The sequence below is a fragment of the Rhizobium sp. YAF28 genome (assembly GCF_052113285.1).
Taxonomy (GTDB): domain Bacteria; phylum Pseudomonadota; class Alphaproteobacteria; order Rhizobiales; family Rhizobiaceae; genus Rhizobium.
The window spans coordinates 1-112,919 of the sequence record NZ_JBFRCX010000018.1; the positions used below are offsets into that span (position 1 = coordinate 1).

Consider the following 112,919-nt stretch of genomic DNA (forward strand, 5'->3'; position numbering starts at 1 on the left):
ATCGGCGACCAGATCGGCGAGGCGATCAAGCTGCATGAGAAGATGAGCCGCGGAGAGCGCCGCGCCCGCATCATCGAACTCCTGAAGCTTGTCGGCATCCCCAATCCGGAAGGGCGTCTCGATGCCTATCCGCACCAGTTTTCGGGCGGTATGCGCCAGCGGGTGATGATCGCGATGGCAGTTGCCTGCAATCCGAAACTTTTGATCGCCGATGAGCCGACGACGGCACTTGATGTGACCATCCAGGCGCAGGTGCTCGACCTGATGGCGAAGGTGCGCAAGACGCTGAACACGGCCGTGCTGCTGATCTCGCACGATCTCGGTGTCATCGCCGAGGTCTGCGATCGTGTCATCGTCATGTATGCCGGCCACGTGGTCGAGGATGCGGATGTCCGCTCGATCTTCAGTAACCCGAGCCATCCCTATACGCGCGGCCTGCTGCAATCGATCCCAAGGCTCGATGACGATCAGAAGCGGCTCTACCAGATCCCGGGTTCCGTACCGACCGGGCTCGGTGAAGGAGGGCTGTCCATTCTACGCCCGCTGTCCTTTGCATATCGACAAGTGCCGCAGCGAAATGCCGCCGATGTTTGCCTTCGGTCCGAAGCACAAGGCGGCCTGCTGGGTTACAGCCGAAAACAAGGTATCCCTCCCATCGATCGAGGAGCATATGCGATGAACGCAATCCTGCGGGCCGAAGGGTTGAGCAAGGTGTTTTCCGATGGCGGCATGCTGTCCTTCAAGCAGGAGAGTAGCGGCGTGCGCGCCGTCGATGATCTGAGCTTCGAGATCCTGCGTGGCGAAACGCTGGCGCTTGTGGGAGAATCCGGCTGCGGCAAGTCCACACTCGGACGCCTGCTGTTGCGGCTGATCGAGCCGACTGATGGCCGTGTTTTCTTCGAGGGCACCGAGCTGACGGCGTTGTCGCACGAGAAGATGCGCAGCATGCGGCGCAATGTGCAGATGATCTTTCAGGATCCCTATGGATCGCTGAGCCCGCGGCGCTCCATCGCCGAAATCATCGGCGAGCCGCTGGATGCCTTCGGCCTCATCCGCTCGAAGCGCGAACGGCGCGAGAGGGTCGCCGATCTCCTGACGCAGGTCGGCTTGCCGACGAGCGCCATGGACCGTTATCCCCGGCAGTTTTCCGGGGGCCAGCGGCAGCGCATCGGTATTGCCCGGGCGATCTCCCTCAATCCCGGCTTTATCGTCGCCGATGAGCCGGTCTCCGCACTCGACGTTTCCGTGCAGGCGCAGATCATCAACCTGATGCAGGACCTTCAGGAGAAGAAGGGCTTTTCCTTCCTCTTCATCGCCCATGACCTCGCCGTCGTCCGCCATATCGCTGACCGTGTGGCAGTGATGTATCTCGGCAGAATCGTGGAGATAGGTGACAAGCGGATGGTCTATTCGGCCCCGCAGCATCCCTATACGCAGGCGCTGTTGTCAGCGGCACCCGAGCCCGATCCGGACCGGAAAAGCCGCCGCATCGTGCTTGAAGGCGACGTGCCGAGCCCGTCGCGCATCCCTCACGGCTGTAGCTTTCACACTCGCTGTCCGATCGCGCAAGACATCTGTAAAGTCGAACGGCCCGCTTTGAGAGAGGTAGCGAACGGCCAGATGGCCGCCTGCCATTTCGCCGCTCCCAATCCGATCCCGCCTCGGGTACGCGAAGTTGCCGCTTAACCCTTTCGCTTTGGGCCCTGTAGCCGGCGCCAGGGTGCATGATCCGTCTTGATCGTGATCGAGGCGGAAGACGGCAGCAGCGGTTCGCGCTTGCGTCGTCCGAAGCGGCGTTTGAAGCCAAGGATGTTTTCGATGAAGCTGCGGGCATAGAGGCCGGGCCCGCTGGAATAGATGCGCCAGCCGCCGTCGACGTCGATCTCGCCCTCCTTGACCTGGTCCCAGTCGCTCATCGCCTGATAGCGGTCAGGGAAGGCGGCATCGCTGCTGCTGAAATAGGTGTTGCGCTGGCGCAGTGAGGCGTGTGGCAAGGCGTCGGTCACGGCGATCGGATTGACGAGACCGATCGTCTTCCAGAGCGCCTTTGCATCCTCAGCAATTGCCAGGGTCTCGCAATAGCGCAGATGCGCATGCACATACATGAGGCCAATCTCGCGGCCGAAGAAGGATGAAGATTCCGCACGCCGGAACAACGTCTCCGGACCGCCGGCATAGGTCGCAGGCTTCTCCATCAGGCGCACGCCGTCGGGGAAGAGCAGGTGCTTCTCGATCAGTTTCATGTGCTGTTGCCGCTGTTCTGGCGTGAAAAGTTTGCCGAGCATCGCCTGCGTCATCGAGATCAGCGAATAGTGCAGGCCGGTACGCTGGTCATCGGGATGCAGCAGCAGCTCGACGCCGTCATGGGTGGGATCGAAGATGCCGTAACCGGCGACCACGCCATCGCGGATCAGGTGTTTGTTGAAGTCGCGCCGCATGGCGGTGGCGATCTTGCGCAGTTCCGTGGCGTCAGCAGCCTGGCCGATGCGACGCAGGATAGCGGAATAACGCACGATCTGTTCATAGAGCAGGGAAACGGTCCAGCTGCTCACCATCCAGTCGCGCAGATGCGGATCGGCCGGCTGCAGGGAATCGTTCCAGTCGCCTTCGCCGTAGCGGATCAGATGCGTGCCGGGAATGAAGCGCTCGCGCACGGTAGCGAGAAGCTTGTCGACATGGACGGTGATCGTATCGGCCGGTGCCCTGCCCATGGTCTTGTCGTCGCGCCAGACCACCTTTTCATCGAGGACGGCGAGATCGCCAGTTGCCTCGATATAGTCGCAGAGCGCCTTCAGCGGCCAGACGACGATATCACCGTGGCTGTCGCCGGAGCGGATGTTGGCATAGGGTTCCAGCATGAACCATTGCGGCCAATCGCCCTTTTCCAGGTACTGCTCGCTGAAGACAGTCTTGACCACTTCCTTGGCTTCGCGGTCATGCTCGTAGGCGAGCAGGAATTCCACCGGCCCCTGGCAGGCATCGCGCGTGCCCCAGGCGGCGCCCGTATATTGCTCCAGCCCGTGCGGGACGCTGAGATGCACGATTGCATCATGTGCGAGCCAGGGCAGGATCGCGGCATGCGCCACCGCATCGGCTTTGGGCTTGTCGAGTGTCAGGCCGCGAATGGCGTGCTGCCAGAAACGCGAAGCTGGATCGAGCATCGCCTCCTGCGTGATGCCACCTGCGTAGCGATCGGCCAGACGCTCGGCCTCTGCCATGTCCGTCATCGAGCCGACGACGGCGAAGGCGAGCGATTGTGTCTCGTGGGAGCGCAGGGCAATGTAGGCGCCGTTGCGGGCCACGCCGTCTTCATAAAGAAACTCGTCGCCGCCAACCGCCTCGACGGCGCCAGGCGTGGAGCTCACCAGCCAGTAGCTGGCATCGGGAAAACGCTCGCCCCAGAGCCAATGCGGGTCTGGGCGGAAGCGGATGCGCTTGGCTTCTGCGTCGAATTCGGCATAACCGCTTGTGTCATATTCCCGCTCGCCGAGAACGAGATGGCCGAAGACCAGGAAGCGGCAGGGCTTACCCTCGACAGAGACGGCCCATTGCATGGCGGGATCTTCGCCTGACGCTGTCGCCGTGACGGTGATGGTGCGGTCGCCAAGGCGATAGATCCAGCGGCAATCGCTGAGGCCCATATCGAAGGCTGAAGGCACGCCGAGAAGCTGCCAGCCCTGACCGATATCAGCAAGGATGCGCAGCCCGCTGGCCCGCGTCAGATTGTAGGGATCGCGGGAGACCGAAAACAGTTTGTGGAAGGACGTATTGCCGATCGTCAGCTGCGCGGCAAATATGCCCTGCATCCAGCAGGTCGATGCCAGCGTCACGTCGTCGAGCAACATGTTCTGGCCGCTGCGTACGATCGCGCCGTGACGGCGCGCGACCTGCAGTTCCTTCTCCCGCAGAACCACATGGCGATTGAGGGCGCCCTCAGGCACGAAGAAGGACAGCAGCTTTCCGTCTGCGCGCTCTTCGAGCATACGATCGGGATAGAGGCGGGTAAGCGCCTTGTCGTCCAGCGTCTCCACCGTCAGCAGCCCGGCATCCTGCACGATGCTGCGCGGCGGTACTGGCTCGGCCGGACCAGCCACCGTCTTTTCGACGACTTTCAGATGATCGAGGCGGGAAAGATCGGCATTGTCGGAGGCTGCCTGATGATCGTTGAGGAACAAGCCGAAGAAGCTCGCAGTGACGCCTTCGGCCGAAACGGCAAGCGACTTCGACTGAAGGGCCGGGCAGGCCATTTCATGTTGCCGGCGCTGGCTTGGCAGATCCGTGCCGAAGGGACCGACGAGAAGATCGTCCTTGCCGGCGGTCGATTTGACCAGCTGGATCGCATCAGTAGCGTAAGCTGCAACACCTTCCAGGCAGCCCTGCGCGAGCCAAGGATTGCGCCCGCCGCCCTGCTTGAGGTTCTGCCGGTTCATCACCACTGGCCCGAAGGCCGGATGCTCGGCAATGTGGTGATCGACATATTGCGAGGCATAGGCTTCGCTGTTCATCAGGAAACCGCGATCGCCGAGGCCGATATCCTGAACCAGCACGAGATCGGCCGGCAGCTTTTCCGCGCCGGAATGTGCAAGCGCCACATGCCAGAACCATGTCGTCTCGGAAGGGGCAAGCACGAGGCTTACCTGATAGTTGATGTCGGCGACGTTGCCGCTCCAGGAGAAGCCCGCTTCGCTATGGCCGAACTTGCCTTTCGCCCTAGGCCCGACGATCTCGGCAACGGCAGGCTTCTTGCCGCCGATCCGCAGATAGAGCCGTCCGACACCGCCGGAAAGCGGCGATCCCTGGAGCTGATTGACCTGCACCGATCCGAGGCTGTCGGCGTAATCGATTGAGAACAAAGTGGCATTCGGCAGTGCGGATATGGAAAGGCCGGAGCCGTTGGCGATCGTCAGAAGGCCGAGGTTGTCGCGGCGGGGCATCTGCAATTTGCGATTCAGTCTCGAGGGCATGTGAGATCTCGTGTCGCCTAAAAGGGAATCGGAGAATGATGCAAAATGTTTGAGCGAAATACTACCTAATGTCACTGGTTAGATCGTGGCGCACAGATGACGAATGCACCTGAGCGAAGCGGTGAAGGGCCATCAGGGATGCTGCCGTCGACGCCCAGGAAAATCATCGCGCCTGTCAGCAGGTTGCCGTCCAGCAATGCTGAGGACGACTCCACCGAGAGCCATCGTCGCGAAAACGGGGGAGTTTGGGGGAAATTAGCTACCAGCGACACCCGCGATTCGAACCTCTATTCGCGTTCTGACGGTGACTGCGCTCAATCCGTGCACCGAACCAAGACTGTAAAGATACACGGGAACTGGCCTGGCGACCTTTACTGGCACCGAAGACGCAGCGCGGGGGCTTTCACCCGTCTCGCTTGAGGCAACGCTAAGCTCGAGCGAGGCCCATACCGCGAGGCAACAGGCGAAAGCGATAAAACACACGATGCCTGTCTCCAGAATGAAACATATTGGCGTGCCTGCTCTTTTATCCGGGTCTTGGGGCATGATTGGTGCAGTTCCATTGAATTGCGGTAACGATTTGGTCGTCAGCATCCGGACAGCGGCCAGGTCGGCCGCTTTTCTAAGAAGCCCTGCGGAATTTCCACGGTTTCCGCCTCCAAGGCCGACGCGGCGAAAGAGCCGGGTCTTGACTGGTTGCGTATGAGGCAAACCAATCGCATTGCTGCTTCTGACAGAGGCATTTCCTTAGGCCGTTACGCAGTTGTTAGAATACCCCTGATCAATGACCGCATGCATCTATACCGAGGTGTAGCGATGCCGGGACAAAGAGGTAGGTCGACCGACGCTGTATTCAAAAACGCGCTGGAGCTGTCCTCGCACTATCCGGTGCAGATGTGTGTCGATGGGCAGGCGCCAACGTCGAAAGCTGGTAACCTGCTGGTTGCCAATTTTCCGCTCGGTTTGGCAGATGGGCAGCCGAATGAGTGGACGAAACGACCCGTTATCTCCTCGTTGGGAGGATCCGAAGGAGCTGATAGGGCTAGCTCGCGGTTTTGGCTATACACCAATTGTAGGCGCTGGCTAGACCTCCGTATAGATGCGTAGACGACAGCGAAGTCATAACTTCTTCGTATCGGAATTGATCGGAACAAAGCATCTGGATCGAGGCCGACACGCAACGTTGTCGGAACCGTTGTCACCTCTCCCGACTGCTACTAACGCGGATCAGATAGCTGTCGAATCCGTCGGTAGGAGTCTGCATGTTCAACTCTTAGCCACGGAGCCGGCGGTAACATCCATTCGGCACTGTTCGCGGCCTAACATCTCACCATCAGCGTCCAGGAAGTCGCCAAATTCCGGCTAACCCGCGAAAAATCATGCCTAAAGGTTGACGCTGTCATTCTCGCGGCGTCACCGAAGTTCAGCAGGAGACACTATATGTCGCAACTTCTCGAAGAGAACGATCAGGTTCCATCGATTTGTGTAGCAGGCGCGGGCGCTATCGGCATCACGATTGCCGCAAGATTTTCGATCGTCGGTTTCCGCGTAAGGTTGATCGCTCGAGGCGGAAGCCTAGCCTCGATAAGGGAGAACGGGATACGGCTGCTGGACAAGGAAGGGGATCACCGCTCACAAGTGGAGGTTGGCCGGGCGGCAGACTTTGGCCCGCAACATATCTTATTCCTGTGCGCAAAATCTTACGACCTGCCGGAATTGGCCGCGTCCTTGCAGCCGCTCATTACCAGTGAAACGACGATCATCCCGGTCGTCAATGGTATCCCGTGGTGGTACTTCGACGGCGAAGGTGGGCTGTGGGACGGTCCAGTTGTTCGGTCTGTCGACCCAAAGGGCAACCTGAAGAAATTGATGCCATCGCGGCAAATCATAGGCACGACCACTGTCATAACGGCCGAGCGTTTGGGTTGGGGGACCGCGCAAACCTTCAATCCGTTGCAGATGACGATCGGGGAGCTTGATGACCGACTGTCTGCACGTGTCGGCGAATTGGCAGCGATTCTAAATACCGCAGGAATCGACGTCCGTGTCGCCACGCGCATTCGCGATGCCGTTTGGACGAAGGTCGTACGCAACCTTATCTCCAATCCGGTGACCGCAATAACGGGTGCGACGCTTCGTGAGAATTTCGGCAATCACTATCTCTCTGACGTCAGCCGACAGATGCTTCGGGAGGTCATTCCTGTCATCGAGGCCTATGGTGGCAAACTTGAGGTCGATCCCGATGCGATCATTGAATCCGGTCGAATGCTCGGAGATGTAAAGACTTCGATGCTCCAGGATTTCGAGAAAGGAAATCGGCTTGAGCTTGCCTCGATTTGCGATGCCGTCATCGAAATGGCGGAGCGGCAAGGAATAACAATGCCGGTTACGGAAGCCGTTACAGGGATCGCTCATTTCAGAAGCCAGGGCGAGCCGGCTAATGCAGCCTAGGGGACATTGCACGTAGTCCGCACATAGCTCCCGAATGTTCCGAGCTACCAAAGTGTTGCATAGCGACGCTGCTGCGGTGGCGCTACGGAACCCGCCGCGAGAGTTCACTGGAGACGTTAAGATGAAGAGCGAACAACCCCCGAGCATCACTATGCTCATCATAATACCTTTAGGCCTTTCGGCTGTCTTCTTACTGGACATCTTGGGACCGTACGACCCGGTCGTGGGCGTACTGTATCTTCCGTTGATATTGTTCTCGACCAGGGTGTTGTCCGGATTTGCAGTGGCCTATGTCGGGCTTGCTGCTGGCGTATTGACCTGCGCCAGTTTCGTGCTTGCGAACAACGAGGGCTTTGACAAAATAACCTACGACCAACGGGGAGCGATTTTGGCGGCAATCGCGGTAACGACTACATTTGCGGTTGTCTTATCCCGCCGCCGACAGGGATCACAAGCACGGTGATATGACGTGTTTGAGGTTTTCGGCGTGACCCGGTCACCCTTCATCGCCATTTTCTGTCGCAGCCCTTGTGGCAAAGCTTTGGGCTCCCGTCTCGACCCCTGGAGTCGGGGAGAGTGTGGTCCGCGTGGAAGTTGAAGCCGCAGCAAGCCGAGCTCCAGTTACGTGTATACATCCGACTTGAGACCCGATTTGCAGCGAGTTCTCCGACCCGGCCGGTCGTCAAGCCTGGGCCGCAACGGGGAGACCGGTTTCGGCCGTCAGACCGCAGGCGGCAAAAACCTCCCCGACGCCGATGAGTACGGGCCGGTCGAGGCCGATTCCGGCCATGGCCGAAGAAAGATGATCGAGCCTGCCGGTCCAGCGCCGCTCGTCGGCATTGGCAACCGAACTGACGATCACGACTGGTGTTTTTGCATCGAGGCCAGCCTTGATCAACCTGTTCTGGATCGCTCCGGCGGTGCGTCCGCCCATGTAGAAGATCGTCGTTTTTCTTGAGTCTGCGATCGCCTGCCAGTCGATCGTGTCAGGCAGGATGCCATGGCGCGAATGTCCAGTGACGAATTGAACGCTCTGCGCATGATCACGATGCGTCAGGGACACGCCGAGCCGCGAGGCCATGGCGCTGGCCGCCGTGATGCCGGGGATGACCTCGACCGGAATATTGTTCTGCCTCAGATAGGCAATCTCCTCTCCGGCGCGGCCGAAGATCATCGGGTCGCCGGATTTCAGCCGGGCAACGTTTTTGCCGGCCTTGGCGAAAGTCAGCATCATCTCGTTGATATCTTCCTGGCGGCAGCTCGTGCGCCCGCCACGTTTGCCGACGAGCAGGCGTTTTGCCTCGCGCCGCGCCAGTTCCAGAACCTCGTCCGACACCAGATCATCGAACAGGATGACATCGGCGGCCTGCAATGCCCGCACGGCCTTTAGCGTCAGATATTCCGCATCGCCCGGACCGGCGCCGACAAGCGCCACCCGCCCGACGAGGCGTGTCTGAGCGGGCCTTTCCATATCAGCAAGCATGTCGCGGGCGCTTGCTTCCGTCGGTTCGGCTCCGAAAGCGCGATCGACAAAACGCTCCCAGAAGGCGCGGCGCTCTGCGCCGTGTTTAAGACGAAGAGCAATCTCCTCGCGCAGTGACTGGGCAAGGACCGCCCAGGATTTCAGGGATGTCGGCAACAGCGTTTCGATGCGGCGGCGAATGGCCTGGGCGAGGATCGGTGCCGCTCCATCCGTCGAGATCGACACCACGACAGGCGAGCGGTTGACGATGGAGCCGAACTGGAACTGGCAGAAAGCCGGCTTGTCGATGATGTTGACGGGAACGCCGGCTCGCCGCGCCGCTTCGAAAAACGTTCGAGCCTCGGCCTCATCCTCGCAGTCCGCTATGGCAAGGGCCGCACCTGCAAAAATATCTTCGCGCCACGCCATTGGACGGTGGATGAGCGCGCCTTCAGGATGTGGCGCGCCGCGCTCGATGAGAGTGGCGCAGGCTTCGCCGAGGTGCTCCGCATGGATCTCGACCTTCGCACCGCAGGCAGCCAGCAGTTCCGCCTTCCAGGCACAGGCATCCGAGCCGCCAGCGATGATCACCCGTTGTCCGGCAAGCGACCAGAAGACCGGCAGCTTGGCAAGCGGCGCCATGCGAGCGGGCGCCCGGTCGGCAATATCATTCAGCAGCGTCTGCAACACAGGCATTGATGATCCCCCTGATTTCGGCGCGGCAAGAACCGCAATTGGTGCCGGCCTTGAGTTCGTTGCCGATCGCCTCGACGCTGCGGCAGCCGGAGCGGACGGCGGCGGCGATCTGGTTGACGCCGATGCTGAAGCAGGAACAGACCGTCGCACCCGGATCCGGTCTGTCGGCGCCCGGTCGGCCGGCGATGACGGCAAAGCGGCGACGCAGATTGCTGTGATCGGCAGTCAGCTGCGACACCGCCCAGTTGCGCGCGACGGCAACCGGCTCTCTTGCAAGGAAGAGCGCGGCAAGCAGCCTCTCTCCGTCGAAGAAGGCGATCCGCCGGTCGCCGGATTGCTGGTCGGCATAACCCAAGGGCTCGATATGGTCGGCAATGCCGAAGCTTTTTCGACACCAGGCCATCCAGTCTTCGATGCCGTTATGGAACGCAAGCTCCAGCCGCCATCCGCCATCGGCTTTGGCGAGTGCCCAATAGTCCGCGTCCGCCACATCAGGCTTTGCCACGCTGACAGCGAAGCCATAGATGGCAGCGCGATAGCGGCTGACGGCAACCGCGACATTCTTCGAGGCGGGCTGACCCGAAACAGGGTCCGTTGCGGGTTTGACGACGGCGCCGATCCGCGCCTCAGCCGAATTCTGGTCGCTCCAGTGCATCGGCACGAAGACGCTGCCGCGTGCCTGCCGGTCGGTTACCAGCGCGCGGATGATGGCCTTGCCATAGCTGCTTTCGATCTGCACGAGGGCGGCATCGGCCACGCCAAGTTCCATCGCGTCGCGCGGATGGATTTCCGCGAAAGGCTCGGCGATATGGGATGACAGCCGCGCGCTCTTTCCCGTCCGTGTCATGGTGTGCCACTGGTCGCGAATGCGGCCCGTATTCAGAGTGAACGGATAGGCTGAATCTGTTCTTTCGGTTGCCGGCGCTTCGACGGCAATGAAGCGCGCCTTGCGATCGGTGTGGAAGAAACCACCCTGGGCAAAAAACCGCGTTTCCCTTTCCTCTGCTCCGAAAGGCTGCGGCCACTGAAACGGTTTCAGCACATCATAGGCTGGCGCCTCCGTCTCGGCATAGGCGCCGATGTCGAAGTCGCGGCTGCCATCATTCTCGAAGGCGGAGAGTGCCGCGTGTTCGGCGAAGATGTCGGCCGGAGACGTGTAGTTGAAGGCGTTAAAGCCCATCCGGCGGCCGACTTCTGCCATCTGCCACCAGTCGGCGCGCGCCTCTCCCGGCAGAGCGAGAAAGGGGCGCTGCCTCGATATGCGGCGTTCCGAATTGGTGACCGTTCCGTTCTTCTCACCCCAGCCGAGCGATGGCAGCAGCACATGCGCGTACCGGGTCGTATCGGTCTCGCGCAACATGTCGGACACCACCACGAAGGGGCAGGCAGCAATCGCAGCCTCGACACGACGTGCATCCGGCAGGGAAACGACGGGATTGGTCGCCATGATCCACAATGCCTTGATGCGGCCTTCTTCGACGGCGCGGAACAGATCGACTGCCTTCAGGCCGGGCTTGGCGGCAACCTCAGGCGCATTCCAGAAGCGCTGCACCCGGTCGCGATCGTCAGCGCTTTCGATCGCCATATGGGCTGCCAGCATATTCGCGAGTCCGCCGACCTCGCGCCCGCCCATGGCATTCGGCTGTCCCGTCAGCGAAAACGGCCCCATGCCGGGGCGGCCGATGCGGCCGGTTGCCAGGTGGCAATTGATGATCGCGTTGACCTTGTCAGTGCCCGACGTGGACTGGTTGACGCCCTGGCTGTAGCAGGTGACGACCTTCTCGGTCGTCTCGAACAGGCGAAAGAATTCCCTCACCTGCATGGCCGGCAGGCCGGTGCGCTCAAGCAGGTCGTCTACCGATAGCGCAGCGGCAGCGGCGAAAGTCGCACCAAAACCTTCCGTATGGGCGCCGATATAGTTCTGGTCGATAGCAGGGCTTGCCGCGAGGTGGGCCAGAAGCCCCATGAAGAGCGCCACGTCGCCGTCGGGACGGATGGCAAGATGCAGATCGGCAATATCGCAGGTCATCGTCCGGCGCGGATCGATGACGACGATCTTCAGGCCCGGCCGGGCCGCTTTGGCGGCAGCCAGCCGCTGGTAGATGACAGGATGGCACCAGGCGAGGTTGGACCCGGTCAGTATGACGAGATCGGCAAGTTCCAGATCCTCGTAGAGACCGGGAACCGTATCCGAGCCGAAAGCGCGGCGATGGCCGGCGACCGAGGAAGACATGCAGAGGCGGGAATTGGTGTCGATATTGGCGGAGCCGATGAAGCCCTTCATCAGCTTGTTGGCGACATAATAATCCTCGGTCAGAAGCTGACCCGAGACATAAAAGGCGACGGCATCAGGGCCATGTTGGGCGATGGTCTCGGAAAATCTGTTGGCGACGAGAGCGAGAGCTTCATCCCAGCCTGCCCGTCTGCCATCGATTTCGGGATGGAGCAGCCGACCGTCGAGATCGATGGTTTCGGCAAGCGCCGAACCTTTGGAACAGAGCCGCCCGAAATTGGCCGGGTGCTCCGGGTCCCCCTTCACGGTCACGGTGCCGGCCTCGTCCACCCGAGCGATCACGCCGCAGCCGACACCGCAATAGGGGCAGGTGGTCCTGACCTCCGCTCCCATCATTCGGCCGCCATAACGAGGCTTTCGAGCGCGATATAGAGCCTGCCGCCCTCGTTCCTGAGCGGGATGGTACGCACCGCGCCGTCATCGGCGCCGAGTGCCTTGCCAGTCTCCAGCGAAATCACCCAATTGTGTAGTGGGCAGGTGACGGCATTTCCATGCACGATGCCCTCGGAAAGCGGCCCGCCCTTGTGCGGGCAGCGGTTTTCGATCGCATAGACCTCGTCCTCGCCCGTGCGGAAGACGGCGATATTCATATGCGGGGTCTTCACGCAGCGGGAGCCACGCAAAGGAATATCGGAGATCTCGCCGATCGGGTGCCAGTTCATGGTTGATCTCCTCACTCTGCCGCCTGATTGAAGCCGATGGTCGCCATCGGCCGGAATTCGTGCTTGTCCTTGCCCGAGACGCGCTCCGACCAGGGGTCGACCTGGGCGAACTTCTGGGAAAAGACGAAGCGCTCGTAATAGGCCTTGCGCTTGTCGTGATCCTCCATGATCTGCCGGCGGATCTCATCGAGGCCGATGCGCTTGGCCCATTTGTAGATGCGCTCGAGATAGCGGCCCTGTTCGCGATACATCTGGGTCAGCGCCACGATATGTTCGAGCGCTTCGTCCTCGGTCTTCACCAGGCCGAGCACTTCCGTGCCCTTGATGTCGAGACCTGCAGCCCCGGCGAAATGGATCTCGAAGCCGGAATCCACGCAGATCACGCCGATATCCTTGCAGGTAGCCTCGGCGCAGTTTCGCGGACATCCGGACACTGCCATCTTCAATTTGGCCGGTGTCCAGGAGCCCCACATGAATTTCTCGATGCGGATGCCGAGGCCGGTGGAATCCTGCGTGCCGAAGCGGCACCAGTCGGAACCGACGCAGGTCTTCACCGTGCGCAGGCCCTTGGCATAGGCCTGGCCGGAAATGAAGCCGGCCTTGCCGAGATCGGCCCAGACAGCCGGCAGGTCTTCTTTTTCGACGCCGAGCAGGTCTATGCGCTGGCCGCCGGTCACTTTGACCATCGGGATCGCGAACTTGTCGACCACATCGGCGATAGCACGCAGCTCGCCGGAATTGGTCACTCCGCCCCACATGCGTGGCACGACGGAATAGGTGCCGTCCTTCTGGATATTGGCATGGACGCGTTCGTTGATGAAGCGCGACTGATAGTCGTCGGCATATTCGTCCGGCCAGTCACAGACGAGATAGTAGTTGAGTGCCGGGCGACATTTGGCGCAGCCGCCGGATGTCTTCCATTCCAGCTCCTGCATGATGGCGGGTATGGTCTTCAGCTTTTTCGCCTTGATCAGGCGGCGCACATCATCATGGCCGAGTTCCGTGCAAGTGCACATAGGCTGCACGGCTTTCGGATTATAGGCATCACCCAGCGTCAAGGACATGAGCTGCTCGACAAGGCCGGTGCAGGAGCCACAGGAGGCCGAAGCCTTGGTGTGGGCGCGCACATCATCGAGCGATGTCAGCCCCTTGGCCGTGATCGTTGAAGTGATTTTGCCCTTGCAGACGCCGTTGCAGCCGCAGATTTCCGCATCATCCGGCAAGGCTGCAACGGCCGCCATAGGGTCCAGCGGGGACCCTCCCTGATAGGCCTGGCCGAAGATCAGAGTGTCGCGCATCTCGGAGATGTCGACCGCCTTTTTCTTGAGATCGTTGAACCATGCGCCGTCGGAGGTTTCGCCATAAAGCACCGTGCCGATAATGCGGTTGTCCTTCAGCACCAAGCGCTTGTAGACGCCCGCGGTTGCATCGCGCAGCACGATTTCCTGCCGGTCATCACCGTCGGTGAAATCACCCAGAGAATAGAGCTCGATGCCGGTAACCTTGAGCTTGGTCGGCGTATCGGAATGCACGAAGCCCGGCTTGGTATCGCCCGCAAGATGGGAGGCTGCCACACGGGCCATCTCGTAGAGCGGTGCGACAAGGCCATAGACCATGCCGCCGACTTCGGCGCATTCGCCGAGCGAGAAGATGTCGCCATCGGAGGTCTGCATGCCAGCATCGACGACGATGCCACGATTGACGGCAAGCCCGGCTTCCTTGGCAAGATTGACGTTCGGGCGAATGCCCACCGCCATGACGACGAGCGTAGCCGGAATGATCGTGCCGTTGTCGAGCTCGACGCCTTCCACCTTGCCGTTGCCGATGATCTGCTTGGTATTGGCCTTGCAGATGACTTTGATGCCGCGTTCCTCAACGGCCTTCTGCAAGAGGTAGCCGGCGGCGGGATCAAGCTGGCGCTCCATCAGCGTCGGCATGACGTGCAATACGGTGACATCCATGCCCCGCTGGGCAAGCCCGGCGGCCGCTTCGAGCCCAAGCAAGCCGCCGCCGATGACGATCGCCTTTTGCCGCGACTGGGCGGCGAGCAGCATGGCTTGCACGTCATCGAGGTCGCGGTAGGTGATGACGCCGGGCAGATCCTTGCCGGGAACGGGAATGATGAAGGGCACAGAGCCCGTGGCGATGACGAGCTTGTCATAGCTCTCGGTCACACCATGATCCGAGGTGACTGTCTTCCTGTCGCGGTCGATCGAGACGATCTTGTGGCCCTTGTAAAGGGTGATGCCGTGGTCGATGTACCAGCCATCGCCATGGATGACGATCTGCTCGTAGGTCTTTTCGCCCGAGAGGACCGGCGAGAGCATGATGCGATCGTAATTGACGCGCGGCTCGGCGTTGAAGATCGTAACCTGATAACGGCCCGGCGCCTGTTCGAAGAGGTGTTCCAGCATGCGCCCAGGCGCCATGCCGTTACCGATGATGACGAGTTTTTCGGTCATGGTTTACTCCGCGGCTTCGACGAAGCGGTGACGTTCGTAGAGGAACTTCAGCACGGCTTCGCGGCATTTGAGGTAGGTTCGGTCGGAGGCGAGCTCGATACGGTTGCGCGGTCGGGCGATGGGCACGTCGAGCACTTCACCGATGCGGGCGGCGGGGCCGTTGGTCATCATCACGATGCGGTCGGAAAGCAGTACGGCCTCGTCGACATCATGGGTGATCATGACCATCGTATTGCCGAGGCGGGCGTGGATTTCCATCACGGCGTCCTGCAGATGCGCACGGGTCAATGCGTCGAGAGCGCCGAAGGGCTCGTCGAGCAGAAGGATCTTCGGCTCCATCGAGAGTGCCCGGGCAATGCCGACGCGCTGCTTCATGCCGCCCGATATTTCGGAGGGGCGTCTGTCTTTCGCATGAGCCATCTGCACGAGATCGAGATTGGCCATGACCCAGTCGTGGCGCTCGGCCTTGCTCTTCTTATTGCTGAAGACCTTCGAGACGGCGAGATTGACGTTTTCATAGACAGTCAGCCAGGGCAGCAGCGAATGGTTCTGGAAGACGACGGCGCGTTCGGGGCCGGGTTCATTGACCTCGCGGTTTTCGAGCAGCACGGCTCCGTTTGACACAGGCGTCAGGCCGGCGATCAGGTTGAGCAGCGTGGACTTGCCGCAGCCGGAATGGCCGATGATCGAGACGAATTCGCCCTTGTCGATGACGAGGTTGATGTCCTTCAGCACCTCGGTGCGGGCGCCCGCGCGGTCGAAATGCTTGTCGATGTGGTCGAGTTTCAGATAGGCACTCATGGTCGATCCCCTCAATTGGCCTAGGCGCCGCGCGTGACGAGTTTGCCGATGGCGGACACGAGCTTGTCGAGGGCGAAGCCGACGACGCCGATATAGGCAAGCGCCACGATGATGTCGGGCAGGCGGGACGAGTTCCACGCATCCCAGATGAAAAAGCCGATGCCGACGCCGCCGGTCAGCATTTCGGCTGCGACGATCGCCAGCCATGACAGGCCGATGCCGATGCGCAGACCGGTGAAGATGTAGGGGGCTGCCGAGGGCAGCATGATCTTGAAGAAGAACTCGAACTGGTTGAGCCGCAGCACTTCGGCGACATTGCGGTAATCCTGCGGAATGTTGCGCACGCCGACGGCGGTATTGATGATGACCGGCCAGATCGAGGTGATGAAGATCACGAAGATCGCCGAAGGATTGCTGTCCTGGAAGGCCGCGAGCGACAGCGGCAGCCAGGCAAGCGGCGGCACGGTGCGCAGCACCTGGAAGATCGGATCGAGGCCGCGCATCGCCCAGATCGACTGGCCGATAACCGCACCGATGACGATGCCGGCTACGGCTGCAAGGCCGAAACCATAAGCAACCCGCTGCAGCGAAACCAGTACGCGCCAGCCGAGACCGATATCCTGAGATCCGTAGTTGAAGAAAGGATAGGCGATCAGATCATAGCTTTCCTGCCAGACCTGATGCGGCGATGGCAGCGAGGCGTTCGGCGAGGAACAGAGGATCTGCCAGAGGCCGAGAATGATCGCGAGAACGATCAGCGGCGGCACGATATTGCGGGCGGCAGCGACCGAAAGGAGCTGCAAATCGATCTTGCGCGCCGGCTTCTTTGCGAGATGGACGACATTGGCCGTCTTCGGCGCAACAGCCGCCTTGATGGGTTCATTCTTTGCAAGCGCTGACATGCGTTCGCTCCTTCATGGAATAAAAGGCCGGCGCGCGCCTCACGCGCCGGAGGCGGGGATTACGAAGCGGCCTTGATGGAGAGGCTGTCGAGATAGGCAGAGGGGTTCTCCGGATCGAAGACCTTGCCGTCGAAGAAGGTTTCCTTGCCGCGCGACGTCGTGGCCGGAATGTCGGCCACCGCAACGCCGAGGTCCTTTGCGGCCTCGCGCCAGATGTCCTCGCGGTTCACCTTGTCGACCAGCGCCTTGATATCCGTATTCGCCGCGAGTTTGCCCCAGCGGATATTCTCCGCCATGAACCAGGTATCGTGGCTCTTGAAGGGGTAGGAGACGCCGCCGGCCCAGAACTTCATGTAGAGATCGGTCCCATGGGCGACGCGGCCATTGCCGTAGTTGATGTCGCCTTTCAGGCGGCCGAGCACATCCTTCGGCGGCACATTGAACCATTGCCGCTTGCCGAGGATGGTCGCCATCTCCTCCTTGTTGTCCATGCTGTCGCACCATTGCTGGGCTTCCATGATGGCCATCAGCAGGGCCTTGGCGGCATTCGGGTTCTTTTCCACCCAGTCGGCGCGCATGCCGAGGGCCTTTTCCGGATGGCCTTTCCAGAGCTCGCCGGTCGTTGCCGCGGTGAAGCCGATGCCCTGGTTGACGAGCTGTTCGTTCCAAGGCTCGCCGACACAGAAGACATCCATGTTGCCGACCTTCATGTTCGCCACCATCTGCGGCGGCGGCACCACGATGGTGGAGACGTCCTTGTCCGGATCGATGCCGCCGGCGGCGAGCCAGTAGCGGATCCACAGGTCATGCGTACCGCCGGGGAAGGTCATGGCGGCTTTCACCTCCTTCCCCTCGGCCTTCTTCTTCTCGAAAGCGGCTTTCAGCTTGGAGGAGTCGAGTTCGACACCGGTATCGGCATATTCCTTGGCGACCGAGATGCCCTGGCTGTCGTAGTTCAGACGTGCCAGCAGTGCCATCGGCACCGGCTGGTTGTTCTGGGTCACCTTGCCGGTGTGCATGAGATAGGGCAGCGGCGAGAGGATATGCGCGCCATCGATGCCATTGGCCGCACCGCCGAGAACCAAATTGTCACGCGTTGCCCCCCAGGAGGCCTGCTTCGCCACATCGACTTCAGGAAGGCCGTGCTTTTCGAACAGACCCTTTTCCTTGGCGACGATGAGAGGCGCCGCATCCGTCAGGGCGATGAAGCCAAGCTTGACGCCGGTCACCTCAGGTGTGACCGCAGCAGCGAAAGCGCCTGAAGGAAATGCCGTCCGAACGGCGCTCACGAGGGCGGCGGCGGCGGTGGTCTTCAGCATGCTGCGACGGCTGATCGCGGTCGTGAAAATCTTGGTCATGCGCGGGCTCCTCTGGGTGGCTGCCGGATTTTTCGGAATAAAAAAACGCCGCTCGGAGATTGCGTCCTCGGGAAGGGAGAAGTCCCGGACAGCAAAAACCTTGCGACGTCGATGTCTGTTGTAAGCGCTTATTCCGCGCTCATCCTGCACCTGGTCGCCGTTGACCGGTGCGGTTTTAGCCTTGCAAGCGCCGTGCCAATTTGTTTTCGTTGTTGCAAACTATTGAAATAAAAGGAAAGTTCTTCTGTTTGCGCCAGTTGCTGTTTTTCAAAGCACGAAATCGCTCTGCAAAACTTTTGTGCGATTGCTCAGTCGCGGGTCGAAAATGCTGCAAGTGATTTATGCAATGCAGCAACCTTTTCAGGTTTCATCAGGATGCGGAATGAAGGGCAGGGCGCTCTTCACCGCAAAACCCGCAATATAGTCAGGCAGTTTCGATGGATCGAAAACATGGCCGTCCATAAAGCGGTCGGTTTCGTCGGCGCCTTCGATGCGCACGTCAGCATCGATAGGTGCGCTGCCCTCGCCTAGGGCCGTGCGATAAAGGTCCGGGCGATAGGCGGAAGCGGCTGCGCGTGCGGGGTTGAGTCCGAGTTCGGTCTGGCCCCAGCGGATCATCTGGCTGTAGATCCAGAGCGCCTGGCTCGTGCGCGGATAATTGGCAAAGCCCGAATGGAACATGAAGTAATTGTCGATGATGCGCCGGTTCCCCTTTGCATCGAGGCTGAACTCGCCGGCCAGCACATGGCGGATGATGTGGACAGGTGCTGCGATGTAGCGGGCATCCGCCAGGGCCTCGGCAAGCGCATCGTGGTTTTCCGGCCGGTCGCACCAGCGTGCCGCTGCGTCGAGAGCGACAATCAGCCGGGAGACCGTTTCCGGATGGCTGTCCGCCCATTCCGGGCGCATGCCGACCACCTTTTCCGGTGCGGATGGCCAGATATCCTGTTTGGTAGCGACGATACGCCCGACACCGCGCTCGGACGCCACCATGTTCCAGGGCGCGCCGACGCAAAAGCCGTCGATCGCGCCGGCGGCCAATGCATCCGAGGTCAGCGGCGGCGGCACGACGACGAGTTTGACGTCCTTGTCCGGATCGATGCCGCCGGCGGCGAGCCAGTAGCGGAATTCGTAATTATGCGAGGAAAAAGGATAGGTGACGCCGAAGGTTGGCAGCGACTCGCCATTTGCCTTCATTTCCGCCAGGACCGTTGAGAGCGCCTTGGCGTTTTCGAGTGCGCTGGCAGTTTCGGAAAGCCCAGTCGCATTCCGCATCCTATCGAACAGGCGGATCGAGAGCGTGATCGCATTGCCGCCGCGCCCGAGAGAGAAGGGCGTAATCGTCGGCGACGGATTGGAGCCGAGGCTGAGCATGGAGGCAACGGGCATCGGCGAGAGCATGTGGGCGATATCGAATTGCCGGAAAGCGAGGCGGTCGCGAACGTTCGCCCAGGAGACGTCCTTGACGAGATCGAGCGTCAGGCCCTCCCGCTCAGCAAAGCCGAATTCCGCTGCGGCGATGAGCACGGAAGCATCGACGAGCGGAATGAAGCCGGCCCTCAGCGTTCTGGAGCCTTCGCCGTTGGCGCGGGCGGGCGCGGGCAGGCCGGCATCGGGATCGAGGCTTTTCGTCATCATGTTCACTCCGGCTTCCTCCGGACAGTCGCAACCAGACCGGCCATCACATTAAAAGTCCTGCCGCGGTCACGACGCTCTGGGCGATGTCGGACATTTTCTTCTTCTCGTTCATTGCCGTCTGACGAAGCAATGCAAACGCTTCCTCCTCCGACAGGCCGCGCATCTTCATCAGTATGCCCTTGGCGCGTTCGACGACCTTGCGCTCCTCCAGGGCCGACTTGGCATCGGCAAGTTCGCGCTGCAGCCGGCTAAAGGCATTGAAACGGCTGACCGCCATGTCAAGAATGGGTTTGACGCGCTCCTTCTTCAACCCGTCGACAATGTAAGCTGATACGCCGGCATCCACCGCGGCCTCGATGGAGGCCGTGTCGGAGCGGTCGACGAACATGGCAATCGGCCTGCCGACTGTACGGGTCAACTGGAACAGATGCTCCATCATGTCGCGATTAGGGTTCTCGATATCGATGATGATGACGTCTGGCCGCAGCGTATCGATGATGCGCGCCACGCCTTGGACCTCATGGATGACCGTCACGCGCGCATGCCCCGCCTCTCGCAGCCCCTCTTCGATGATGGAGGCGCGAATGGTGTTTTCATCGATCACAAGGATGGTCAGATCGAGCCGGCTCATGCATCATTTATGACGCAATGCAGCAAAGCGGACAAGCTAAAAAGGCAATTTATTAGGCATTTGGTAAAAATGATGAAATAATGAGCCATTTGCTTGGTATATGTGCAGTGCCTCTACTGCGTTGGGAGTTTCGAAAAAAAATTGCGACATCCATGCCGTTGTCGGCGGCTGCGCTACCTATGCCTCAGTATAATGCACCGCCCGGACACTCGCTGTTATCGTCGGGCCATCTTGAAGACGGAGAGCGAAGATGAGCGACAAGCGTCCGGAAGGCGTTGAGGCATACAGTCACCCCGCAGGCGGATGGGATGCGCTGAAGGCGGTGGCGAAAACGCTTAAGCATCAGCAGATCGTTGCGCAGGGAAGTACGACCCTGCTCAAGGCAAACCAGCCCGAAGGCTTCGACTGTCCCGGCTGTGCCTGGCCCGATCCCAAACACACGTCTTCCTTCGAGTTCTGCGAAAACGGCGCAAAGGCAATCACCTGGGAATCGACCGCCCGCCGTGTCGCGCCGGAATTCTTTGCCGAACACACGGTCTCTGAGCTTTGGGGATGGATCGATCACAAGCTCGAAGACCAGGGCCGGCTGACGCATCCGCTGAAATACAATAGCGCCACGGATAAATATGAAGCGATCGATTGGGATGATGCCTTCAGCCTGATCGGTGCGGAACTCAACAAGCTCGCAAGTCCGGACGAAGCCGAGTTCTACACGTCCGGGCGCGCGTCCAACGAGGCGGCTTTCCTTTATCAGCTTTTCGTGCGGGCCTATGGCACGAACAATTTTCCCGATTGCTCGAACATGTGCCATGAGGCGACGAGTGTCGGCCTGCCGCTGTCGCTCGGTGTCGGCAAGGGTACAGTGACGCTCGAGGATTTCGATCATGCCGATGCAATTTTCAGCTTCGGCCACAATCCCGGAACTAATCATCCCCGCATGATGACGACCTTGCATGAGGCGTCCCGTCGCGGTGTTCCCATCATCGTCTTCAACCCGCTGAAGGAGCGGGCGCTTGAGCGTTTCGCCGCGCCGCAAAACCCGGTGGAAATGGTGACCCTATCCTCGACACGCATTGCATCGGCCTACCATCAGCTTCGCACAGGCGGCGACCTCGCTGCCCTCAAAGGGCTGATGAAGCTGATCTTCGCGCGCGACGAGGCCGATCTCGCAGCCGGCGGCGAAGGCGTCCTCGATCGGGCCTTCATTACCGAACACACTGTCGGCATCGATGCCCTGAAGGAGGATCTCGCCAATGCCGGCTGGGCCGATATCCTCAGCGTGTCCGGCCTTACCATGGAGGCGCTGAACAGCGCTGTCGATGTCTATCTCAATGCCCGCAATGTTATTCTCTGCTACGGCATGGGGATCACGCAACATGCCAATGGAACGGCGAATGTCCAGCAGCTTGCCAATTTCCTGATGCTGCGCGGCAATATCGGCCGCCAGGGCGCGGGGCTCTGCCCGCTGCGTGGCCACTCCAACGTGCAGGGGGACAGGACTGTCGGCATTACCGAAATCCCGAACAAGGCGCTGCTCGACGGTATGGAACGCGCCTTCGGTTTTCGGCCTTCTGCAGAGAAGGGCCATGATGCGGTCGAGTCCATTGAGGCAATTGCGGCCGGCAAGTCCAAGGCGCTGATCTGCCTCGGCGGCAACCTGGCTGTCGCCATGTCCGATCCGGACGTCACCTTTGAGGCGATGCGCAAGCTCGATCTTGCCGTCCATATCGCCACCAAGCTCAACCGCTCGCATCTCCTGACGGCAAAGACCTCGATCATCCTTCCCTGCCTCGGGCGGACCGACCTCGACACGCAGGCATCAGGCCCGCAGTCCGTAACGGTGGAAGATTCCATGTCGATGGTGCATGCCTCGCGCGGCTTCCTCAAGCCGCCGAGCGAGTTTCTGAAATCCGAACCCGCCATAATCGCCGGCATTGCGATGGCCACACTCGGTACAAAATACGGCATCGACTGGAACGGGCTGATCGCCAATTACGATCGAATCCGAGAAAAGATCGAAGTGGTCTTTCCGGATTTTCACGAGTTCAACAGTCGCGTCCGGCTCCGCGGCGGCTTCCGGCTCGATGTTCCGGCTTCCTATCGCGTCTGGAAGACGGCGAGCGGAAAGGCGAATTTCCTTGTCGCCCCCGGTCTCGACGAAGATCCCCGCCTGAAGGACCCAACGATACTGGTGCTGACGACGCTGCGCAGCCACGACCAATACAACACGACCGTCTATGGCCTCGACGATCGCTATCGCGGTATCTTCGGCCGCCGTGACGTCATCTTCATGAGCAGTCGGGATCTTGCTGAACGAGGCCTGCGTGACGGAGACCGGATCGATATCCGTTCAGCCACCGGCAACGGTGGCGGGAAAACCGTTATCGGTTTCACGGCTGTCGAGTATAATATCCCCGTCGGTTCGGTGGCCGGCTATTATCCGGAAATGAATGCGGTGATTGCCCTTGATCACTATGACCGCAAGTCAGGCACGCCGAGCTACAAGGGTGTTCCGGTCACGATCGCCAAGAGCGAGGCCCAGGCTGCTGCCTGATGGTCACGCCCGTGCTTTCGCGGGCGATGACCTCGAAGCCAAGGTCGATCTGGCTCGGCGGCTGGCGGCTCGTCGAATTGAGGGCCGCCAGTACCTTTTCGGCGGCAAGCTTGCCCGTCTCGAAACGCCTCGTCACGATCGATGAGAGGGATGGTGACGCACAGGCAGAAAATTCCAGATCATGAAAACCGATGATGGCGATATCATCAGGCACGCGGATGCCGCGCTTGCGGCACTCCTGCATGGCGCCGAGCGCCACGTTGTCGTCGGTGCAGAAGATCGCTTCCGGGCGGTCGCCACGTTCATGCATGAGGGACAGGAGATCGGAGCCGAGCGCAACCGAGCTGTGCCGCGGCCGCTGGGTGACGATCTCAAGGTTCTCCAGGCCCGCTTCCTGCATCGCCAGGCGATAGCCGTCGAAGCGGGACTGGGAACGATGGTCGAGATTGCCCGCCAGAAAGGCAATACGCTTGAAGCCACGGTCGATGAGATGCTGCGTTGCTGCCTGCCCGGCGCGATCTTGCAGCATGCCAATATTGAGGTCGATCGGATCGGGCGATAACTCGAATGTCTCGACAACGGGCAGATGCGCCCGCATCAGAAGCTGATGGGCAAGCGGCGTATGATGAATGCCGGCGATGATGATCGCTTCGACCCGTTGGCCGAGCAGTACCTTGACGGCATTTTCCTCTTCCTGTTCGGAATACCGGCTATTGACGACGATGACCTGAAAGCCCGCCCCGACTAGCACGTCGTGCAGAGCGAAGAGATATTCCGCAAAGATCACGTTATAGAGGGTTGGCACAATGACGCCGATTGCATGCGTGCGCGACGAGGCAAGCCGGCTGGCCGCAATATTCGGCACATAGCCGAGTTCCTGGACGGCGGCATTGACACGCCGCCGCAGCGCCTCCGACACCGCATCGGGTTTGCGAAGTACGCGTGAAACTGTGATCGGGCTGACGCCGGCCAGAGTTGCCACGTCATCCAAAGTTACTCTTCGCATTGTCGTCTCGCTTTATACTGAAAATTCATGCCGATCTGTAATTTATCTCGCAATTGCGAAATATTTCCTCACGATAGTTACAGTTGACAGCGCTAGCAAATCCGATTTGACAGCGCTGTCAACTATGTTAGGCTCAAATTGCACCGGAAAAGGATGGGATGGAGCCTTCCGGGATCAGCATGCCAATAAGATTTTGTGGAGGGGCGGCCTGGTCCGCCTGAGGAGGAGACATTCAATGCTTAAGGTGAAGAAAGCGAAGATGGCCCGTATCGCCGCGTTTTCCGCGTCGGCGTTTGCTCTGCTCTGCAGCACGGCCATGGCGGCGCCAAAGGTCGTGTCCGGCCCCGCCGCCGATCCGAACTGCATGGTTCCGTGGTCGGCCGAAACCCAATTCCTGCAATATCCGAAGAAGGATGGTCCTTACCGCATCGCGCTTGCAAACGGCTATATCGCCAATACCTGGCGCATCCAGATGGTGCAGACGGCAAAGGCCTATGCCGCCCAGCCGGACGTCGCCGCCAAGCTGAGAGAATTCAAGGTCGTGTCGACAGGCGAGGACGTTCCGGCCCAGATTTCGGCGATCAACAACTTCATTGATGCCGGCTATGATGCCGTCGTTGTCAACGCCCAGAACCCGACAGCCTTCGGTCCGGTCATCAAACGCGCCAAGGAAGCCGGCGTCGTTCTTGTCGCCTTCGACAATATCCTCGACACCAAGGATGCGATCAACGTCAACGTCGACCAGAAGGGCCTTGGCGTCATCTGGGCCGATTGGCTGGTGAAGCACCTGCCGCAGGGCGGCAAGATCCTGGAAGTGCGCGGCGTTGCCGGCACCTCCGTCGATACGGATCGCCATAGCGGCATTCATGAAACACTGGACGCTTCCGGCAAGAAGTTCACCGTCACTGAAGTCGTCGGCAAGTGGGATGATGGCGTAGCGCAGAAGGCAACGGCCGATGCGATCGCCACCAATGGCCCGTTCGATGGCATCACCGCGCAGGGCGGTGACACCGGCGTCGTGCAGGCGATGATCGATGCGAAGCATCCCTTCGTGCCCTTCGGCGGTGAGACGGAAAATGGCTTCCGTAAATTCTGCGCGGCCCATGCGGGGGATGGCCTGAAATGCTCGTCGGCAGGCACCGGCCCAGCACAGGTCGCTGTTGCCATCAAGACGGCCATCGCAGCTCTTGAAGGCGAGGTCGTTCCGCAGGCCGTCAAGCTGCCGACGGCCCTCGTTTCGGATCCCAATTTCAAGGAAGGTGAGGATTATTACCCCACCCAGTCCGACAACTTCTTCGTCGGCAACTCCTTCCCGACCTGCGGCATCAACTTCTCCGCACAGGAAATCATGGGGCAGACCAAGGAAAACCAGTAAGCACCACCATCCGGACCTGGCTACGGGCGCTCGCGCCCGTAGCCTCGATCTCGACAAGACCGAATGGAGGCTGGATGCATGACCCTTTCCGAACCGCTTCTGCGCCTGGAAGGCATATCGAAGCGCTATGGCGGCGCGATTGCGCTGAAGGAAGCTAATATCGCTGTTCGACCGGGCGCGATCCACGCCGTGCTCGGCGAAAACGGGGCCGGAAAATCGACCCTCATCAAGATCATGGCCGGTGTGGTGGCGCCGGATGAAGGGCGCATGCTGCTGGACGGAAATGAAGTCTCGTTCGCCTCGCCGGCCGCCGCCAATGCTGCCGGTATCGTCTGTGTGTTCCAGGAACTGTCGCTCATTCCCGATCTTTCGGTGGCCGACAACATCGTCATCAGCAATCCGCCGCTGCGTTTCGGCATGATCGACCGCAAGAGGCAGCGCCAGATTGCCGAGGAAGCACTTGCCCGCGCCGGCGCTGCCGATATCCATCCATCATCCCTGGTGAAGGATTTGCCGCTTTCTCGCCGGCAGATGGTAGAGATCGCCAAGGCGCTTGCCCGCAAACCGCGTCTGATGATCCTCGACGAGGCGACCTCGGCGCTGACCCAATCGGATGTCGAGAAGGTCTTTGATGTGCTGAAGCAACTCAGGGCCGAGGGCATGGCGCTGATCTATATTTCGCACCGCATGCATGAGATCACAGAGCTCGCCGATGACTGCACGGTCTTCAGAAACGGCCGCAGTATCGAATCCTATCCCGCCGGCACCAAGACCGACCAGCAGGTAGTGGAGCTGATGATCGGACGCGAATATACCAACGTCTTTCCGCCCAAGCCGCTGCAATCGAGGGCGGACGCGCCGGTTCTGTCCTGCCGCGACCTCTCCTGGGGAGATCGGCTCTCCGGGATCAATTTTGATGTGCGCCCTGGCGAGATTATCGGTTTCGGCGGCTTGGACGGGCAGGGGCAGCGCGAATTGCTGCTGGCGCTGTTCGGCGTGCTGCGAGACCTCAAGGGAGAGGTGGCAGTCGATGGCAGACCGGTCAGATTGAAGAGCCCGGGCGCGGCGAAATCGGGCGAGATCTCCATGGCGCTGATCCCGGAGGACCGCAAGACCGAGGGGTTGATGCTGCCGATGACGGTGCGCGAAAACCTGTCGATCGCAGCCCTTGATCGTGTTTCGCGCAATGGCGTGATCGACCGCGCAGCCGAGCTTCGGGAGATCGACGAACTTCTGAAGCTGCTGGCGATCAAGGCCGCGACGATCGACATGCCCGTCGCCTCGCTGTCCGGCGGCAACCAGCAGAAAGTCGTGATCGCCAAATGGCTGATGAACCGGCCGCGCATCATTCTGCTCAACGATCCGACACGCGGCATCGATGTCGGCACCAAGCAGGAAATCTATGCCCTGCTGCGCAAGCTTGCCGATGCGGGTGCGGCCATCATCTTCTATTCCACCGACTATGACGAACTGGTCGGTTGCTGCGACCGCGTGCTCGTCATGTATGATGGGAGCATCATCCGCATTCTCGAGGGAGACGAGATCAACGAGCGCGAGCTGGTGAGTGCCGCCCTCAACATCGGCGCCGCTGAGGCGCAGCAAAGGATGGCCCAATGAGCAGACAGGCGACTGGTGAATGGCGCTACCGGTACGTTCAGCAGAAGGGCACGCTCTTTGCAGCGCTCCTCTTCATCCTGATGTTCATCATCTATGTTTCGAACCATCCCGCCGGCTTCACGCCCAATGTGGTGCAGACGGCCGCCAACAAGGCGACATTGCTCGCCTTCGTGGCCATGGCGCAGTGTTTCGTGGTCATAACGGCGGGCATCGACCTTTCGGTCGGCATGATCCTGATCCTGTGCAACTGTCTCGCCTCGTGGCTTGTCGTCGGCACGCCGCTGCAGACGGGGCTGGGTGTCGTGGCCGTACTTTTGACCGGTCTCGCCTGCGGCCTTCTCAATGGGCTCGTCATCATCTTCGGGCGGTTGCAGCCGATCGTCACCACGATTGCGACCAGTGCGGTCTTTTACGGACTGGCACTGCTGTTGCGGCCCACACCCGGTGGCTCGGTCAATGAAGATCTCGCCGATGCTTTTACCTCGAAGCTTTTCGGCGTCATCCCGGCAAGCCTTGTCGTGCTCGCGCTTGTCGTCCTGGTGATCTGGGTGCCGTTCAGCCGTTCGGTGCTCGGCCGCACCGCCTATGCAGTGGGCTCGGCCGAAAACGCCGCCTATATGTCCGCCATGCCGGTGAAGCGGGCAAAGCTTGCTGCCTATGCATTGGCTGGTCTGCTGTCAGCGATTGGCGGGCTTTATCTGACGTTCTTTTCCTATACGGGTGAGGCTGCCTTTGCGAGCGGCAACGCCTATACACTCTATTCGATCGCAGCAGTGGTGCTCGGCGGTGTTTCACTTGCGGGTGGTAAGGGAAGCGCTGTCGGCGCCGTTTTCGGTGCGCTGGCCTTCCGCACCATCGGCGACCTGTTGTTCGTCTTCGATCTCGATCCGCTCTGGCAGCCGCTCTTCCAGGGCGTGGTGCTGATGCTGGCAGTCAGCATCGGCTGCATCGGCCTGTCGCGCGTTCGCAATCGTCTGGAGTGGTTCCAATGAGCGAGGATGCTTCCACCATGCGGCAAATTCCTGTGCCCGCCCGGCTGCGCGGCGTCGATCCGGCTGTGGCGATCGCCTTCGGCTGCATCATCCTGCTGCTTCTCGGCGGTTCGCTCTATTCCTCCAATTTCCTGTCGCCGGATTACCTGCTGCAGCAATTGAAGGTAGCTTCCTTCCTCGGCGTTATCGCAACGGGCATGATGGCGGTCATCCTGCTTGGACAAATCGACCTGTCTGTGCCCTGGGTGGTGACGACAGGGGCGATGATGGCCTGCGCCGCCACTGCTTACGGAACGACGGGTGCGGTCCTCGCAATCCCCTTCGGTATTCTCTGCGGTGCCGCGATCGGCCTCGTCAACGGCATCGCAGTCGCCTATCTGCGCATTCCCTCGATGATCATCACGCTTGCGACCAATGCCGTCGCGCAAGGGTTGATGGTCGTTTACACAGGCGGTTTTTCGCCACAGGATTCGGCCTCTGCCGCCATGCGCTTTCTGGCAACTGGTTACGCCATACCCGGGCTTCCGAATGGCGTTCTGGTGTGGTTGGCCGTCGGCCTGCTTGCCGTCTTCCTGCTCACGCGCACCACCTTCGGCCGGGCGCTCTATGCGATCGGTAATCGTGAGCGCGCTGCGTACATGTCCGGCATCAACACCCGTAGGATCACCCTGCTGGCCTTCATCATGTCAGGCGGGCTCAGCGCGCTCGGTGGCGTGCTTCTCGCCGGCTACGCCTCGAAGGCGTCTCAATCCATGGGCGACGCCTATCTCTTGCCCTCGATCGCCGCCGTGGTGCTTGGCGGCACACATGTGCTCGGTGGCAAGGGTTCCTATCTCGGAACCGTTGCCGGCGTCATCCTGATTACCCTTCTCCAGTCGATCCTCTCGGTCATGCAGATCGAGGAGGCCGGCCGCCAGCTCATCTATGGCGCGGTCATCATCGGCATGCTGCTGCTTTACGGTCGGCAGAAGGTCTCGTGACGAAACTCAGTGTTTTGCCTAGTTCTGGCCGTCGATTGCCCTGACGTTTCGACCGATAGACCATTCGGGCCGAAGCTGGCGGGCGAGATAGGTATCGACGATCGCTTTGGCGAGTTCGGGCCGACCACGCATGCATCAACGGTGATGATGACTTGGTGGCGTGCTCGGCAGAATAGGCATCGTCAGTCAACGCCGCACGGATGCGTGTTGGCAGAAATCGACACGCCAGTGACCGTTGCTCAGAAGAGCTGGGCCCGATCATGCTCGCCGTCGATAATCTCTTTGCGCCACGTCGGCATGATGTTCCACACGCCCTCATTTCCGCCGCGCTGTCGCTCTTCGCCCTGAAATTGCTGGCTTTTTCGGCGCCGTTCCTGGCTCTCGGATACCCTGACATTTACGTGATTGTGCGTCGCTTGACATTTGTCGAATAGCAATCGAATATTGTCAGCATCGATATTCGGGCGGAGGTTTCCGGATGTCGAATGGCGCGCTGAAACGTGCTCGCCAGACGCATGCGTGGAGGAGACGGACGTGGAATTTCTGCTGGAAGTGGAGGGGCTCAAGAAGTCCTTTGGCGGCGTCGCAGCCCTGCGCGACGGCCGCTTCCAACTTCGCGCTGGCTCGGTCCACGCGCTGTGTGGCGGCAATGGTGCGGGCAAGTCGACCTTCCTGAAAATTCTGATGGGCATTCACAAGCGCGATGCTGGCTCGATTCGTCGGCGGGGCCGGGGGGTGGATTTCTCCAGTCCGGCTGATGCGCTCGCATCCGGTATTGCAATCATCGAGCAGGAGCTGAGCCCGGTTCCGCACATGACGGTCGCCGAGAACATCTATCTTGGCCGTGAGCCGTCAGCCCGTTTCGGTGGCATCGATTTCCGCACCATGAACCGCGCGGCACAAAAGCTGCTCGATGGACTGGAATTCGATATCCGCGCAAACCAGTACATGATGAGCCTCTCGGTCGCGCAAATGCAGTTGGTGGAGATCGCCAAGGCGCTGAGCCACGATGCCGAAGTCATCTTCATGGACGAGCCGACATCGGCGATCGGCGAGCGTGAGGCCCAGCAGCTCTTTGCGGCGATCCGCCGCCTGCAGGCCCAGGGGCGCGGTATCGTCTACGTCTCGCACCGCCTGTCGGAAATCTTCCAGATCGCTGATTCCTACACGGTCTTCCGCGACGGTTCCTTCGTCGGTGCCGGCGCCTTGTCGGAGATCGACCGGCCGAGCCTGATCCGCATGATCGTCGGACGGGAATTGTCGGAAGAATACGTCAAGACCAATACGCCGACACCTCAGATCGGTCTGGAGGTCAGTGCGCTCTCCTGCCCGAACAAGATCGAGGACATTTCCTTTTCCGCCCATAAGGGCGAGATCTTCGGCATATACGGGCTTATGGGCTCCGGCCGTACGGAAATCTTCAACTGCCTCTTTGGCCTCGATAAACCATCGAAGGGACACATTGCAGTGGACGGTGCGCCGATCTCGGTCGCGAAGCCCTCGGACGCGATGGCTCATGGACTGGCGCTGGTAACCGAGGATCGAAAGCAGACGGGGCTCAATCTCTCCGATTCCGTTCGCGCCAATATCTGCATGGCAAGCTTGCCGGAGTTGAGCCCCGCCTTTGCGATGGACCATGCGAAGGAAGTGGATGCCAGCAGGCGGATGCGCGAGCAGTTTCAGATCAAGGCAGCGCGCGACACCATGCCGGTATCAGGCCTTTCCGGCGGCAACCAGCAGAAGGTCGTTCTCGGCAAATGGTTCCTGCGCAACCCCAAGGTCCTGCTGCTGGATGAGCCGACACGCGGCGTCGATGTCGGCGCGAAGCGCGAAATCTACCGCATCATCTGCGACTTCGCCGAAGGCGGCGGCACGGTGGTGATGATCTCATCGGAAATCGACGAAGTTCTCGGCATGTCGGACCGCATCATGGTGATGCGCGGCGGCAAGAGCGCCGGAATATACAGCCGGGAGGAGACGAATGCCCAATCACTCGTCCACTTATCAACCTGACCAGGGTCAGGGCGTTCGTCCGGCAGCAGAGGAGCAGGCAGTGTCAGTGAGTGAGAACAAGAGTGCGGGCGGCTGGTTCAAGACCGAACAGCGGCGTTTGATCGTGCAGGAATACGGCATCTTCCTCGCCTTCCTGCTTTTGGTCGTTATCCTGTCGTTCTCGAACGAGTTCTTCCTGACCGGCGGCAATATTTCCAACGTGCTGCTGCAGACGTCCATCAACGGCGTGCTGGCGATCGGCATGACCTTCGTGATCCTGACGCGCGGCATCGACCTGTCTGTCGGCTCCGTCGTAGCACTCGCCGGTATCGTCAGCGCCAGTTTTGCCACCACTTCGGAAACGGCCGGGGTCATCGGTTCGCCCTATCCGGTCGCTATCGGCCTCTTGGTCGGTGTCCTGGTCGGTGTTGTCTGCGGCTCGATCTCCGGCGCGATCGTCTCGCGCTTCTCGGTGCCTGCCTTCGTCGCCACACTCGGCATGCTCTCAGCTGCCCGTGGCATGACGTTGATCTACGGTGGCGGTCGCCCGGTTCCGGCGCTGACACCCGCCTTTCGCTGGATCGGCACCGGTGATGTGTTCGGTCTTCCTGCTCCCGTCATCGTTCTTGCGGTCGTCTTTGTGGCTTCCTGGTGGGTGCTCAACCGTACGCGGTTCGGCCGCTACATCTATGCCGTCGGCGGCAACCCGCATGCGGCCAAGACTTCGGGCATCAACACCGACCGAATCCGCTTCACCGTCTATGTCATCTCCGGCGGCCTGGCAGGGCTTGCAGGCATCTTGCTCAGCGCTCGCACCGGTTCGGGCCTGCCGCAGGCTGGCGTCGCGTATGAACTGGACGCGATCGCAGCAGTCGTCATCGGTGGCACGAGCCTTTCCGGCGGTGTCGGCCGGGTGACGGGAACACTGATCGGCGCGCTCATCATCGGCGTGATGAACAATGGTCTCGATCTGATGGGTATCCAATCCTACTACCAGCAGGTCCTGAAGGGCGCCCTCATCGTCGGCGCCGTCATGCTCGACCAGAAACGAAATTTCGGAGCCTGAGCTCAACAACAGAAATTCGGGGCAGGCGCTTCGGCCGCCCCGTCCGACAGGCAAGCCATGCTGGCAGCCTAAACCCAAGGTGGAGGAGAATGAAATGAAAAAGCTTCTGATTGCGCTTGCTTCGGCAACGGCGCTGCTGGCGACGTCGGCCGCAGCCCAGGAGAAGATTAAGATTGGCGCAGCGCCCTACGGCCTGAATGCGGAATTCATGCAGATCTGGACTGCGGCCCTGCAGGACCACCCCGCCGTCAAGAGCGGCGAGGTCGAACTGACGGTCTTCGATGGCCGCTATGACGCGCTGGTTCAGCAGGACCAGTTCAAGACGATGATTACGCAAAAGTACAACGCCATCATCTTCGCTCCGATCGACGTTGATGCAGGGGCATCTGCCGTTCAGTCCGCCGTCGACGCCGGCATTCCGGTCATCGGCTCCAACACCCGCGTCAATTCCGATCAACTGACCTCCTATGTCGGGTCCGATGACACGGTTTCCGGTTATCTCGAAGCCAAGAGTGTGCTGGACAAAATCGGCTGCAAGGGCAATGTCGTGATCATCGAGGGCCCGGTCGGCCAGTCGGCGCAGATCCAGCGCCTGCAGGGTAACAAGAAGGCGTTGGCCGAGTGCCCTAACGTCAAGGTTCTCGAAGACCAGACGGCTAACTGGTCGCGCGCCGAAGCTCAGACGCTGATGGAGAACTGGCTGACGTCGCACCCGAACCAGATCAACGGCATTATCGGCCAGAACGATGAAATGGCGCTCGGCGCCATCGAGGCGATCAAGGCTGCCGGGCTCGACGTCAAGAGCTTCGCCATCGCCGGTATCGACGGCGTCACCGATGCGCTGCGGGCCGCCAAGGCCGGTGAGATGACCTCGATCCTTCAGGATGCTCGCGCCCAGGCGCAGGGCGCTCTGGATCTTGCGATCTTCAATGCCAAGAAGGGCGACTATAAGCCGGAATCCGATATCTGGACCACCTACAAGGATATGCCGTGGAACGACGGCAAGGATAAGACCTATAATGTCCCGTGGACCCCGGTGACGGCTGAAAACGTCGATAAGCTACTTTCCACTCGCAAGTGATCCTCCCTGGGGCGGGATGAAGATCCCGCCCCATATCCCGACAGGTTGAGAAGAAAGCCATGACTGATTCAAAACAGGTTGATTTGAACTTTTCCTTGAGCGGCAAGGTCGCTCTGATCACGGGTGGGGCCTCCGGCATCGGCAGCGCCATCGCATCCGCCATGACCGCCAAAGGCGCGATCGTCGGCGTGGTGGACATCAATGGATCGGTCGCGAAGGCCAAGGCCGACGAACTCGGCAACGGCGCGAAATCATTCGTCTGCGATGTGTCGGACCCGCAATCGGTCGAAAAGGTGGTTTCCGACGTGGTGGCCGCATTCGGTCACATCGATATTGCCGTCAACAGCGCCGGTGTCGTCATGCTCGCGCCAGCAGAGGAACTCAGCCTCGACGCGTGGGACAAGACCATCGCGATCAATCTCAAAGGCACCTTCCTGGTGTCCCAGGCCGCCGGCCGCGCCATGATCAAGGCGGGCAGGGGCGGCAAGATCATCAACATGGCCTCACAGGCAGGCACGGTCGCCATCGACCAGCATGTTGCCTATTGTGCCTCGAAGTTCGGCGTTATCGGTCTTTCCAAGACGCTGGCTGCCGAATGGGGAAAGCACGGCATCAACGTCAACACGATCTCTCCGACCGTCGTCCTGACCGATCTCGGCAGGAAGGCATGGGACGGCCCACGCGGTGAAGCGCTGAAACAGCGCATTCCATCCGGCCGTTTTGCATTTCCAGAGGAGATTGCGGCGGCGGCGGTGTTCCTGGCTTCCAACGGCGCCGATATGATCAATGGCGCGGACCTTCTGGTCGACGGCGGCTACACCATTATCTGACGCGCGGTAGATAGGAGTTATAATGCAGAGGTTTATCAACAATCCGGACGAGGTCGTCGAGGATACCGTCAAGGGCTTCGTCAAGGCCCATGCCGACATCGTCAGGCTATCGGCACAAAATCCCCGTGTCATTGCTGCTCGTCACACGCCGGTCGCCGGCAAAGTCGGCGTTATCACCGGTGGCGGTTCGGGTCATGAGCCGGCCTTCATCGGTTATACCGGCCGCAACATGCTGGATGCCGTGGCCGTCGGCGAACTTTTCTCTTCGCCAACCGCAAAGAGCTTCCTCGATGCCGCGCGCGAAGCCAATGGCGGCAATGGCGTCGTGTGCCTCTATGGCAACTATGCCGGCGACAACATGAACGTGAAGATGGCAATCAAGCTGGCGGCCAAAGAAGGCATCGAGATCGTCACCGTCGTTGCCAATGACGATGTATGTTCAGCAGGCCCTGAGGAGCGCGAAAAGCGTCGCGGCGTCGCCGGCGAGATATTCATGTGGAAGTGCGGCGCGGCGAAGGCTGCAGAGGGCGCGAGCCTCGAAGAGGTTCGTGCGACCGCTCAGAAAGCGATCGACAATTGCCGTTCGATCGGCGTCGGCCTCGGCCCCTGCACGCTGCCCTCCGTCGGCCATCCGAATTTCACCATCGAGCCCGGCACGATGGAGGTCGGCATCGGCCACCATGGCGAACCCGGCGTGCGCGTCGAGCCGCTGAAATCCGCCAAGGAAGTTGCAGAGGAGATGGCGAAGATCGTTCTCGACGATCACCAGCTTCCTGCTGGAGCCGAAGTCGCAGTTATCGTGTCAGGGCTTGGCGCAACGCCGCTCAACGAGCTCTATATTCTCCACGATACGATTGAATCCGAGATCACCGGACGCGGACTGAAGATCTATAAGGTCTATATCGGCAACTATTTCACATCGCTGGAAATGGTCGGCGCAACACTGACCGTCATGGCACTGGACGACGAGCTGAAGCGGCTGCTGAATATTGATGTTCAGTGCCCTGCGATGCTATGAGGGGAGGCAGGCGAATGCAGCAATTTCGGAATGCCAAATCGGGCGATATCGTTCTCTCGCTTGCCGATCGGATCATCGAAAACCGCGCCTATCTGAGCGAAATTGACGGCAAGATCGGCGACGGTGACCATGGCGTCAACATGGCCAAGGGTTTCGGTATGGCGGCCGAACGCGTCAAAGGGGCAGATATGTCCTTGGCGGAAGCGCTCGACACGCTCGGCACCGTGCTGATGACAGAGATCGGCGGCTCCATGGGACCGCTCTATGGCGTCATGTTCACGCAGTTTGCCGAAACGATCGAGAAGTCTGATGCGATCGACGCCGCGACGTTTAGCACCATGCTCCACAATGGCCTCGATGGCATTCAGGCGATCGGCTCGGCCAAGGTGGGCGACAAGACGCTGCTCGACACGCTCGTGCCGGCGATCAGTGCGTTCGATACGGCGATCGGCAGCGGAAAGTCCTTTGGCGAGGCGCTTCAGGCTCTCGTCGCAGCTGCGGAGGCCGGGCGGGACAGTACACGCGATCTCGTCGCCAAGATCGGTCGCGCCAGCCGCCTTGGCGAACGTTCGCTCGGCGTGCTCGATGCGGGCGCGACATCCTGCGCGTTGATCCTGAAATCGCTGGCTGATGGCGTGGAAACGAGGCTCCAGCCCGCCTGACAAATCGGGCTTTGGTGAGAGCCCGTGATCCTCCCTTGCATCACCTTCCCGGCCGCTTCGGCGGCCGGGAACAATCGGCCGGAAGTACGTTGAAAACTGCAGCTTTTGCGCTCATCTTCGCCGTCGATTGCAGACGAGGGGAACCAGGCAGGATGACGGCTAAGACATCATCGGCACGAAAGAACACTACGGCTGATATCGCGGCTGAACCAATCCCGCTGCGCTACGGCGACGATCCCTATGTGTGGGCATGCTGGCTCTACTACGAGGACGGCATGACCCAAGGCGATATCGCCGAAACCATGGGCATTTCACGCGCCACGGTGAACAGTTACCTCGCCGATGCGCGCGCCCGCGGCATCGTCAATATTTCCATCGAACCCTCGCGCCTGAGTTCTCTCACCATCGCCCAGGAACTGAAGCGGCATTTCGGTCTGCATGACTGTCTTGTCGTACCGAGCGACGACAATGCCCGGCCGCTGATCGAACGGCTTGGCGCAGCCGGCGCGCAGGCACTGCAGAAACTGTTGAAATCCGGGGATACAATGGCGGTCGTCTGGGGCCGTACCATCATGGCGGTCGGCGAGCAGGCCGCCATTTCGGGACTGCAGGACATGACCATTGTGCAGGCGACAGGTGGGACGAGCGCAACCTTCGCCTACACGCCGGAACTTTGTGCCGCGGCCTTTGCCGACGCGGTCGATGGCCGGCTTATCAACATCTCTGCGCCTGCCATCGTTTCCAGCGCCGAATTGCGTAACATGCTGATGCGCGAACCTTTGATCGATCAGCAGTTTGAGGCGCTTTCGCGGGCAAACAGGGTGATTTTCGGCATCGCCTCCATGCGGCCGAATTCCACTATCCACACCAGCGGCTTTTTTGAGTCGGTCTCGTTGCAGGACTATCTGGCGAAGGACGCGACCGGTGTCGTTGCCGGACGCTTCATCGACGGCCACGGACGGCCCGTCGCCGGTCCGCTGGACGACCGGACCGTCGGCATTTCGCTTGACCTCCTGAAGAAGATCAACATGCGCATTGCTGTTGCCGGCGGGTTCGACAAGGTGCCGGCGATCCTCGCCGCGCTGCGCGGCGGCTATGTCAATGTCCTGATCACCGATGCAGCCACCGGCCGCGGCATCCTGAATGCTGATGGCGTCACCGAGATCGCCCAAAAGCTCTCCCAGCGTCCGCGCGCGGAAAGCGAGGTGTCGGCGCCGCTGAACGGCGCTCGCACCCAAATCAAGAAGTTCCTGAACAATCCTGATGATGTCGTCGAGGAAATGCTCGAGGGTGTCGTCAAAGCGCACGCGAATTACCTCCGCCCGGTCGACGGCTCCAACCGCGCTCTCGTTGCCCGCGCGGGCCCGCGGGCTGGCAAGGTTGGACTGGTCGTCGGCGGCGGCACCGGCCATGAGCCGGCGTTCCTCGGTTATGTCGGCAAAGGGCTCGCTGACGCTGTCGCGGTCGGGAATATCTTTTCCTCGCCGCCTCCGGGGCCGATCCTGCAATGCGCCAAGGCAGCGTCGGGCGGGGAGGGCGTGCTCTTCGTCTACGGCAATTACGCCGGCGACGTCATGAATTTCGAGATGGCTGCCGAAATGGCGGCAGAGGACAATATCGAAGTCCGCACCGTGGTGACGACCGACGATATCTCCTCCTCGCCTTTGGAGGATCGGGATGGACGCCACGGTGTTGCCGGCAATTTCTTCATTTTCAAGATTGCCGGTGCGGCCTGCGATCGCGGCCTGTCGCTGAATGCTTGCGAGGCAGCAACGCGAAAAGCCAATGACCGTACGTTCACGATGGGTGTTGCGCTGGAGCCCTGTTCGTTGCCGCAGACGCGTCGCCACAATTTCGAGATCGGTCCCGACGATATGGAAATCGGCATGGGCATTCACGGCGAACCGGGCGTGATGCGCGAAAAGATGATGAGCGCCGACGGCGTGGTCGATGTCGTCATGGATCGCATATTTTCGGAGATGAAACCGGTGGCGGGGGACCGCGTCGCCGTTCTCGTCAACTCGTTCGGCGGCACGCCGCTGATGGAACTCTATATTCTCTACCGAAGGGTGGAGCAGCGCCTGAGCGCGAAGGGGATCAAGATCGAAGCGAACTGGGTGGGGCATTATTGCACATCGCTCGATATGGTCGGCGCATCCATATCGATCCTGCATCTCGACCAGGAATTGACGGATCTGCTGCATCACCCCTGCGATACGGCGTTTCTGAGGGTCGTAAACTGAAAAGTATAAAAGCATCCCAGGGGGCTGGGCTGCATGAATTGGGAGGATACGCATGTCGGCAAACGCGGCCCGCCGCCTCAGCAGGATGTTTCACCGGATATCCGTGGCGATTTCGGCTGAGAAGGATCATCTCTCCGATCTGGATGGCGCGATCGGCGATGCCGACCACGGCATTACCATGTCGCTCGGCTTCCAGGCGGTGAATGGCGAACTGGCGAAACACGATCTCGATAAAATATTGCCATCAGAGGTCTTTTCGCTTGCCGCATCCGCCTTTCTCGATGCCGTTGGCGCATCGACCGGCCCGCTCTATGCCACGGCCTTCCGCAAGGCGGCGCAGGCTCTGAAGCGGGACGAGACGCTTTCGATCGCCGCTCAGGCTGCAATTGTCGAGGCTATGACATCGGGTATCCGGGACCGCGGCAAGGGGCAGCGCGGTGACAAGACGATGCTGGATGCCTGGATCCCGGCAACAGAGGCGGCTGCTGCTGCCCGCGACAGACAGGCGACAGTCTTGGACATGTGGAACGGCATTCTTGAAGCCGCAGACGCCGGCGCACGCTCGACCCGTTCGATGGTTGCCACGCGCGGCCGTGCCGCCCGCCTCGGCGAACGATCCCTTGGCCACATCGATCCGGGCGCGGCATCGGCCGTCGTCATCATCAAGGCGATGAAGGAAACGTTCACGGAAAATGAGCCGGCGGAGTGATCCACCGGCTCCGGTCACCGCTTTTGATCTGCTTACTTGCCGGCTGCCTCGGCAGCCTTCGCGATCACATCGGCAACCTTCTCCGGTTGAGACGCGAAGACGGCGTGGCTTGCCTTGATCTCCGCCACCGTGCTGCCGGCCCGCTTTGCCATGTCACGTTCGAGGTCGGGATTGATCGAACGGTCTTCGGTGGCGACGATCGTCCAGCTCTTTTTAGTCTTCCAGGCGGGATCCCCGACCTTGGCCGAGAAGGCCTCCTTGGAGGCGAAGACCTGCGATTTCGCTAGGAACGCGGCCTCGTCCTTCGGCAGGTCGGCGGCGAAGTCGTTCGCGAAGGCGGCCGGATCGAGATAGAGGTATTTTCCGTCCTTCGTCTCACGAATATTCATGCCGCCAGCCGGCTTGGAACTCGCCAGGCTGATGAGGCTTTCACCCTTGTCCGGCTGGAAGGCCGCGACATAGACCAGGCCCGCGACGTTGGGACTGTTGCCGGCTTCGGTGATCACCATGCCGCCATAGCTGTGCCCGATGAGCAGGGTCGGGCCGTCCTGCAAGTCCAGCACCCGGTTGGTGGCGGCGACGTCATCGGCAAGCGAGGTGATCGGCTCCTGGACGATGGTGACGTTGAAGCCGCGGTGCTCGAGGATTTCGGTTGCCTGGCGCCAGCCGGAGCCGTCGGCGAGTGCGCCGTGGACGATGACGATGTTTTTCACCTCGGCCGCCTGGGCAGCAAAAGCGATGACGCTGGTGGCGAAGGCAAGGGCGAGGGTGGAAAAATACTTGCGTTTCATGGTGATTGCTCCTGTTGTTCAAGTTAAATGAGAGAAGGAATGTTCAGCCGAATGTGAAGGCGTAGGCCTGGACGCCGGGATCGAGGAAATGGATCGCGAAGTTGCGTGCTTCCACCGCGCCGGACTGGCGCACGAGCTGGTAGAGTTTGGTCGAGGTCACCGTGCCGTTTCCATCGGCGTCGATATCGCTGCCATGGTCGGCACCTGGCGCCTTGCCGTCGACCGTCACCTGGAAGCGGATCGGTTTGCCGTCAGCACTTGGGCCAAGAACGAGATGTAGGTCGCGGGCGCTGAAGCGGTAGGCGATGCCGCCGCCTGCCTGATCCAGCGTCGCCTCTTCGGCACCGACAGTCCATTTGCCCGAAAGACCCCACTGGTTGAGACCCGGCTGCTTCACCGAATAGTCCCCGGTGGCATCGGCACGCATGCTCTCATTGGACGCAAAGCCGGTGGCCTGCTTGTAGCCGATATAGGTCTCGCCGGAGCCGATGTCCTTCAGGTCCGGGCTCACTTCGGCGCCTTTCGCATCCGGCACGACCGGTGCGCTTGTTGCCGTCTCGCTGCCGGCTTCGCGCAACAGGTCCTGGATCGCCTGCTCGGTCTGTCGATAGTTGCCTTCGCCGAAGTGATGTTCGCGGATCTGGCCCTTGGCATCGATCAGATAATGGGCCGGCCAGTAGCTGTTATCGAAGGCGCGCCAGATCTTGTAGTCGTTGTCGATTGCGACCGGATATCCGATGTTGAAGTCGCCAATGGCCTTTTTGACATTGTCGATCTTCTTTTCGAAGGCAAATTCCGGGGCATGCACGCCGATCACGACCAGGCCCTGGTCTTTGTATTTTTCAGCCCAGGCGCGGACATAGGGGATAGTGCGGATGCAGTTGATGCAGGAATACGTCCAGAAATCGACAAGCACGACCTTGCCACGAAGCTGTTCAGTCGTCAGCGGCGGCGAGTTCAGCCATTCGACGGCCCCGTCCAGTGATGGCGCACGGCCTTCGACCGGCAGATCGCTGTGGAAAGGTTTCTTCGCATCGGCAAGACCGATCGTCTTGTCGTTGCTCGCGACTTCGGACGATCCTCCATCTGTTGGCTTCACATTCACCCTGTCGAGAACGGCCTGCTCGAAGGATGCGGTGCTGGCATAGGAGAGCTGCGAAAGCAGGCCGGTGTCGAGACCGAGTGCGATAACGATGACACCTGCAAGCACGGCAGCGCCGAGGCCCTGACGAATGCGCTCGCTGACGCCGAGCGACTTCTTCATGCCGGCAAAGATCTGGCCGCCGACGGAAAGCGCGATGGCGAGTGAGGTGGCCGCGCCCGCCGCATAGGCGAGCAGCAGGAACGTCGTCTGCAGATTCGCTCCCTGGAGTGCGGCTCCGGTCAGTACGAGACCGAGGATCGGCCCGGCGCAGGGCGCCCAGAGCAGACCGGTTGCGACGCCGAGAACGAGCGCGCTTGCCGTTGTCGGCGCAGAGCCGGTCTTGCCGGAAGCGTTCAGCAGGCGATTGCCGAAATCGACGACCGGCTGGGTGATGAAGCTTGCGACACGCGGCGACAGAAGGCCGACGCCGAAGACAGCAAGCAAGGTCAGCGCGGCAAGGCGGCCATATTCATTGGCGTTGATCGCCCAGCTGCCGCCAACGGCGGCAAGTGTGGCTACCAACGCGAAGGTGGCGGCCATCCCGATCAGCATGGGCAGCGTGCTGCGCACGAATGGCTGTCCGGCGCGGGCGAAGACGAAGGGCAGGATGGGAAGGATGCAGGGGCTGAATATGGTCAGCGCCCCTCCGAGATAGGCAATGATAAGAAGCGTCATCATCGTTTCCTTTGGAACCGGGTGATCGGGCTCTGGACGGCGATGCAGCCCGACCAGCAACGCGGCTATCTGGTCGAGGCGATGTATCTCGGATGTGTCTGGTTTCCCGGCAATATGTACCGAAGTGTAGGAAGCGCTCCGATGAGGGCTGCGCTATCTTCCATGCATCAGCGCTTCGCCTAGCCCGGACCCCGCAAGAAGAGGGATGATCGCTGAATGAGGAGGATCAAATGACAGCCAGAGCTGAGACGGTAAAGCTCAAGCGGGTCTATGCGGCCAAGGTGGATGCGGATGGCGCCCGACTGCTGGTCGATCGCATCTGGCCCCGCGGTCTCAGCAAGGAGCGTGCTGCACTGACTGCCTGGCTAAAGGATGTCGCGCCAAGCACCGAGCTGCGCCACTGGTTCAATCATGAGCCTGATCGCTGGGAGGAGTTCCGTCGGCGCTACACCGCAGAGCTTGAGCACAAGGAGGAAGAGCTGAAGCTCGTGACCGATTTCGTAAAGAAGGGCACGGTCACGCTGCTTTATGCCACCAGCGATGACGAGCACAACAATGCCGTGGCGCTCCGTGATTTCCTCATCCGACGGATTTTCGATTGAGAAGGCAGCCAATTGTATCAGAACGTATCCGGAAGGCCGGATGCTACATCCGCATGCAATTGAAGCGGATACCCGAAACATCGGGGATACATGCGCGCTGTTTTCTCCCTGCCATCAACTTGAAACGGAGAGAGCCAATGTCCAGCGAAATCAATCTTCAGCGTCGTCGTTTTTTCGGTGTTGCGGCCATGACCATGGCGGCGGTCGAATTTGGCCTGACCAGTGCCGCTGGTGCCCAGTCGCAGGTTACCGCGCCCGCCGTGACGGCAGGCTCGCATACGTCCTTTGCACCGCTGAAGCAGGTCAAGGCTGGCGTACTTAATGTTGGCTACGCTGAAGCCGGTCCCGCAAATGGCCCGGTTGTGCTCCTTCTTCATGGCTGGCCCTACGACATCTACAGCTTCGTCGATGTAGCGCCTGCGCTCGCCGATGCCGGCTACCGGGTACTGATCCCCTATCTGCGCGGCTATGGCTCAACCGAATTCCTCTCCGCAAAGACACCACGCAACGGTCAGCAGGCTGCCATCGCCACTGATATCATCGCCTTCATGGATGCGCTTGACATCGAGCGCGCCGTGATCGGCGGTTATGATTGGGGCGGCCGCACCGCGGACATCCTGGCCGCTGTCTGGCCGGAACGTTGCAAGGGTTTGGTCTCGGTCAGCGGCTATCTGATCGGCAGTCAGGAGGCGAACAAGAAGCCGCTTCCGCCGCAGGCCGAGCTGTCCTGGTGGTATCAGTTCTACTTCGCCACCGAACGCGGCCGCGAGGGGTATGAGGCCAACCGGCATGATTTCGCAAAGCTGATTTGGAAGCTTGCTTCGCCGCAGTGGAAATTTGATGACGCAACTTTCGACCGCTCTGCCAAAGCCTTCGAAAACCCTGACCATGTCGCAATCACCATCCACAACTACCGCTGGCGGCTTGGCCTTGCCAATGGCGAAAAGAAGTATGACGCGTTGGAAAAGAAGCTCGCTGCTTTTCCTGTTATCACCGTACCGACCATCACCATGGAAGGCGACGCCAATGGCGCGCCGCATCCGGAGCCTTCGGCCTACGCCAAAAAGTTCACCGGCAGGTATGAGCATCGCAACATCACTGGCGGTATCGGCCATAACCTGCCGCAAGAAGCACCGCAGGCCTTTGCCCAGGCCATTCTGGATGTCGATCGCTTCTAAAGCCTGCCTCGGCTGCCGCGAACGGAATTCCCTGTTTCGTGGCAGCCAATTCAGAGTCAAAACAGTAAGCAGCGAGTCTGCGTCTGAGATAACAGTTCTGCTGCACGCCAACAGATAGAGGATCCGAAAGTCCTGACATGGAGCACGTCGACCACATCCTGATCGTCGATGACGATCGTGAAATCCGCGAACTGGTTTCCAGCTATCTGAAGAAGAACGGGCTTCGGACGTCAGTCGCCGCCGATGGCCGCCAGATGCGCAGCTTTCTCGAAGGCAATACGGTCGATCTCATCGTGCTCGATGTCATGATGCCGGGCGATGACGGGCTCGTGCTCTGTCGTGAGCTGCGTGCGGGTAAGCACAAGGCAACGCCTATCCTGATGCTGACGGCCCGCAGCGACGAGATGGATCGCATCATCGGGTTGGAGATGGGCGCCGACGACTATCTGCCGAAACCCTTTGCCGCGCGCGAATTGCTGGCACGCATCAAGGCCGTCCTTCGCCGCACCCGCGCGCTGCCGCCGAACCTGCAGATTTCGGAGGCAGGACAGTGGCTTCGCTTCGGTGACTGGCGCCTGGATACGGTCGGCCGGCATCTTCTTGACAGGCAAGGAACCGAGATTGCGCTGAGCGGCGCCGAATACCGGCTGCTGCGGGTCTTCATCGACCATCCGCAGCGGGTGCTCAACCGCGACCAACTGCTGAACCTTACGCAGGGCCGCGATGCGGAACTCTTCGACCGCTCCATCGACCTGCTGGTCAGCCGCGTTCGCCAGCGACTGGGGGATGATGCCCGCGAGCCGACCTATATCAAGACGGTGCGCAGTGAAGGTTACGTCTTTTCCGTTCCGGTGGAGATTGAAGAGGCCAGGTCATGAGCGTGGGGGCTGCTCTTCGCTCCGGGTTTTGGCCGAGCACGCTGCGGGCTCGTCTTTTCTTCATTCTGCTGGCGGGCCTGGCGATTGCCTATGGCCTGTCCTTCACAGTCCTCTTCGTTGAGCGTTCCATGTCGGCCAAGGCCGTCATGCTCGGCACGTTGGAAAGTGATGTCGCGACCTCGATCGCCGTTCTCGACCGCCTGCCGGCGGATCAGCGCAGCGACCTGCTCGATCGTCTCAGCCGCGGCAACTATCGTTTCGAACTTGGGCCCGGTCTGCCCGGTGTGCCCGACAATTCCAGCAAGGGCAGGGAAATCGGCGGCAGGATCGAAGAGGCGATCGGCGGCACCTATCCGATCCGCATGGAATCCATTCCGGGCGATATCAGCCGGCTGCAGGCGCATCTGACGCTGAGTGACGGAAGTCCGCTGACGATCGACATCACGCCGCGGCCTCCGATGCCGATTGCGGCATGGTTGCCCTATGTGCTTGCTATCCAGATGGTGCTGCTCGTGCTTTGCACCTGGTTTGCCGTGCGCCAGGCAATCCGGCCGCTCGGGGCTCTTGCGGCTGCGGCCGACGCACTCGATCCCAACAAGAAAGGTCCGCCGCTCAGCGAGCGTGGCCCGAGCGAAGTTGCGCATGCGGCGCGCGCCTTTAATGCCATGCGCGAAAGGATCGCGCATTATCTCGAAGAGCGGGTACAGATTCTGGCTGCGATCTCGCACGACCTGCAGACGCCGATCACCCGTATGCGGCTGCGCGCCGATATGACCGATGATTCCCCCGAGAAGGACAAGCTGGTGCGCGATCTCGGTGAGATCGAACGTCTCGTGCAGGATGGGATCGCTTATGCCCGCAGCGCCCATGGCAATGGCGAGAAGTTTTCCCGTATCGACCTCTCGTCCTTCATCGACAGCATCGCCTATGACTATCAGGACATGGACAAGGCCGTCAGCGTCGTCGGCCTCGTGCAGGGCATTGCATCGACGAAACCGCATGCGCTTCGTCGCATTCTCACGAACTTCGTCGACAATGCGCTGAAATTCGCAGGTGCAGCCGAAATCAGCGTTGAGCGGAAAGGCGAGGAGGCGATCGCCATCACCGTGATGGACCGCGGCCCTGGCATTCCGGACGCCATGCTCGAAGCCGCCATGCAACCCTTCTTCCGGCTGGAACAGTCGCGTAATCGCGAGACTGGCGGCACAGGCCTTGGCCTTGCCATTGCCCAGCAATTGGCAGCCGCAATCGGCGGCTCGGTGCGGCTCTACAACCGCGAGGGCGGTGGTCTCGCGGCCGAAGTGACGATCCGCGCCAATTGATTTTTTCGCTGCATTTGTATGCGAAAATGTCCAGATAGACCGGCGCTACGCTTTGATACAGTTCGGCCGATTTTGGAAACATACGGGATACGTCAGACCGTCAAAACCACTCCGTCACCAGATGTCGCAGGTTGCGACACGAAACCAAGGAGTGCTCTCATGACGACGATTGAAAAGGTTCTCTACACCGGCAAGACCCACACCACCGGCGGCCGCGACGGCGCCGCTCGCAGCAGCGATGCGCAGCTCGATGTGAAGCTTTCGCCTCCGGGCAGCGCCCATGCAGGCACCAATCCTGAACAGCTCTTTGCAGCCGGCTGGTCGGCCTGCTTCATCGGGGCAATGGGCCTTGCTGCTGGCAAGCGCAAGCTGAGGCTTCCCGCCGATACTGCTGTTGACGCTGAAGTCGATCTCGGCATGACCGGCGATGCCTATTTCCTGCAGGCCCGGTTGAACATCAGCCTGCCGGGTCTGGAACCTGAAGTCGCCCGCACGCTGATTGAGGAAGCCCACCAGACCTGCCCTTATTCGAAGGCGACGCGCGGCAACATCAATGTCGAGCTCAATCTCGTCTAAACATCCCGGCTCAATTTGGGTGCAGCTGGCTGCATCCACGGAGGCTTCGATGAAAAGGATCATTATCTTCATTCTGGGAGCAGCGGTTTTTGCAGCCCCCTGTATCTATGACGTGTTCTCTGATGAGCCGTCGCCACTGCTTGGTCTGCTTGCTGCGGCCTCGGGGGCACCCGGGTCCCTGTAAGGTGATTGCAATCTGTCATCGCTGAGAGCGATGAGTAGGGCACCCGCCGTTTGGCGGGTGCCTTTATTTTTTTAAGTCTTTCTACCTGTCTGGCTCCGATTGCGTCGCAAAACGATCTCAGTCTTGACATTAATACGGTCGTACGTATTGTAATGCGTATGGCAAAACATTCACATCGAAACTCAATTCTCGAAGCCGGCCGAAAGGTCATGTTCCGCAAGGGTTACATTGGCGCGGGGGTCCGCGACATCGTCGCCGAAGCGGGCGTGCCACAGGGTTCGTTCACGAACCACTTCCGTTCCAAAGAGGAATTCACGAAGGAGGTGCTGGATCTCTACTTTCAGGATCTTCAGTGCGCCATCGAGACGGCGCTTGGGGATGCGGGGCTGAGACCACGCCAGCGCATCGAGAAATATCTCGATATCATCACCGGCCGTCTGGCTGCCGATGGTTTCAGCCGCGGCTGCCTCATCGGCGATCTCAGCCTGGAGGCGGCCCCGCAGAGCGAGACGCTGCGCACGCGGCTATCGGAAATTTTTGGCGAATGGAGCGCGCCATTTACGGCTTGCATTGCCGAAGGACAGGCCTCCGGGGAGATCGATGATGCGATCAGTCCGGAAGATCTGGCCGAATTCCTCCTTGCTTCATGGGAAGGCGCGATCCTGCGCATGAAAGTATCGCGGGATGCCCAGCCCCTGGAGCGGTTCAAGAAGATCGTCTTTGCCACCGTGTTCAAGGATCACAGCCATGAGACATGATATCAGTCTGCCGCGCGTGCCGGTGCTCGATTCCGAAATGGCATATCGCGAGGCCGGCAGAACGGACGGCCCTGTCGCCCTCCTTCTGCATGGCAATCCCACTTCGTCTTATATCTGGCGCAACATCATTCCGCATGTCGCAGATGCCGCCCATTGTATCGCTCCGGACTTGATCGGCTTCGGCCAATCCGGCAAGCCGGATATTGCCTATCGATTCGAAGACCATGTGCGCTACGTCGACGCCTTCATAGCGAAGATGGGCATCAAGTCGGCCTATCTCGTCGCCCAGGATTGGGGAAGCGGGCTGGCGCTCCATCTCGCCGCCCGTCGTCCCGATTTCGTCCGAGGCTTGGCCTTCATGGAGTTCATCAGACCGATCCCGACCTGGGACGAATTTCTGCAGAACAGCGACGAGCGTGAGATTTTTCGCAGATTCCGCACGCCGGGAGAGGGGGAGGCGCTCGTTCTCCAGGACAATATCTTCGTTGAAGGCGTACTGCCGGGGGCAACGCACCGTCAATTCAGCGAGGAGGAGATGGCCGTCTATCGAGCGCCGTTTCCGACACCGGCCTCGCGCCGGCCGACCTGGCAATTTCCAAATGAGCTGCCGATCGCCGGCGAACCGGCAGATGTCTATGCGATCATGGAAAAGGCGCACGAGGCTCTGGCGGTATCGAACTATCCGAAGCTTCTCTTCGCTGGCGATCCCGGCGCCCTCATTCCGACCGCCTTTGCCGAGGATTTTGCAAAACGTCTGCGTAATTGCCGGCTGATCAAGCTGGGCAAAGGCCTGCACTACCTGCAGGAAGATCATCCTGAAATCATCGGCGAGACGGTTGCCGCGTTCATCGCCGAGATCGAGGCGCAGAGCCTGGTCGCATAAGGCAGCGGAGCGATTGCCGCCACTGGAGAACGAAGGCGAGCCTCGACTTCGTTCTCTTCTCTATCCGGCTACCGCAGATGCTAATGTATTCTTTTTGCGGGGCGAACGGTGCGTTGTTCGATCCGCCCTGCGATGGAGAAAATCAGCACATCGACATCGGCATCGATCGTCGACCCATCCAATAGCCGGACGACGTCGTCTATCCCCGACACCGGATGGCCGGCGATTGCGAGCAGATAATCACCCTCGCGAAGGCCGGCCCTGGCGGCAGGACCATCGTCTTCGACGCGGCGCAGGCGGACTGTTGTCCGTTGGGGAACGCCGGCCTCAAGCGCAATACGCCGATGCAGATCGACCGTATCGGCTGCGATGCCGATATATCCGCGGCGGACCTCGCCGAAGCGCAGGATTTCAGACACGACGTGCTTGGCGGTATTCGATGCGACCGCAAAGGCAATACTCTGCGCGCCCTGGATGACCGCGGTGTTGACGCCAATGACCTCACCTGACGAAGAGACCAGCGGACCGCCTGAATTGCCGGGGTTAAGCGCCGCGTCGGTCTGGATGATATCTTCCATCAGGCGACCGCTCGCGGCGCGCATCGAGCGTCCGAGAGCGGAAACGACGCCCGCTGTGACAGTCCATTCGAAGCCAAGCGGATTGCCGATGGCAACAGCGATATGCCCGCGCTTCAGCTTCTTCGAGTCGGCAAGCTGCGCCCAGGCGCCGGACCAGTCGTTGGCCCGGATCAGCGCAAGGTCGGTGTCTTCATCCCGGCCGAGCACCCGGCCTTCTACGACTGCACCATCAGGCGTCTTGATGGTGACGGCCTTTGCATCGCCGACGACGTGATTGTTGGTGACGATGAGACCGTCGGGCGAGATGGCGAAGCCGGAACCATGCCCCGCCCGTCCGCCGATGCGCTCGATGCGGCTGACTGCCGGGCCGACCATATCGACGGTATTTGACACCGTTTCGGAATAGGCATCCAGCAGCCCGGCGTCTGACGACGGCTGAATGTCACGATCAATGAATCCCATGAAATCTCCTCCGACGCGTGAGGCGTCGACGTTGAGGACCGGCAGCGACTGCTGGAGGCAAAGGGCTGTCGTTCGACAGGTGAACAATGGAAATATCAGGTGAGGCTTGCAGCGCTGTCTTTCAAGAGCCGTGATTTCTGGAGGCGGCGAGGTACGAAGCCGCCACCTTGCAGGCAGCCAGCGCTGCGGCGCCGGCGTCAAGACCTCCGATGATGGCATCGATGTAACCACCAGCGAAATAATCCCCCGCTCCCGTCGTATCGCGCACCGGGGCTGCTGGCGGTAACTCGACGATGATCGAATCTTGCCGGCTGACGATCTCGATGGGTTGCATACCGCTCGTCAGCACGAGGGTTTCAAGCCGTGGCGCGGCGATTTCAGCAGCTGCCTGCCAGGCGGTTTGCGCCGCTCCTTTCACGTCCGAGCGCGAAGCGATCAGAACATTAGCCGGCCGGCGTTCAGCCGAGAGCGGATATTGCGAAACCACCTGGTCGAAATCATCCAATTGCCGCAGGGCGGCCTGGCTCATCGTCCGTGCATTGAGGTAGACGAGCGAAGCATCGATCGGCGGCAGGGCTTCGATACCAGGCCTGCGGCGGCCAGCAGGCGCGATGATGGTGCGTTCGCCGCTGGGGTCGACAAGGATGTCGACGGCTGCAGTCTTTCCGGGCACGAGGCCAACGAAATCGGTGTTGAAGCCACGTTTGCCGAGATCCTTCAGATAGGTGCGCCCTCGATCATCGTCGTGAAGACTGGTGACGAGTATCACCTCATGGCCGCGATCGAGCAGGACCAGGCCGGTATTGAAGCCGCCGCCGCCATAGCGCTCCTCAATCGATTGGCAGGCGAGCCTCCCGCCGGGCACCAGCGGTCGGTCGAGCCGCCAGATTCGGTCGACATTGGCATTGCCGACCACCATTATCCTTGCCATTCCGTCTCCCTTGCCGCGCTCTTCCGCCGCTTAGCGTGCGCTGTCATTCTTACCGATGATCTTACCGCGCAGCCAGGCGGAGGAAAGATCGATAACATAAACGACGGCGACGATCAGGAAGATGATCGTCCAGGCTTCCGGCCAGCGATAGGCGGCAATGCGGTCCGCAAGCAGAAACCCGATTCCGCCGGCGCCGACAATGCCGAGAATGGTGCCTGAGCGGGTGTTGGATTCGAAATTGTAGAGCATGATCGACAGGATCACCGGCATGGCCTGCGGCATGATGGCAAGGCGGATCGTCTGCAGCGGTCCGCCGCCCGACGCGAGAACACCATCGACGGGTTTGCGCGAGGTATTTTCGATTGCTTCCGAAAAAAGCTTGGCGAATGTGCCGATTTCCGAGACGGCGATGGCGAAGACGCCCGGGAGCGGACCAAGGCCGAAGGCGCGGATGAAGATCAGTGCGAGTACGATCTGTTCCACTGCGCGCAGCGCATCGAAACCTCGGCGGGTCGACAGCCGCACCCAGCCGAGCGGCATGATGTTCTTGGCACCGAGAAAGGCGAGCGGAAAGGCGACCACCGCACCAAGCAGCGTTCCCAGGAACGCCATAGAAATCGTCTGGCCGAGGCCGACGAGCACATCGTTCCATTCCTGCCAGGTCGTCCAGATATAAGGCGGGAACATGAAGGAGAAGATCATGCCGAGCCGCGACAGGCCGTTCAGGATGCGCGCCGGCGAAAAGTCGAAGAGATAGAGGCCGGCAACGAGTGGCAGGATAAGGGCTATCGCACCGGTATAGCGCATCAGCCGTACGCGCGGCGGGACCGAAAATGCGCCCGGCACGCGTTGCCGCAGTCCGGAAAGGGAGGAGGTGTCGGCCATGTCTCAGATACTCCGGCTTTCGATGCCGATGATGCGGTGGCGCAGCTTCTCACTCAGGAAATCGATGATCACGACAGTGACGAGAATGATGACGAAGAGCGCCGATAGATCGGTGTATTCCTGAAGCGACATGGCTGTGCGGATCTCCTGTCCAAGGCCGCCGGCGCCGACATAGCCGATGATCGAGGACGAGCGTACATTGATCTCGAAGCGCAGGAGCGTGTAACTGATGATGTTCGGGATGACCTGCGGCACGACGCCATAACGCATCTGCTGAAACCAGTTGCCGCCCGAAGCTTTGACGCCTTCCAGCGGCCGCATGTCGATATTCTCGTTGATCTCGGAATAGAGTTTGCCGAGCGAACCCGTCGCATGCGTCGAGATCGCCAGCACGCCGGCAAGTGGGCCGACGCCGAAGCAGAAGACGTAGATCAGCGCCCAGACGATATCGGGAACCGTGCGGATAACCTCGAGATAACGGCGGGAGGCGATCAGCAGAAAGCTGTTGGGACTGAGGTTGCGGGCGGCGGGGAAGCTCAGGATAAAGGCGCCGACGACACCGAAAAACGTTGCGACATAGGCGATCAGGATCGTTTCGCCGAGCAGCTCCAGCCAGACCGGCCAGCGCCAGAACCATTCGGCGAGATCGGAACCGAGCGTCTCGAGGCGCAAATGCGGCAGTGTCTTGTAGAGATATTCGCCGAGCCGGGGCAGGGAAGCCCATAGTTTCCAGGTCGTGATACGCTCGCCCGAGGGCAGATTGACCTCGGTCATGTCGAAGAAGCCGCCCGTCCAGGCCGTCAGCAAAACCGCGGCGGCAATGAGCATGACCGAAACGAGTTGCACGGTTTTGGCGCGGCTGCGGATACTGCGATATTCCGCCTCGAACTGGCGGATCGTGATGGAAGCTGATGCTGTCGTCATGTCTGATCCCGGTCGTCAGAGCGCCGGAGGGCGCGGCGCTCCCGTTGCTTGGCGTGGATGAGGGATGTCAGCCGTTACGGCGCTGCTTCTTCAGCCAGTCGCGCATGTCGACGATCCACTGATAGCGCTGATGATCGACTTCGACATAGCCTTTGGAGGTGGAGTTATCGCCGCCGCTCATTTCCTTGAAGGCATCGGGTGCCTTCTCCGGCGTTGCCTTTACCGCTGCCTTGACCTCAGCGATCATGTCGGCGGGCAGGTTGGTGCGGGTGGTGAAGGGGCCGTTGGTGATCTCAGGCGACTGCCAGATACGGCAGACCTCACCCTTCGGGATCATGCCCTTCGACTCCATGCGCTGCGGGATGCCGCTGATGTCGTTGTTGACATAGGTCGCGGCAGCATCGAACTGCTTGTTGGCGACGGCCATGACGCCGGTTTCGTGAGCGCCGGAGAAGGGAATGGCCGAGAAAAAGGTCTTCGGATCGTAGCCCTGCTTGACGAGGTTATAGTAAGGCACGGCGTAGCCGGAGGTGGAATCCGGATCGGCGAAGGCGAGAACCTTGCCCTTCAGGTCGTCGACCGACTTGTAGCCGGAGTCGCAGCGAACGGTGATGACAGAATAGTAGCCGGTCGAGCCGTCCTGTTCCTGGCCCGCGAGCAGTGGTTCCACGCCGCCATTGGTTTCGGTATAGGCGGCCGCATAGGCGGAGGAGCCGAGGAAGGCGAATTCGATCTGGTCGGAGGCGAGCGCCTGGATGACGCCGTCATAATTGCCGGCGGTGAAGATCTCGACCTTCACGCCGAGTTCCTTTTCCAGATATTGCTGGAAGCCGACGCGGCGTGCGATGCGGTCCTTCTCGTTCTCGCCCGAGAGAACGCCTAGGCGGATCGTCTTGTACTGGTTTTTCCAACCGTCGGCATGGGCCTGGCTGGACAGGGCAAGCGTGGCCGTCACGGCCGCAAGCATGAGGACGTTTTTCATTCCAACTCTCCTGTTGCAAAAAGAAGCCCGCGGCCTGGCAGAACCGCGGGCGAAACTCATACCGCCTGGTAGACCTTCTCTTTTGCGGTTCGACCGGCGTTGAATGAGGTGGATGTCACGGCCTCGTCGATCTCTGCGTCGAAATCCTCCGTGCCGTAGATTTCGCGGACCCGTTCCTGGGTCAGATCTGCCGGCGCGCCGTCAAAACGCACCCGCCCGGCCCGCATGGCGATAATGCGTTCGCAATAGTTGCGGGCAGTATCGAGCGTATGCAGATTGACGAGTACGGTAATGCCATCCTCGCGATTGATCTTGCGCAGCGCCTCCATGACGCGTGTCGCATTGGCCGGATCAAGCGACGCGATCGGCTCGTCGGCAAGCATGATCTTCGGGTTTTGAACCAGCGCCTTTGCGATGGCGACGCGTTGCTGCTGGCCGCCTGACAACGTGCCAGCCCGTTGCAGAGCCTGCGGCACGAGGTCGAGCCGATCGAGCGCGCGGATCGCCATTTCCTTCTCTTCATCCGTAAAGCGGCGCAGCATGGATGAGAGGAAGCCGTGCTCAGCGACGCGGCCGATCAGAACGTTCGTCAGCACATCCATCCGCTCGACCAGATTGAACTGCTGGAATACCATGGCGCAGGAGGCGCGCCACAGACGCAACTCGCGGCCGCGCAGCTTGGTGATATCCTTGCCCTCGAACATGATCGTGCCGGATGTCGGGTCCAGGAGACGGTTGATCAGCCGGAGCAATGTCGATTTGCCGGCGCCGCTGCGTCCGATAATGCCGACCATCTGACCGGCGTAGATCGACAGATTTACGTCGTCGACCGCCTGTGTTTGACCGAATTTCTTCTTGAGGGAATGAAGTTCAAGCACCGGAAGACCTCCGCTTGCCAGAAGCGCCAGAGACGAAACTGAATTGTACTTAAATACCAGTCTATGAAATGAAATATAGCATTTCAGTATGACACTTTTATTAAGTAATTGTTCAATATTTGCCGATAGTTACGTTGTTTTTATCAAGTAATACATCCGGAAAATCCGGATGTATTTTGTTCAATAGCAGCCCCTGGCGCTTTCCGGCTGGAGGCTTCTTATGCAGCCTTTTGGAATCGCAGGACAATTCCATCCGAATAGACCTGCCTGCCCCGGCAGAAAGTGGCCCGCACCCGCGGAAGGCGGCCATGCTCGGCGATGACGAGATCGGCACGCAGTCCAACTTCGATCGCGCCGCGATCTGTCAGCCCAAGCGCCTTGGCGGGATTGGCGCTGACCAGCGCCACAGAAGCCGGCAGTCCGCCCGATCCGGCTTCCGCAAGTGCGATGGCAGCCGGCAGCATGGCGGAGGGATGGTAATCGCTCGCCAGGATGTCGAGAACGCCGCGTTCATAGGCCTCACGGGCAGAAAGATTGCCTGAATAGGAAAGCCCGCGAAGCGCATTCGGTGCGCCCATGGCCGTTGCCAGCCCGAACTTGCGGGCCTCCTGTGCAGCCGCCATCGTCACAGGAAACTCGCTGATGCGCGCACCAAGTCCCTCCACGATTGCGATCTTCTCTACGCTGTCGTCATCATGGGAGGCGATGATGACGCCATGGTCGCGCGCGGTGGCGGCGATGCCCTGCAGATTGTCGACCGCGTCATTGTTCTGGGCGCGGTTTTCCATGCGTTGCTGAACACGCTGGGCAGCCTGTTCGAGACTGATCTTGTTGTTGCGCGCGATCGTCTCGATATGGCGTTCGACATCGCGGTACTGGCCCTGGCCCGGCGTGTGGTCCATCAGCGAGACGAGATCGAGGGCGCCGGCCCGCAGCAGGTCTTCGATGACGGCGCGGGCATGGGTGAAGGTGATTTCGAAACGTGCGTGAACCCTGTGGTCGATCAGGAGATCGTTCTTCCGGAGTTCGACCAGCGTCTGGATGATCGAGCGCGAATGCTCTTCCGAGCGGATGTGGCCATAGCTGCTATTGGCATGGAAGGAGAGCGCCGCATAGGCGGTGGTGATGCCATTGCCGGCAAGCTTCTTGTCGAGTTCGAAAATGCCGAGTTCCAGCGGAAAGCGCACATTCGGCCGCGGCTCGATCTCGCGCTCGATCATATCGCCGTGCATGTCGATGAAGCCCGGAAGCAGCAGCCTGCCGTCGCCTGAAATATCGGCTTCGGCCACCGGCTCTTCCCTGATGTCGGCGATCATGCCACCTTCGATCCTCACGGCACCGCGCGGTATGACCCTATCGCGCAGCACGATTTCGAAATCACTCAGCCACATTCTCTACTCCATCCTGGATCTGTCGGGTTTGAAGGCTGATTTCGCGGTCGATGAGATCCGCGATATCGTCGGGGTGGTGAAAGACGCCGATCATTGCGACGCCTGCAGCTTTCAGCTCGGCGAGGCGGGCAACGAGTGCGCGGCGCGCATTCTTGTCGAGCGAGGCGGTCGGCTCGTCGAGGAAGAGAAGCCGCTGCGGCAGGATGAGGGCACGCGCCAGATTGACCTTCTGCTGTTCGCCGCCGGAGAAGGTGGAGGGGTAGGCCGCCCAGAGCCCCGGCTTGACGCCGAAGGCGGAAAGCCAACGGCGCGCCTGTTCAATCGCCTCGTCGTAAGGTTGGCCGGCAAGGCGCAGCGGCTCGGCGACCAGTTCTTCGGCCGCCACGCGCGGACGGGCCTGCAGGAACTGCGTCACGAAGCCGATCTCCCGCTTGCGCAGGAGGGCGATATCGACGTCGGCTGCGACTGTTAGATCGATGACACCTTCGCGCGTATGATAATAGGCGTGGCCGGCGCGCGGTACGTAGGAACGGTAGAGCGTGCGCAAGAGCGTCGATTTGCCGGCGCCGTTTTCGCCGGTCAGCAGGATGAATTCACCTTCGCGGAGTTCGAAAGCGACCTTGTCGAAGGCGTGCAGCGTGCGTTTGAGATGATGCATCTCGAAATGCTTGGCGAGGCCCTGGACGGAGAGAATGGTCTGCGCCGAAGCGGCAGGATGTGTGTGCATGTTCACCGGCTCGGTCTCCTCTCAAAGCTTCGCATGCACGAGCTGCTGGGTATATTCATGCTGCGGATCCTGGAAGATCTGGTCGGCGAGCCCCTCTTCGACGGCTTCGCCGTTGCGCATCACCATCACACGATCTGCCATCGTGCGGATAACACCGAGATCATGCGAAACGATGACGATGGTGATCCGGCGTTCGCGCTGCAGCCGCTTCAGCGTGTCGAGCACCAGCGCCTGGACGCTGACATCGAGCCCCGTGGTAGGTTCGTCGAGCAGCAGAAGCGCCGGTTCGAGCGCAATCGCCTTGGCAAGCTGCACGCGCTGCTGCATGCCGCCCGAGAGTTCTGCGGGACGGGCATCCATGCGCGCGACCGGAAATTCCGAGGCATCGAGTGCGCCCTTGGCGCGGGCACGAAGCGTTGCGAAATTCCGCTCGCCGGCGATCAGCAGCCGCTCGGCGACATTTCCGCTGCTCGTATGGTTCATCCTCAAACCAAGATGCGGGTTCTGGTAGACTATGCCGATATGGCGCGCCCGCAGCATGCGCCGCTCGAAACGGTCGAGCGCGAAGAGGTTGATATCCTCGCGGCCGGGAAGCGCCAGCCTGTATTCACCGTCATCCGGCCGGTCTTCTAGGTTCATCATCCTGAGCAAAGTCGATTTGCCGGAACCGGATTCGCCGACGATCCCGAGCACTTCGCCGGGATAGACGGTCACATCGACGCCGCGCAGCGCCTGTACCTTGCCGAAGCTCTTGCGGATGCCGTTCATCGTCAGGATCGGCGAGGACAGCATCAGCCGCGGCGGCTGGCGCCCGGATGCCGAAAGATTGGCGGCAGAAAGATTGGAGGCGGAAAGGGGGGCGGCGCTCATTGCTCGATCTTGCCTTGCTTGTAATAGGTTTCGCCGATGGCAACGGTCTCGCCGTCCTGCTTGCGGATATGCTTGACGCCATACTGGCTGTCGGAAACCTCGAAGGTGGAGGAGCCATCATCCTGCGGTAGTTCGTTCATGAAATAGCCTGTTACGCCGCTGCGGTGACAAATCTTGTCAGCATGATCCTCGACCCGGTAGGGCACGTCGTCGAATACAAGCGGTTCGACGCGGGTGTAGGGTGGCACGGCATGGATGCGCTTTTCGCGGCCGGCCGAGAGGATGGTGAGGTTCGCCGCCTGGTTCATCTTCGGCACATCCCAGCGCGGGATCGGCGAAGGGGTCATCACATGGCGACCATTGACCATGCTCGGATAGCTGGAACCCTGCATAATCCGGCCGGAGCGCACCAGCTGCTCGTAGAGGGTCAACCAGAGTTGGCCGTAATCGGCATCACCATGCATGATACGCGCTTCTGACATGTCCGGCTGGACAGGCCGCAGCGGTTCGGGATTGGGAACCTGCAGCACGAGGATCTGGTCCTCGCGCAGCTTCTCTTCTGGGATGCGGTGGCGCGACTGGATGATGTCTGCCTCCAGCGTATCCAATGTCTCCCGGGCCGAGCTAACCCGGCGCAGGAACTTGCGGATGCTGCTGGCATTGACCGAATCGTCGGCACCCTGATCGATGACCTTGACGACGGATGTCGGCTTCAGGAGCGTCAGCGTCACCTGCAGGCCGCCGGTTCCCCAGCCGCGGGCAATCGGCACTTCGCGGCTGGCATAGGGCACCTGATAACCGGGAATGGCGATGGCTTTGAGGATGCGGCGGCGCATCTCGCGCTTGGCGGATTCGTCCAGGAAGCCATAGCTGAAGGCCGCCCAGGGTTTTGTCAGTTGATCGAGTTTCACGGCATTGCCTTTTCGAGTTCGGCCTGCTTGACGGCGCCGTCCTGGGGTGCGCCGGTTTCATTGGCCGCCTTGTCGGCTTTGACGCGCCTGATAGCATCGAGGCTCGACTGGAAGGTCACGTAATGCGGCAGCTTGAAGTGGATGCAGAAGCCCGAGCTTTCGACGGGTTCCGTATGGTAGAGGACGAATTCCTCATTCGAGGCCGGATGGGGATTGGGCTGATTGGAGGCGAGATCGAGCGAGGCGGCGGCAATGACCTTCACCTCGTTCCAGCCGAACGTGGCGGAAAAGCCGAGTTCGAGGCCCTTGCTCTTGGAGATGACCTCCGTTTGGCTGACGCGCACGCGTCCGGCGCTGAAGAGCGTGCCGCGCGGATGGCGGATGCGCACTTCGGCTTCGGCGAGCCGCAATTCGTTGACGGTCGGATGCACGCTGCCATAACCGCGCATGGTCGAGTAGCCGAGCGCCAGCGTCCCGCCGGTATCGGCACGCGCCAGACTCTGCAGCTTGTGGGCGCGGCTTGCCGGAAAGAGCAGCGGCTCGCGCGTCACATCGGGGATCTCGTCGAGCGGTACGTCTTCCGTTGATGTCTCCTCGATCAGGCCCTGCGCCTTCTGCCAGTCGGTGAGCGACGGCTGGGTGGCGGGTGCGGGTGTCTTTGCGGCTTCCACCGGTTCTGGAACGAAGGTCGTTCCGTTCAGCACATCGACATTCAGCAGACGGTGCGAATAATCGAGCGTCGGCCCGAGGATCTGGCCGCCTGGAATATCCTTGAAGGCTGCCGAAATACGCCGCACTGTAAAGAGATCCCGCTGGCGCACCGGTTCAGCAATCGTCAGGCGCGGCTGGGTGGTGCGATAGGCGCGCAGCAGCAGCACTGCCTCGTAGAGGTCGCCGCCGGACTGGGCCAGCGCCAATGCGGCAAGCTCCGGCGCGTAAAGCGAGGCTTCGCCCATCACGCGGTCGACCAAGTAAGGCAGGCTCTCGCCGATCGCGTCGACACGGGCCTTGTCGATCTGTCCGAGTTCTTCGCGATAGAAGCGCTCGGACTGTTCAATAGCGTGTTCTCCGCCACGTGTTGCAACATAGGCCATCAGAGCACCTCTATCTTGGTGGAGCGGGGAATGCCGATCAGGCTTGCGCCGTCGGCTAGATAGATGTCCCAGCCGAGCGGATAGTGGGTGGCTTCGGCGCGCAGCGCCCAGAAATCCGGATGCACGCCGCCGATCGCGATATCGATGGAACCGTTGACGCCGGGGCCTGTCAGGCGAAGCCTCGTTCCCGATCCGATGATGGCCGGCGCGAAAATCGTTGCGGAGGCATCTGGATAGAGCAGACTGCCGCTGAGCATTACCGAAAGCGCGGAGACTTCGGCGCGGTCGCCGATCGATGCGAAGACATATTCCGCCTGATGCAGGGCAACGGCATTGGCGCCGGTCCCGACAATCTCTGCCTTCAATCTCTCATCGGTGCAGAAGAAGCTGCATTCGCGGTCGAGCAGGCTTTCGGCCAGCGCAAGAAGGCCCTGAAAGGGCAGGGGCTGGACGCGGCCGGGACGGGCAAGTGCCCACATCAGCGCATCGAAGGTGGCGTTCGTGCGCATGTCCTCATCAGTAGGAAGGAGCAAGGTCTGTGTCATCAGAAGGTCTCCATGCGCACGCGCGTCGCTTCGACCTTGCGCAGCCTGATATCGTCGTCCTGAATCTGGCGGCGCTGTTCGCTGGTCAGGAAGGTCTCGATGCCGGTCTTGCCGATCTTGCCTGCGAAACTCGCATCGATGACGGCGATCGCCATGGCATGTTCGAGATCGCGCCCGACGACGGCGCCATAACCTTCTACGCCATGATCCGACAGGCGTATATGGGCCTCGGCCATCAGCACTTCGCCGAGATGGAAGGCCGTGTTATGCACGGTGTCAGTGTAGGGCAGCATCGCAAGGCCGGTGCGGTTCACGAGAACCTCAACCGCTCCCACATCATCGAGCAGTTCCTCTGCAACGGCTTTGATCCCTTCCGCATCCGCCCTGGCAAGTATGTCGAGCATGCTTGCATGGCTGAAGCTGGCAGGGGGCGCGCCGGCTTCCATGGTGTCATTCATCGTCCTGTCCTTTTGCCGTCGTCGCAGCGCGATCCTCCGGCTCGTTATCAATGCTGAATTGCACGCGTTCTCCGGCCCAGACGGTCTCGGAATAGGCGATTGGCCGGCCTTCCATGTCGACGTCGGTTTTCTGGACGACGAGCACCGGCTGCTGGGGCGACTGGGCAAGAAGCTGCGCTTCGTCACCAATCGCGCGGCGGGTGAGGATTATGGTGCTCTGCCTGACATAGTCGGGGATGCCGAAGGCAGCGTAGATGCTGGTGACCGATTCACCCGCGCGGCGGCGCAGGTGCATGTTCGGGAAGCGCTCGACCGGATGGTAGGAATGACTGAGGCTGATCGGCACATCGTCGGCAAAGCCGCGGCGGGCGATCATGTAGACCTTTGCGCCTTCCGGGAGCTTGAGTGCTGTGGAGATCCCCGGCGGCGCCACGATCTCCGACTCAGAGACCGGCTGGCCGGAGGGAACGCGCCCTTGTTCCAGAAGGTTTTTGCGGAAGCGCGTTCGCCGGGCGATATTGTAGGTGATGACGGAGTGCTCTTCCACGAAGGTACCGCGCCCCTGCTCGACCCGCACCTTTCCGGCAGCAGCAAGCTCGGCGATCGCCCGTCGTACGCTGTGGCGGCCGACCTGGAACTGCTCCATGATCTCGGCTTCCGTCGGCAGGCGGCTTCCCGGCTGGAGCGCGCCTGACGCGATATCCCTGTTGATCTGTTTCTCGACGATCTGCCAGTGGCCGGACCGCGATCTTGCTTCGATCGAATGTTCTTCATTAGTCATTCGGATGAATCCAAAATTCATTCGGATGACCTAAACATAGCGGCTATCGGTGACGCTTTTGTGTAAGCGGCGGACGACCTCTTCGCTGATTGACTAGGTGACTGAAGCGAACCGGTCGCGCAGGCCCGGTCCGGAAGATCCGGATGTACAAATATGCTGCCGACGGATTATCATCCGATATCGGCGTCGCGTTCATGTCCGACGCCAGGAGAACCGATGGCACCAGATGACTTGGCGTGGGAGGGAAACGAAATTCAGACTGCGTAGGGATTTTCTGCGGGCGTCGTGAACCAGTGCGGGCCATCTTCGGTCATGTAGATATGGTCTTCGAGGCGAACGCCGAATGTGCCGGGGAAGACGACCATCGGCTCGTTCGAGAAGCACATGCCCGGTGCCAGCAGTGTTTCGTTGCCGCGGACGATATAGGGCGCCTCGTGGATTTCGAGGCCAAGGCCATGGCCGGCGCGATGCGGCAGACCGGGCAGGCGATAGTCCGGTCCGAGCCCATGCCGCACAAACACGTTGCGGGCGGCCACGTCCAGACTTTCGCAGGGCGTGCCGAGTTTTGCCGCATCGAAAACGGCCTGCTGGCCCTCACGCTCGATTGCCCATGCGCGTACGAATTCGCGATTGCCCTCGTCCAGCATATAGGTGCGTGTCAGATCTGAATGATAACCGTCGATCCGGCAGCCCGTATCGACGAGAATGACGTCACCCGCCTGCAGGATCTGTTCGCCATCCGCCCCATGCGGCAGCGCTGTCGCCGCACCAAAGGAGACGATGCAGAAGGTCGAGCCGCCATCGGCGCCGGCAGCGCGATGCTGCTGGTCGATGAAGCGCGCAACGTCCGAGGCGGCTATGCCGGGCGCGAGCGTGTCGTGGACCTTGCGATGAATATCTAGCGTGATACCCATCGCATACCGGATGAGGGCGATTTCAGCCGGCGATTTGATGGCGCGTAGCGCGCGGATGACAGGCCCTGCATCGACAAGGCGGGTCGCCGCTATCTCTCTGGTAAAGGCGTGATAGAAGGCAAGCGGCAATGCATCGTCGAGCGCGAGCTTGCCGGACGGACCGACGAGCCGTGATACCAATGCGGCAGGGCTTTCCTCTTCTTCCCAGACGGCAATCTCGCCGGGCAGGTGCGCCAGGGTCTCGACGCGGCTGCGCTCAAAACCGGGTACGATGTAAGTGAGTTTATCGTCAGTCACGACCGCGCCGAGCAGCCGCTCGCTCAGGTGCCAGACCAGGCCGGTAAAATAGCGTAAGCTCTCTGTCGGGCCGAGCAGCGTGGCGGCGATGCCGTGCGTCTGCATGCACTCGCGCAAGCGCGACAGGCGGTTGCGCCGTTCTTCATCAGTGATGGCTGCGACGGGATGGGACCAGACCGGGAGAGACACGCTATATATCCGTTATCTTTGTCAAAATTGAATGCTTGATTCCAGCATAGGGCAATTGTAGGCAGTGTGTCGACAAACATTCCACAGGATTTGATCATGCTCGTCAGCGAATATACGATCCCCGGGGTTCATGTCTGCGACCATCTCGTCGACGTGCCGCTCGACTGGAAAAAGCCTGATGGCGCCTCGGTCAAGGTCTTCGCGCGCGAGGTTTGCGATCCCGCACGCAAGCAGGAAAAGTTGCCTGTCCTTCTCTTCCTGCAGGGTGGCCCGGGCGGCAAGTCGCCGCGACCGGTCGGCGGCGGTCCGTCCTGGCTCGGCGAGGCGCTCAAGAATTACCGCGTCGTGCTGCTCGATCAGCGCGGTACGGGCAGAAGCACCCGCATCGAGAGCGCCACCATGGCTGCTTTTACGGACGGGAGGGCCGGAGCCGATTATCTCAGCCATTTTCGGGCCGACAATATCATTGCCGATTGCGAGTATCTCCGGAAGACCTTGTTCGGCGGCGTGCGCTGGGAGACGCTTGGTCAGAGCTATGGCGGCTTCCTGACGCTGACTTATCTGTCGCAGGCGCCGGAGGGGCTGGCTGCCTGCTATGTCACGGGCGGGCTGGCTGGGCTCTCGGCAACGGCAGATGAGGTTTATCGCCGCACTTATCTGCGGGTTGCTGCCAAGAACCGGGAATACTACCAGCGCTATCCTGCCGATCGCGACCGCATCGCCCGGATCGCCGAGCGCATTGCCGCCGATGATGTCCGTCTGCCTGACGGGGATCGCTTGACGGTGCGTCGGCTGCAGACCATCGGCATCGATTTCGGCATGGCGCCGGGTTACGAGAACGTGCACTGGCTGGTGGACGAAGCCTTCTCCGATCCGGAGGAAACGCGGTTCTCCGATGCTTTCCTCGCCTCCGTCATGTCGCTGACCTCCTATGATGGAAATCCAATGTTCGCCGTATTGCAGGAAAGCATCTACGGGCAGGGCAAGGGTGCGACCGGCTGGGCGGCAGAGCGTATCCGGTCGGAATTCGCCGAATTCGGTGAAGAGAGCCGGCCGCTCTATCTGACCGGCGAGATGATGTATCCGTGGATGTTTGAGGAAATCCGCTCGCTGCGGCCCTTCCGCGATGCGGTGGAGGCGCTGGCGCGTCACGACGGGTTCGAACCGCTCTACGATCCGGCCCGGCTGGCATCAAGCGAGATCCCGGTCGCCGCAGCGGTCTATTTCGATGACATGTATGTCGATGCCGAGTTGTCACTCGCGACTGCCCGTGATGTCGGCAATATCAAGACCTGGGTGACGAACGAATTCGAACACGACGGCGTGCGCCAGTCAGCCGCTGTCTTCACGCGCCTCAGGCAGATGGTGCGCGATCGCGGCGGCCCCCTCGGTTAATCCGAGGGGTTTCCGCCTTTGGTATGTTCGCACGTACGTCGACGTCAGGCCGAAAGCGACCTGCCGCCGACGGGGTCGAAGAGATGCATGCGGTTCATGTTGAAGGAGAGCGGCATTTTCGTGCGTGGGCGCGGGTCGCTCTCAGGATCGACATTGGCGCACATGCTGACCGAGCCGATGTCGAAATAGATCATCGTTTCCGGCCCCAGCGGCTCCACCAGGTCGACATTCGCCTCGATGGTTTCAAAGCCGGGTTTCGGCGTCAGGCTTGATATCGATTCCGGCCGGATTCCGAAGATGACCGGCTTGCCGGCATGCGCCTGATATTCCTGAAACCGGGTCGCGGGAACCGCAAGCCGGCTGCCGTCTTCCAGGATGACGACCAGCCCATCTCCCTCGGCCTCAAGCATCGCAGTGAGGAAATTCATCGRCGGCGAGCCGATAAAGCCGGCCACGAACTGGCTGACAGGATGATGGTAGAGTTCCTGCGGCGGCCCGGCCTGTTCGATGATGCCGCCATTCATGACGACGACGCGATCAGCCATAGTCATGGCCTCGACTTGGTCGTGGGTGACATAGACTGTCGTGGTCGGCAGCAACTGGTGCAGGCGCTTGATCTCGGTGCGCATCTGCACACGCAGCTTGGCATCGAGATTAGACAGCGGCTCGTCGAACAGGAAGACCTTGGGATTGCGCACGATGGCGCGACCCATGGCGACGCGCTGGCGCTGGCCGCCCGAGAGCTGGCCGGGGCGCCGCGACAGGAGTTCGGTAATATGCAGCGTCTCGGCCGCACGGCTGATGCGCTCGTCGATCTCCGCCTTCGGCAGCTTCTGCTGTTCGAGGCAGAAAGAGATGTTCTCGCGCACGCTCATATGCGGATAAAGCGCGTAGTTCTGGAACACCATGGCAATGTCGCGCTTGCCGGGGCCAAGCCGGTTGACGACCTGATCGCCGATGACGATATCGCCGCCGGTGATGTGTTCCAGTCCGGCAATCATGCGCAGCGTCGTCGATTTGCCGCAGCCGGAGGGGCCGACGAAGACGACGAATTCGTTGTCCTCGATATCGAGGTTGATGCCGCGCACGGCTTCGTAAATGCCGTAGGATTTGACCACGTTGCGCAGTTCAAGGCGTGCCATTGTGATCTCCCTACTTTTCGTGCAACCAGACGGCCATTGCGCCCGGCTCTCGGTTTGCCCAGAGATGGTAGGGGATCGCCTTGAATCGCCGCGGCTTCAGCGCCGGCGGCTCGGTGCGATAGAGCGAATTCTGCCAGTCGGAGGCATCGGCTTCCAGCGCGTCGCCTTCGAGAACCGTGGCGCCGCCGAGGAGCGTTTCGTCGAAATTTGCGGCAATCTCGCCCTGCGAGGGCAACCTCAGCCGCTGCGGCTCCGTGCCGAGATCGGCTTCCTCGACGCAGAAGATCACTGGGCCGCGCCGCAGCGCAAAGCGGCCATTGTCCTCCGTTGCCGCCGGATGGGCATAGAGGCGATCGACCGGCATGTCGAAAGCGAGGCGAACCTCGTCGTCATCTTTCCATTCACGTTCGATGGCCGCATAACCCTTGATGATATCCAGCTTGATTGCTTCGCCGTTGACGGAGGCCTTGGCATCGCGGCACCAGCCGGGAATGCGCAGGCGTAGCGTGAAACGCTTCGGCTGATCGAGGCCGAGCGAAATCCCGATATCGCCATTCCAGGGATATTCGGTCTTCTGCTTCAGACGCAGGAAGGAATTGCCGACCGTGAGCTCCGCGGCATTTTCGCCGTAGAGGTGGACAGCAACCTCATCGGCTTTGCTCGAATAGAAATATTGACCGAGCGAGGTGATGAAACGGGCGATATTGGTCGGGCAGCAGGGGCAGTAGTGCCATTTCCAGCGGCGGTTCTGACCGTGGCTTTCGAGCACGTTCTCATAGAAATAATGTTCGCCGTCGCGGGAGATGCCTGACAGCGCGCCATTGTAGAGCACGGTTTCGAGCTTGTCGGTGAATTTGCTGTCGAGCTCGATCTGCGCCATGCGGTGGCTGAAGAAGCCGAGCGCCACGGCCGCGCAGGTCTCGGCATAGGCCGTCTCGTTCGGCAGGTCGTATTCCCTAGTGAAGCCTTCGTTCGAGGCCGAGGGCCCGAGGCCGCCGGTGACATAGAGCTGTCGTCCCACCAGATTGTCGAAGAGCCGGTCGCAGGCGCTCTTCAGGCCCTCGTCATCATTCTCGAACGCAAGATCGGCCATCGCCGAGAACAGATACATGGCACGCACGGCGTGACCCACGACCTGCGTCTGTTCGCGAACCGGCATGTGCGCCTGGCTGTAGGCATAGGTCTGGAAGACATAGCTGGCCGGGTCCTCGCCGCGCTTGCGCGCCTCTTCGTCATAGTAAGAGGGCATCTGGCCGCGTTCGTCGACGAAATAGGTGGCGAGATCAAGGTGGCGGGGATCCTTGGTGACGCGGTAGAGCTTGACCAACGCCAGCTCGATTTCCTCATGCGCGTCGTAGCCGCGCAGCTTGCCCGGCTCACGGCCGAAGGTGTCGATGATGTGATCGACGGCGCGGATCATCACGTCGAGGAAGCGGCGCTTGCCGGTCGCCTCGAAATAGGCGACGGCGCCTTCCAACAGATGGCCCATCGAATACATTTCATGCAGGTCGCGCAGATTGGTCCAGCGCTTCTCCGGCTCGCGGCGGATGAACCAGCTGTTGAGGTAGCCGTCAGTCATCTGGCCATGTTCGAGCTTCTCGACAATCGCGTCGATCTTGGCCTCGATGTCCGGATTCGGATTGTTCTTCAGCGTGTAGCTCGCGGCCTCGATCCACTTGCCGAAATCGGAATCGAAGAAATGCTGCATCGACAGGCCACTCGGCTGGATCGGTCGCGCCAACGGACCGGCCGGCTTGTCGAAATCGAGCACTTCGAGAAAGCCTTCCTCGTCAAGCCGCATATGTTGGGTGGGGATGGTCACGTCGCGGACGGTTTCCGTCCAGCTCTTCCAGAAGCCGCCATTGAAGGCGACGCGGGTATGGTCAGCCGGCAGGTAGCGGTCGATCGGGGATCGTGACTGTGATTTCTGGGCGATGGGCATGGGAACTCCTTGAGCGGACGGGCCGCTTCTCATTTCACGGCGCCGGCCGTCAGGCCGCGCACATAATAGCGTTGCAGAAGAAGGAAGAGGATGATGCAGGGGATCATGGTGACCACGATACCGGCCTGCAGAGCGCCCCAGTCGATGATGCCATAAAGGCCCGAGGACACGTTCACCAGCATGATCGGCAGCGTGAACTTGTTCTGGTCCGACAGGAAGATGAGCGCGGCCAGGAACTCGTTCCACGAATTGAGGAAGGCGAACATCGCCACCGTCGCCACGCCGGGCAGCGCAATGGGCAGCATGATGCGGCGCAGGATCGTTGCCTGCGAGGCGCCATCGATGCGCGCCGCCTCGATCAACGCCTTCGGCACGGCATCAAAGGCATTGCGCATCATGAAGACGGAAAACGGCAGCTGGAAGGTGACGTAGATCAGCACCAGGCCGAAGAGGTTGTTCTGCAGCCCGAGCAGCTTCAGGATCAGGAACAGCGGCGTCAGGATCGACTGGAACGGGATCATCATCGTCGCCATGATCAGCACGAAGAGGAGCGACTGGCCGGGAAACCGGAACTTGGAGAAGCCGTAGCCGGCCGGCACGGAGACGACCACCGTCAGCACAACCGTGCCGACTGCGATCATCACCGAATTGGCAGCGTACACATACCAGCCGGCGCCGACATTCTCGAGCCGCCGGTAATTTTCCAGCGAGAAGGTCTTGGAAAACAGCGCGGCCGGGTTGGCGAGCGCCTCGGCAGCCGGCTTGAAGGAATTCGCCAGCGACCAGACGATCGGCATGATGAAGAAGATCGCCAACAGGATCGATGCCAGCAGGAAGAGCAGGTAGCCCGTCTGGCCGCCCCGCGGATTGGTGTTCATCTTGGATGGGGTCACGGTCATTAGCCTTCCTCCGGGCGCTCGCGCAGCAGCACGAATTGAATGGCGCTGATGGCGACCAGCACGATCAGCAGCGCGAAGGAGAGCGCCGAACCGTAGCCGAGCCGATAGGATGAGAAGGATGCCAGGTAGATGGAAAATACCGCCGAGATCGTGCTGTTTTCCGGCCCACCCTGGGTGATGATGAAGAATTGGTCGAAGGCGAGCATCGAGGAGGTGACATTGAGGACCAGAGCCAGCACCAGCGAATTGCGCATCAGCGGCAGGGTAATACAGCGGAACCGGCTGAAGACGCTGGCGCCGTCGATCTTGGCGGCCTCGATGACATCGTTGGAAATGCCCTGCAGGCCGGTCAGCAGGATGACCATCGTGAAGCCTGCGGTTTTCCAGACGACCATCAGGATGATCACGGCCATCGCTGGCCAGAAGCTTTCGAGCGGGCGCGGTGCCGAGCTGATGAGACCTATGCCACGCAGAACCTGAGCGAAGACGCCGCTGTCAGGATTGAGCAGCCACATCCAGAGTGTGGAGGCCGCGCCGAAACCGATGACGACAGGCATGAAGAAGATGGTGCGGAAAAAGCCGGCCGAGCGCAGTGGGCGATCGACGAGCAGTGCCAAGGGAAAGGCAACGGCGAAGATCGCGGCCGTCACCAGCACGGTATAGAGCATCGTGAAGCCCAGCGAATGCCAGAGCTGCATGTCGCCCAGCAGTTCGCCGTAGTTGGCAAGACCGATGAATTTCTTTCGGCCTAGCAGCGGCCAGTTGTAGAAGCTCATCCATATCGTCATGGCGAGCGGAACGAGAAACAGCACCAGGATGAACAGAAAGCCGGGCAGGATGAAGGCCAGCCCTAGCCAGCCCTTCGGCTCCGGCTCTCCGGAGATCGGCTGTTTTATGTGTGTTGTCGGCGTGTCGACCACTGTCATTCCTCGAAGATTTCAAAACCGCGCGTCGGCATCCGCGGAAGGAGCGGGGCGGGAGGCCGCCCCGCTTGAGATGTGATTACGGATTGGTGCGATCGAGGATCTTGGTGAAGTCGTCCTGCGCCTTCTTGATCGAGCCGTCGACATCATCGCCGAAAATCGTGCCCTGGATCAGGTTGAGGAACGGGCCGGTGCGGCTGACGAACAACTCATCCGAGGAGAAGGTATAGGGCGTGCGCGCCTTTGCCAGGATATCGTAGGCGATCAGATTGCGTGGGTCGAACTTGGCATAGGCTTCCTTGGCAAGATCCGTGCGCGACGGCATGCCGGATTCCTGGGTAATGTAGACCTGCTGGTCGGGCTCCATGTAGAATTTCACGAAGTCGAGCGCGACCTTCTTCTTCTCCTCGCTGATGCCCTTGATGAGGGCCACCGTATCGCCGCCGGCAAAGCTCGATGCGCCGCCCTTAGGACCTGGGATCGGGGCGACCGCGAACTTGACGTCGGGATATTTGCTGGTCAGCAGGTTGACGATGTAGGAGCCGGTCATGAGGATGCCGACCTTGCCGGAGGCGAAGGCTTCGACGGCGTTGTTGCCGTTGCCTGAACGGGAGGTCGGATGAATGGCGCCTTCCTTCCACATGTCGCGATAGGCAGCAATGGTGTCGCGCAGCGCCGGCGTGTCGACGGTCGCCGTGCGGCCGTCATCGGAGAGCACGTCGCCATTGGCCGCCCACAGATGCGGCAGGAAGTCGTAGATCAGCCAGCTGCCGGAATTGGCGACGAAGTAGAAGCCGTAGGTTTCCTTGTCGAGCGCATGGATCTTCTTGGCGTCGGCGGCAATCTCATCGAGCGAGGCCGGAGCCTTGTTCGGGTCAAGGCCGGCCTTCTTGAAGAGGTCGGTGTTGTAAGCGATGATCGAGGCATCCGGCAGCGCCGGCACGCCGTAGACCTTTCCGTCATAAGTGGCAAGGCGGATGTGCGACGGGCTGAGTGCTGCCGAATAGGGCAGACCCTTGACGAAGTCGCTGATGTCCTCAAGGCTGTCATTGGCTGCAAAGGTCGGCAGGTAGATCAGATCAAGGACCGCCCCATCAGGCGCTGCGCCGCCGGCGATTGCGGCGCCGAGCTTCGGCACCATCTGCTCGGCGGTGATCTGGGTCACGTTAACCTTGTCGGAATGCGAAGCATTGTACTTTTCGGCCAGGCCCTGAAGCACGGCACCCGAAGATGTGCGCACCCATAGCGTGATTTCTTCGGCGCTGGCGAGAGAAGAGCTCGCCAGCAACGCAACAGCGGCAATCGTGGTTTTCAAATGTAACATATGGGTTCCCCTTCTCTTATGCGAGGCTCCTCTGCCTCAAGACGAAGATGACGTTAACGGAGAAAATTTTTCATGTCGACAGTCTGTATGCATCAAAAGACCATCTTTTTGTTAAAACCTTTTAGCAGCTAAATTTTTTCTGCTAAAAGGTTTTAACAAGCCAGTTGAACAGGTGCGAATTTGAAGGAATCTGGTGGCAGCCGACATACGATCCGTGACGTTGCGAAGGCTGCGGGCGTAAGTATTTCAACTGCGTCGAACGCGCTGAATGGCACTGGGCGAACCAATGTCGAGACCCGTGAAAAGGTGCGACGGATCGCCGAGGAGATCGGATTTCGACCGAACGCGCTCGCGCGTGGGTTGTTGACCAAGCGCAGCCATGCGATCGGCATGCTGACCAACGATACATACGGGCGTCTGACGCTACCGATGGCGAGCGGCGTATCGGAAGTGCTTGTTGACCATGGCGTCTCCCTTTTCCTTTGCGCCACCAACAATGATCCAAGGCTGGCAAGACTGCATCTCGAAGCGCTGCGCGACCGGCAGGTCGACGGCATCATCTTCACCGCGACGCGCATTGATCTGGAACCACCGCCGGAACTGACCCAATTGGGCATTCCAGTCGTCTACGTCTTCGCGCAGGGACCCGCGGACAGCGTCAGCTTTCATCCCGACGACGCTCAAGGTGCGCGGCTTGCGGTTGAACATCTCCAGAGCCTCGGCCGCTCCCGCATCCTGCACATTACCGGCGAGCAGAACTATCGTGCCGCCTGTATTCGCGCCGAGGCCTATCGGGAGCTCGTGGGACAGACGGCCGAGGTCATGTTCGGTGACTGGTCGGAAGAATGGGGGCATGCGGCGATCGAGACGGTCTTCTCGCGATCCGGGGCCAAACCGGATGCGATCTTCTGTGGCAGCGACGAGATCGCTCGCGGCGTCATCGATGCGCTGCGCGACAGAAACGTCTCCATCCCCGGCGACGTTGCGGTCGTCGGGTTCGACAATTGGGAAGTCGTCTCACGGCAGACACGCCCGCCGCTCACGACCGTTGACATGGAACTCAAGGAACTCGGTCACCGCGCCGGGCTTGCGATCCTCGGTTTCTCGAAAGGTGAACCGGTCCAACCTGGCGTCGAGAGGTTGCCGTGTACGCTCGTCGTTCGCCGGTCTGCCGGCCAGGGCGATCAATCCTAAGCCGGCACGGTCTATCCGCATGCGGCCTGACTGGCTTCGTCCTCGGTATCCTCCTTGTTATCAACGGCGCGCGGCTTCAACGCCTTTGTCAAACAAAGGGCTGCGACGATGATCGGCAGGCAGACAAGGTAGGAAACTCTGATGCCGGCATGTTCGGCGACAAAGCCGAGAAGGGGCGGGGCCAGGAAGAATACGACGAAGGACATCTGCCCGAGAGCCGCGACATTGAGATGGGCTGGGCGATCAGTTCGTTGTGCCGCCGCAGAAACAGCGAGCGGATAGACCGCGCTGCAGCCGCCGCCCATCAGCGCAAAACCGAACAGTGCGACATAGGGGTGTGGCGCAAGCCAGACGGCGCAGAGCCCGACTACCGCGAGAACCAGCAGAAACGTGGCGACGGCGCGCGCGCCAAATCGGTCGACTTGCGGATCGACGAACAGTCGGGCGACCGCCATGAAAAAGGTGAACAGCGTCAGGCCAAGGCCGCCGATAAAGGGTTCGACCGCGAAGGTGTCACGCATATAGATCGCCGACCAGTCAATACCTGCGCCTTCCACCAGAAAGGCGGCAATGCCGATCACGCAAAGTGGCATGAGCCCCCATGTCGGCAGCGCCATACTTGGGCCTTCCACATGCTCAACTCCGGCACGGGCCGGCGCATTCTCTATGCCCGAGATGACGACAATGCCGACGATCAAGACGAAAGTGAATGTCAGCGCAAGATGCAGATGCATTGGCACGCCCGCCTGACGAACGGCAGAGCCGACGAGTGCGGTCAGGAAGAATCCAAGGCTCCAGAAGCCATGTGCCCTGTTCATCACGCCGCGGCCGAGTTGGGCTTCGATGCGATCGATCTCGACATTGAGATTGATCTCCAGGGCGCCGGCCAGCAAGCCCTCACAGAAGAGGATGAAGAAAACCAGCCAGGCGGCATTGGCCCAGGGAATGGTTGCCAGTAGCGCGGACGTGCCGAGCACCGTCAGGAACGCCGTCTTGCGCGCGCCGAAGCGCGCAATCAGCGGCGACGCGAATGTCAAGGAAATCAACGCACCGATCGCTGCGCCGATCAGCGTGAGGCCGAGTTCCGACTTGTTGACGCCCAGGGCGTCCTGTAGGTCGGGCAGGCGCGAAAGCAGTGCTCCCATCGAAATGGCGAAGAGAAAGAAGCAGACATAGATCCGGTGTTGCGGCTGGATATGCATTCGATCGCTCCGGGATGATCGGTTCGGGAGTTTGGTCTCAATCGCAGCGACGGCGAGAAAAGACAATTTCGAGTGGCATTTCCGAGATATATCTTGTTGACGGCAACCGCAACAACAACCTTAACTAGTTGTCGACAGACTGGCGGACTGTGTCATCACAGCCGCAGGGCAGCGCGTTAAACCATCGTATATCTGACCTTTCCTCGTGCGTGGACTTAGCTTGCCCAGGTCGTAGCGAGCCTCAGAGGAGAAAGATACGATGCTCAAGTCCATGACCACTGCCGCGCTGGCGCTGTCACTTGCCGCAGCCCCGGCTTTCGCGGCCCAGAAGGCCCACAATGCCAAGATCACGGTCGTCTTCGACCATGAATTGCCAAACGTCCCGGGCAAAAGTATGCGCGGCGTTCTCGTTGAATACGGGCCGGGCGGATATAATCCCGCGCATACCCACGCGAAGAGCGCTTTCATCTACGCGACGGTCATCGAGGGTGAAATCAAAAGCAAGGTGAACGACGGCAAGGAAAAGGTCTTCAGAACCGGTGAAAACTGGATCGAAGTACCCGGCGATCATCACTTGGTAAGTGCGAATGCCAGCAAGACGAAGCCGGCAAAAATTCTGGCCGTATTCGTCGTCGATACCAAGGAAACGGAACTGACGACGCCCGATCCCTGATCGAGAAGTCGATGCGTTGAGCGGGAAGGGGATGTCCCTTCAGCACCTTCCCGTATTTTTCGGTCTTACAATGCCTCTCGTTATCACTTTGCGACGGAAACGGGATTAGGGCCGGCCGGGCCGCGCGGGAACGGATGCCATCAGTCGCGCAAATGCCGCTTGAGATCGCACACCCGTCTTGGATAGGAGCCTTGCTGTATGTGTTTTGACGGTGTTGGGAGACAGGGCAAGGATCCTGGCGGTTTCTGGAACCGAAAATCCGCAGCCGACAAGCACAGCCACTTTCGTTTCCGCGGCGGTTAGGCTGAAGATGCTGCGAAGCTGCTCTGCCTGCCCGGTGGCGCGGCTTTCCGCATCGACGATCTGAAGAAGCACGCGGGCGCCGGAATCTGCCGGGTCCCATGCGACGAAGGAATTTGGCGGTAGTGGAGTGACCTGCGCGAGGTAGGGCGGCAGGCCCGACGGTCGGAGAATCTGGACAGCGCCCTGCAATTGCGTGGCGGTTCCGGTTGCGATTTCGATGGCTTGCCGTATCGCATGAGCCAGAGCCTTGGAGCTGCTGGAAACGCTTGGAAGCGCCGAGCGCTCATGTCTGTTGATGGAAAGGCCGTCGCCCCGTCTCAGGATGTCTTCTGCGGCGGAATTCAGCAAGACGATTTCGCCCTGGCCATCGAGCAGCATGGCCGCATCGGGCAGGGCCTCGAGCAGCCGCTGCAGAAGGCTGGCTTCTCGTCTTATGCTTCCGACATGAAGGGAAAGCTCTATCGAGCGGGAAAGATGCGGCGTCAATTGCAGGAGCTTCCGGGCCGCCTGGGCGTTTTCGGTGTCCTGGGCCTTGGAGAGAAAAAGCGCTACCCCGCCGATACCGCCGCGTTCGTGCAGGCTGGCGTGAGGAACGAAAAGCTGATTGTAGATGTTTTGAGGCGCGCAGATGTCGGCATAGTATGCGGTGCGCCGAACGGCGGCATCATCGATGAGCTCATTGCCGATCGCCACCTGATCCGGCTGAACTTTCTCGAACGCCTTTGCATAGGGATTGCCGGCGTAATGCTGCAAATAAAGGTCATTCAGATCTTCGCGCATCCGGCCGGGGATCAGAAAGCTGCTTTTCCCATCAGGGGCCTGATAGACAATGTTGCCGGCTGTTGCTCCGACATAGTCGACAACCGCGCATAATGTGCTGGACCACAACTGTATGTTTACAGAAGCCCGATAGATGGCATCGACAATATCCGCATGCTCCATTTGACTGTCTTTCGATTGGTAAAGTCATATGAGCGGCCGAAGCCGAATATTAGTCTGGCCAAATCTTTTAGAGGAGAGACTGATACTTGAGCATCACCCGATTGGGTGATGATAGAAAACTCCGTGGTTTATCAACGAATAAGGCCGAGTATCTGAAACCATCTAGTCGGTTCCTGCCATGAGACGCCGATTGGTCTGGCATGGAAGGCGATACGGCATGTCGCGTTGTCGATGCTCGTCCATCCCTCAGGTGTGGAGTTTCGAACTCGCCCAAGCGACGGAAATAGACGCAATCTATGCGGGATAAGGCGCCGCTTGCTAGCGCTGTCGGCGATATGTGCCTACGGATTATGTCCATAATGTTGACCATTCAAAATTAAGTAAAAAACAAGTTTTCCTCTCAAGAATTAGGGTACTCGACGCATGAGAGGACGATATGAGCGAAGAACAGATTAAGCGGCCGATTTGGATCCGCATCACAGCCTACGGGTTCGCTGCGGTTTTGTTTGCGAGCGCAGCAATCGGTGGTCTTGCTTGGCATCGCCAGAGCGCGATGAGCGATCAATCGCTTCAGAAGGAGCTCTCGGCCGACCTGCACGTCATCCAGACCGATATGGATGCGCAGAAACGCGCGGCTGCCGGGCTTGCAGTAGCTCTTGCCGGTGAGCCTGAAACGGCTGATCTGATCGCCAAGAATGATCGGGCATCCATTCTTGCAAAATACACGGCCAGCCTGCCGGCGATCAAAGCGCAAGGCCTTCAGCTCATCACCTTCAGCAATGGCGATGGCCTCGCAGTCGCACGTATCCACACGCCTGATACTTTCGGCGACGATCTCAAGGGACGTCGCAAGATGATCGTTGCGGCGCTGACGCAGGGTAAACTGAATGCAGGCATCGAACCTGGGCGGACCGCCGTCAGCATGTTTGCCTCGGCCCCCGTTATCAAGGAGGGCAAGACCGTCGGCGTCGTCGATGTCGGCACCTCGCTCACGAATGACTATTTTGCGCCGCTTGCAAAATCCGTCGATGCCGAAGTTGCGGTCCATATCCTGCAGGACGGGAAATTTGTGCCGCAGGCCTCGACCTTCGGAGACAAGACGATCCTCACCCAGGAACAGTTGCAGGCGGGTTTCAACGGTGACCGCGTCCGTGTCCATGCCGTTCTCGGCAACAAGGACTATGAAGTTACCGCCATTCCCTTCGAAGATTTCTCCGGTCGCAAGATCGGTGTCTTCGAAATCGGTTCCGATGTGACGGAGATCGTCGAAGCATCGCAGCAGGCGCTCTGGATGGCTGGGATCGGCACAGTCGTCCTTTCACTTATTTCGCTGCTCGGCTTCCTCGTCTTCGCGCGTTCGATTGCGTCGGTCATGAAGAAGACCACAGGCACAATGGCGCGTCTGGCCGCAGGTGATATCAATGTCGAGGTCGAAGGTCAGGGCCGGCCTGACGAAATCGGCGCGATGGCCCGTGCCGTTCAGGTCTTCAAGCAGAACGCGATCGAGCGGGTTCGCCTCGAACAGGAGGCGGAAGCCAATCGCAGCTTGAGCGAAAGAGAGCAGATCGAGCGCGAGAAGGAAAAGGCGAAGGACGCTGCCGATGTGCAGTTTGCCGTCGACAATCTCGCTGCCGGCCTGTCAAAGCTTGCCGAGGGCGATGTGTCCTACCGGATCGCGCAGCCCTTCGTGGCAAGGCTCGATGGCGTTCGCAGCGACTTCAATGACTCCGCCGACAAGCTGCAATCCGCGTTGAACCGGGTGTCGCAGAATGCCCGCGGCATCGACTCGGGAGCAAACGAGATCAAGTCAGCTGCCGACGATCTCGCCAAGCGCACCGAGCAGCAGGCGGCGGCTCTCGAAGAGACGGCTGCTGCTCTCGAAGAAATCACCACGACCGTCAAGGGTTCCAGCAAACGCGCCCAGGATGTCGGCCAGCTCGTGGCCCGTGCCAAAACGGGCGCCGAACATTCTGGTGAGGTGGTCCGCAAGGCCGTGCTCGCCATGGAGCAGATCTCCAAGTCTTCCGGTGAGATCGGCAATATCATCGGCGTGATCGACGACATCGCCTTCCAGACGAACCTGCTGGCGCTCAACGCCGGTGTTGAAGCAGCCCGCGCTGGCGAGGCCGGCAAGGGCTTTGCCGTCGTCGCGCAGGAAGTGCGTGAACTGGCGCAGCGCTCCGCAATGGCGGCCAGAGAGATCAAGGATCTGATCACGGCCTCGAATGCGCAGGTGCATGCAGGTGTGCAGCTGGTCGACGATACCGGCAAGGCGCTTCAGGCGATCGTTTCGGAGGTTCAGGAAATCAACCGACATATCGCTGCGATCGTCGAAGCATCGCAGGAGCAGTCGTTGGGCCTCGACCAGATCAACACGGCCGTCAATCAGATGGACCAGGATACGCAGAAGAACGCTGCCATGGTCGAAGAGTCGACCGCTGCAAGCTACAATCTTGCGAAGGAGGTTGCGTCGCTCAACCAGCTTCTGGCTCAATTCAAGCTGAACGAAGCAGGCTATGCTTCGCATTCGGCGCCTGTTCGAAGCGCCGGGCGAAACGCTACGCCGGCGCCGTCTCCCGCCCGGGCGCTCGGTCGCAAGATTGCCTCCGCATTCTCAGGAAATGCCGCACTGGATACCAAGGGCGGCAACTGGGAAGAGTTCTGAGGTTAGACCCGTCAAAGCAAGACAAGGTGCGGCGATCATCGCCGCACCGTTTTCATTCAGTAGCGTAAAGCAGCCGCTAGCCGATCGGCAGGCGCTTTTCGGTTTTGGCGTCGAAAAGATGCAGTTTGGTGAGATCCGGCATCATTCTGACGGTATCGCCGGCCTGCAGGGAAAGCCGGTCTCGCACCGTCGCCACCAGGGGATCCGATCCAAGCTTCGCGTTAATCTGGGTCTCCGCGCCCGTCGGTTCGATGACCGCTACCTCGGCGCTCACGCCGTCTTGGCTGACGATCAGATGCTCCGGACGGATGCCATAGACCACCTCCGCGCCGCGTGCTGCCGCAGCAGCCTCCGGCAGCGGCAGGTGCGCCCCTCCGTCGGCGATGAATTCGAGCGGTCCGGACGCGCTGATCCTGCCTTTGATGACATTCATGCCCGGCGAACCGATGAAGCCGGCGACGAAGAGATTGGCCGGCCGGTCGTAGAGATCGAGCGGTGAACCGATCTGCTCGACATAACCATCGCGCATGACGACGATCCGGTCGGCCATGGTCATGGCTTCGATCTGATCATGCGTCACATAGATGGTCGTCGTTTTCAGCCGCTGATGCAGCTGCTTGATCTCGGAGCGCATCTGCACGCGAAGCTTGGCATCGAGGTTGGACAGGGGCTCGTCGAAGAGGAAGACTTGCGGCTGGCGGACGATGGCGCGGCCCATGGCAACACGCTGACGCTGACCGCCGGAGAGATTTCTCGGATAGCGGTCGAGGAAATGTTCGAGGCCGAGGATCTGCGCCGCATCGCGGACACGCGCCTTGATCTGCTCCTTCGGCGCTTTCGCCAGTCGCAACGAAAATCCCATATTCGCTTCGATCGTCATATGCGGATAGAGCGCATATGACTGAAAGACCATGGCAATGTCGCGCTCCTTCGGGGCGACGTTGTTGACGACCTTGCTGCCGATCGAGACGTTGCCACCGGAGATTTCCTCAAGCCCTGCGATCATGCGCAGCAAGGTCGACTTGCCGCAGCCGGAAGGGCCGACAAGGATGACGAATTCTCCGTCGCGGATATCGATGTCGACCCCGTGCAATACTTCGAAGTGACCATAGTTCTTGCGGACATTTGCCACGTTTACGGACGCCATAACTGTCTCCGGCTGAAAATCTGATTTCGGATCTGCGCTCGCTCGGGCAGAGCGATATGCAGCGCATCGCTTATCGAGGCGCTGTCGCGGTGACGTAGGGAGCGAGCGCCGCATCAACAGCGGCAAGGCAGAGATCGCGGGCTTTCGGAGCGACACGCTTTTCGACCACATTAGGATAGAGGCGGGCGAGATGCTGGCTGATCAGTGTCTCCGGGATCTCGTCGGGCAACCGGGCGAGTAGTTCGTCGACTGCTGCCGCCGCACGCGCGTTGGGCCAATAGTACCGGATGCGGTCGCTGTAGCTGAAATGCCGCTGCAATCGCTGCTCATCAGCCGTACCACCATAGTGGCCAGCCCAGTGGCTGGGCTCAGCGAGCATGATCTCTTCCATCGCCGCCGCCAGTCCGCTGCCTGGCCCACCATCGCCAAGAATACCGGCGATCGCATCGAGGCCGTAGAGCGCCTCCCGCAATGCGAAGGTCAGGCCGGGGCCGACTTTCAGGATCGCAAACCCGCCGTCGACCAGAGCCGAAAGCGCGGCTGTCGGCTGGTAGTCGGTGGAATGGGCTTCGAAAAGCAGTCCCTTCATCTCATCGAGCGCAGAGATCAGCTTTTGCGCGCGCTCGGGCCTGTAGAGCGCGACATTGGCGTTGCCGAACTCGACACCCGGCTGGACGACGATGGCGATAACGCGCTCCAAAGCTGGACTGACGCCGGCTTCGGCAAATGCCTGATGGTGAACATCACGCGTCCTCAGAGCTGCTTCCCGCCGCGTGATCTCCAACTCGTCCAGTGCATGGGTCGCACCGCCGGGCGGCGGCACCTCGGTGCCAATGACATAGACCGGCAGACGTCGACCGCTGCGACGGGCAGCCTCTTCGGCAGCTTTCGCCAGACGTGCGGCTCTTGCGGCGGTCAGTTCGTCGGCAAGCGCCACGGGCTCGCCAGCACAGCCCATCGATGTGTCGAGATGCAGTTTTTCGAAACCGGCCTCGACATAAGCCGTCACCATAGCCTCAGCACGCGCCATCGCATCCTCAGCAGCAAGCTTTCGCCATGGGTTCGGGCCGAGATGGTCGCCGCCGAGAATGATGCGGTTTGCGGGAAAGCCGACCTCTGTCGCGATGCGCTCGATGAAGGCCCGGAAGTCCATCGGCTTCATGCCCGTATAACCGCCTTCTTGATTGACCTGATTGCAGGTCGCCTCGATCAGGACGACATCACCCCGCCGGGCCGCGTGTCGCAATGTCGCCTCGATGACCAGCGGATGAGCCGAGCATACAGATGTGATGCCGCGCGGCAGGGGCCGGCCCCTTTCGCCGAACAGTTTCGCCAGTGCGGTCTGGCGGTTTTGATCGATCACGGCGCTCATACGAGTGTGACGACCTTGGTGAGATGACGCGGCGAGACGGTATCAATCTGTCTTGCTTGCGCTGCGCGTTCGCCAAGGATCTGCAGCGCCGGCAGGACAACGAGACCGGCAAGCGACAGATCGACATCGACAGGAAGCTCCAGATCGCCGGGGCCGCCGATACCGATGACCAGGGCGCCTTTCTCGCGTAACTCGCCAACAAGCTTGGCCTCGGCTTGTCTCTGGTCCGTGCTGTAAAGCATGATGGCAGCCGTCTTCTCGTCGACGAGACTGATCGGCCCGTGGCGGTATTCGAGCGGATGAAAGGCCTGCGTCATCAGCTGGCTCATTTCCATCAACTTGAGCGCCCCTTCGAGCGCGATGCCGAAAAGGGGACCGCTGCCAAGAAAAACGAAGTGCGAGCGATCCTTGATAATGTCGGGCAGGGCGGCGTCGAGCGTATTCGCGAGCTGACATGCCGATGCGACGGCCGAGGCAGGCACGGTCTGACCGATCAGTTGCAGGCTGAGCAACACCATGAGGCTTGCCGAAACTGTCATGACGATGCCTTCCTCGGGATGGGTCGGAGAGCAGATCAACTGGTCACAGTTCTTGGCGAGTGCGCTTTCGGGCTCGACGGTCACGGCGGTCACGAAGGCGCCGGCGGCGCGGCTTGCCTTCGCGGCGGCAACCGTTTCCGTCGTTTCGCCGCTGCGCGAGAGCGCGACCACATGGGTCTTCTGCCATTCCGGCCAGAAGTAAGAAGGCCGGTTAAGCCATTCCGCTCCCGGGACGGCGATCGCCTTGCGCTTGAGGCTGTTGGCATAAGCGGCCAGAGACAAAGCGAGGTTGAAGGAGGTGCCACAGCCGACGAAGACGAGGAGGTCGTCCGCCTCGCCGCTTGCCGTATTCGAGCCGATGGCTTTTTCCCAATAGGGGAACTGCTCGAAGATTACCTTTTCGGTCGTGTTCATGATGTCTCCGATTATTTGACCGAACCAGCCAGCAGACCGCTGACGAGGTACCGGTTGAGAAAGATGACGACGAGGGCAGGGATGACGATCGCAATCGATCCGCTGGCCGTGATCAGCCCGTAGTCGATGAAGTTCTTGGTGACGAATTCAGGGATGAGAACCGTCAGGGGTTTCGTCGCCTGCGGTGAGAAGATGAGGGGAACGAGGTACTGACCCCACGCCCCCAGGAAGGTGAGGATAGCGGCCGCCGTCAGACCGGGTCCGGCGAGTGGCAGCACGATGTGGAAGAAGATGAAGAGGCGACCCGCGCCATCAAGCTGTGCCGCCTCTTCGAGCGCGATCGGAAGCTGCTCGAAGACGCTGCGCAACAGCCAGAGGGAGAGCGGCAGATAGGCCGAGACATAGATCAGCGAGACCCCGGTATAGGTGTCGACCAGATGCATCCTGATCATGATCTGATAGAGCGGGATCAGCACCGCATAGGCAGGGATGGCCAACGTCGCGACGACAGCGCCAAACAGAAGCTGACGCCCGGGAAAGCGCATCCGGGTGAAGGCATAGGCGCCGAGTGCCGAAATCGCGACGCAGAGAGCCGTGGCAGCTGCAGACGTGATCACGCTGTTGAGCAGCGCTGCGCGGAACTGCTTCCACACCTCCACCCCACCGATCCGCGCAATGTTGATGCCGAGCAGGCGCGAATAATGGTCGAGCGTGAAATGCTGCGGGAAGAAATGGATCGGCCGCGTGGAAAAATCTTCCGTTGGCGTCACGGAACTTGCGATCGTCCAGTAGATCGGGCCGAGCGACCAAATCAGCAGCACCGCAAGACCGGCCCAAATCATCAGGCGATAGAGAATGGTTGGTTTCATCAGTCGAACCGTGTGTTGCGATAGACGCGGAGGACATAGACGAGCGAGACGAGCAGCGACACGAGTGTGATGACCACCGACAGAGCCATGCCATAGGAGAAGCGAAGGTTCTGGAACGTCTCGAGATAGATCTGCACGAGGATCGGCCGCGTTTCGAGGCTTGATCCGGCCAGCACCCAGGCCTCGTCGAAAAGGTTGAAGGCATTGACCGTCGCGTTCGTCATGGCAACGGCAATTGCGCTGCGCACGAGCGGAAGCGTGACCAGGCTGAACATCTGCACGCGCGTCGCGCCGTCGATGCGGGCAGCCTCATAGAGATGCGCCGGGATGCTCTGCATGGCCGCAAGCACGATGACGATGGTCAGCGGCATCATACGCCAGACATGCACGACGGTGACCGCGATGATCGCGCTCGTTCGGTCGTTGAACCAGACATGATTTTCGAAAGGCAGGCCAAGTGCGACGAGTATGCCGTTCAACAGGCCGGCGCCGGGTTGATAGATCCATAGCCAGATGACGGAGTTGACGACACCGGGGAGCGCCCAGGGCAGAATGACAGCCGCAAGCACCCACTGGCGCCCGACCCTCATCTGATTGATGAGCGCTGCAGCAAGCACGCCGAAGATGGTTTCGGCAGCGACGGCGAGAACGACGTAGATGAGGGTATTCGTCCAGGTCGTCGCCAGCTGGCCATCCGACAGCATGCGTGTGTAATTTTCCAGTCCGACAAAGGGCGTTCCGGCTTGCATTGGATTGACCCGGTGCAGCGAGTCCCAGACCGTCCGTCCCATCGGATAGAAGACCAGAGCTGCCATCGTCACCAGGATCGGCAGCACCAGCAGCAGTCCGAGCATGGTGTCGGCGTTGAGGCCGACACTACGCTTGGCTGCCACACCTTCAGCGGTGGCTGTTGTCATTGCGCCATCGCCTGCTTGGCTGCATCGGCGATGCTCTGCATGGCCTGATCAACGGTGACCTGGTCCTTTGCCGCGCTATTGATCGCCGTGTTTACCGCGCTCGAAAACTGCGGATACCACGGCGGCGTTCCCTGCTGGAACAGAGGCTCGACGGTCTTGGACTGTTCGACAAGTGCGTCGCCGCTCGTCAGCTTGCCTTCCGTATTAAGCTCGGCGAGAGCCGAAGTGCGCGTCGGCAGGAAGCCGTTTGCGGCATTCTTCTTCTGGAACTCCTTGCTGGTGAACCATTTGACGAAGGCGACCGCCGCTTCCTTGTTCTGCGAAACGTTCGGAATGGCGAGCGCTTCCGGAAGGCCGAAGCTGCGGGTCTGACCACTTTCGGTCGGTACGAGGATCGCTTCCACCTGGCCGGCGACCTTGGACTGCTTCGGGTCGTTCATCTGGCCCAGGCGACCGGGCTCACCCGAGATCATGATGCTGGTCAGCCCCTGGGCGAACATGCTCTCGTTGATCTGGCTGTCCTTGAGGCCTGTCGAGGCAGGGTCGACCAGGCCGTCCTTCAAGAGCTTCAGTTCGAAGGCGAGCGCCTTGTAGCCGGCTGAATCGGGGGTGAGGAAAAGCGGCTTGAAATCCTTGTCGAAGAGTTCGCCGCCAAAGGCCTTGGTCAGCAGATACCAGCTCGTGGAAGCGCCTTCGGTCGCCGAGAGCGGTAGGCCGATCGGATAGGTGGAGATGCCCTTCTCCTTGATCTTCTTTGCGGCCTCGACCAGCGCGTCGAGCGTCTTCGGCATTTCGGTAATGCCGGCGTCCGTGAAATGCTTCTTGTTGACGAGCATGACGCGGAAGTCGTTCGTGTAGGGTACGCCGAGCAACTGACCGTCGACGGTGAAGATCTTGGCGACGCCAATATCATCGACACTATCCTTGTCGATCACTTCGTTCAGCGGCATGTACCAGCCGGCGGCGCTGAACTGACCCGTCCATGACCAGTCGAATTCGGTGACATCGGCTGGTGCCGTGCCGGCGACGAGCGCCGTTACCAGCTTCGGGCGGATATCGTCCCAGGAGAGGGTCTGGAGATCGACATGAATGCCGGTCGCGGCTTCAAAATCGGCCGCAACCGTGGCGCCCTGCGGCGACGGCATCAGCACCGTGATAGACTGGCCGGCAAGCGGTTTGGCGTCGTCCGCCAAGGCAGGCAGGGCGATCGCAAGGGCGGCGGAGGCAAGCAAAGGCAATATCAATTTACGCATGTTCCCATCCTTCTTTATCGTTGACAGTCATTGTCTTGATCGCGCGATCACGGTTTCGGCCGCGACCGCGATTTGCCCGAACCAGCGCTCGTCAAGCGGCCAGTCGAGAAGTTGGGCGGCGGCCAGAAGCGCGCCGCCAATGGGGGGAAGTACGGGTGAAACCGCCCGCCGGCCGATCCGCCGTTCGACGGCTTCAAGCAAAAGACGGCTGGAAAAGGTGCCGCCCGCGTAGGTCCAGTCCGTGCCGGTTTCACAATGGCTGGCGATTGCCCAATGGTGTTTGGCAAGCTCTTCGGCCGCCGTCTCGATCAGGCCAATGGCCGTCTCATCACCTTGCTGAGCAGTTCGATCGACAAGGATGGAGAGCGCGGCGATACCCGCACGGGGCCTTGCGAGCCCGTTGATCCAGCCGCCGAGCGCGTTCATCGGGTCTGCAATATCCAGCTGGAGATGATCGTAAATGGCTCGCGCCATCGCCGTCGGCTTGGCACGTCCATCGAGGCTCTGGCTGATGAGATGCAGGGCTGCGCGACCGATCCAGTAGCTGCTGCCCTCGTCGCCGATCACATCGCCCCAACCGCCGGCGCGTGCGGAGGCGCCCGCACCGTTGCGCGCCCAGGACATGGAGCCGGTCCCCGACAGGATGAGGATGCCCGGACGCCCGGCAAAGGCACCGAGATGGGCTGCATCGACGTCATTGAGCACGATCCTGCGGATATCCGGAAAGGCGTCATCAATGCATTGTTTCTGAAGCGCAGAGAGGTGAGCGACTTCGCCATAAGCAGGCAGGGCAGCGCCGACGGCGGCCAGTCCCGGCTCATTGCGGAACGGTTCGATATGCCGCTCCAGCTCCTGTCGCCAGTCCGGATTGTCCATCGGATTGACACCACCGCCGAGCGCAGTGCGGAGAATCTGGCCGCCTCTGTCGGCCAGTGTGACGAGCACCTTGCTGCCGCCGCCATCGATGCCGAGGATCAGCTCGTTACTCATTCTTTTGCTCCGAGCTCGGCATAGGTCGCGTCAATGCCGAAGTTGGTGAGTTCGGCGCGCCATTGGAGTGTCAGACCCTTGTCGGTGATGAGCTTTGCGGTGTTCAGCGGCGCGACCTTGTAGGTTGCCATCGTCCCGAATTTTGAGGAATCGGCGAGCACATAGCCGTTGGCAGAGCGGGTGAGCATGCGCCGGTTCAGGCTGGCTTCGGCACTGTCCACGCTGTAGATCGCGCCGTCGGGGCTGATGGCGCTTGCTCCGAGAAACAGCTGATCGAACCAGATCGTTTCGAGCATCGCCTCGGCCTGCGGGCCGACGAGCGAGGCGTTTTCGCTGCGCAAATGGCCACCGAGAAGCACGACCTCGAGGTTCGGAATGTTGAGAAATTCCTGAGCGACGATCAGGCCGTTGGTGAAGATGCGCAGCGGCATCGGATTGATGCGGATGAGCCGGGCAAGCTGAAGAACCGTCGTGCCGGCATCGAGGAAGATCGCCGTGCGGGGCAGAAGCAGTTCGTAGGCAGCATTGGCGATCGCACGCTTGGCCGAAAGCTGACGCTTTTCCCGTTCCTGGAAGGCCATTTCGACCGAGGAACCCTCGGCGATGCGGGCGCCGCCATGCACACGGTCGATCGCGCCATCCTGTTCGAGAATTTGCAGGTCGCGCCGCACTGTTGCCAAGGAGGCGCCGACAGCATCGGCTAGGTCCTGGATGGTGGAAAAGCCATTCGCATAGAGATGACTGCGGATGGCATCGAGCCGATCAGTCTTCACGCCGCCAGTCTGGTTCACAGATCGTCCCCTGGTGCAATTGTGCTTCTTGCATCAAAATTCCCACTCAATACGATCAATGTCAATCAAGATTGTGATCGTTTATGATCTTTTTCATGTTGGCCGATCTGGTGGTGCGCGATCAAAAAGAAAGGCACGTCGTCTCTGATGACGACGTGCCTCTTGGCTGTTGTTTGGTGAGCGAATAGGCCTGTGGCCGATCTCAGCTATATCTGGGCAGGAGGTCGCCGTGTGCCTCGATCAGGTCGTCGACCAGACCCCAGATCTCGTCCGGCGAGAGTTCTGCTGATGTATGCGGATCGAGCAGGGCTGCCTGATAGATGCGGTCGCGTTTTCCCGTCAATGCTGCTTCAACGGTCAGTTCCTGAACCGAGATGCTGAGCTTCATCACAGCGGCGAGCTGCGTGGGGATCCTGCCGATGCGGGTTGGCTGGATGCCGTTCCTGTCCACATGGCAGGGCACTTCCACGATACATTCGGCCGGAAGGTTCTCGATCAGGCCGTTGTTCGGAACATTGCCATAGATCAGCGCTGGATTGCCGGTGACGGCGGCGTGGATGATGCCCGCGGCATATTCGTTGCTGCGGCAGACCTCGATCGGCTTGTCGCCTTCGAGATCCCGGCGCAGCGCATGCCATTCTGAAATCTGCCGCTCGCAGCGGCTGATATACTCGTCGAGCGGAATGTTGAGCTTGTCGATGAGCTCCGGACGGCGGTCCTTGATGTACCAGGACGTATATTCGGAGAAATGCTCGCTGGATTCCGTCACGAAATGACCAAGCCGCTTCAGGACATCGAAACGCACCCGGTCGTCGGACGGCACGCGTCCCTCGCCGGCGAGAGCCTTCAGGCGGGGATAAAGATCTTCGCGCCGGCCATCGGCATGCAGCTTCTCGTATTTCAGGAAGAAGGCGATGTGGTTGATGCCAGCCGAGATGTAGTTGATGTCGGCAATTTCTTCGTCGAGGCAGGAGGCGAGATGGGCGGCGGTATGCTGCACGCTATGGCAAAGGCCAACCGTGCGGATACTGGGCGCCAGCTCCTTGATCGCCCAGCAGTTGATCGCCATCGGGTTCACATATTGCATTAGCAGCGCGTCGGGGCAGACCTCTTCCATATCGCGGCAGATCGCTTCCAGCACCGGAATGGTGCGAAGTCCGCGGAAGATCCCGCCGATGCCGAGCGTATCGGCAATGGTCTGCCGCAGGCCGTACCGCTTCGGCACGTCGAAATCCGTCACAGTAGCCGGCTTGTAGCCGCCGACCTGCATCATCAGGATAACGAAATCCGATCCGCGCAGCGCCTCGCGACGATCGAGGGTTGCCTCTATCCTTACCCTCTGCAGATTGAGCGCCTCGCAGATGCGCCGCGCAACGATCTCCGATGTCTTCAACCGTTCGGGGTCGACATCAAACAGGCTGATCACATAATCGCTGCCCGAGGGTGTGGACAGCACATCCCCCAGAATGTTCTGCGCAAAAACGGTGCTGCCCGCACCCACGAGGCAAATCTTCGGCATTTCGGTCTCCCACAAATCAAGGTTGCCATAGTGGTGCCTCTTCCAAATCAGAATTTCTTCCTGCTATTGAAGGGAGTATTCCCGGATTGAAGCGTTGGACGCATGAAAGACGATCATTTCAACAGGAGCGGGGAGTGGGCGGGGTCGCCGCGGAGCTTCCTGATCGAGCGCCACACGGCCGATGCCATGAGCGCTGCGCATTGGCACGACCATGTCGAGATCAACCTGCTTCTCGATGGTGCCATGACCTATCTTTTCAATGGTCGGCAGGAACGGGTCGAGGCCGGGCGTCTTGTCCTCTTCTGGGCGGCCATTCCCCACCAGACGATCCTGGTGACGCCGGAGGCGCCGCTTATCTGCATCTACCTTCCGCTCGTCGACTTTCTCGCGCTCTCCATCGACAAGAAGGCGAGACAGGCAATCATGCAGGGCGCCTTCGTGGTCGAGCCCCGCCGCCGCGAGACGACGCCGCTCACCGTCTCTGCCTGGGTCGAGGAATGGGGCAGCAGCGATCCCGTCCGGCGCCAGTTGATCGCGGACGAGGCTAAGCTCAGGGTGCGCCGGCTCATCCTTGATCACGCCGATGATCGAGGCTCGTCCGTTGCAGCGGCCGCGACGCCGGTAAGCCCCGCCATCCGCCATTCAGAGGTGCTGACCGACCTGATCAACCGGCATTTTCCCGAGCCGCTAAGCCTGGCGGATCTTGGAAAGCGCGCTAACGTGCATCCAACCACTGCCAATCGGGCGTTTCGCGATGTGCTCGGCATTTCCGTAATGGAATATCTGACACGTTATCGTCTCGCGAGAGCAATGCAGCGGCTGGCCGAGACCGAGGACTCGATCCTGGAGATTGCCCTCGACTGCGGCTTCGGCTCCAGTAGCCGATTTTACGACATCTTCAAGCAGCGAACTGGCACGACACCCCGGCAGTTCCGCCTGTCGCTCGGCAAGCCGTGACGTCTGCACAAGTCGGACAGGGGTTTGAAAGAAGTGCAGGTTCAGGCGCGGTGCGGCTATCGAATCTTCTCGCCAGCGCGCTAGAGTTTGCAGACGATCCACTCTAACGGATTGAGGCCGATGACGACTGACAGCAAGAACCCCGCTGGCGCCCTGGCGTCCCTGGCAACGATCGAGGATTTCTGCCGAGAGGTCTTTATCGCGGCCGGTGCCGACCAACAGACTGCGGATGCAGCGACGCGGGGAATGCTGCATGCTACGCGCTATGGCATCGACAGCCATGGTGTGCGCCTCCTCCCTCATTATGTGAAAGGGTTGACCGAAGGACGCCTCAATCCGCGCCCGCGTCTCGCGCTGGTAAACACTTTCGGCGCCGTCGCTTCGCTCGATGCGGATAATGGCCATGGTGCGCTCGCGACCTATACGGCCATGGAGCATGCGACGCGTCTTGCCGGGGAATTCGGGATCGGTGCGGTTGCGATCCGCAATTCCTCGCATTTCGGACCGGCAGGTGCCTATGCGTTCGATGCCGCCCAACGCGGCTTCATCGGCTTTGCTTTCTGCAATTCCGATAGCTTCGTGCGTCTGCACGACGGCGCCATGCGCTTTCATGGCACCAATCCGATCGCCTGCGCTGTGCCGGTCACGGGAGATAACCCGTGGCTCTTCGACATGGCGACGAGCGCCGTGCCCTATAACCGCGTGCTGCTCTATCGCAGCCTCGGCCGCCAACTGCCCGAAGGAGTCGCCTCCGATGAACGGGGGTATGACACGGCCGATCCTGATGTGGCCGAAATGCTGGCGCCGCTCGGCGGCGAATTCGGCTTCAAGGGCGCAGGGCTTGCAGGCATTCCCGAGATCTTGAGTGCTGTGCTCACAGGCATGAAGCTGAGTTTCGATATCGCTCCGATGTCCGGGCCGGATTTTTCGACACCGCGCGGGCTGGGTGCCTTCGTCATCGCGCTGAACCCTGCAGCCTTCCTCGATATCGAGATCTTTGACGCTGCCATGAAACGCTACGTCGAAACCTTGAGGGCATCTCCGCCGCGTGAAGGCTTCAGGGTGATGGCGCCTGGCGATCGGGAATGGGCTGTCGCCGCCGAGCGGGAAAGACATGGCGTGACGCTGGATCCGGCAACGGTCGAGGCCCTTAGGACCTTTGCATCCACTTATCAACTGGCCAGCCCGGTCTGAGTGCATGCGTCGGATTGACGCACAACTTCCCCGATGATAGCTTCGGATCAATTGGTCAGGCCAGTTGACCAGTTGTGCGCTTGAGGAGAAGCGTGCCGGGGAGGCCATAATGTTTTCGGCAGTTGAATCACGCCGCCTCTACAGGCAGGTGGCGGACCAGATTCGTATGATGATTATCCGAGGAGAACTCGCCGTCGGCCAGAGGTTGCCTGCCGAGCGCGAGCTTGCGGAGCAGCTTGCAGTTTCGCGCCCTACGCTGCGCGAAGCGCTGATCGTGCTGGAAGTCGAGGGATACATCAATATCCGCATGGGCTCCGGCATCTATGTCACGCGCAAACATGCTGCCGAAACGACCGGCAGTGAGCGCGAACCGGTGGAGGGTCCTTTCGAGCTGCTGCAGGCCCGCGCCATCATCGAATGCGCGATATCAGAGGAGGCCGCAAAAAGCGCCCGCCCTGAGGACATTGCCGTCCTCGATGAGGCGCTGAGAGCGATGAGCGGCGTGGTGGAGGATGCGCGCGCCGTGCTTGTCGCCGACCGCGCCTTTCATACCGGCATCGCCGCAATCGTCGGCAATGCGACCTTGATCCGCGTTACCGGCGAGATGTTCGACATGCGCATGACGCCGTATTTCGAAAAGCTTGCCAGCCTTTTCGAAGGACCGGTGTCGTGGCGCAGCGCGCTGGAAGAGCACCGGGCTATCCGCGACGCGATCGCCGTCGGCGATACGGCAGGGGCGAAGGCCGCCATGCGCGCGCATCTCACGAATTCACAGAAGAGGTTTTCCGAAAGCTTCGGGGAGGAGGTTTCGGGCGAGCAGGGGCGCGGCCACACGGCCGGGCCGAACAAGGGAAAAGCAGCCACTTAACGAGATCTCAGGAGGAGAGAGCGATGAAGTTGAAACTGACGACGATACTCTGCACTGCCGCCGCAATCATGGCGACGACTGCGATTGCGCATGCCCAGACGGTGCTGAAATGGGCCCATGTCTACGAGACATCGGAACCTTTCCACACGGATTCCCTCTGGGCCGCGGAAGAGATCAGCAAGCGCACCAACGGCCGATACAAGATCGAGGTCTATCCGGCTTCGCAGCTCGGCAAGGAAGCCGATATCAACCAGGGCCTCAAGCTCGGAACGGTCGACATCATCATTTCCGGATCGAGCTTTGCCGCCCGCGACTATAAGCCGATCGGCGTGACCTATTTCCCCTATATCTTCCGCAGCCCGGGACACCTGATCGCCTACACCAAGAGCGACGTCTTCAAGCGCCTGGCCAAGGGTTATGAGGACAAGACCGGCAACCATATCGCCGCCGTCAGCTATTACGGGACGCGCCATACGACGGCCAACAAGCCGATCGCCAAATGCGCTGACATGCAGGGTCTGAAGATCCGCGTGCCTGATGTTCCTGCCTACCTCGCCATGCCGCGCGCCTGCGGCGCCAACACGACGCCGATCGCCTTTGCCGAGGTCTATCTCGCCTTGCAGAACGGCACGGTCGAAGCCCAGGAAAACCCGCTGACGACGATCGAGGCCAAGAAGTTCTACGAAGTCCAGAAGAACATCATTCTGACCGGCCACATCGTCGATCACTTGAATACGGTGATCTCGAAGACACTCTGGTCGAACCTTTCGGACGAAGACAAGAAGATCTTCGGCGAGGTCATGCAGGAAGCTGCCGTGCGCACGACCAAGACCATCGAAGGCAAGGAAAACAGCCTGATCACCACCTTCAAGGAGAAGGGCTTGAGCGTCACCGAGGTCGACAAGGCCGATTTCGAGAAGACGGTCGCGGAAAAGGTCAAGTTCGAGGACTTCGGCTACGAAAAGGCCGATTGGGAAGCGATCCGCGCGATCCAGTAACAGCCCGAGGGCGCGCCGCCTGAGCGCCGCGCGCCCTTCTTCCCCACCGGAACAAGGCCGATCATGTCACAAGAAGTTCATACGCAAGTCACTGCCGAGGAGATCGGCCACGAATTCGAGGGGCATGCGCCCACCGCCAATATCTCGGACTACGCCATCGAAGACTGGATCACGCTGCTCGTTTTCTGGTTGATGGCCGGTTGCGTCTTCCTGCAGTTCTTCACCCGCTATGTGCTGAACAACAGCTATGCCTGGACCGAAGAGATCGCCGTCAACTGCCTGATCGGCGTCGTCTTTCTCGGCGCCGTCATGTGCGTACGCACGTCGCGCCATATCCAGGTGGATGTCTTCTATCATTACATGCCGGCAGGCCTTGCGCGCGTTCTCGCAACCTTTGTGGATATCGTCCGCATCGGTTTCTTCGCCTATGGCTGTTATCTGATGTGGCGCTATGTGCAGATCGTCGCGGACGAGCAGATGGTCACCGTCGACCTGCCCCGCAATATCGTCTTCTACAGCGTGCTTGCAGCCTTCGTGCTGATGCTGATCCGTGCGGTGATCGTCTTCATCGCCAATATGCGCCGCGGCTACTCCGTTCTGGAGCGCCCCGAAGAATTCCACGCTGTCGAAGGATGACCTGATGCTGCTCTTGCTTGGCTCATTTCTGGTGCTGATGCTGATCGGCGTGCCCGTCGCGATCTCGATGGCCGTCGCCTCCGTTCTCTATATCGTCCTCTACGGCGTTGCGCCCGATATCATCGTCGCCCAGCGCATGATCGCGGGTGTCGAAAGTTTCCCGCTTCTCGCAGTTCCCTTCTTCATCCTTGCTGGCAACCTGATGAATTCTGCGGGTGTCACCGGCCGCATCTATTCCTTCGCCGTCGCGCTCGTCGGCTGGATGAAGGGTGGCCTTGCGCAGGTCAACATCATTGGTTCCGTCATATTCTCGGGCATGTCGGGCACTGCGCTTGCCGATGCGGCCGGCATCGGCACGATCGAGATCAAGGCGATGAAGGATCACGGCTACCCCGTCGAGGCCGCGGTCGGGGTAACGGCGGCGTCTGCCACGCTCGGTCCGATCTTCCCGCCATCCTTGCCCTTCGTGATCTACGGCATGATGGCGAATGTCTCGATCGGCGCTCTTTTCATGGCCGGTATCCTGCCCGGCGTTGTCATGACGCTGCTGATGATGATCACAGTTGCGGCCTTTGCCTACGTGAAACGTTGGGGTTCCGATGCGCCTTTCGACGTCAAACAGCTCCTTTCCGCAGGTTTGGAGATCATCGTGGTTCTGCTCGTACCGCTATCGATCTACGTGATGATGCGATCAGGCGTATCGATGAATGCCGCGGCGGGCATTGCCCTCGTCGTCCTTCTGGCGCTCGACTGGTATTTCCGCTTTTCCGCCGTCATGGCGCTCATGACTCCTGTCATCTTGATCGGCGGCATGACCATGGGCTGGTTCACGCCGACGGAAGCGGCCGTCGCCGCTGTGCTGTGGTCGCTGTTCCTCGGCCTCGTGCGCTATCGCACGATGACGTTCTCGACACTCGCCAAGGCGAGCTTCGACACGATTGAAACGACGGCATCCGTTCTCTTCATCGTCACTGCCGCTTCGGTCTTCGCATGGCTGCTGACGGTGAGCCAGGCTGCCCAGCTTCTGTCCGACGCGATTCTGTCGATTACCGACAATAAGTGGGTGTTCCTGATCCTTGTGAACCTGCTGATGCTCTTCGTCGGCTGCTTTCTGGACACAATCGCCGCCATTACCATCCTCGTACCGATCCTTCTGCCGATCGTCGCGAAATTCGGCATCGATCCGGTACAGTTTGGCCTTATCATGACCCTGAACCTGATGATCGGCCTGCTTCACCCTCCGCTAGGCATGGTACTCTTCGTGTTGTCGCGGGTGGCGAAATTGTCCGTCGAACGCACGACGATGGCGATCTTGCCCTGGCTTGCGCCGCTCTTCATCGCCTTGATTTTGATCACCTTCGTCCCCTCGATATCCCTGTGGCTGCCACAGCAGCTTGGGCTTCTGAAATAGGAGAATGTGATGCACACCCGTCTGGCACGGCTTTATGCAAAGGGCGATCTCAGGATCGAGACTGATCCGGTCGCAGCCCCCGGTCCGGGCAAAGTGCTTTTGAAGATGGCAGCCGCAGGCATCTGCGGCTCCGACCTGCATTATTACCAGGACGGCGGTTTCGGACCGGTCAGGGTTCGCGAGCCAATGATACCCGGGCACGAGGCCGCTGGAACCGTGGAGCAGGCAGGTGAGGGCGTCACCCTGAAGGCCGGAATGCTGGTCGCCGTCAATCCGAGCCAGCCCTGCGGTGCTTGCGAATATTGCCGTATCGGCTTGCCTATCCACTGCCTGGAAATGCGCTTCATGGGCAGTGCGATGCGCCTGCCGCATGAGCAGGGCATGTTTCGGGAATGGCTGGTGGTGCCGGCCAAACAATGCGTTGAGGTTGGAGCCTCGATAACGCCTGCGGAAGCGGCCTGTAGCGAGCCGCTATCCGTCTGCCTGCACGCCGCATCGCGCGCCCCCGGCATTGCCGGCAAGAAAGTCCTGGTGACAGGTGCCGGACCGATCGGCTCTCTAATGGTTGCCGTTATCAGCCATTATGACGCTGGCGAAATCGTCGTTACGGATCTTGCCGACGCGGCGCTCGCGCGGGCGAAAGCCATGGGCGCCAGCCGCACGATCAACGTGGTGCGGGATGCAGAGTCATTTGCAGAATTCCAGGCAGGAAAAGGCTATTTCGATCTCGTCTTCGAATGTTCTGCCGCCGCCCCGGCCATCCAGAGTGCGATTGCGGCGGTCCGGCCGCGCGGCACCATCGTCCAGGTCGGCGTCACCGGCGACGTTCCGGTGCCTCTCAACGCCATTGTCGGCAAGGAACTGCACATCCACGGAACGCAGCGTTTCCATGAGGAGTTCGCAACCGCCGTCGACCTGATTTCCCGCCGGAAGATCGATGTGCGGCCAATCATCAGCCACAGCATGCCCCTCGAAGACGCCGTTTCAGCCTTCGACATTGCCGGCGACCGTTCGCTGGCCTGCAAGGTGCAACTGACCTTCCAGTCAGCCTAAACGACGGTCTCGCCGCCATCGACGACGAGGATTTGCCCCGTCATGTAGGACGAGCGGTCCGAGACCAGGAACAGGATCGGTTCGGCTATCTCCGAAACATCCGCCCAGCGGCCGAGCGGCACCTTCTCGGCGATGTAGCCTTCAATGGCGCCGCGCCCGCCCATCTGCGCGATGAACGGCTCATTGAATGGCGTGTCGACCCATCCGGGGCAGAGTGCATTCACGCGGATGCCGAACTTCGCATAGTCGCCCGCCATCTGCCGGGTCATGGCGATGACAGCATGTTTGGTCGTCGTATAGGCGATCATTTCGCGGTCGTAGAGCACGCCTGACGATGAGGACGTATTGAGGATTACGCCTTTGCCTGCCTTTTTCATGATCGGCATGACGAAACGCGCGGCCATGAAATGCGCCCGCACGTTCAGGCTCCAGGACTTGTCGAAACCTTCGATGGCAACCTGCTCCAGATCGCCGGCCACCTGCGCGCCCGCGTGATTGTGCAGAATGTCGATCCGGCCGTGACGTGCAGCAACAGCGGCAATGCCGATTTCAAGCGCCGGGTCGTCCGTGACATCGACCATCATGCTTTCGGCGCCACCGCCTGCCTCGACAATCAGACCGACGGTTTCTTCGGCATTTGCGAAATTGATATCGGCAACGACGACATGGGCGCCTTCGCGCGCCATGATCTGTGCGCCGGCCCGTCCGATGCCCGAGCCTGCGCCCGTGACGATTGCAACGCGATCTCTCAGTATCATGGCATTTCCCCGGTCAGTTTGTCGTTGTCTTTTCGCGCATCAGGAAGCGCGCGATGAGAATGAGTGCAAGCGAGGCGATCAGCACCATCGTCGCGACTGCATTGATTTCCGGCGTCACGCCGCGGCGGATGGAGGCGAAGACATAGATCGGTAGCGTCGTGTTGGAGCCCGCCACGAAGAAGGCGATGATGAAATCGTCGAAGGAAAAGGTGAAGGCGAGTAGAAAACCCGCCAGGATCGACGGCATGATCTGCGGCAGCACGATCTGCCGAAAGGTCGTGAAGGGTGTGGCGTAGAGATCGCTGGCGGCCTCGACGATATCGCGCCCGAGGCTCGCGATGCGCGCCTTCACGATCATCGTCACCAACGCCATGGTGAAGAGCCCGTGCGCAGCAATGATCGAGCCGTAGCCGAGTGCCAGCTTTGGCGGCTGGTCGCCTGGCCAGAGGGCGGCGATAACAGGATTGATGAAGCCGAAGACTTCGACGAGGGCAACCAGCGTTGCAATGCCGATGACGACACCCGGTACCACGATCGCGGCTGCAAAGAGCCCGTCGAAGATCGCCCGGGTCCTGGTGCCGAGCCGTTCCATGCCGATCGCGGCCATAGTGCCGAAGATCGCCGCCAGTGCCGCACTGGTGACGGCGATGATCAGGCTGTTGCGCAACGCCTCCATCAGGAAGGTATTGGACAGAGCCCGACCATACCATTGCGTCGAGAAGCCGGTGAACTCGCTGGCATTGCGGCCCGCATTGAAGGAGAAGAGCACGACGAGCGCGATCGGCGTGTAGAGGAACAAATAGACGAAGGTGACGAGCGCGCGCATCAGATGAGATCCACCTGCCGCGTACCGGCGACACGCCAGGCGATGCGCATGGCGACGAGCAGTACGATGACGACGACGGCGACGAGCGTGACGGCTATCGCCGAGCCGAACGGCCAGTTGCGTGATTGCAGGAAGAGATCGACGAGCGCATTGCCGATGAAGAACACCTTGCCGCCGCCGAGAAGCTGCGGGATCAGATATTCGCCGAGCAGCAGGATGGTGACCAGCGCGACGCCGGTCATCACGCCCGGAAGCGACAGGGGCAGGGTAATACCGAAGAAGGTCGAGATAGGCTTTGCACCAAGGTCGGCCGAAGCTTCGAGCAGCCGGCGGTCCAGCTTCTCGAGGCTGACATAGATCGGCATGATCATCAGCGGCAGGTATCCGTAGACGATGCCGAGCAGCACAGCGCCGGGTGTATTGATCAGCCTGACATTTTCGATGCCGACGAATTCAAGCAGATGCGGAATGCCACGTGCGCCGAGCAGATACATCCAGGCATAGGTGCGCACCAGCAGGCTGGTCCAGAAGGGAACGACGACAAGCGAGACGAGCAGCAGCCGGCGCTGCGGGCTTGCCTTGACCGCGAGATAATAGGCGACCGGATAGGCGACGACGAGGCAGGCAGCCGCTCCGATCGGCGCCAGGATCAGCGTATTGACGAAGGCTGCCGACCGCGCGCCGAGATTGGCGAACTGCTCGAAGGTGAAGGCTGGCTGATAACCGCCCTCCGGCGCCCGCTCGCCAAAGGCAAAGACGATGATGGCGATGAAGGGCAGCACCAGGAAGACGAACAGCCAGATACTGGCCGGGCCGACAAGGGCGACGGTGATCAGGCGCCGTTTGGTGGCGTGGGGCAGGGGCATGGCTTTGGTCTTCATCCGCCGGATCAAGGAGCTGAACCGGCTCCCGCAGTAAGCCGCGGGAGACCGGCATTCAGAGGTGGTGTCAGGCCGACTTGAAACGTGCCATCAGTTCAGCGCGACCCGGATCGGTGAGCGTGACAGCGGCGCCGAATTCCAGTGGCGTAAGGGCTGTTTCGTCCGGATAGACGATCTTGTTGGACGTGACCTCCTTCGGCAGCAGCGCAATGACGCGGCTGTCAGTGGTCGGTGCACCGTTGGCAATGTGCTCCTTCACCGCATTCTGCGGGTCCATCAGGTAGTTGAGCAGCGCGTAGCCGGCGGCCTTGTTCGGTGCATCCTTGGGGATCGCGTAATAATCAGTCCAGATTTCACCGCCATCGGTGCCGAGGATATAGGCAAGCTCCGGCATGTCGCGGTTGAGCTGCGCGCCGTCATTGGTCCAGCACATGGTCAGCCATGCATCGGTCGAACGCATCGACGGCTGATAGTCGGAATTGATGGCGAAGAGATGCGGCTTGACCTTGATCAGCAGTTCTTCCGCTTTGGCAAGCTCGTCAGCCTTGATCGAATTGAAGTCATAGCCGAGCGAAACAAGCGCGCTGCCGATCGTCGTCAACTGGTAGTCATGCACCATGGCGCGGCCGTCGGCTTCCGTCTGGGCGATCTCGAAGAAGTCCTTCCAGCTCGAAAGCTTGGTCTTGATCTTGGACGTGTTGACGGAGAAGCCGGTCGTGCCCCAGTTCTTCGGCACGGCATAGGTCTTGCCGTCGATCTGGCCTTCCTTGGTGAAGCGGGGGCTTTCGCTTGCCTGGCTGAAATCCGGGATCTTTGAAAGGTCGAGCTCTTCGATCAGGCCGAGCTTGTGATGGGTCGAGATCGTGTAGTTGGTCGGCACGAAGAGCGACCAGCCGGAAGCGCCGGCCTGCAGTTTGGCGAGCATTTCCTCGTTCGAACCGAAGACGTTGACCTCGACGGCAACGCCGGTTGTCGCCTTGAAATTCTCGAAGGTCGCCGGGTCGTGGTAATTCGGCCATGTGGCGATCGACATCTGCGTGCCGAGATCTTCTGCCGAATAGGCGGGCGTCGATAGCGCGCCCGGGAAGCGAGACAGCACGGCGGTCGCAAGACCGAGGCCGGTAATGCCGAGGAAGTGGCGGCGGCTGACGGAACCGCGCTTCAGGCGCATGAACTCGTCCATGAAACCTTCGGCGGAAATGGGCAGATTGTCCTTATAATCCTTGCTCATGATGCTGTTCCCTTGTTCTGGTTTATGCATTCGATGCTGGAAAGACATGGATGGCGGCGGGGTCGAAGCCGAGGAAAACCTCCTCGCCCGGCTCCACGAGATCGCTCTCGTTCATGCTGCGGCGATCGGCCGTGATCAGGAAGTCGCCAAGCCCCGGCACGCTGACGGCATACTCCGCCGATGAACCGAGGAAGATGCGGTGCGTCACTGTCCCCTTGAACGACGTGCCGGTCGCCGCCGCCGTACGTGTCATATGGATCGCCTCGGGGCGCAGCGCAGCGATGACGTCTCCTGGCGCCAACCGCTTGCCGGAGGCCATCGCCGACCCGTCCGCCAGCCGCAGCGTCGTACCATCAGGTTCCATCGCGGCAGTGATGCGGTTGGTCTTGCCGACGAAATCGGCGACGAAAAGATCGGCCGGGCGGTCATAGACTTCCTGCGGGCTGCCGAGCTGACGGATGCGCCCGGCACTCATGACGCAGACGACATCTGCCATCGAAAGCGCCTCTTCCTGGTCGTGGGTGACGAGGACGAAGGTGATGCCGAGTTCGCGCTGCAGGGTCTGCAGCTCGATCTGCATCGCCGAGCGCAGCTTCTTGTCGAGGGCTGCCAGCGGTTCGTCGAGCAGCAGCACGGAGGGGCGATTGACGATGGCACGAGCGAGCGCCACACGCTGCTGCTGGCCGCCCGACATTTCATGAATCCGCCGCGTGGCAAAGCCACCAAGTCGGACCATCTCGAGCGCCTCGGCGACACGGCGGTCGATCTCCGCCGACCCGATTCTCGGGCGCATCTGCTTCAGCCCATAGGCAACGTTCTGCTCGACATTGAAATGCGGAAACAGCGCATAGTGCTGGAAGACCATGTTGACGGGTCGGCGATAGGCCGGAACGCCGTTCATCTCACGCCCGTCGATCAGCACGGTGCCTTCGCTCGGCTGTTCGAAACCGCCGATCATGCGCAGGCAGGTCGTCTTGCCGCAGCCGGAAGGCCCGAGCAGCGCCAGGAACGCGCCCTTGGGCACAGTAAGGTTGATGTCCGTTACGGCGGTCACGGCGCCATAGTTTTTTGTGACCGAACGGAATTCGATATCGTTCGTCGAAGCGGATGCCACGTCTGTTCCCTGCGGTTGGTTGGAATGGCAGTCTGTCGCTGCCTTATTGCCACCGTCGTTAAGGAAAGAGTAAGCCTGAGCTTCCTGCACGGTATATACCCCGAGAGAGGTATTTAGGCGCACAACGTTTCGTGGAAGGTGTATATCCGGGCTGCGCGAAACTGCGCGGAACGGCGGAGAGGAAGGGCTAGTGAGTATCGACCTGGAGACGCTGTTTGCCGCTTTCAATGCCACGGTCGGCAAGTCAGCCATGACGGATGCGGGCTTCGGCGATACGTTCCGCCAGATGATGGCCGCACTCGTGCGCTTCGACTATGTCGTCGTCTTCGCCTATCGCGGAAAAGAGCGGCCGATCGATCTCTACAGCACCTTCGATCGCGAAGAGCACGTCGTTTTCGTGACGCTCTATCAGGCCGGTCCTTACCTGCTTGATCCCTTCTATCATACCGCACACGAACGGCGGGAGGGCGTCTTCAGGATGCGCGAGCTGGCGCCGGACCGGTTCTTTTCCAGCGAATATTATCGCACCTATTACGTCCAGACCGGACTTGCCGAGGAAATCGGCTTCTTCGTACCTGTCGGTGGCGATATCACGGTCGTGTTGTCGCTAATGCGGCGCGAAAAGACCGGCGCTTTCCCGCCCGCCGAATTCGCCACGCTGAAGAAGGTCGAGCCGCTCGTGGCCAGCATGGTGAAACAGTATTGGGCCGGGCTCGCGCCGCGCTTCGACACGCAGCTTGCCGCGAGAGGCAGGAGCCGCCGCAAAAGCGAGGGCAGCCCGCGCGCCGATACTGTCTGGCACGACCTCAACCTGACGGGCCGTGAAACGGCAATCGTCGAACTGGTGCTGCAGGGCCATTCGTCGGAATCGATCGGCCTGAAGCTCAACATCTCGACGGGGACGGTGAAGGTTCACCGCCGCAACGTCTACCGCAAGCTCGGAATCTCCTCACAGACGCAGCTGCTCTCGCTTTATCTGAAAAATCTGAGCTGACCGATTGCTGCGCGCGCCGGGGCTGCAGTTAGGCGCGCGCCTCTGCCTCGCGCAGCGAAATCAGCCGTCGTGCCGTCTCGTCCCAGAGGATGAGTTTCACGCAGCTGAGGCTGTCACGAATGTTGATGCGCCCAAGCTTCGCCAGCTCCGGATAGTCACGCAGCACTTCCGGCAACCGGTAAAACGGCACTCGGCTCGATAGATGGTGGACATGGTGCATGCCGATATTGGCGGTGATCCATCGCAGCGGGCGCGGCAGATCATAATGCGAGGCGCCATGCATGGCGGAATAGGGGAACGTCCATTCCGGAGGCTTGGACCAGTGGGTATCTTCGAATTGGTGCTGAACATAGAACAACCAGACACCAGCCGATCCGGCAAGCAGAACGATTGGCAGATGGATCAGCAGAAAGGGAACGATGCCGACGGCCCAGATGAGGAGAACGGCCAGCGCAGCGATACCGGCGTTGGTCGCCATCGTCGAAAGCCAGGGCAACACCCCGGAGCGCATCATGCCGAATGGCAGTCTTTGCTTGAAGAGAAAAAGATAGGCAGGGCCAATGCCGAACATGACCAGGGGATGCCGGTATAGGCGATAGGTGAGTTTTCCTCGCCTCGTCAGGGAGCGATATTCCTCGACCGTCAGGGTGGTGATATCGCCGACCCCCCTCTCATCCAGATTGCCGGCTGAGGCATGGTGTTCCGCGTGCGCGCGTCGCCAATAGTCGTAGGGTGTGAGCGTGAGAACGCCGATCGCGCGCCCTGTCCAGTCATCCCACTGACGCCGTCCGAAGAACGAGCCGTGCCCGCAATCATGTTGCAGCATGAAGAGCCGCAGCAGGAATCCGGCGGCAGGGATGACGAGGATTAAGCCGAGCCAATAGCCGAAGTGGATCGCAACCCACGCTGCTGCCCAAAGAAGGATAAACGGGATCAGCGTCACGGCCAGTTCGTACAGGCTTCGGCCTGTATTGGGTTTTCGGTAATTCGAGAGAATCTTGAGCCAGGCTTTTTCGGTACCGGCGTCTTGGCCGGCCGTCATCGTTGCGTTCATAGTCGGTCGGCGTCTTTCTGTTGGGCAGCGCTGCGGAAGAAGTGTTCGGCATGCTGGTAGTCATTTTCTGCGCCGATCCGGTCGCCGGCTAAAGATTTCAGCTCGGCAAACTGAAGGTACTGCTTGTGTCGATCCAGCAGGCGCTGCCTCGATGGTGTAGCACTTCTATTGGGGTGGGCGAAATGGTGATTATTCATGATAGATCCGAACCGCGCGGGTTCGCTCCTGATTGTCTGAAAATGATTGCTTGAGTGCTCTGCGCAGCTTGCAACTGATGCCTTGTCTTAGGAGACTGCGGCAAGGTGCGTTAGTGAGCGGCGAGGCGGCGTTTCCGCCAGCAGATGGGGTCGTTCTGATCTGGTCTGTATGAGATCCACGCGCAGAAGCAATACTCCACTGCGGCTGCTACAAATCGCTGATGGGAAGGTGGCAAGCGCGCGTCGGCAATCGGGCAACGGAGCCTGCATCATCGAGGATACAATATCCTCGGATGTTTACGGTATTACTGCAGCATTGTGGCTGCATCACGTCCGGGATGCCTGCAAGCTATCCGGATCGAAAGAATTCTGTCGCTTCCCGCACCCGCTGTTGAGCTCGCGACCGACGCAGGCTATCAGGACGGGCAACAAAGTCCCGGTTCCGAGAGACGCATCTGACAATGACCCCTTCATACCTGGTTACGCATTCCGGCGGCTTCCACGCCGATGAGTTGCTTTCGAGCGTCATCCTGACCCGGCTGTTCCCTGAGGCCAGGATCATTCGCAGCCGAAATGTCGAATGGACCACACCGGCCACCGATCGCATCATCTACGACGTCGGCGGGCAGTATGATCCCGCCGCAGGTATTTTCGACCACCATCAGCGTGGCGCGCCCGTGCGTGGGGACGGACGGCCCTACAGTTCCTTCGGCCTGGTCTGGAAACACTATGGAGCGGATTATCTTCCAGCTCTGGGAGTGCCCGAAGCGCATGTTTCATCGGTGCATGCTTCGTTCGATGCCAAGTTCGTCCTGCCGGTCGATCTGACCGACAATGGTGCACTTGATCCTTCCATCGCAGGCGAGCTGGCCGGCCTTACGCTGCCGGCCTTGCTGGAAACCCTGAAGCCGGTTTTCGATGCCAAGGATCCCGAGGCCGATGACAGGGCGTTCCATGCCGCCCTTTCGATCGCGCGAAGCTTCGTCGAGGCCGGTATCGCGACGCAGGATGCCAAGCTGCGCGCCGAAGCCCTCGTTCTCAAGGCGATCAGCGAAACAGGCGAGGGGCGCGTCCTCGAACTGCCGATGGGCATGCCTTTTCGTGCGGCGATCGTAAGGGCGAAGGCCGATCATCTGCTTTTCGTCGTTCACCCCCGGGAAAATGACTGGTGCCTGACCGGTATCCGCCGCGCAGACGAGGGCTTCGAGCTGCGCGCCGATTTGCCTGCATCATGGGCGGGATTGACCGGCCAGGAACTCGAGCGCGTCTGCGGCGTCGCAGGAGCAACCTTCTGCCACAAAGGCCTCTTCGTCGCGGCGGCGAAAAACCGCGAAGCAGCACTTGCGATGGCACAAATCGCCGTAGACGAGGCCCTTTCGTAGGACGATCGGCGTGCGTCGGCGACGTCGTTCCGCGCTTATAAGGAAAGCCGGTCCAATGGCGGGCGACGAAGCGATTTGCCGGCCGGCTTGCGCACAGCTTCGCTTGCGATCATGGTCACCGGCATGATGATTGTTGAGGTTATGCAACGTCCTCGTCTACTGCCGCAGAGAAGCTTTCCGCGCTACGCCTATTTGCCCGGCCGAATGCCCCATCCCGTCAGGGATCCGGCAGGGCACAGTTACCGGGTCGAGCCTGCGCCGATTCTTCCGACACTCGATTCCGATGAATTCGCGTGGGGCTCTGACCTTTTCAACCATGGCTATTACTGGGAAGCCCATGAGGCCTGGGAAGGGATCTGGCAGGTCGCGGCGAGAGGCAGTGCGCTGCGCACCCTGCTTAAGGGCTTGATCCTGCTCTCTGCTGCCGGCGTGAAGATCCGCGAAGGCAAGCGCGCACCGGCCATGCGTCATGCAGGCCGCGCCGCCGGGCTGTTTCGTCAACTATCGAAAGTCCCGCATGAGGCCTTTTCGCAGGCACTCGGAATGTCGCCGGCGATGCTTGCTGACAGAGCAGAAGCATCAGCAAGCGTTCCGCCGGTTTTGCGGACGACCGGGCTGGGACAGCCCGAACCGGTTTACGATTTCATTCTTGGAAACCCACGAAGCTTCGCGCCATAAGGGATCTATTGGCAGCTCTGATTGAGACAACAACATGGGCAATCGCTACGTGCTCGGCTTTCCGATGATGATGGCCGTGGACCCAACGCTCAGTGCCCATCGCCAGCGCTCTCATCAAATTTCCATGACATCTTCAAACGATTCCGGGAAATTCTGACGTGCTACCTTTTCGTCGATGACCAGCATCGCCTCATAGGACATCGGATCGAAATCCTTGTCCACAGCCACCACTTCTCGTCCAAAGAGCAGGTTGAGCCGAGCCGCGTCCAGATTGCCACGCTCGAAGGGCTCTGCCCCGAAATGATGCCAGAGCGCATGCAGGAAGGCTGCATCGACCCCGTGCTCTGCCGTGCCGGGTCGGGCGCGGCGGGGCAGGGCCTTGATCGGCGTCACGCCCCTGGGATTGGCCCGCCGGATGGTGAACTGAATGCCGCTCCCCGGCATGCCCGATGGGAAGCCGCGGTGTTTCGTCATATCGGGAAGATTGGCCATAGCTTACTCCTTCGCAATGGGTTCGGTCCCAATATCGGGCTTGTCGATCGCAATACTCGCAGCCACACGAATAGCGGTATAGGCGCCGCTTTACGAGCGCTGCAAGGGTCTATCCATTGAATATTCCGCGACGGAATGTTGAGCGCTATGGCTGGTCCGACGTCTCTGCCATCAAGGAGATCGGCGGAACGCTACGCGCAGGCGCTGATGGCCGGCCAAATGGCGATACCCGGCGACTTTCACTCGCCGGGTATCAATCGCAAATTTACTCACTTCGGCGTGACGTCGAAGCCGAACCACTTTTCCGACAGCGTTTTGATCGTGCCATCCGCCTTTGCGGCGGCAATTGCGTCGTTGAACATGGCCTTCAACTCGGTGTCGCTCTTGCGCAGGCCAACGGAGCTGCCGCGGCCGAGGAAGCCGCCCTGGAAGCGCGGGCCGGTGGTCGTCATGTCCTCGTTGCCTGGCTTCTCGGAAGCCGTGGTCAGATAGGCCATGGACGCCATGACGATATCGACACGACCGGCCTTGAGATCGAGATCATGCTCTTCCGTCGTCTTGTATTCTCTGACATCGACGATACCCTTCAGATATTTGTCAACGAAGGTCGCTGCGGTTGAGGCCGTCTGAACGCCGATCGTCTTGCCCTGGAGCGCCGGCTTGATCTTTTCGATCTCGGCAGCAGCGCCCGCTTCATCGCTGGCGAGTGAGAAGACCTGGCCCTTTTCAGGCAGGTTTGCGAGATCGCCCGTCTTCGAGGTCGCAAAGGCCTGGCCGGTGGAGCCGTAGGAATCGCTGAAGGCGATAACCTCTTCGCGCTTGGCCGTCGCCGACATGCCGGAGATGATGGCGTCGAACTTGCCGGCGTTCAGCGCCGGGATCATGCCATCGAAATTCTGGACGACGATCTTGCACTCGACCTTCATGTGGTCGCAGAGATATTTGGTCAGCTCGATCTCGTAACCATCGAGCGAACCATCCGGCTTGGTGAAGTTATAGGGCTTGAAGGCGCCTTCGGTGGCGATCGTCACCGTCGTCCACTTCTTGTCTTCGGCATGCGCGATGCCGGCCGTCGCGATGATGGCTGCGGCTGATGTCGCCGTCAGAACCCGTGAAAAGAACGTCATGTTTTTGCTCCCCTTTTCTTTGTTTGGGCTGAGAAACTATTTGCTGATGAACTGGCGGAAACGGTCCGACCGGGAATTAGCGAAGACCTCCTGCGGCTTGCCGTCCTCTTCGACGACGCCCTGATGCAGGAAGACGACCCGGCTGGAGACATCTCGGGCAAAGCCCATTTCGTGGGTGACGACCAGCATGGTGCGACCTTCCTCGGCGAGCGCGCGCATGACGCGTAGTACTTCGCCGACGAGCTCCGGATCGAGCGCCGACGTCGGCTCGTCGAACAGCATCACCTTCGGCCGCATGGCAAGCGCGCGTGCGATCGCCGCGCGCTGCTGCTGGCCACCGGAAAGATGCGAGGGGTAGAAATTCCGCTTCTCGGCAATGCCGACCTTGGCAAGTAGCGCCTCTGCTTCCTCGATGCATTCCGCCTTCGAGCGGCCGAGGACATGCACCGGCGCCTCGATCACGTTCTCGAGCACCGTCTTGTGAGACCAGAGATTGAAACTCTGGAAGACCATGCCGAGCTGCGAGCGGATACGGTCGACCTGCCTGCGTTCCGCTGGCCGACTGCCGCCTTTGTGGTCGGCCACCATGCGGATCGTCTCGCCTGCGACGGTCACCTCGCCGGAATTCGGCATCTCCAGAAGGTTGATGCAGCGCAGAAAGGTAGACTTTCCCGAACCGGAGGAGCCAAGGATCGAGACGACATCGCCTTCATGTGCATCAAGCGAGATGCCTTTCAGGACCTCCATAGGCCCGAAGCTCTTGTGCAGATCCTTCACGCTGAGCGCGATCGGAGAAAGAGGGGCATTCGCCGCAGTCATCGGGCGTCTCCTTCGAGTGCGGATGCGGGGGCGGCCGCGGCCGCCAGATGGTGGGGAACAGGCTGGCGCAAATGCGGGCTTAGCCAATATTCGACAAGGTTTACGAGACGCGTCAGCACGAAGTTGATCGCCAGGTAGATGGCGCCTGCAACGATGAAGACTTCGATTGCCCGGTAAGTCTCGGAAATGGTCCTGGCGGCGACGCCTGTCACCTCCATCAGGGTGATGATCGAGGCGAGCGACGTTGCCTTCACCATGGCGATCATCTCGTTGCTATAAGCCGGTAGCGCCTGCCGGATTGCAAGCGGCAGAACGATGCGACGGAACTGCATAAGCCGGGGCATGCCGCAGGCGCGCGCCGCCTCGATCTGGCCGAATGGCACAGACTGAAGTCCGCCGCGAATGATCTCGCTGGCGTAGGCGGCCGTATTCATGGTCAGCGCAAGCACGGCGCACCAATAGGGTTCACGCAGGAACGGCCAGAAGATGCTGTGCCTGACCTCGGGAAACTGGCCGAGCCCGTAATAGATCAGGAAGATCTGCACGAGCAGCGGCGTTCCGCGGAAGACGAAGACATAGGCGCGCGCAAACCATTCGAGCACCATGATGCCGGAGAGCCGGCACAGTGCGATCGCCAGCGCCAGGATGGCACCGAGCGCGATCGAGGTCGCCGCAAGTTGAAGCGTCAGCGGAATGGCGGAAACGAGACTGACGAAGGTTTCGCCGAGAAATTGCCAATCCATCAGCCTCTCCTCACGCCGCGAGAGAAGTGCTTCTCGGCCCGCCTTAGGAAAAGTCCGGAACCGGTTGAAATAATAAGATAGATCGCCCCCGCGACAACATAGAAATCGAAGGGGAGACCGGTCGAGCCTGCCGCTACCTGTGTCTGGCGAAGCAGTTCGGCGACGCCGGTGATGGACACGAGCGCGGACTCTTTCAGAACGACCTGCCAGACGTTGCCAAGGCCCGGCAGCGCGTGGCGAAGCGTCAGCGGCGCGACGATACGGCGGAACCGCAACGCTCGGCCCATGCCGCAGGCAATGGCAGCTTCGATCTCACCGGGATGGACGGCCTTGAACGCCCCACGGAAAACTTCGGTAAATTGCGCACCTGAGGTGACGCCGACAGCAAGAGATCCCGCGAGGAAACCCGGAAAGCCGAGGAAGCCTTCAGCGCCGAACAGCCGGCCTAGAGCAGTGACGGCGGCGCTGCCGCCGAAATAGAAGAGGTAGATGACCAAGAGATCCGGTATGCCCCGAAGGATCGTCGTATAGGCGTCTGCGGCGATCCTGAGGCCGCGCCCGCCCGATATCTTCGCCCAGGCGCCGAAAGTGCCGATGAGGGCGCCGATCGCATAACCGGAAATCGCAACCAGAATCGTCATCCACGCGCCGGCCAGCAGCGCCTTGCCCCAACCATCGGGGCCGAAGCTTATGAGCTCGAGGATCCCGGGCTGGTTCATGGTGTCTGCTTCTCCGGCAGCAGCGGCTGAACGTCATCGGGAATCGGATTGACGAATGGCGTCCCATCGAGGCGGCCCCTCAGGTCCGCCTTGGCCGCCTCGATGAGTGCCGGATTGCGGATCAGGTCGATGGCGGTGCTGGCCATAACCTTTGCCGCGTGTTCCGTGCCTTTATGGGCTGCCGGAAGCTTGCCCTGAGCAACCAGCTGCCAGGAGTGACCGGGCGTGCCGATCGCATAGGTCGCGCCGCGCATCTGTACCGTTGGTACGACCCAGCTGACGCTCCCCACATCGGTCGAGCCGACGATTGTGCTGTCGCCGGCATAGAGCGGGAAGATTTCCTCGCAAAGCGGCTGGTCCTTCTTCGGCTTAAGACCGAAGCGCGCGTAGGAAGAGGCGATGTCCTCGGCGCTCATGGTTGCCTGGAATGTCCGGGCAGTGGCGCGGTCGTCTTCATCGAAGACGGGCGGGCCGAGGCGTTCGAGGTTGGCAAACATCAGTTCTTCGAGCGGAACGTTGCCGACGAGATTGGCGTCACCACTGATCACTTCGCTGCGGACCGACGTCTCGGTCATGAGGGCTGCGCCCTCCGCGACCTTCTTGACGCGGGCGACGAGCGACAGGAGTTCAGGCAGGTTCCGGGCGCGGATGAGATAGCGCACCGTCGCACGGGCCTGCACCACATTCGGGGCCGACCCGCCGGTATCGGTCACGGCATAATGGATACGCGCCGTCGAGGGCATATGCTCGCGCATATAATTGACGCCGACATTCATCAGCTCAACGGCATCGAGTGCGCTGCGGCCGAGATGAGGCGTTGCCGAGGCATGCGAGGAGCGGCCGGTGAAGTGGAAGTTGAGTTCGTTACAGGCAAGCGAAACCGGGTTATTGACGCCGGCAAAGGCAGCCGGGTGCCAGCAAATGGCAATGTCGACGTCATCGAAGACACCCGCGCGAACCATGAAGCCCTTGGAGGACCCGCCTTCTTCTGCCGGACAGCCGTAATAGCGCACGCGACCCTTGAGGCCGTTTGCCGCGAGGAAATCCTTCACCGCGGCTGCTGCAAGCATCGAACCGGCGCCGAGCAAGTTGTGGCCGCATCCATGGCCATTGCCATTTGCCGTCGCCTCACGCTTTTCAGCGAGACCGGCCTCCTGGCTAAGCCCCGGCAGCGCATCGAATTCTCCGAGAATCGCGATAATAGGGCCCCCTTCGCCGGCTTCGCCCATGACAGCCGTCGGCAGTCCCGCGACGCCACGCTCGACACGAAATCCTTCCGCTTCCAGCTGGCGCGCGTGCTCCTCAGCGGAGCGATACTCCTCGTAATTCGTCTCTGGCATATCCCAGATCCGGTCGCTGAGCGCAAAAAAGGCTTCGCGCTTGGCTTCGACGATGTCCCACACGGCAACAGAGTTTTTCATGACTTCCAAAACAGTTTCATTTTGCATAGTATCCAAAATTGGCGCCAATTTAGGATACAAAAAATTTATGCGCAATCCATGTGCACGAATAAATTTTCATCACGGCAAACTGTTTCGGCTGCCTTACGGACATGCCTCAGCCCGTGATATCGATGAAGAAAGTCAGGGGAAGTTCGAATGGCGGATGTCATGATGGATTCGGAGCAGGGGACGTCTGCCGGGCGCGACGTGACAGACCTCGTGCTTCAGGATATCCTGGCTGGTGTGCTTCTGCCCGGAACGTGGCTGAAGCAGATCGATCTCGAGCGACGTTACAGTTGCACGCGGCCTGAAGTGCGCCGGGCTCTCGATCGCCTCGCCCAGAAGAGGCTTGTCGAACATGTGCCGAACCGCGGCTACCATGTCTATGAGCCGGACGGTCGGCGCGCGCGGGAAGTCAGCGAGATCCGCATCATCCTGGAAACGGCCATCGTCGGAACGATAATTCAAAACGCGTCGCCGGCAGACATCACCAATCTGCGCGGACTGGCAGAGCAGTTCGACTTCATGGTGCTGAATGGCACGATGCTGGAACTCTATGAAGCAAATCTCGCCTTTCATCGCCAGTTGCTGATCCTCGGCGGCAATCAGGAACTGGTCGACCTCATCACGGAAATTCGCCAGCGGACCTCATCGGCGCCGGTCTCACAGTGGCGCACGCGCGCCCGTGTGGAACAGTCGGGCCGAGAGCACCACCTGATGGTCGATGCAATCGAAGCTGCCGATACGGAGCGCCTGAAGGAACTGGTGCGACAACACATTCTTCAGGGCTAAACGCGTCTAACCTATCCCGCCAATCACTTCGCCGTCGTTGTAACTTGCAGCCGCGACCGCCCATAAGGCGAGAACGTACCGTAAATCTGGGGCTTCGAATTGTAGTCGATAAATTTCCGAACCCGTAACATAGTACCTGCTAGTTTTTGATCGTAGCCGGTCGAACGGGTTTCGAGGCCATTCGAGCGAAAGGCAACATGACGAGGCCGGGCATGCGAGGACAGCTTCAGCAGGAAATCTTGGATATGCTGGCACGAGGGTCTTCCCTCGAAGACGCCTGCGATCGTATTTGCGAGCATGCTGAACGGCTTGCAGCCGGCGTCATTTGCTCAATCGTGACCGTTGACCGCGAAGGGCTCCTGCATCCTTTGGCGGGGCCAACGATCGCCAAAACCTATTCGGATGCGCTCGACGGAATACCGATTGGGCCTGATGTTGGCTCATGCGGCACGGCTGCCCATTTCCGCAGGCCGATCGCCGTCACCGATATCTTTGCAGACCCGCTCTGGATCCCCTATCGGCCGCTTGCCGACATCCTTGCGAAAGAACATGGCGTCAAGGCCTGTTGGTCGAGCCCCATACTGCGCAGCGACGGACGCGTGCTCGGCGCGTTCGGATTTTACTACAAGGACAATCGTGGCCCCACGCCCGAAGAACGCATGATCGTCGCCGAGTGCCTCGACCTTTGCTCGCTGGTGCTCGAGCGCGAGGAGGTGAAAGCCGATAATCAAAGGCTCGCCTTTTTCGACAATCTCACCGGCTTCGGCAACCGTGCCAACTTTTTGAAGACGCTGGAGGCCGCGGTCGACCGTGCCTCCGCGCCTCTTTCGGTTCTGCTCGTCGATATCGATCATCTCGGCCGGGTCAACGACGCCTTCGGGCATGCGACCGGCGACAGATTGATCCTGGAGGTCGGTCAAACGGTTGCACGGATCGCGGCGCCGGCGGCGATCTTCAGGGTGGATGCCGATGAGTTCGCAGTATTGATCGAAAATCGTTCCGCAACGGACCTATCCGCGGTTTCGGCAGAAATTCTACGTGCTATGGAGAACCGGACGCCGCAGCGCGACGAACATCTCCTGCCGGTCTCGGTCACGTGCGGGGGCGCAACCTTCGAACCGTCCGGGCCACCCGACGTTCCGACCTTTCTGCAACATGCAAATCTCGCACTCCACCATGCCAAGCAGACAGCCAGAGGCGGTTTTGTGCTTTACAGCGACGATCTTGCCGGGGCGATCGCAAACCGGTTTCGGGCGCTGCAGACAGTGACGAGCGCCTTGGCCGAAGATCGGATAGAGGCGCATTACCAACCGATTGTCAGCCTTCCAACGCAGGAAATCATTGGCCTTGAGGCTTTGTGCCGCATTCGTACGGACGGTGGCCAGATCCTTTCACCCGGCGCGTTTGCCGAGGCGCTCCAGGATCCGTCGGTGGGCTATCTCCTGACAGACCGGATGCTGGAGCAGGTCGCCCGCGACATCCGATACTGGCTCGATCTCGGGCTCTCGTTTCAATATGTCAGCGTCAACGTATCGATGGCGGATTTCAATCAGGGAAATCTCTGCGAGCGGATCAAAAGCGTTTTTGCCCGCCACCGCACGCCCCTCAAGCATGTCGTGCTCGAGGTCACCGAAACGGTCTATATGGACGAAAAAGACGGGAAGGTCGCAAAAGCGATCGAGGAGCTTCGACGGGAAGGGCTGCTTGTGGCGCTCGATGATTTCGGCACGGGGTATGCCTCGCTCACGCATCTGCTGAATTTCCCCGTCGACATCATCAAGATTGACAAGACCTTCATTGACCGGATGTCCGACGGACCCGGCACCGTCATCGTCAAAGCCCTTCTCGACATGTCGATCGGTCTTGGTACACGGATTGTGGCCGAAGGTGTGGAAACGGAAGATCAGGCAGAACGTCTGCGGCGCCTCGGATGCCCCTATGTGCAGGGATATCTGTTCGGCCGTCCGGTTGACCGCGACAGGGCAACGGAAGCGTTGCGAGCCGAGGCTCCCCTTCGGCAAGCAAGGCGAAGCGAAAACTCAAGCGGCCCGTGACCTTGATACGCTGACGATCAGGCGCGTCAGATAACGCGATTACTGTGACGACAACTGAGCTGCGCTCACTCTGCAGCCTCGTTGTGGCGTTCGAGATAATTCCCCTTCAGGAAGGACTGGTAGGCGTCTGCAATGCCCTCCTTCAGGCCTATCTTCGGTGACCAGCCGAGCGCGCGGAGCTTGTCGGCGCTCATGAGCTTGCGTGGCGTGCCGTCCGGTTTGGTGAGGTCCCGCGTGATCTCGCCTTCGAATCCGACGACCTCTGCGACAAGCCCTGCCAATTCCAGGATGCTGATGTCTTCGCCTGAGCCGACATTCACATGACTTTCGGCGGAATAGGTCTTCATGAGATGGACGCAGGCGTCGGCGCAATCATCGACATGCAGGAACTCGCGCAGCGGCGTTCCCGTGCCCCAGATGCGTATTTCCTGCTCGCCGTTGAGCTTGGCCTCATGCGCTTTGCGTATCAGCGCCGGCATGACATGGCTTGAATCGAGGTCAAAATTGTCGCCTGGCCCATAGAGATTGGTGGGCATGGCCGAGATGAAATCCTTGCCATGCTGTTTTCGGTAGGCAGCGCAAAGCTTCAGTCCGGCAATTTTGGCGATCGCGTACCATTCATTCGTGGGTTCGAGCGACCCGGTGAGAAGCGCCTCTTCGACGATCGGCTGATCGGCGAACTTCGGGTAGATGCAGGACGAACCCAGGAACATCAGCTTTTCGACGCGAACTTTACAAGCGGCGTGGATGACGTTCGCCTCGAGGATAAGGTTGTCGTAGAGGAAGTCGGCCGGATAGGTATCATTGGCGAGAATACCGCCGACCTTCGCAGCCGCCAGAAAGACGGCATCGGGACGGTTTTTCCCCATCCATGCCTCCACCTGATCCTGCCGCCTCAGATCGACCTCGGCGTGCAGGGCCGTCAAGATCTCGCAGCCCTCGGACGCGAGACGCCGTACGATCGCAGAGCCCACCATGCCGCGGTGCCCCGCGACATAGACTTTTTTTCCGGCAAGGCTGTAGATGACCTCAGGCATGGACCAGGCCCTTGTTCGCACCGACCAAGGGAACATTGCGGGCCATGACTTTCAGGTCCTCGCGAACCATCTCCGCAACCAGCTGGTCAAGACTGATCTCGTTTTTCCAGCCGAGCTTTGTATGCGCCTTTGTCGGATCACCGAGCAGAAGGTCGACTTCAGTGGGCCGAAAATAGGCAGGGTCGACCTCCACCACGCAGCGGCCGGATATCTTGTCGTACCCCTTTTCCTCGGCACCCTCCCCACGCCAATCAATCGGCATGCCTACCCTGGCAAAGGCCTTCTCGACAAAAGAGCGAACCGAATGCGTTTCGCCGGTCGCAAGAACATAATCCTCCGGTTCGTCCTGCTGCAGCATCAGCCACATGCCGCGGACATATTCTCGTGCATGTCCCCAATCGCGCTTGGCATCCAGATTGCCGAGATAGAGCCGGTCCTGCAGGCCGAGATGGATGGCAGCCGCCGCCCGGGTGATCTTGCGGGTCACGAAGGTTTCGCCACGGATCGGGCTTTCATGGTTGAACAGGATGCCGTTCGAGGCATGCATGCCATAAGCCTCGCGATAATTCACGACGATCCAATAGGCATAGAGCTTGGCAGCCGCGTAGGGGGATCGAGGGTAGAAAGGCGTCGTTTCGTTCTGCGGGACCGCCTGAACTTTGCCGTAGAGTTCGGAGGTGGATGCCTGATAGAAACGGGTCTTCTTGGTCAGGCCCAGTAGGCGAATAGCTTCAAGCAGCCGCAGAGTGCCCGTCCCATCCGCGTTGGCGGTGTATTCCGGCGTCTCGAAAGACACCTGGACGTGGCTTTGTGCGGCAAGATTGTAGATCTCGTCGGGCTGCGTTTCCTGGACGATCCGGATGAGGTTTGTCGCGTCGGTCATATCTCCGTAGTGCAGGATGAAGCGCGGATTCTCGACATGAGGATCCTCGTAGAGATGCTCGATGCGATTGGTGTTGAAGGACGACGAACGCCGCTTGATGCCGTGAACAATATAGCCCTTGTCCAGGAGCAACTCGGCCAGATACGCACCGTCCTGACCTGTTACGCCGGTAATCAGTGCAACTTTCCTGTCATGTCTCATTCCGGTATCCATGATCGCTCTCCAACTCGAATACTAACGCTGTTTCTGGGAAGTCGATGCTGCAAGAGACGGGCGTTATGCCGCCCCATGCAGGTGCAATGCCTCGCCGAATGCCATCGACAGGCGGTATTTCGGTGTTTGAACGGCGGTTCCCGCCTTGCCTGTGATGCGGTGATCGAAACGTCTGGCCCTCATTTTTGCATCCCCAGATACGGGTGCAGCCAACGCAGGGTGAACCATGCCGCGATCGGCGATGTCTCGAAATTCTGATAGGTCATCAACGACCTTGCGTACAATTCGGAGTCACGGAAGTTATATTTGGCGTGCTGTTTGGGTTTGACATTGTTGATGGCGACGACGATGTCGGCATTGCGGGCGCTTCTGAGCTGCTGCAGGCAGAATTCGGCGGCCCGTCGGCTGGTCTTTGCCCATTGCACGACCATCAGCGTTCGCTCAGTGAGCGCCGTCAGATGCATCGTATCGGCCGAGGCGAGCACGGGCGCGCTGTCGAAGATGACGATCTGGCCCCTGGCGCGGGCCATATCGATGATCTCGGCCACGTCGGTCAAACGCACGCGCCGCTGCAGACGGGGGTTGCCGGTCGGGATGAAGTCGATACCGCTCGGATGGTGATAGACGACGTCCTCAAGACTTGCCTGCCCACTCAGGAACTCATTCAGCCCCTGTTTCAGGCCGGACCTGAACAGCGT

General features: G+C 60.4%; 99 protein-coding genes and 1 pseudogene. 40 read left to right on the plus strand and 60 right to left on the minus strand.

Going from position 1 to position 112,919, the window contains the following annotated elements; translation table 11 throughout:
- The coding region (locus AB4Z13_RS29705) for a dipeptide ABC transporter ATP-binding protein (protein WP_442207507.1) at nt 1-1,686 on the plus strand (1,686 nt) is incomplete at its 5' end.
- Here the strand turns inward: AB4Z13_RS29705 and AB4Z13_RS29710 are convergent.
- Complete coding sequence (locus AB4Z13_RS29710; RefSeq protein ID WP_442207508.1) at nt 1,683-4,964, minus strand: GH36-type glycosyl hydrolase domain-containing protein; 3,282 nt, start codon at nt 4,962-4,964, stop codon at nt 1,683-1,685. The genes AB4Z13_RS29705 and AB4Z13_RS29710 overlap by 4 nt on opposite strands.
- A gap of 1,440 nt (nt 4,965-6,404) precedes the next feature.
- Here AB4Z13_RS29710 and AB4Z13_RS29715 point away from each other — a divergent pair.
- Together AB4Z13_RS29715 and AB4Z13_RS29720 are read left to right on the plus strand one after the other, a co-directional pair.
- Nucleotides 6,405-7,415, plus strand: a complete 1,011-nt coding sequence (locus tag AB4Z13_RS29715) for a ketopantoate reductase family protein (RefSeq protein WP_442207509.1) — start codon at nt 6,405-6,407, stop codon at nt 7,413-7,415.
- A gap of 121 nt (nt 7,416-7,536) precedes the next feature.
- Complete coding sequence (locus AB4Z13_RS29720; protein ID WP_442207510.1) at nt 7,537-7,878, plus strand: hypothetical protein; 342 nt, start codon at nt 7,537-7,539, stop codon at nt 7,876-7,878.
- A 219-nt stretch (nt 7,879-8,097) separates the two neighbouring features.
- Here AB4Z13_RS29720 and cysG read toward each other — a convergent pair whose 3' ends face one another.
- The 9 genes from cysG to AB4Z13_RS29765 form a co-directional block, all read right to left on the minus strand.
- The gene (cysG, locus tag AB4Z13_RS29725) at nt 8,098-9,573 is read right to left on the minus strand and encodes a siroheme synthase CysG (protein WP_442207511.1); all 1,476 of its coding nucleotides are present in this window, start codon (nt 9,571-9,573) and stop codon (nt 8,098-8,100) included.
- Entirely contained in the window at nt 9,545-12,199 is a 2,655-nt protein-coding gene (locus AB4Z13_RS29730; protein ID WP_442207572.1) for a nitrate reductase, read from the minus strand. The genes cysG and AB4Z13_RS29730 overlap by 29 nt, the downstream gene beginning before the upstream one ends.
- The gene (gene nirD, locus AB4Z13_RS29735; protein ID WP_007816845.1) at nt 12,199-12,528 is read right to left on the minus strand and encodes a nitrite reductase small subunit NirD; all 330 of its coding nucleotides are present in this window, start codon (nt 12,526-12,528) and stop codon (nt 12,199-12,201) included. Before nirD ends, AB4Z13_RS29730 begins: the two co-directional genes overlap by 1 nt.
- Before the next feature lie 11 nt (nt 12,529-12,539).
- Nucleotides 12,540-14,990, minus strand: coding sequence for a nitrite reductase large subunit NirB (nirB, locus tag AB4Z13_RS29740; RefSeq protein ID WP_442207512.1), 2,451 nt, complete (start codon nt 14,988-14,990; stop codon nt 12,540-12,542).
- A gap of 3 nt (nt 14,991-14,993) precedes the next feature.
- Nucleotides 14,994-15,791: an ABC transporter ATP-binding protein gene (locus AB4Z13_RS29745; protein WP_113320400.1), complete on the minus strand. Its 798-nt coding sequence runs from the start codon at nt 15,789-15,791 to the stop codon at nt 14,994-14,996.
- A 20-nt stretch (nt 15,792-15,811) separates the two neighbouring features.
- Nucleotides 15,812-16,693, minus strand: coding sequence for a nitrate ABC transporter permease (gene ntrB, locus AB4Z13_RS29750; protein ID WP_439018109.1), 882 nt, complete (start codon nt 16,691-16,693; stop codon nt 15,812-15,814).
- 59 nt (nt 16,694-16,752) lie between these two features.
- A complete protein-coding gene (locus AB4Z13_RS29755; RefSeq protein WP_442207513.1) occupies nt 16,753-18,051 on the minus strand; it encodes a CmpA/NrtA family ABC transporter substrate-binding protein in 1,299 nt (432 codons plus the stop codon).
- A gap of 360 nt (nt 18,052-18,411) precedes the next feature.
- Nucleotides 18,412-19,689, minus strand: a complete 1,278-nt coding sequence (locus tag AB4Z13_RS29760) for a CmpA/NrtA family ABC transporter substrate-binding protein (protein ID WP_442207514.1) — start codon at nt 19,687-19,689, stop codon at nt 18,412-18,414.
- Nucleotides 19,690-19,732: 43 nt separating this feature from the next.
- Nucleotides 19,733-20,320 carry an ANTAR domain-containing response regulator gene (locus tag AB4Z13_RS29765; RefSeq protein WP_007816832.1) on the minus strand — a complete coding sequence of 196 codons (588 nt, stop codon included), beginning with the start codon at nt 20,318-20,320 and terminating at the stop codon, nt 19,733-19,735.
- A 250-nt stretch (nt 20,321-20,570) separates the two neighbouring features.
- On the opposite strand from AB4Z13_RS29765, the gene AB4Z13_RS29770 reads away from it, so the two are divergent.
- The gene (locus AB4Z13_RS29770; protein WP_442207515.1) at nt 20,571-22,874 is read left to right on the plus strand and encodes an FdhF/YdeP family oxidoreductase; all 2,304 of its coding nucleotides are present in this window, start codon (nt 20,571-20,573) and stop codon (nt 22,872-22,874) included.
- On the opposite strand, the gene AB4Z13_RS29775 is transcribed toward AB4Z13_RS29770, so the two are convergent.
- Entirely contained in the window at nt 22,837-23,880 is a 1,044-nt protein-coding gene (locus AB4Z13_RS29775; protein ID WP_442207516.1) for a LacI family DNA-binding transcriptional regulator, read from the minus strand. The genes AB4Z13_RS29770 and AB4Z13_RS29775 overlap by 38 nt on opposite strands.
- 235 nt (nt 23,881-24,115) lie before the next feature.
- Here AB4Z13_RS29775 and AB4Z13_RS29780 point away from each other — a divergent pair, with 235 nt between their 5' ends.
- From AB4Z13_RS29780 to dhaL (AB4Z13_RS29840), 13 genes are all read left to right on the plus strand, one after another.
- Nucleotides 24,116-25,255 carry a sugar ABC transporter substrate-binding protein gene (locus AB4Z13_RS29780; protein ID WP_442207517.1) on the plus strand — a complete coding sequence of 380 codons (1,140 nt, stop codon included), beginning with the start codon at nt 24,116-24,118 and terminating at the stop codon, nt 25,253-25,255.
- A gap of 78 nt (nt 25,256-25,333) precedes the next feature.
- Nucleotides 25,334-26,872: a sugar ABC transporter ATP-binding protein gene (locus AB4Z13_RS29785; protein ID WP_442207518.1), complete on the plus strand. Its 1,539-nt coding sequence runs from the start codon at nt 25,334-25,336 to the stop codon at nt 26,870-26,872.
- Complete coding sequence (locus tag AB4Z13_RS29790) at nt 26,869-27,864, plus strand: ABC transporter permease (protein ID WP_439018103.1); 996 nt, start codon at nt 26,869-26,871, stop codon at nt 27,862-27,864. The genes AB4Z13_RS29785 and AB4Z13_RS29790 overlap by 4 nt, the downstream gene beginning before the upstream one ends.
- Complete coding sequence (locus AB4Z13_RS29795) at nt 27,861-28,844, plus strand: ABC transporter permease (RefSeq protein WP_113296602.1); 984 nt, start codon at nt 27,861-27,863, stop codon at nt 28,842-28,844. Before AB4Z13_RS29790 ends, AB4Z13_RS29795 begins: the two co-directional genes overlap by 4 nt.
- 260 nt (nt 28,845-29,104) lie before the next feature.
- Nucleotides 29,105-29,278: a hypothetical protein gene (locus AB4Z13_RS29800; protein WP_442207519.1), complete on the plus strand. Its 174-nt coding sequence runs from the start codon at nt 29,105-29,107 to the stop codon at nt 29,276-29,278.
- 100 nt (nt 29,279-29,378) lie between these two features.
- Nucleotides 29,379-30,857 carry a sugar ABC transporter ATP-binding protein gene (locus tag AB4Z13_RS29805; RefSeq protein ID WP_439018102.1) on the plus strand — a complete coding sequence of 493 codons (1,479 nt, stop codon included), beginning with the start codon at nt 29,379-29,381 and terminating at the stop codon, nt 30,855-30,857.
- A complete protein-coding gene (locus AB4Z13_RS29810; RefSeq protein ID WP_439018101.1) occupies nt 30,826-31,902 on the plus strand; it encodes an ABC transporter permease in 1,077 nt (358 codons plus the stop codon). The genes AB4Z13_RS29805 and AB4Z13_RS29810 overlap by 32 nt, the downstream gene beginning before the upstream one ends.
- Before the next feature lie 94 nt (nt 31,903-31,996).
- Nucleotides 31,997-32,983, plus strand: coding sequence for a substrate-binding domain-containing protein (locus AB4Z13_RS29815; RefSeq protein ID WP_113320389.1), 987 nt, complete (start codon nt 31,997-31,999; stop codon nt 32,981-32,983).
- Between the two features lie 59 nt (nt 32,984-33,042).
- Nucleotides 33,043-33,813 carry an SDR family oxidoreductase gene (locus AB4Z13_RS29820; RefSeq protein ID WP_442207520.1) on the plus strand — a complete coding sequence of 257 codons (771 nt, stop codon included), beginning with the start codon at nt 33,043-33,045 and terminating at the stop codon, nt 33,811-33,813.
- A gap of 22 nt (nt 33,814-33,835) precedes the next feature.
- A complete protein-coding gene (locus AB4Z13_RS29825) occupies nt 33,836-34,831 on the plus strand; it encodes a dihydroxyacetone kinase subunit DhaK (RefSeq protein WP_439018099.1) in 996 nt (331 codons plus the stop codon).
- 14 nt (nt 34,832-34,845) lie between these two features.
- A complete protein-coding gene (gene dhaL, locus AB4Z13_RS29830) occupies nt 34,846-35,493 on the plus strand; it encodes a dihydroxyacetone kinase subunit DhaL (protein WP_439018098.1) in 648 nt (215 codons plus the stop codon).
- A gap of 152 nt (nt 35,494-35,645) precedes the next feature.
- Nucleotides 35,646-37,736, plus strand: coding sequence for a bifunctional sugar-binding transcriptional regulator/dihydroxyacetone kinase subunit DhaK (locus tag AB4Z13_RS29835; RefSeq protein ID WP_442207521.1), 2,091 nt, complete (start codon nt 35,646-35,648; stop codon nt 37,734-37,736).
- Between the two features lie 52 nt (nt 37,737-37,788).
- Complete coding sequence (dhaL, locus tag AB4Z13_RS29840) at nt 37,789-38,445, plus strand: dihydroxyacetone kinase subunit DhaL (protein ID WP_442207522.1); 657 nt, start codon at nt 37,789-37,791, stop codon at nt 38,443-38,445.
- A gap of 32 nt (nt 38,446-38,477) precedes the next feature.
- Here the strand turns inward: dhaL (AB4Z13_RS29840) and AB4Z13_RS29845 are convergent, their stop codons facing one another.
- Both AB4Z13_RS29845 and AB4Z13_RS29850 read right to left on the minus strand, forming a co-directional pair.
- Entirely contained in the window at nt 38,478-39,236 is a 759-nt protein-coding gene (locus AB4Z13_RS29845) for an alpha/beta fold hydrolase (RefSeq protein ID WP_310382095.1), read from the minus strand.
- A gap of 43 nt (nt 39,237-39,279) precedes the next feature.
- A complete protein-coding gene (locus AB4Z13_RS29850) occupies nt 39,280-41,055 on the minus strand; it encodes a cytochrome c biogenesis protein DipZ (protein ID WP_442207573.1) in 1,776 nt (591 codons plus the stop codon).
- A 230-nt stretch (nt 41,056-41,285) separates the two neighbouring features.
- Between AB4Z13_RS29850 and AB4Z13_RS29855 the strand changes: the two genes are divergently transcribed.
- From AB4Z13_RS29855 to AB4Z13_RS29885, 7 genes are all read left to right on the plus strand, one after another.
- Nucleotides 41,286-41,657, plus strand: coding sequence for a DUF488 domain-containing protein (locus AB4Z13_RS29855; protein WP_310382096.1), 372 nt, complete (start codon nt 41,286-41,288; stop codon nt 41,655-41,657).
- 137 nt (nt 41,658-41,794) lie between these two features.
- Entirely contained in the window at nt 41,795-42,835 is a 1,041-nt protein-coding gene (locus AB4Z13_RS29860) for an alpha/beta fold hydrolase (protein WP_442207523.1), read from the plus strand.
- Nucleotides 42,836-42,972: 137 nt separating this feature from the next.
- Complete coding sequence (locus tag AB4Z13_RS29865) at nt 42,973-43,713, plus strand: response regulator (RefSeq protein ID WP_007826946.1); 741 nt, start codon at nt 42,973-42,975, stop codon at nt 43,711-43,713.
- Nucleotides 43,710-45,035: an ATP-binding protein gene (locus AB4Z13_RS29870; protein ID WP_439018092.1), complete on the plus strand. Its 1,326-nt coding sequence runs from the start codon at nt 43,710-43,712 to the stop codon at nt 45,033-45,035. The genes AB4Z13_RS29865 and AB4Z13_RS29870 overlap by 4 nt, the downstream gene beginning before the upstream one ends.
- Before the next feature lie 159 nt (nt 45,036-45,194).
- Nucleotides 45,195-45,611, plus strand: a complete 417-nt coding sequence (locus AB4Z13_RS29875) for an organic hydroperoxide resistance protein (protein WP_113320380.1) — start codon at nt 45,195-45,197, stop codon at nt 45,609-45,611.
- Nucleotides 45,612-45,953: 342 nt separating this feature from the next.
- Complete coding sequence (locus AB4Z13_RS29880; protein WP_310382100.1) at nt 45,954-46,553, plus strand: TetR/AcrR family transcriptional regulator; 600 nt, start codon at nt 45,954-45,956, stop codon at nt 46,551-46,553.
- Nucleotides 46,543-47,436 carry a haloalkane dehalogenase gene (locus AB4Z13_RS29885; protein ID WP_439018091.1) on the plus strand — a complete coding sequence of 298 codons (894 nt, stop codon included), beginning with the start codon at nt 46,543-46,545 and terminating at the stop codon, nt 47,434-47,436. The genes AB4Z13_RS29880 and AB4Z13_RS29885 overlap by 11 nt, the downstream gene beginning before the upstream one ends.
- 80 nt (nt 47,437-47,516) lie before the next feature.
- Here the strand turns inward: AB4Z13_RS29885 and AB4Z13_RS29890 are convergent, their stop codons facing one another.
- The 15 genes from AB4Z13_RS29890 to AB4Z13_RS29960 all read right to left on the minus strand — a co-directional run bounded on the left by AB4Z13_RS29890 (nt 47,517) and on the right by AB4Z13_RS29960 (nt 61,253).
- Nucleotides 47,517-48,476, minus strand: a complete 960-nt coding sequence (locus AB4Z13_RS29890) for a trypsin-like peptidase domain-containing protein (protein ID WP_037098700.1) — start codon at nt 48,474-48,476, stop codon at nt 47,517-47,519.
- A gap of 121 nt (nt 48,477-48,597) precedes the next feature.
- Nucleotides 48,598-49,407, minus strand: coding sequence for a PfkB family carbohydrate kinase (locus AB4Z13_RS29895; RefSeq protein WP_439018089.1), 810 nt, complete (start codon nt 49,405-49,407; stop codon nt 48,598-48,600).
- Between the two features lie 30 nt (nt 49,408-49,437).
- The gene (gene phnE / locus AB4Z13_RS29900) at nt 49,438-50,292 is read right to left on the minus strand and encodes a phosphonate ABC transporter, permease protein PhnE (protein ID WP_442207524.1); all 855 of its coding nucleotides are present in this window, start codon (nt 50,290-50,292) and stop codon (nt 49,438-49,440) included.
- A gap of 3 nt (nt 50,293-50,295) precedes the next feature.
- Complete coding sequence (gene phnE, locus AB4Z13_RS29905; RefSeq protein WP_113320374.1) at nt 50,296-51,216, minus strand: phosphonate ABC transporter, permease protein PhnE; 921 nt, start codon at nt 51,214-51,216, stop codon at nt 50,296-50,298.
- Between the two features lie 67 nt (nt 51,217-51,283).
- Nucleotides 51,284-52,198 (minus strand): phosphonate ABC transporter substrate-binding protein, encoded by a 915-nt coding sequence (gene phnD, locus AB4Z13_RS29910; protein ID WP_113320373.1) that lies wholly within the window; start codon nt 52,196-52,198, stop codon nt 51,284-51,286.
- Nucleotides 52,199-52,254: 56 nt separating this feature from the next.
- Nucleotides 52,255-53,076, minus strand: a complete 822-nt coding sequence (gene phnC / locus AB4Z13_RS29915) for a phosphonate ABC transporter ATP-binding protein (RefSeq protein ID WP_442207525.1) — start codon at nt 53,074-53,076, stop codon at nt 52,255-52,257.
- 218 nt (nt 53,077-53,294) lie between these two features.
- On the minus strand, nt 53,295-54,467 hold the full coding sequence (locus tag AB4Z13_RS29920; protein ID WP_113320371.1) for an alpha-D-ribose 1-methylphosphonate 5-triphosphate diphosphatase: 1,173 nt from the start codon (nt 54,465-54,467) through the stop codon (nt 53,295-53,297).
- Nucleotides 54,454-55,194 (minus strand): phosphonate C-P lyase system protein PhnL, encoded by a 741-nt coding sequence (locus AB4Z13_RS29925; protein ID WP_442207574.1) that lies wholly within the window; start codon nt 55,192-55,194, stop codon nt 54,454-54,456. The genes AB4Z13_RS29920 and AB4Z13_RS29925 overlap by 14 nt, the downstream gene beginning before the upstream one ends.
- A gap of 21 nt (nt 55,195-55,215) precedes the next feature.
- The gene (locus tag AB4Z13_RS29930; RefSeq protein ID WP_442207526.1) at nt 55,216-56,064 is read right to left on the minus strand and encodes an ATP-binding cassette domain-containing protein; all 849 of its coding nucleotides are present in this window, start codon (nt 56,062-56,064) and stop codon (nt 55,216-55,218) included.
- Nucleotides 56,061-56,975, minus strand: coding sequence for an alpha-D-ribose 1-methylphosphonate 5-phosphate C-P-lyase PhnJ (locus tag AB4Z13_RS29935; protein ID WP_442207527.1), 915 nt, complete (start codon nt 56,973-56,975; stop codon nt 56,061-56,063). Before AB4Z13_RS29935 ends, AB4Z13_RS29930 begins: the two co-directional genes overlap by 4 nt.
- On the minus strand, nt 56,972-58,069 hold the full coding sequence (locus AB4Z13_RS29940) for a carbon-phosphorus lyase complex subunit PhnI (protein WP_442207528.1): 1,098 nt from the start codon (nt 58,067-58,069) through the stop codon (nt 56,972-56,974). Before AB4Z13_RS29940 ends, AB4Z13_RS29935 begins: the two co-directional genes overlap by 4 nt.
- Entirely contained in the window at nt 58,069-58,614 is a 546-nt protein-coding gene (phnH, locus tag AB4Z13_RS29945; RefSeq protein WP_442207529.1) for a phosphonate C-P lyase system protein PhnH, read from the minus strand. The genes AB4Z13_RS29940 and phnH overlap by 1 nt, the downstream gene beginning before the upstream one ends.
- Entirely contained in the window at nt 58,614-59,072 is a 459-nt protein-coding gene (locus AB4Z13_RS29950; protein WP_442207530.1) for a phosphonate C-P lyase system protein PhnG, read from the minus strand. Before AB4Z13_RS29950 ends, phnH begins: the two co-directional genes overlap by 1 nt.
- Entirely contained in the window at nt 59,065-59,853 is a 789-nt protein-coding gene (gene phnF, locus AB4Z13_RS29955) for a phosphonate metabolism transcriptional regulator PhnF (RefSeq protein WP_442207531.1), read from the minus strand. The genes AB4Z13_RS29950 and phnF overlap by 8 nt, the downstream gene beginning before the upstream one ends.
- 254 nt (nt 59,854-60,107) lie before the next feature.
- Nucleotides 60,108-61,253 (minus strand): M24 family metallopeptidase, encoded by a 1,146-nt coding sequence (locus AB4Z13_RS29960; protein WP_442207532.1) that lies wholly within the window; start codon nt 61,251-61,253, stop codon nt 60,108-60,110.
- A 96-nt stretch (nt 61,254-61,349) separates the two neighbouring features.
- Between AB4Z13_RS29960 and AB4Z13_RS29965 the strand changes: the two genes are divergently transcribed.
- Complete coding sequence (locus tag AB4Z13_RS29965) at nt 61,350-62,648, plus strand: alpha/beta fold hydrolase (RefSeq protein ID WP_442207533.1); 1,299 nt, start codon at nt 61,350-61,352, stop codon at nt 62,646-62,648.
- A gap of 44 nt (nt 62,649-62,692) precedes the next feature.
- Here the strand turns inward: AB4Z13_RS29965 and AB4Z13_RS29970 are convergent, their stop codons facing one another.
- The 5 genes from AB4Z13_RS29970 to AB4Z13_RS29990 form a co-directional block, all read right to left on the minus strand.
- The gene (locus tag AB4Z13_RS29970; protein WP_442207534.1) at nt 62,693-63,790 is read right to left on the minus strand and encodes an ABC transporter ATP-binding protein; all 1,098 of its coding nucleotides are present in this window, start codon (nt 63,788-63,790) and stop codon (nt 62,693-62,695) included.
- Between the two features lie 10 nt (nt 63,791-63,800).
- A complete protein-coding gene (locus tag AB4Z13_RS29975; RefSeq protein WP_442207535.1) occupies nt 63,801-65,732 on the minus strand; it encodes a glycoside hydrolase family 127 protein in 1,932 nt (643 codons plus the stop codon).
- Between the two features lie 29 nt (nt 65,733-65,761).
- Complete coding sequence (locus AB4Z13_RS29980) at nt 65,762-66,610, minus strand: carbohydrate ABC transporter permease (protein ID WP_442207575.1); 849 nt, start codon at nt 66,608-66,610, stop codon at nt 65,762-65,764.
- A 20-nt stretch (nt 66,611-66,630) separates the two neighbouring features.
- Nucleotides 66,631-67,557: a carbohydrate ABC transporter permease gene (locus tag AB4Z13_RS29985; protein WP_442207536.1), complete on the minus strand. Its 927-nt coding sequence runs from the start codon at nt 67,555-67,557 to the stop codon at nt 66,631-66,633.
- A 76-nt stretch (nt 67,558-67,633) separates the two neighbouring features.
- Nucleotides 67,634-68,878 carry an ABC transporter substrate-binding protein gene (locus tag AB4Z13_RS29990; RefSeq protein WP_442207537.1) on the minus strand — a complete coding sequence of 415 codons (1,245 nt, stop codon included), beginning with the start codon at nt 68,876-68,878 and terminating at the stop codon, nt 67,634-67,636.
- Nucleotides 68,879-69,058: 180 nt separating this feature from the next.
- Here AB4Z13_RS29990 and AB4Z13_RS29995 point away from each other — a divergent pair, with 180 nt between their 5' ends.
- Nucleotides 69,059-70,072 (plus strand): LacI family DNA-binding transcriptional regulator, encoded by a 1,014-nt coding sequence (locus AB4Z13_RS29995; RefSeq protein WP_442207538.1) that lies wholly within the window; start codon nt 69,059-69,061, stop codon nt 70,070-70,072.
- A gap of 11 nt (nt 70,073-70,083) precedes the next feature.
- Here the strand turns inward: AB4Z13_RS29995 and AB4Z13_RS30000 are convergent, their stop codons facing one another.
- Nucleotides 70,084-71,274, minus strand: a complete 1,191-nt coding sequence (locus AB4Z13_RS30000; protein WP_442207539.1) for an MFS transporter — start codon at nt 71,272-71,274, stop codon at nt 70,084-70,086.
- A 259-nt stretch (nt 71,275-71,533) separates the two neighbouring features.
- Between AB4Z13_RS30000 and AB4Z13_RS30005 the strand changes: the two genes are divergently transcribed.
- Nucleotides 71,534-71,947, plus strand: coding sequence for a cupin domain-containing protein (locus AB4Z13_RS30005; RefSeq protein ID WP_442207540.1), 414 nt, complete (start codon nt 71,534-71,536; stop codon nt 71,945-71,947).
- Between the two features lie 105 nt (nt 71,948-72,052).
- Here AB4Z13_RS30005 and AB4Z13_RS30010 read toward each other — a convergent pair whose 3' ends face one another.
- Nucleotides 72,053-73,192, minus strand: a complete 1,140-nt coding sequence (locus AB4Z13_RS30010) for a LuxR C-terminal-related transcriptional regulator (protein ID WP_442207541.1) — start codon at nt 73,190-73,192, stop codon at nt 72,053-72,055.
- 436 nt (nt 73,193-73,628) lie between these two features.
- Between AB4Z13_RS30010 and AB4Z13_RS30015 the strand changes: the two genes are divergently transcribed.
- Nucleotides 73,629-75,857 carry a methyl-accepting chemotaxis protein gene (locus tag AB4Z13_RS30015; RefSeq protein WP_442207542.1) on the plus strand — a complete coding sequence of 743 codons (2,229 nt, stop codon included), beginning with the start codon at nt 73,629-73,631 and terminating at the stop codon, nt 75,855-75,857.
- A 76-nt stretch (nt 75,858-75,933) separates the two neighbouring features.
- Here the strand turns inward: AB4Z13_RS30015 and AB4Z13_RS30020 are convergent, their stop codons facing one another.
- The 9 genes from AB4Z13_RS30020 to AB4Z13_RS30060 form a co-directional block, all read right to left on the minus strand.
- A complete protein-coding gene (locus AB4Z13_RS30020; protein WP_442207543.1) occupies nt 75,934-77,004 on the minus strand; it encodes an ABC transporter ATP-binding protein in 1,071 nt (356 codons plus the stop codon).
- Nucleotides 77,005-77,074: 70 nt separating this feature from the next.
- Nucleotides 77,075-78,376, minus strand: a complete 1,302-nt coding sequence (locus tag AB4Z13_RS30025) for a D-tagatose-bisphosphate aldolase, class II, non-catalytic subunit (RefSeq protein ID WP_442207544.1) — start codon at nt 78,374-78,376, stop codon at nt 77,075-77,077.
- A complete protein-coding gene (locus AB4Z13_RS30030; protein WP_442207545.1) occupies nt 78,373-79,329 on the minus strand; it encodes an SIS domain-containing protein in 957 nt (318 codons plus the stop codon). Before AB4Z13_RS30030 ends, AB4Z13_RS30025 begins: the two co-directional genes overlap by 4 nt.
- Before the next feature lie 11 nt (nt 79,330-79,340).
- Nucleotides 79,341-80,198, minus strand: a complete 858-nt coding sequence (locus AB4Z13_RS30035) for a carbohydrate ABC transporter permease (protein WP_439018062.1) — start codon at nt 80,196-80,198, stop codon at nt 79,341-79,343.
- Nucleotides 80,198-81,115 carry a carbohydrate ABC transporter permease gene (locus tag AB4Z13_RS30040; protein WP_113320349.1) on the minus strand — a complete coding sequence of 306 codons (918 nt, stop codon included), beginning with the start codon at nt 81,113-81,115 and terminating at the stop codon, nt 80,198-80,200. The genes AB4Z13_RS30035 and AB4Z13_RS30040 overlap by 1 nt, the downstream gene beginning before the upstream one ends.
- Complete coding sequence (locus tag AB4Z13_RS30045; RefSeq protein ID WP_442207546.1) at nt 81,112-82,368, minus strand: ABC transporter substrate-binding protein; 1,257 nt, start codon at nt 82,366-82,368, stop codon at nt 81,112-81,114. Before AB4Z13_RS30045 ends, AB4Z13_RS30040 begins: the two co-directional genes overlap by 4 nt.
- Nucleotides 82,369-82,395: 27 nt before the next feature.
- Entirely contained in the window at nt 82,396-83,358 is a 963-nt protein-coding gene (locus tag AB4Z13_RS30050; protein ID WP_442207547.1) for an N-acetylglucosamine kinase, read from the minus strand.
- A complete protein-coding gene (locus AB4Z13_RS30055) occupies nt 83,355-84,149 on the minus strand; it encodes a DeoR/GlpR family DNA-binding transcription regulator (protein WP_442207548.1) in 795 nt (264 codons plus the stop codon). The genes AB4Z13_RS30050 and AB4Z13_RS30055 overlap by 4 nt, the downstream gene beginning before the upstream one ends.
- Nucleotides 84,150-84,351: 202 nt before the next feature.
- Nucleotides 84,352-85,668 (minus strand): alpha-glucosidase/alpha-galactosidase, encoded by a 1,317-nt coding sequence (locus AB4Z13_RS30060; protein WP_442207549.1) that lies wholly within the window; start codon nt 85,666-85,668, stop codon nt 84,352-84,354.
- Nucleotides 85,669-85,770: 102 nt separating this feature from the next.
- On the opposite strand from AB4Z13_RS30060, the gene AB4Z13_RS30065 reads away from it, so the two are divergent.
- The 7 genes from AB4Z13_RS30065 to AB4Z13_RS30095 all read left to right on the plus strand — a co-directional run bounded on the left by AB4Z13_RS30065 (nt 85,771) and on the right by AB4Z13_RS30095 (nt 92,785).
- Entirely contained in the window at nt 85,771-86,625 is an 855-nt protein-coding gene (locus AB4Z13_RS30065) for a helix-turn-helix domain-containing protein (RefSeq protein WP_442207550.1), read from the plus strand.
- Nucleotides 86,626-86,745: 120 nt separating this feature from the next.
- Nucleotides 86,746-87,819 (plus strand): Ldh family oxidoreductase, encoded by a 1,074-nt coding sequence (locus tag AB4Z13_RS30070; protein ID WP_442207551.1) that lies wholly within the window; start codon nt 86,746-86,748, stop codon nt 87,817-87,819.
- Between the two features lie 109 nt (nt 87,820-87,928).
- Nucleotides 87,929-88,687 carry a FadR/GntR family transcriptional regulator gene (locus AB4Z13_RS30075; RefSeq protein WP_442207552.1) on the plus strand — a complete coding sequence of 253 codons (759 nt, stop codon included), beginning with the start codon at nt 87,929-87,931 and terminating at the stop codon, nt 88,685-88,687.
- A 23-nt stretch (nt 88,688-88,710) separates the two neighbouring features.
- Nucleotides 88,711-89,685, plus strand: coding sequence for a sialic acid TRAP transporter substrate-binding protein SiaP (locus tag AB4Z13_RS30080; RefSeq protein ID WP_442207553.1), 975 nt, complete (start codon nt 88,711-88,713; stop codon nt 89,683-89,685).
- Nucleotides 89,686-89,748: 63 nt separating this feature from the next.
- Nucleotides 89,749-90,321: a TRAP transporter small permease gene (locus AB4Z13_RS30085; protein WP_113184449.1), complete on the plus strand. Its 573-nt coding sequence runs from the start codon at nt 89,749-89,751 to the stop codon at nt 90,319-90,321.
- A 4-nt stretch (nt 90,322-90,325) separates the two neighbouring features.
- Complete coding sequence (locus tag AB4Z13_RS30090; RefSeq protein WP_442207554.1) at nt 90,326-91,732, plus strand: TRAP transporter large permease; 1,407 nt, start codon at nt 90,326-90,328, stop codon at nt 91,730-91,732.
- A 9-nt stretch (nt 91,733-91,741) separates the two neighbouring features.
- Nucleotides 91,742-92,785, plus strand: coding sequence for an L-idonate 5-dehydrogenase (locus tag AB4Z13_RS30095; protein WP_442207555.1), 1,044 nt, complete (start codon nt 91,742-91,744; stop codon nt 92,783-92,785).
- Here the strand turns inward: AB4Z13_RS30095 and AB4Z13_RS30100 are convergent.
- From AB4Z13_RS30100 to AB4Z13_RS30120, 5 genes are all read right to left on the minus strand, one after another.
- Nucleotides 92,782-93,543 carry an SDR family NAD(P)-dependent oxidoreductase gene (locus tag AB4Z13_RS30100; RefSeq protein WP_442207556.1) on the minus strand — a complete coding sequence of 254 codons (762 nt, stop codon included), beginning with the start codon at nt 93,541-93,543 and terminating at the stop codon, nt 92,782-92,784. The genes AB4Z13_RS30095 and AB4Z13_RS30100 overlap by 4 nt on opposite strands.
- Nucleotides 93,544-93,556: 13 nt before the next feature.
- A complete protein-coding gene (locus AB4Z13_RS30105; RefSeq protein ID WP_442207557.1) occupies nt 93,557-94,369 on the minus strand; it encodes an ABC transporter permease in 813 nt (270 codons plus the stop codon).
- Complete coding sequence (locus tag AB4Z13_RS30110; RefSeq protein WP_442207558.1) at nt 94,369-95,235, minus strand: ABC transporter permease; 867 nt, start codon at nt 95,233-95,235, stop codon at nt 94,369-94,371. Before AB4Z13_RS30110 ends, AB4Z13_RS30105 begins: the two co-directional genes overlap by 1 nt.
- Before the next feature lie 82 nt (nt 95,236-95,317).
- Nucleotides 95,318-96,481, minus strand: a complete 1,164-nt coding sequence (locus AB4Z13_RS30115; RefSeq protein ID WP_442207559.1) for a polyamine ABC transporter substrate-binding protein — start codon at nt 96,479-96,481, stop codon at nt 95,318-95,320.
- 22 nt (nt 96,482-96,503) lie between these two features.
- Nucleotides 96,504-97,595: an ABC transporter ATP-binding protein gene (locus AB4Z13_RS30120; RefSeq protein ID WP_442207560.1), complete on the minus strand. Its 1,092-nt coding sequence runs from the start codon at nt 97,593-97,595 to the stop codon at nt 96,504-96,506.
- 190 nt (nt 97,596-97,785) lie between these two features.
- On the opposite strand from AB4Z13_RS30120, the gene AB4Z13_RS30125 reads away from it, so the two are divergent.
- Nucleotides 97,786-98,589: a helix-turn-helix transcriptional regulator gene (locus AB4Z13_RS30125; RefSeq protein WP_442207561.1), complete on the plus strand. Its 804-nt coding sequence runs from the start codon at nt 97,786-97,788 to the stop codon at nt 98,587-98,589.
- A gap of 28 nt (nt 98,590-98,617) precedes the next feature.
- On the opposite strand, the gene AB4Z13_RS30130 is transcribed toward AB4Z13_RS30125, so the two are convergent.
- The gene (locus AB4Z13_RS30130; protein ID WP_442207562.1) at nt 98,618-99,643 is read right to left on the minus strand and encodes a fatty acid desaturase; all 1,026 of its coding nucleotides are present in this window, start codon (nt 99,641-99,643) and stop codon (nt 98,618-98,620) included.
- Nucleotides 99,640-99,840: a DUF4167 domain-containing protein gene (locus AB4Z13_RS30135; RefSeq protein WP_113320331.1), complete on the minus strand. Its 201-nt coding sequence runs from the start codon at nt 99,838-99,840 to the stop codon at nt 99,640-99,642. The genes AB4Z13_RS30130 and AB4Z13_RS30135 overlap by 4 nt, the downstream gene beginning before the upstream one ends.
- Before the next feature lie 461 nt (nt 99,841-100,301).
- On the opposite strand from AB4Z13_RS30135, the gene AB4Z13_RS30140 reads away from it, so the two are divergent.
- Together AB4Z13_RS30140 and AB4Z13_RS30145 are read left to right on the plus strand one after the other, a co-directional pair.
- Nucleotides 100,302-101,222, plus strand: a complete 921-nt coding sequence (locus AB4Z13_RS30140) for an MYG1 family protein (RefSeq protein ID WP_442207563.1) — start codon at nt 100,302-100,304, stop codon at nt 101,220-101,222.
- Between the two features lie 123 nt (nt 101,223-101,345).
- On the plus strand, nt 101,346-101,900 hold the full coding sequence (locus AB4Z13_RS30145; protein WP_442207564.1) for a DUF309 domain-containing protein: 555 nt from the start codon (nt 101,346-101,348) through the stop codon (nt 101,898-101,900).
- Between the two features lie 114 nt (nt 101,901-102,014).
- On the opposite strand, the gene AB4Z13_RS30150 is transcribed toward AB4Z13_RS30145, so the two are convergent.
- The 6 genes from AB4Z13_RS30150 to AB4Z13_RS30175 form a co-directional block, all read right to left on the minus strand.
- Nucleotides 102,015-102,392 (minus strand): hypothetical protein, encoded by a 378-nt coding sequence (locus tag AB4Z13_RS30150; protein WP_442207565.1) that lies wholly within the window; start codon nt 102,390-102,392, stop codon nt 102,015-102,017.
- A gap of 269 nt (nt 102,393-102,661) precedes the next feature.
- Nucleotides 102,662-103,519, minus strand: a complete 858-nt coding sequence (locus AB4Z13_RS30155) for a transporter substrate-binding domain-containing protein (RefSeq protein ID WP_439018044.1) — start codon at nt 103,517-103,519, stop codon at nt 102,662-102,664.
- Nucleotides 103,520-103,555: 36 nt separating this feature from the next.
- A complete protein-coding gene (locus AB4Z13_RS30160; RefSeq protein ID WP_007826854.1) occupies nt 103,556-104,338 on the minus strand; it encodes an ABC transporter ATP-binding protein in 783 nt (260 codons plus the stop codon).
- Nucleotides 104,335-105,081 carry an ABC transporter permease gene (locus AB4Z13_RS30165; protein WP_442207566.1) on the minus strand — a complete coding sequence of 249 codons (747 nt, stop codon included), beginning with the start codon at nt 105,079-105,081 and terminating at the stop codon, nt 104,335-104,337. The genes AB4Z13_RS30160 and AB4Z13_RS30165 overlap by 4 nt, the downstream gene beginning before the upstream one ends.
- Complete coding sequence (locus AB4Z13_RS30170; RefSeq protein WP_442207567.1) at nt 105,081-105,800, minus strand: ABC transporter permease; 720 nt, start codon at nt 105,798-105,800, stop codon at nt 105,081-105,083. Before AB4Z13_RS30170 ends, AB4Z13_RS30165 begins: the two co-directional genes overlap by 1 nt.
- Nucleotides 105,797-107,221 carry a M20 family metallopeptidase gene (locus tag AB4Z13_RS30175; protein WP_442207568.1) on the minus strand — a complete coding sequence of 475 codons (1,425 nt, stop codon included), beginning with the start codon at nt 107,219-107,221 and terminating at the stop codon, nt 105,797-105,799. Before AB4Z13_RS30175 ends, AB4Z13_RS30170 begins: the two co-directional genes overlap by 4 nt.
- A gap of 177 nt (nt 107,222-107,398) precedes the next feature.
- Between AB4Z13_RS30175 and AB4Z13_RS30180 the strand changes: the two genes are divergently transcribed.
- On the plus strand, nt 107,399-108,034 hold the full coding sequence (locus AB4Z13_RS30180; RefSeq protein WP_442207569.1) for a GntR family transcriptional regulator: 636 nt from the start codon (nt 107,399-107,401) through the stop codon (nt 108,032-108,034).
- Between the two features lie 212 nt (nt 108,035-108,246).
- Nucleotides 108,247-110,088, plus strand: a complete 1,842-nt coding sequence (locus tag AB4Z13_RS30185) for a bifunctional diguanylate cyclase/phosphodiesterase (RefSeq protein ID WP_442207570.1) — start codon at nt 108,247-108,249, stop codon at nt 110,086-110,088.
- Between the two features lie 65 nt (nt 110,089-110,153).
- Here AB4Z13_RS30185 and fcl read toward each other — a convergent pair whose 3' ends face one another.
- The 3 genes and pseudogenes from fcl to AB4Z13_RS30200 all read right to left on the minus strand — a co-directional run.
- Nucleotides 110,154-111,125: a GDP-L-fucose synthase gene (gene fcl, locus AB4Z13_RS30190; RefSeq protein WP_442207571.1), complete on the minus strand. Its 972-nt coding sequence runs from the start codon at nt 111,123-111,125 to the stop codon at nt 110,154-110,156.
- Complete coding sequence (gene gmd, locus AB4Z13_RS30195) at nt 111,118-112,221, minus strand: GDP-mannose 4,6-dehydratase (protein ID WP_007826842.1); 1,104 nt, start codon at nt 112,219-112,221, stop codon at nt 111,118-111,120. The genes fcl and gmd overlap by 8 nt, the downstream gene beginning before the upstream one ends.
- Before the next feature lie 179 nt (nt 112,222-112,400).
- A pseudogene (locus AB4Z13_RS30200) lies at nt 112,401-112,919 on the minus strand (hypothetical protein); the annotation flags it as partial.

Coding starts and splice junctions, on each gene's coding strand:
- AB4Z13_RS29710 (WP_442207508.1), bottom strand. CDS start 4,964: ATGCCCTCGAGACTGAATCGCAAATTGCAGATGCCCCGCCGCGACAAC.
- AB4Z13_RS29715 (WP_442207509.1), top strand. CDS start 6,405: ATGTCGCAACTTCTCGAAGAGAACGATCAGGTTCCATCGATTTGTGTA.
- AB4Z13_RS29720 (WP_442207510.1), top strand. CDS start 7,537: ATGAAGAGCGAACAACCCCCGAGCATCACTATGCTCATCATAATACCT.
- cysG (WP_442207511.1), bottom strand. CDS start 9,573: ATGCCTGTGTTGCAGACGCTGCTGAATGATATTGCCGACCGGGCGCCC.
- AB4Z13_RS29730 (WP_442207572.1), bottom strand. CDS start 12,199: ATGGGAGCGGAGGTCAGGACCACCTGCCCCTATTGCGGTGTCGGCTGC.
- nirD (WP_007816845.1), bottom strand. CDS start 12,528: ATGAACTGGCACCCGATCGGCGAGATCTCCGATATTCCTTTGCGTGGC.
- nirB (WP_442207512.1), bottom strand. CDS start 14,990: ATGACCGAAAAACTCGTCATCATCGGTAACGGCATGGCGCCTGGGCGC.
- AB4Z13_RS29745 (WP_113320400.1), bottom strand. CDS start 15,791: ATGAGTGCCTATCTGAAACTCGACCACATCGACAAGCATTTCGACCGC.
- ntrB (WP_439018109.1), bottom strand. CDS start 16,693: ATGTCAGCGCTTGCAAAGAATGAACCCATCAAGGCGGCTGTTGCGCCG.
- AB4Z13_RS29755 (WP_442207513.1), bottom strand. CDS start 18,051: ATGACCAAGATTTTCACGACCGCGATCAGCCGTCGCAGCATGCTGAAG.
- AB4Z13_RS29760 (WP_442207514.1), bottom strand. CDS start 19,689: ATGATGACGAAAAGCCTCGATCCCGATGCCGGCCTGCCCGCGCCCGCC.
- AB4Z13_RS29765 (WP_007816832.1), bottom strand. CDS start 20,320: ATGAGCCGGCTCGATCTGACCATCCTTGTGATCGATGAAAACACCATT.
- AB4Z13_RS29770 (WP_442207515.1), top strand. CDS start 20,571: ATGAGCGACAAGCGTCCGGAAGGCGTTGAGGCATACAGTCACCCCGCA.
- AB4Z13_RS29775 (WP_442207516.1), bottom strand. CDS start 23,880: ATGCGAAGAGTAACTTTGGATGACGTGGCAACTCTGGCCGGCGTCAGC.
- AB4Z13_RS29780 (WP_442207517.1), top strand. CDS start 24,116: ATGCTTAAGGTGAAGAAAGCGAAGATGGCCCGTATCGCCGCGTTTTCC.
- AB4Z13_RS29785 (WP_442207518.1), top strand. CDS start 25,334: ATGACCCTTTCCGAACCGCTTCTGCGCCTGGAAGGCATATCGAAGCGC.
- AB4Z13_RS29790 (WP_439018103.1), top strand. CDS start 26,869: ATGAGCAGACAGGCGACTGGTGAATGGCGCTACCGGTACGTTCAGCAG.
- AB4Z13_RS29795 (WP_113296602.1), top strand. CDS start 27,861: ATGAGCGAGGATGCTTCCACCATGCGGCAAATTCCTGTGCCCGCCCGG.
- AB4Z13_RS29800 (WP_442207519.1), top strand. CDS start 29,105: ATGCTCGCCGTCGATAATCTCTTTGCGCCACGTCGGCATGATGTTCCA.
- AB4Z13_RS29810 (WP_439018101.1), top strand. CDS start 30,826: ATGCCCAATCACTCGTCCACTTATCAACCTGACCAGGGTCAGGGCGTT.
- AB4Z13_RS29815 (WP_113320389.1), top strand. CDS start 31,997: ATGAAAAAGCTTCTGATTGCGCTTGCTTCGGCAACGGCGCTGCTGGCG.
- AB4Z13_RS29820 (WP_442207520.1), top strand. CDS start 33,043: ATGACTGATTCAAAACAGGTTGATTTGAACTTTTCCTTGAGCGGCAAG.
- AB4Z13_RS29825 (WP_439018099.1), top strand. CDS start 33,836: ATGCAGAGGTTTATCAACAATCCGGACGAGGTCGTCGAGGATACCGTC.
- dhaL (WP_439018098.1), top strand. CDS start 34,846: ATGCAGCAATTTCGGAATGCCAAATCGGGCGATATCGTTCTCTCGCTT.
- AB4Z13_RS29835 (WP_442207521.1), top strand. CDS start 35,646: ATGACGGCTAAGACATCATCGGCACGAAAGAACACTACGGCTGATATC.
- dhaL (WP_442207522.1), top strand. CDS start 37,789: ATGTCGGCAAACGCGGCCCGCCGCCTCAGCAGGATGTTTCACCGGATA.
- AB4Z13_RS29845 (WP_310382095.1), bottom strand. CDS start 39,236: ATGAAACGCAAGTATTTTTCCACCCTCGCCCTTGCCTTCGCCACCAGC.
- AB4Z13_RS29850 (WP_442207573.1), bottom strand. CDS start 41,055: ATGACGCTTCTTATCATTGCCTATCTCGGAGGGGCGCTGACCATATTC.
- AB4Z13_RS29855 (WP_310382096.1), top strand. CDS start 41,286: ATGACAGCCAGAGCTGAGACGGTAAAGCTCAAGCGGGTCTATGCGGCC.
- AB4Z13_RS29860 (WP_442207523.1), top strand. CDS start 41,795: ATGTCCAGCGAAATCAATCTTCAGCGTCGTCGTTTTTTCGGTGTTGCG.
- AB4Z13_RS29865 (WP_007826946.1), top strand. CDS start 42,973: ATGGAGCACGTCGACCACATCCTGATCGTCGATGACGATCGTGAAATC.
- AB4Z13_RS29870 (WP_439018092.1), top strand. CDS start 43,710: ATGAGCGTGGGGGCTGCTCTTCGCTCCGGGTTTTGGCCGAGCACGCTG.
- AB4Z13_RS29875 (WP_113320380.1), top strand. CDS start 45,195: ATGACGACGATTGAAAAGGTTCTCTACACCGGCAAGACCCACACCACC.
- AB4Z13_RS29880 (WP_310382100.1), top strand. CDS start 45,954: ATGGCAAAACATTCACATCGAAACTCAATTCTCGAAGCCGGCCGAAAG.
- AB4Z13_RS29885 (WP_439018091.1), top strand. CDS start 46,543: ATGAGACATGATATCAGTCTGCCGCGCGTGCCGGTGCTCGATTCCGAA.
- AB4Z13_RS29890 (WP_037098700.1), bottom strand. CDS start 48,476: ATGGGATTCATTGATCGTGACATTCAGCCGTCGTCAGACGCCGGGCTG.
- AB4Z13_RS29895 (WP_439018089.1), bottom strand. CDS start 49,407: ATGGCAAGGATAATGGTGGTCGGCAATGCCAATGTCGACCGAATCTGG.
- phnE (WP_442207524.1), bottom strand. CDS start 50,292: ATGGCCGACACCTCCTCCCTTTCCGGACTGCGGCAACGCGTGCCGGGC.
- phnE (WP_113320374.1), bottom strand. CDS start 51,216: ATGACGACAGCATCAGCTTCCATCACGATCCGCCAGTTCGAGGCGGAA.
- phnD (WP_113320373.1), bottom strand. CDS start 52,198: ATGAAAAACGTCCTCATGCTTGCGGCCGTGACGGCCACGCTTGCCCTG.
- AB4Z13_RS29920 (WP_113320371.1), bottom strand. CDS start 54,467: ATGTGGCTGAGTGATTTCGAAATCGTGCTGCGCGATAGGGTCATACCG.
- AB4Z13_RS29925 (WP_442207574.1), bottom strand. CDS start 55,194: ATGCACACACATCCTGCCGCTTCGGCGCAGACCATTCTCTCCGTCCAG.
- AB4Z13_RS29930 (WP_442207526.1), bottom strand. CDS start 56,064: ATGAGCGCCGCCCCCCTTTCCGCCTCCAATCTTTCTGCCGCCAATCTT.
- AB4Z13_RS29940 (WP_442207528.1), bottom strand. CDS start 58,069: ATGGCCTATGTTGCAACACGTGGCGGAGAACACGCTATTGAACAGTCC.
- phnH (WP_442207529.1), bottom strand. CDS start 58,614: ATGACACAGACCTTGCTCCTTCCTACTGATGAGGACATGCGCACGAAC.
- AB4Z13_RS29950 (WP_442207530.1), bottom strand. CDS start 59,072: ATGAATGACACCATGGAAGCCGGCGCGCCCCCTGCCAGCTTCAGCCAT.
- phnF (WP_442207531.1), bottom strand. CDS start 59,853: ATGACTAATGAAGAACATTCGATCGAAGCAAGATCGCGGTCCGGCCAC.
- AB4Z13_RS29965 (WP_442207533.1), top strand. CDS start 61,350: ATGCTCGTCAGCGAATATACGATCCCCGGGGTTCATGTCTGCGACCAT.
- AB4Z13_RS29975 (WP_442207535.1), bottom strand. CDS start 65,732: ATGCCCATCGCCCAGAAATCACAGTCACGATCCCCGATCGACCGCTAC.
- AB4Z13_RS29980 (WP_442207575.1), bottom strand. CDS start 66,610: ATGAACACCAATCCGCGGGGCGGCCAGACGGGCTACCTGCTCTTCCTG.
- AB4Z13_RS29985 (WP_442207536.1), bottom strand. CDS start 67,557: ATGACAGTGGTCGACACGCCGACAACACACATAAAACAGCCGATCTCC.
- AB4Z13_RS29990 (WP_442207537.1), bottom strand. CDS start 68,878: ATGTTACATTTGAAAACCACGATTGCCGCTGTTGCGTTGCTGGCGAGC.
- AB4Z13_RS30000 (WP_442207539.1), bottom strand. CDS start 71,274: ATGCATATCCAGCCGCAACACCGGATCTATGTCTGCTTCTTTCTCTTC.
- AB4Z13_RS30005 (WP_442207540.1), top strand. CDS start 71,534: ATGCTCAAGTCCATGACCACTGCCGCGCTGGCGCTGTCACTTGCCGCA.
- AB4Z13_RS30010 (WP_442207541.1), bottom strand. CDS start 73,192: ATGGAGCATGCGGATATTGTCGATGCCATCTATCGGGCTTCTGTAAAC.
- AB4Z13_RS30015 (WP_442207542.1), top strand. CDS start 73,629: ATGAGCGAAGAACAGATTAAGCGGCCGATTTGGATCCGCATCACAGCC.
- AB4Z13_RS30020 (WP_442207543.1), bottom strand. CDS start 77,004: ATGGCGTCCGTAAACGTGGCAAATGTCCGCAAGAACTATGGTCACTTC.
- AB4Z13_RS30025 (WP_442207544.1), bottom strand. CDS start 78,376: ATGAGCGCCGTGATCGATCAAAACCGCCAGACCGCACTGGCGAAACTG.
- AB4Z13_RS30030 (WP_442207545.1), bottom strand. CDS start 79,329: ATGAACACGACCGAAAAGGTAATCTTCGAGCAGTTCCCCTATTGGGAA.
- AB4Z13_RS30035 (WP_439018062.1), bottom strand. CDS start 80,198: ATGAAACCAACCATTCTCTATCGCCTGATGATTTGGGCCGGTCTTGCG.
- AB4Z13_RS30040 (WP_113320349.1), bottom strand. CDS start 81,115: ATGACAACAGCCACCGCTGAAGGTGTGGCAGCCAAGCGTAGTGTCGGC.
- AB4Z13_RS30045 (WP_442207546.1), bottom strand. CDS start 82,368: ATGCGTAAATTGATATTGCCTTTGCTTGCCTCCGCCGCCCTTGCGATC.
- AB4Z13_RS30050 (WP_442207547.1), bottom strand. CDS start 83,358: ATGAGTAACGAGCTGATCCTCGGCATCGATGGCGGCGGCAGCAAGGTG.
- AB4Z13_RS30060 (WP_442207549.1), bottom strand. CDS start 85,668: ATGCCGAAGATTTGCCTCGTGGGTGCGGGCAGCACCGTTTTTGCGCAG.
- AB4Z13_RS30065 (WP_442207550.1), top strand. CDS start 85,771: ATGAAAGACGATCATTTCAACAGGAGCGGGGAGTGGGCGGGGTCGCCG.
- AB4Z13_RS30070 (WP_442207551.1), top strand. CDS start 86,746: ATGACGACTGACAGCAAGAACCCCGCTGGCGCCCTGGCGTCCCTGGCA.
- AB4Z13_RS30075 (WP_442207552.1), top strand. CDS start 87,929: ATGTTTTCGGCAGTTGAATCACGCCGCCTCTACAGGCAGGTGGCGGAC.
- AB4Z13_RS30080 (WP_442207553.1), top strand. CDS start 88,711: ATGAAGTTGAAACTGACGACGATACTCTGCACTGCCGCCGCAATCATG.
- AB4Z13_RS30085 (WP_113184449.1), top strand. CDS start 89,749: ATGTCACAAGAAGTTCATACGCAAGTCACTGCCGAGGAGATCGGCCAC.
- AB4Z13_RS30090 (WP_442207554.1), top strand. CDS start 90,326: ATGCTGCTCTTGCTTGGCTCATTTCTGGTGCTGATGCTGATCGGCGTG.
- AB4Z13_RS30095 (WP_442207555.1), top strand. CDS start 91,742: ATGCACACCCGTCTGGCACGGCTTTATGCAAAGGGCGATCTCAGGATC.
- AB4Z13_RS30100 (WP_442207556.1), bottom strand. CDS start 93,543: ATGATACTGAGAGATCGCGTTGCAATCGTCACGGGCGCAGGCTCGGGC.
- AB4Z13_RS30105 (WP_442207557.1), bottom strand. CDS start 94,369: ATGCGCGCGCTCGTCACCTTCGTCTATTTGTTCCTCTACACGCCGATC.
- AB4Z13_RS30110 (WP_442207558.1), bottom strand. CDS start 95,235: ATGCCCCTGCCCCACGCCACCAAACGGCGCCTGATCACCGTCGCCCTT.
- AB4Z13_RS30115 (WP_442207559.1), bottom strand. CDS start 96,481: ATGAGCAAGGATTATAAGGACAATCTGCCCATTTCCGCCGAAGGTTTC.
- AB4Z13_RS30130 (WP_442207562.1), bottom strand. CDS start 99,643: ATGAACGCAACGATGACGGCCGGCCAAGACGCCGGTACCGAAAAAGCC.
- AB4Z13_RS30135 (WP_113320331.1), bottom strand. CDS start 99,840: ATGAATAATCACCATTTCGCCCACCCCAATAGAAGTGCTACACCATCG.
- AB4Z13_RS30140 (WP_442207563.1), top strand. CDS start 100,302: ATGACCCCTTCATACCTGGTTACGCATTCCGGCGGCTTCCACGCCGAT.
- AB4Z13_RS30145 (WP_442207564.1), top strand. CDS start 101,346: ATGATGATTGTTGAGGTTATGCAACGTCCTCGTCTACTGCCGCAGAGA.
- AB4Z13_RS30150 (WP_442207565.1), bottom strand. CDS start 102,392: ATGGCCAATCTTCCCGATATGACGAAACACCGCGGCTTCCCATCGGGC.
- AB4Z13_RS30155 (WP_439018044.1), bottom strand. CDS start 103,519: ATGACGTTCTTTTCACGGGTTCTGACGGCGACATCAGCCGCAGCCATC.
- AB4Z13_RS30160 (WP_007826854.1), bottom strand. CDS start 104,338: ATGACTGCGGCGAATGCCCCTCTTTCTCCGATCGCGCTCAGCGTGAAG.
- AB4Z13_RS30165 (WP_442207566.1), bottom strand. CDS start 105,081: ATGGATTGGCAATTTCTCGGCGAAACCTTCGTCAGTCTCGTTTCCGCC.
- AB4Z13_RS30170 (WP_442207567.1), bottom strand. CDS start 105,800: ATGAACCAGCCCGGGATCCTCGAGCTCATAAGCTTCGGCCCCGATGGT.
- AB4Z13_RS30175 (WP_442207568.1), bottom strand. CDS start 107,221: ATGAAAAACTCTGTTGCCGTGTGGGACATCGTCGAAGCCAAGCGCGAA.
- AB4Z13_RS30180 (WP_442207569.1), top strand. CDS start 107,399: ATGGCGGATGTCATGATGGATTCGGAGCAGGGGACGTCTGCCGGGCGC.
- AB4Z13_RS30185 (WP_442207570.1), top strand. CDS start 108,247: ATGCGAGGACAGCTTCAGCAGGAAATCTTGGATATGCTGGCACGAGGG.
- fcl (WP_442207571.1), bottom strand. CDS start 111,125: ATGCCTGAGGTCATCTACAGCCTTGCCGGAAAAAAAGTCTATGTCGCG.
- gmd (WP_007826842.1), bottom strand. CDS start 112,221: ATGGATACCGGAATGAGACATGACAGGAAAGTTGCACTGATTACCGGC.